A 110,995-nucleotide genomic window follows, 5' to 3' on the forward strand; every position below is an offset into this window, starting at 1 on the left:
GCGTGTTTCGCACGTCGCGCTCTGCGGCTATCTCGCCGTCACGCTGGCACATGCCGGCATCGTTCTCGGCGGCGTCGAGACCATCTGGACGTTCTCCATCCTGCAGGGCGCCATGATGTTCTTCTTCGGCCTGATGGTGTCGAACTTCAATTCCATGGCGATGGAGCCGGTCGGCCATGTCGCGGGCACGGCCTCCTCGGTGCTTGGATTTGTCAGCACGGTGGGGGGCGCGCTTGCCGGCTTTGTTCTGGGGCAGAATTTCGACGGAACGACCTTGCCGCTGACTCTCGGCTTTGCCGCCCTTGCCGGCGCCGCTCTTTGCTGCGTTGCGTTTGCCGAAAGGGGGCGTCTTTTCCGCGCCGACGTCCGGGTGGCCGACACGACGGCCTGACAGTTCGGGCGTCGGCCCGTGCGCGCTGAGGCCGATGGAGCTTCAGGCCGCAGATCCACCCAGACCCTGCGCGGTGGGTGCTGCCATCGCTTGGCGTCCGCCGGTCTTCGAGCCGGCTGCCAGCAACCGGGCCGCGCGCGATTGGGAAAAATCGAGGATGATCGCGCCGAGTTCCGGCTCGTCAATCAGCAAAGCGGCGTCCTCTGCGGAAATCCAGGTTTGCGCCCGTTCGTGACGTTCGGGCCAATCGGCCAACTGGCGACGGACGGCGAGCGGATACACCGCGACCTTGACGAGCGCGAAATGGCTCTCCAGCCGTTTCCAGTACAGATACTGGCCGAGCCTCTTGCGCCCTATCTCGCCAATGACGCCGGCCTCCTGCCGGGCCTCAATCTGCGCGGACTTCCAGTCCTTGCGGTTCTTCATCGGCCAGCCCTTCGGGATGATCACCCGCTGGGTCTCCCGCGACGTCATGACGAGAACCTCAACGCTGCCATCCTCAACCACGCGGTAAGGCAGCGCCGCCACCTGACTGAGGGGGCGGCCGTCGGTTGCCGGACGCTTGGTCTGTTTCTGCTTGGCCATGATTGCCAAATGTAGTGCATCGCGTAGGAATAGCGACGCCTCTTATGGTGTTTTTCGCCTTTTGGGACCTTCTATGACAACTGAACTGACGCTTCTCGCCTGGACGCTGGTCCTGGCCCTCGCGCAGGTGCTGCTCCCTGCGATGTGGCGCAACCGGGAAACCGGGATCGACTACAATACGGGGCCGCGCGACGAGCCAGGCCCGCCGGTGGGGATCATCACCGGACGGCTCCAGCGCGCGCAGGCCAACCTTTTCGAGACGCTTCCCGTGTTCGCCGCAGTGGTGCTGATCGCCCATGTCGCCGGCCGGGAAGGAGCGCTCACATTTTGGGGGGCGTGGCTCTATCTTGGCGCGCGGATCGTCTATGTGCCGCTTTACGCCATGGGCGTGCCCTATCTGCGCTCGCTGGCCTGGACCGTGTCGCTTCTGGGCATCGTGCTGATTCTGTTCGCCGTCTTGGCGCCGATCTGAGCGAGGGCGGGAATATGGCGGTCGATTTTTCCTCGTTTGATTTCCTCGTCATTCCCGGTCGCGAGAACGCGCCGGCCGAACACTGGCAGTCGCATTGGCTCGGTGCCTTCCCCAATTCGAGCCGGTTGATTCAGTCTGATTGGAGCCGGCCCGAGGTGGGAGCCTGGACCGCCCGGCTTGACGCTGCGGTTGTGTCGTCCCCGCGCCGGGTGGTGCTTGTCGCTCATTCGGTCGGCGTGGCGACGGTGCTGCGCTGGACGGCGGCGCAGCCGGAACGGGCGCGTGCCAAGGTGGCTGCCGCCTTTCTGGCGGCGCCGACCAATGTCGACGATCCCGATCCCTCGTTCGACCTTGTGCGCAATTTCGGCCCGATGCCGCTCTCTCCCCTGCCTCACCCGGCGCTCGTTCTGGCCTCCCGGGATGATCCGAGGGTGACGCCGGCGCAAGCAAGCGCGTTCGCGCAGGCCTGGGGAGCCGACCTGGCCGATGTCGGGGAACTCGGCCATATCGGCTCCGCCGCGCGGCTCGGCCTCTGGCCGGCAGGCCTTGTGCTGCTCGGTGGCTTGATGGCGCGGCTTTAGGGCGGCTGCCCGCTGGTCAGTGCTGGGCGAGGATCGCGGCGATGGCCTGCGCGACGGATTTGGTCACGCGCTTGCGGTAGCGCCGGTGGACCAGCTGGCCATTGTGAAAGACGTCCTGCTCGACATAGAGATTGGTGCCGTCCCAGCGCAGGACATTGTCGGACTCGACGGTCTCGATGACGCCGATCCCCGGAATGAGATGTCCTTCCGGCGCGGTGGTGGTCATGGGCTTTCTCCTACGTTGGTGGCACGCTCTGCGGCGGCCTGAGCGAATGATAGCCGAGCGCGAGGCGAAAGCCATCGGGGGCGTAGCGGGGATTACGATGGCGTGGGGGTGTCCGGGCCGCCGGAACCGTTGGCGCTGGAGCCCTCGACCTTGCCACGGCGCTGCAGCAGCAGCACGATGATCCAGCATAGGAGCGCCCAGGCGCTGCCGGAGCACCAGCCGGCGAGAACGTCGGTCGGCCAGTGGACGCCGAGATAGACGCGGCTGAACCCCACCAGCAAGGTGAGACTGACCGCTACGGCGAGCGCATAGGCCTTGATCCTTCGTTTGCTCTCCGTGCGGACGATGAGGACGCCAAGGGTGAGGAAGGTCACTGCCGAGCCCATGGCGTGGCCGCTCGGAAAGCTCAACGTGCTGACATCGACGAGATGGGCGACGAGGTCCGGCCGGGGGCGGTCGAAGCCGAGTTTCAGCGCATAGCTCAGCAGGCCTCCGCCGGACGTTGCCACCAGCACGAACAATGCTGCGGCGCGCTTGCCGTCCATGGCGAGGAAGCCCGCGACGATGAGGGTGATGAGGGTAAGCACCGTCGTTCCGCCCAGCGCTGTCACATCGCGCATGATGATCTCCAGCCAGGGCGGGCCGAGAGGATCGGCGGGATCACCGGGCACGCGGAAAGCCAGCAGCACCGCCTCGTCAAAGGCGTGCGTCTCACCTTCCGCCACTTCGTCGGCAATGAAAGCGAAAGCCAATAGACCCAATGCGGCACCGAGCAGGGCCAGCAGAACCGCAAGCTCGGGCAGCAGGGGGCCGGCAAGCCGGCGCAGGCGAAGCGGCAGGCACTGGACGAGGCGGCGTGGCGAGAAGGACGACATCATTCACCGGCAATGAGAAAAATTCGACGGGGCGAAGCCCGGTGGAGCTGGAACCCAACAGGGCCCTGGCGTGTTCCCTTGCTACAATCACAAGGAGTTATTCATGCTTAAGGGTGGCGCTCTCTGGATGCTTGGTATTCCGCTGCCGATCATTCTGATTCTGTGGTTCTTGGGTTATCTCTGAAGGCTCGCAAAGGCGACCGTGTTACCCTGCGGGAGCCGACGCGACAGTCACGCGGCCCGGAACCGCGTGCTGTGCGCGGAAGGTGAGACATAATCGGCGATCATGAACATCATCGGGAGCCACAATGGCGCGCTGGTGGCGCTGTCGATCCTGATCGCCGTCGCGGCGTCTTATACCGCGCTTGATCTGGCGGGACGCACGACGCGCGCGGGAGCCGCGCGGCTGGTTTGGCTCTCGGCTGCGGCTATTGTGCTCGGCGGCGGCATCTGGGCGATGCACTTCATCGCCATGCTGGCGCTTCATGTCGGCATTGAGGTTTCTTACGGCGTCGCGCTGACGCTGGCCTCGCTGGTGTTGGCTGTTTTAGCCACTGCCGTGGCGCTGTTCGCCGCAAGCCGTCCGGCGGTCGGGATCGAAGGTATTCTGCTGAGCGGAATCTTCATGGGCCTCGGCATTGTCGGCATGCACTATACCGGCATGGCAGCGATGCGGATGCCTGCATCCATGACTTTCGACATGATCCATGTCGGCGCCGCCATTGTCCTCGCCATCGCCGCCTCGACTGTCGCGATCTGGCTGGCGTTCCGGAATCACTCGGTTTTTCAGCGTGCCATCGCCGCTCTGGCGCTTGGCTTTGGCATTGCCGGCATGCATTACGTGGCCATGTCGGGTGTCACGTTTACCGGCCATGGCGATGCCCATGATGCCACCCAGGCGGCCAGCGCCGCAATGGCGGGTGGGATCGGCAATGCGGCGCTTGTCGCCGTGGTGACGGCCGCAACCTTCGCCATCTTTGTCGCCCTTTTGCTCGCCGCCGCCTATGACCGCCGGGTCGCGATGCTGGCCGACCGAGAGGCCGGAGTGTGGCGCGAGAGCGAGGAACGCTACCGCAATCTTTATCGTCGCACGCCGCTGCCGCTGCACTCCCTCGGGCCGGACGGCTGCATCGCTCAAGTGAGTGACCGCTGGCTCAGCCTGTTCGGTTACGCGCGCGAGGAGGTGATAGGGCGGCCATTGACTGATTTCATGACGGCCGATTCCGCGCGTCGCCGCACCGAGGAGCACTGGCCGCGCCTGCTCGACACCGGCGAATTGCGGGAAGCGGAATACAGGCTCATCGCCAAGGATGGGCGCGTGGTCGACTGCGTGCTTTCCGCCGTCGCGGAACGTGACGCCGACGGCAATCTCACGAACACGCTGTGCGGCCTTGTCGACGTCACCGAGCGGCGCGCGACCGAGGACGCCCTGCGCCAAGCGCAGAAACTGGAGGCCGTCGGCCAGCTCACCGGCGGCATCGCCCATGATTTCAACAATCTCCTCGCCGTCGTCCTCGGCAATCTTGAGCTCGCCGCCAAGCGCGCGCCGGACGATGCGCGGCTGCGATCGTTGCTCGGCAATGCGATGCAGGCTGCCCAGCGCGGCGCGGCGCTGACCCAGCGCATGCTGGCCTTCGCCCGACGGCAGGACCTGAAGCCTGCGGCGGTCGACGTGCCCGAGCTGGTGCTGGGCATGGCCGAGATGATGCGCCGGTCGATCGGTCCAAGTGTCCGTATTGAAACACGTTTTCCGCTCGGATTGCCGTTGGCGCGGGTGGATGCCAATCAGCTTGAACTCGCCCTGCTGAATCTCGCGGTGAATGCGCGGGACGCGATGCCGGAGGGTGGAGTGATCACCATCGCCGCGCGCGACGAAGTCGTCCCCGCGCCGGCGTCGAACGAGGTGCCGGAGCCCGGCGGGCTAAGGCCCGGACATTATTTCTGCCTCTCGATTGGCGATAGCGGCAGCGGCATGGATGCGGAGACGCTGGCGCGCGCCGCCGAACCGTTCTTCACCACCAAGGGCGTGGGCAAGGGCACTGGGCTTGGCCTCGCCATGGTGCATGGCCTTGCCGCGCAGTCGGATGGGAGGTTGGTGCTGGCGAGCAACCCCGGACAGGGCACGACAGCCACCATTTATCTGCCGGTTGCGGAGGTGGCGCGGGCGGCTGCCACGGCCTCGGTCGAGGATGAAGGCGGTGTTCCGGAGGGTGAGGCCGGGGCGCGGCGCGTTTTGGTGGTCGATGACGATCCGCTCGTTCTCTCGGCCACCGGCGCCATGCTGGAGGATCTCGGCTGCGCGGTGACCGAGGCCGCTTCCGCGCGCGAAGCGCTGGACCTGCTGGAATCGGGCGTCGCCTTCGACGTCGTGCTCACCGACCAGGCGATGCCTGATATGACCGGCGTGCAGATGGCGGCGGTGATCGACCAGCGCTGGCCGGGCCTGCCGCTGATCCTCGGCACCGGCTATGCCGAGCTTCCCACCGACGCCAAGGCCGGGATGCCGCGCCTTGGAAAACCCTTTAGCCGCGAGGCTTTGCGGCGCGCCATCGTGCTGGCGACGCGCCCGGTGCCCGACAATGTGGTGCCGCTGCCGCGTCGCGGCTGAGGCCCCGCAAACCCGTTGCAGAGGCGGGAATGTTGAGCCAGCGACGGTGACATTCGCCGGCTGAGTGATTATATCCAGAGCGTCCGGGGGAGCCTCGTCAGGAGGCTGAGAGGCCATCGGCGCGTTCTGCGCGGCATGGCGACCCTTTGAACCTGATCCAGTTGACACTGGCGGAGGGAGGGAGTGCATGACTTCCACGCAGACTGAATCCACTGAGAAAACAACACCTTGGCAGGGCGCCAACGCCATGCGGGTGCGGATCGTCGGTGCCGGCGTCGCCGGGCTCACCTGCGCCCACGCCTTTGCCGCGCGCGGGGCCCAAGTCACTGTGATCGAACGCAAATCCGGCTCGGGGCAGGGCTGTTCCTGGTATGCTGGCGGCATGCTGGCGCCCTGGTGCGAGCGCGAGAGTGCGGAGCCGATCATCGCCGAACTGGGCCATGAATCGCTCGCCTATTGGCGCGCGAGCGTGCCTGATGTGCCCAATGAGGGCTCGCTGGTGCTGGCGCCGCCGCGCGATCTACCTGATCTTAAACGGTTTTCCCGCCGCACCGAGGCGTTTGAATGGGTCGATGGCGCCCGCATCGGCGCGCTGGAACCAGATCTCGACGGGCGCTTCGACCAGGGGCTGTTCTTCCCCACCGAGGCGCATCTGGAGCCGCGCAAGGCACTCGCCGCGCTCACCCGCCTTCTGGTCGAGGAGTATCAGGTTGCCTTCCGCTTCGCGGCCGATGGGTGCAGTGAGGTGGACGATCAGTGCAGTGAGGCCAACAATCCGAGCCGTGAGGTGGACGATCAGGGCAGTGACGCCAAAGTGGCCGACTTCGTGGTCGACTGCCGCGGGCTGGCGGCGCGCGACACGCTCACCGACCTGCGCGGGGTGAAGGGCGAGATGCTGGTGCTCTATTCCACCGAGATTTCGCTCAAGCGCCCGGTCCGCCTGCTGCACCCGCGCATCCCGGTCTACATCGTGCCGCGCGGCGACGGGCATTTCATGATCGGCGCCACCTCGATCGAGAATGACGAGCGCGGCCGCGTCACCGGGCGGTCGATGCTGGAGCTGCTCGGCGCGGCCTATGCGCTGCACCCCGCCTTTGGCGAGGCGGAAATCGTCGAGATCGGGGCGGATGTGCGCCCGGCCTTTCCCGACAATCTGCCGCGCCTGCGCAAGCGCGGCAACACGCTCTATATCAACGGTCTCTACCGGCACGGCTTCCTGGCGGCGCCGGCGCTGGCGCGCCGCGCGGCGGAGGTCGCGTTTGACGGGGCGTATTTCCCGGAGGTGATGGATGAAGATCATCGTCAATGGTGAGCCGGCCGATACCGCTGCCGGCACGCTGGCCGGCCTGCTGGCCGAGCTTGATATGGCCGACGCCATCGTGGCGACGGCGCTGAATGGCGACATGGTCCGTGCCGCCCGGCGCGAAGCAACCGCTATCGCCGAGGGCGACCGGGTGGAAATTCTCGCCCCGATGCAGGGCGGATGAGAGGGAGTTCCTCATGGATGCGATGACCCACAAGGCGACGATGTCGGCGGCCGACCCGGTGACGTTCTACGGCACCGAGGTGGCCTCGCGCCTGCTGCTGGGCACGGCGCAATACCCCTCGCCAGCGATCCTCGCTGAGGCGATCCGCGCCAGCGGCACCGAGATCGTCACCGTGTCGCTGCGGCGGGAATCGGGGGCGGCGAAGGCCGGCCAGAGTTTCTGGCAGCTGATCCGCGACCTTGGGGTCAAGGTGCTGCCCAACACCGCCGGCTGCCGGACGGTGAAGGAAGCCGTGACCACGGCGGAAATGGCGCGCGAGCTTTTCGGCACGCCCTGGGTGAAGCTGGAGGTGATCGGCGAGGACGACACGCTGCAGCCGGACGTGTTCGGGCTGGTCGAGGCGGCGCGCATTCTCTCGCGCGACGGCTTCCAGGTGTTTCCCTACACCACCGAGGATCTGGTGGTGGCGGAGAAGCTGGTTTCCGCCGGCTGTGAGGTGTTGATGCCCTGGGGCGCGCCGATCGGCTCCGGCCGCGGGCTCAACAACCCCTATGGGCTGCGCTCGATGCGGGCGCATTTCCCCGGAATCCCGCTGGTGGTCGACGCGGGCGTCGGCCTGCCCTCGCATGCGGCCGCAGCGATGGAGCTGGGCTATGATGCGGTGCTGCTGAACACGGCGGTGGCCAAGGCGGGCGATCCCGTCCGCATGGCCCGCGCCTTCGCCGCCGCCATCGCCGCCGGGCGCGAGGCGGTGATCGCCGACCCGATGGAGGTGCGCGACATGGCGGCGCCTTCGACCCCGGTCATGGGCCGGGCCCTTCTCGGTTCCTAACCCCACAGTGAGTGCGTGATGAAGCTCGATCCGTTCTATCTCATCGTCGACCGCGCCTCCTGGCTGCCGCGCCTGCTGCCGCAGGGGGTGAAGCTGGTGCAGCTGCGCGCCAAGGACATGGACGAAGCCGAGCTGCGCCGGGAGATCGCGACCGCGCGCGAGGTCTGCGCCCGCTTCGGCGCCCAGCTGATCGTCAATGACTATTGGAAGCTCGCCATCGAGCTGGGCTGCGACTTCGTGCATCTCGGGCAGGAGGACCTTGCCGAGGCCGATGTGCCGGCGATGCGGCGGGCAGGGCTCAAGCTCGGCATCAGCACCCATGACGAGGCCGAATTAGAGGCCGCGCTGCTGGCCGGGCCGGACTATATCGCCTTCGGCCCGATCTACCCGACCATTCTCAAGAAGATGCGCTGGGCGCCGCAGGGGCTGGAGCGGGTGCGCCAGTGGAAGACGCGGATCGGCGACCTGCCGCTGGTCGGCATTGGCGGCCTCACCATCGAGCGCGCGGCGGGCGTGCGGCAGGCCGGGGCGGACAGCCTCGCCGTCGTCACCGACATTCTGCTGAACGACAACCCGGAAGCCCGCGCCCGCGAATGGGTGCTGGCGACGCGGTAGGGGGGCGCGGCGGGTGCTCTCCCCCTTGAGCAGGAGCGGCCGCACCCCGCCTCTCTGAGCCTTGGTCCAATCGGCGCTCATTCTCGCCCATCCCCCCCTCATCCCCGGGCTTGACCCGGGGATGAGGGGGGGATGGCTCGTCATCCCGGACGACGCATCTCGTCGATCCGGGATCGGTTTCCGAGAAAAGCGGCCTGCGGTCCCAGCATCCGCTTCGCGGTGGCCGGGAGGACGCCAGCCTACTCCGCCGCCGCGCTGGCCGGGCTGCCGGCGAAAGAGCGCTCCATCTCGCGGCGCAGGCGCACCGCCGGGCTGTCCTTCACCTCGACATCGGCCCAGCCGACGATCTCGCCTTCCGCAATGTCGCGGGTGAGGGTGACGTGATGGGCGAGGCCGATCGGCAGGCCGCCCTTGGCGAGCGAGGTGGCGGCGGGAAACAGCTTGCCCCAGACGGTGAAGCCGCCTTCGCCATCCAGCGTCTCGCCGGCTCTCAAGGGGCGCTTGGCCACCGCCACCACATCGGCGTTGAAGGCTTCGGTGACGCCGGTCGGCTCATGGCGCAGCGCCGCCGAGGCGACGCTGACGCCGAGTTCCAGCCCGATCAGGTGATAGGGGCGGTAGAGCGCGGTGTAGCGGCCGGAGGCATCGGTCACCACGCCATATTCCTTGAAGCAGCGGCGGGCATAGTCGCCGCGCGGGCTGGGATCGGCCTCGAACACCACATAGACGCCCCAGCGCAGATCGCGGAACACCGGGCGGCCGTCGCGCTCCAGCGAGGAGACGGTTTCCACCGTGCCGGAATGCTCCAGAATGCCGCCGGCCGCGCGGGGGCGCAGGATGGTGGCGAGATCATCGACGCCGCAGGGCGGGAACAGCAGCCCGTCGGAGGGGGCGGAGAGCCCGGCCGCATTGGCGATCGCAGCCATCTCGATCGAGGATTTGGTGCCGTCGGCGAAGGAGTTGAACATCTGCGCGTTCATGCCGCCCTGCGCCGCCTGCTCGGGGGTGAGGCCGTAGAGGCTCCAGATCGTGTCGGGGGTGGAGCGGTGGAAGCTCGGCAGGTATTTCGTGCCCTTGCCGGCGCAGACGACGTTGAAGCCGCAGGTGCGGGCCCAGTCGACCATTTCGCACACCAGCGCCGGCTGGTCGCCATAGGCCATGGAATAGACCACGCCGGCCTTGCGGGCCCGCTCGGCCAGCAGCGGGCCGACGAGAACATCCGCCTCGACCGTGACCATGACGATGTGGCGGCCCTGCTCGATCGCCATCAGCGCATGCGCGGCGCCGGCAGCGGGGCTGCCGGTGACTTCCACCACCACGTCGAGCCCGTCGGCGGCGATCAGCGCCGAGGCGTCGTCGGTCAGCATGGTGCAGCCGGTGCCCAGCGCCTCGGTGAAGGAGGAGGCGACCACGGCGTCGGTATCCCAGCCTGTGGCCGCCAGCGCGGCGCGGGCGCGCGGCACCGAGAGATCGGCGATGCCGAGCAGATGCAGGCCGGGCGTGGTGCGCAGCTGCGACAGGAACATGGAGCCGAACTTGCCGGCGCCGATGAGGCCGACACGGACGGGGCGGCCGGCATCGGCGCGGGCCTTGAGCAGGCGGGCGAGATTCATCAGGTGTTTCCTTCCCAGGATGCGGCCGGGCTTGGCGCCCGGTCCGGTTCTTCGCCGGCCGGCCAGGGCCGGCGGCGCGATGTCAGCTGGCGACGGCCCGGCCCTGGGGGCGGGCCTCTTCCACCGCCAGCGCCTCGGCGGCGGTGTGCGCGGCCTTGAGGTCGAGAATGCGGTCGGCCAGGGTCGGCGGGGCGCCGGGCACGCGGGAATGGCCGGCGAGCAGCGCGTCGATCGGCGAGCCGGGGCCCTCCAGCCGGGCGGTGAGATGGGCGACCCCGGCGGCGATGTCGCTGATGTGCTCGCGCAGCATCGCGGTGTCGACCGTGCCATCAGGCGCCGGCTCGGGCGATTGCGGCGCGGCGGCGGCCAGCGCGGTGAGGCGCTCGATACGCTCCTGCAGCGCGGCGCGCTCTTCCTGCGCCCGGGCGAGAGCCTCCTGCGCCTGCGTCAGCTCGTCCGTCATCTCGTGGTTCCGGCGGCGTTCGGTTGTCAGGCTCTCGCTCGTGCTGCGCGCCGCTTCGCGCTCGCTCATCAGATGGCCGTTGGCGGTGGCGAGCTGGCGGTCGAGTTCGCCGATGCGGTCCTTGAGCGTGTCGCGCAGCGTTGTCAGCGCCACATGCTCGATCTTCAGCTCGTCTTCCCGCGTGCGGGTTTCCTCGAAGGCGTCGCGGGTGCGGGCGAGCTCGGTGCGGGCGTGCAGCAGGGCGGCGCGGGCTTCTTCGAGGTGGCGGGTGGTGGTTTCAAGCTCGCCGCGCAGATGGTCGCGATGGCTGGCGACGCTGGCATGCTCGGTCTGCAGCGCGTCCAGCTCGGTGGAGAGCCGCTCGACGGTCTCCTGCCGGGCGCGCAGCGCCTCGGCCTGCCGGACGATCTCGCCATGTTGCGCGGCGGTGCGGGCCTGCTGGCGCTCCACTTCCACTTCGAGGCGGCGGATGCCGACGGCGAACAGCGCGCGCTGCTCGTCCTTGTCGGCCTGAACCTCGGCGATCGAGACGGGGATAGCGCCCTCGATCCGCTTGCGGGTGAGCCGCACCGCCCGCCGCCACACGGCCGGCAGCGTGAGCAGCGCCAGCAGGGTCGCGGCCAGGAAGCCGATGGCGGCGTACATGATCGCTTCGATCATGCGGCGATCTCACCTCACAACACGGCGGCGGTCCGGAGCGGACGGCCGGCCAGGGAGCCAACAGGTTACAGATATCAAAACGGCCGGGCTAGCCCGGCCGCACGGCGTCAGGCGGGGCGGTTCAGAAGGGATTCCACGTCGCGGCGGGGGTGAATTTGAGATAGCCGATATTGGCGCCGAGGCGCACACCGACGCCGGAGCGGATCGGCACGACGACGATATTGTCCGAGGCCAGCGCCGTCATGCCGAAGCCGGCGACGAAATAGGCCGAGCCGGAAATGCCGCCGAAGCGCCGGAAGATGTCGTTGATGCCGTTGAGATTATACACCAGAATCATGGTGCGGGCGCCGTCGCCGCCGAAATCCCAGCCGAGCGAAGGGCCCTGCCAGTACACCTTCAGGTCGCCGGCATTGCGGGTGTAGAGCGTGCCGTCGCCATAGCGCAGGCCGCCGACAAAGGCGCCGGAACCTTCCTGGCCGAGAATATAGCCATTGGGCTGGCCCCACTGGTTGACCGCCTTCTCGATCGACAAAGCAAGGCCGCGCGAGACCTCGCCGAAGAAGCCGTGCCCCTGCTGCACCAGTTCGTCGCTGGAATAGGTGTTGGCCTGCTGCTGCGCCTGCGCGGGTGCGGCGAGCACGGGCAAAGCCAGGAGAAGGGCGAAGCAGGCATAAAGGGCGCGCAAGGTCGGCATGGACGGTCTCGCGTTTGATCTCAACAAGCGGGGCGTCACCCGACACGGGCCCGATTCAGAACCCAGGCAACCAACACCCCGACGCTATCAATAGCATGGAGTGCGACCAGAGAAAGGCGAGGGGCGCCCAAAAGGGTCGCGAGCGGCGCATCTGGGGCGCCACTGTGGCCGGACGGCCCGCCTCAGGAGCCGGCCCCTCGCACTATGAAACCGTGCACGCGGTAGTCGGCCTGAGTGCGGCCATAGGGCAGGGAGCTGCCATCGGGCCGGCACACGCTGCCGCCGGCGGCCCGCACCACCGCATGGCCGGCGGCGACATCCCATTCGCACACCGTGCCGAAGCGCGGGTAGAGATCGGCCCGGCCTTCCGCCACCAGGCCGAATTTCAGCGCCGAGCCGCAGCTGATCTTTTCGGCGATGTCGAGATCGGCGAGAAAAGCTGAGGTCTGCGGGTCGAGATGCGAGCGGCTGGCGACCGCGACCAGCCCCGCGCGCGGCATCGGCCGGCAGCGAATCGACGCCCAGGTCGCGGGATCGGCGTCGCGCCCGCCGAGAAAGGCGCCGCTCCCTTGCGCCGTGGTCGCGCCGGCATAGAGTTTGTTCACCGCCGGGGCGAGCACGATGCCGAAGCTCGGCACCCCGGCTTCCACCAGCCCGATATTGACGGTGAATTCGCCGCTGGCGCCGATGAATTCGCGGGTGCCGTCCAGCGGGTCGACCAGCAGGAAGGTCTCGGCCGGCGCCCCCAGTGCCTCGCCCTTGCCCTGCGCCACCGCTTCCTCGGCGATGACGGGAACGCCCGGCAGCAGGCGGGCGAGCTCCGCGCGCAGCAATTCCTCCGAGGCGAGATCGGCGGCGGTCACGGGGCTCTCGTCGCTCTTCTGCGCGACGCTCAGCCCTTCGGCACGGATGCGCAGAATGACCTCGCCGGCCTTCAGCGCCGCACCGGCAAGGGCGGACAACAGGCTGAGATCGGGCGGCAGAAGCGGGAGCGGGGAGGGCATTGCGCGAGCATTCCGGCGTGGCGAGAGAAGGGGACGAGAACGGGGCGGGCGTTGCGGCGAGAGTTGAGGCGAGAGCTTGGGCGGCAGGGAGAAACGGTTGGCCTCAATGGGAGCGCGGTGTATCACACCTCAACGGTCGGCCGCACGGGCCGGCTGCATTCGGGGCGGCCGATTCGCCGCACAAATTCCGCAAGGGACGCGATGACGACCGCCATCGACCTCGACAAGCTCGACCTCGCCGCCCTCCTGTGCTCGCGCGTGTGCCACGACGTGATCAGCCCGGTCGGCGCCATCGTCAACGGGCTCGAAGTGCTGGAGGATGAGGACGACCCGGCGATGAAGAGCTTCGCGCTCGACCTCATCGCCAAGAGCGCCCGGCAGGCTTCCGCCCGGCTGCAATTCGCCCGCCTCGCCTTCGGTGCCGCCGGTTCGGCCGGGGCGCAGATCGACACCGGCGATGCCGAGAAGGTGGCGCGCGGCTTTATCGAGGACGACCGCACGAGCCTGACCTGGCAGCTGCCGCGGGTGCTGGCGCCGAAGAACAAGGTGAAGCTGCTGCTGAACCTGCTTGTGGTCGCCACCTCCACCATTCCGCGCGGCGGGCGTATCGGCGTGGAAGAGAACGGCACCGGCGAGGAGGGTGGCTTCCGCCTCTCGACCCAGGGCAGCCATTCCCGCATCCCCCCCCACCTGGTGGCGCTGCTGGCCGGGCAGGCGCAGGAGGGCGGCTCGCTCGACGCCCACGCCATCCAGCCGCATTACACCGGCCTACTGGCGCGGGCGACCGGTTATGGCATCAGCCTCGCCCATGAGGGCGACGCGGTGACGATCCTGGTGGCGCGCGGCTGAGCGGGCGGGATCGCAGGCTGGATCGCAGGCTTGCCGGGACAGCTTACCGAAGGTTCAGACGACATTAACGGTATCGGTGGAAACTGACGCTCGCAGGCCGAAAGGCCGGCGTGTCGTGCTCCAGTTCTGCCGGTCGCCCATGTCCCCCGTCGATTCCCTGCCCGCCGCGCCGCGCGGCCCCGTCTCCCGCGAAGCCGCCCGCATCGCCGCGAGCCTGCGCGCCCCCGCGCCGCGTTACGAGCCGGCGCGCCTGGAGGCGGCGCGCGCCGACATTCCCCGTGCCGACCTTCCGACTGTCCACATATCCCCGGCCGACGCGCCGGTGATGGCGCGGCTCCCGGCCGGCGCGCCGCGCGTCGAGATCATGGCTTTCGCGCTGGGCGGGCTGCGCCTGGCCTTTCCCGCCGCTCAGGTGATGGATTCGATGACCGCGAGCGGCGCGCGCTGGGCGCGGCTGCTGGCGATGGCCGACACCGGGACGCTGGCGTCGAGCGGCCTGCCGCTGATCGAGCTCGCCGCCCGCATGGGCGTCACCACGCCGCGCGCCGCCAAGGGCACGCTGCTGCTGGTCGGCAGCGGCGGCAAGGTGCGCGCCGCCGTGCTGGTGGAGGGCGAGCTTGAGCGCCACAATGCGGTGGTGGACGCCTTGCCGCCGGGCTGGCGCGACCGCTTCGGCCCCGGCGCCCACATGCTGGAAGGCGTGGCGCGGCTCGCCGATGGCGCGCGGGTGGCGATGGTCGATTTGCCGCTCGGCGTGGCGATGAAGCGCCCGGCTCCCGAGGCCGATACCGCGCATCTGCTGGTGCGGGCCGGGCGGGCGCAGATGGAGGCGGTCCGCGTCGCCACGCTGCAGAGCGTGACGGCGCTGGAGAAGGTGCCGGGCATCGCGCTGCTGCCCACTCCCGGCCGGCCGACGCGGCGCATGCTGCTGGCCTTTGGCGGTGAGGGCGAGGCGGTGGTGGTCGACGAAATTGTCGGGCTGGCGCCGCAGGGGCGGATCGAGCGGGTGGGGGGGCTGCGCTTTCTCGCCACCGCCAGCGGCCGCTACCGGCTGCTGGAGCCGGCCGGCACGCAGGCGCCGCGCCCCGGCCCGCTGCGGGTGCTGGTGACGGCACCGGAAGGGGAGGCCCGCACCGCCCTGCGCGACCTCGTCCGCTCCATGGGCCATGAGGTGCGGCTGGCCGACGACCCGCGCGCGGTGCGGCTGATGGGCGGGCGCTTCGACCTCATCCTGTTCGATCTCGACGCCTATGCCGGCGTGCGCGAGGTGGGCGTCGCGTCGCAGGATTCCGGCCGGCGCATCGGCCTCGCCACCGCTCCCCTTTCGCCGCCGCCTGGCTTCGACGCCGTGGTGAAGGCGGGCGACAAGGTGGCGCTGGTGCTGGCGCTGCTGGCGCCGGCGACACGCTGAGCGGCGGGCGGCATCGCCCCCGCCATCACGGCTGCGCCATCACGGCTGCGCCATCCGTGCTTTACCCGCTGTACCGCCCCGCCGTGGCTTGGTAGCGTGCCATCGACACCGCCGCTCCCGGTCGAGACCGAAGGGCGCGCCTGCGGGATGGGTCGATGCGCCTTTTGTCCGTTTTCCGACTGATGCTGGCGCTGGTCGCGCTCGGCGCCGTGCTGGCTGGCCCGGCGGCGGCGACGCGGGCGATGGCGGCGCCCGGCATAGGCTCGTCCGGCATAGGCTCGTCTGGCATGGGCTCGTCCGCGATGCCCTGCCATGAGGCGCTGCGCGATCAGGTCCCTCGCGCGCTCGACGCCGCGCCGGCCGGCCATCCTTTGGTCGCGGACGCGGCGGCCTCGCCGCTCTCCCCGCATCTGTGCTGCGTGCTCAGTGCTCTCGTGATGACGCCGCCGGCCGCGCCGGCGCTGCGGCCGCCGGAGGCTGAGCGAGCACCGCTCGCCCTGCCGGCCGGTCGGCCGCTGGCCGGCCTCGCCCTGCCGATTCCGGTGCCGCCGCCGCGCCTTCTCTGAGCGTTCCGCGCGGCCGACCGGCCGCTTTCCCAACCTCAGAGGATATCCACATGAACCGTCACATCCGCGCCGGGCTTCTGGCCGCCGGCCTCGCCCTGTCGCCCGCCCTCGCTCTCGGGCAGGACGCCTCGACACCCAACGCCATGCCGCACGGCGCCATGCCGATGGACCATAGCGGCCACATGGGCGCCGCCGGCCCCTCGACGCAGGCGTTCGAGGCCGCCAATGCCCGCATGCACGCGGACATGGCCATTCCCTTCACCGGCAACACCGACATCGACTTCGCCCGCGGCATGATCCCCCATCACGAGGGGGCGATCGCCATGGCGCGGATCGAGCTCGAATATGGCAAGGACCCGGAGCTGCGGGCGCTGGCGCAGGAGATCATCAAGGCGCAGGAGGGCGAGATCGCCTTCCTCAAGGCCTGGCTGGCCAAGAAGGCGAAGTAGCCGAGGGCGGGGGGCGCTTTCACCCGACGTCATCCCGGACGGCCGGAACGGCCGATCCGGGATCGCGCGCAGGGGAGGGCGGTCCCATCGACCCCCGTTATGCCCGGGGGTGGTCCGGGCATCCGCGAGTGGGGGATTGTCATCGACCCCGTCATGGCCGGGTCAAGCCCGGCCATGACGGAGTGGGGAGAGGCAAACCCCGCCACACCTAACCCGGCCACACCGATCCCGGCTCTCGCGGCGCTCGGCCGGGATGACGGCGGGCGAGGGACGCCCGCCACATCGAAACCCCGCCGCACCAGACCCGAAAACAAAAACCCCGCCTTGCGGCGGGGCTTAAGTTGGGGAGGGTTCGTCAAGCGCGGAAAATCAGGCGGACATGCGGTCCGATTCATTGCCGGCGTCGCGCAGCACATAGCCGCGGCCCCAGACGGTCTCGATGAAATTGTGGCCCTGCGAGGCGTTGGCGAGCTTCTTGCGCAGCTTGCAGATGAAGACGTCGATGATCTTCAGCTCCGGCTCGTCCATGCCGCCATAGAGATGGTTGAGGAACATCTCCTTGGTCAGCGTGGTGCCCTTGCGCAGCGAGAGGAGCTCCAGCATCTGGTACTCCTTGCCGGTGAGATGCACCCGGTTGCCGGCGACCTCGACTGTCTTGGTGTCGAGATTGACCACCAGATCGCCCGTGGTGATGACCGACTGGGCGTGGCCCTTGGAGCGGCGCACGATGGCGTGGATGCGGGCGACCAGCTCGTCCTTGTGGAACGGCTTGGTGAGATAATCGTCGGCGCCGAAGCCGAGACCCTTCACCTTGTCCTCGATGCCGGCGAGGCCGGAGAGGATGAGGATCGGCGTCTTCACCTTGGCGACGCGCAGCCCCTTGAGGACGTCATAGCCCGACATATCGGGCAGATTGAGGTCCAGAAGGATAATGTCATAGTCGTAGAGTTTGCCGAGATCGACGCCCTCTTCACCGAGATCGGTCGTGTAGACGTTGAAGTTCTCGGACTTGAGCATCAACTCGATGCTCTGCGCGGTCGCGCGGTCGTCCTCGATGAGCAAGACGCGCATGCCAATCCCCTTCCCTCGCCATGGCCCCGGGGGGTTCAGCGCTCAACCGGACTCTTTCAAGCCGAGCGTGAACCCACCCCGCGCCCGGCTCGACACACACCGATTCGTTACTTCGTGAGACAAGGGGTAACAAAAACCGATTCCCGAGCACAAGCGGTGAGCCGAATTATCTTCGAGTCTTCCCGCAACAGTTTGTTCGAAAATCGGAATTTCTCATTCCGATATCTGAAGTCGAATCTTAACAAGCATGCCTAAGTGAGTCTCTCGACTCCGCTTTCACGGGCGCCGCGACCCCACCGGACGACATCGCGATCATTAATGAGCCCGGTAAACAAATCGTTTCGATCCGGAGCCCTTGTGACGCTTTCCCCGGCGCCCGCTACCTTTTCCGCAAAAAGAGTAAGGAAGCGGCAACATCTGTTGGCGAAAATGCCCTTGCCGCGGCGTGATGGCGGCACGTGACGACCGCCTTGTCGCGCCCCATCGGGGAAGCGGGCGGACGACGGAACGGAGTAAGCCGACCATGAAGTCGCTCGACACCCTCATCCGCCTCAAGCGGTTCCAGGCGGAAGAAAAGCGCCGCCATCTGGCGCAGATCGAGACCATGATCGCGGAATTCGACCGCATGTCCCGCGATCTCGAACGCGAGATCGAGGCCGAGGAGCAGCGCTCGGGCATCACCGACACCCAGCATTTCGCCTATTCGACCTATGCCCGCGCCGCCGCCACCCGCCGCGACAATATGCGCCGCTCCGCCGACGAGCTGAAAGGCCAGCTCAGCGAGGCGCGCCTCGCCCATGACGAGGCGCTGGACGAGCTGAAGAAGATGGAAGCGCTCGGCGAGCGCGAGCGGGTCGAGGCGCCGGTCGAGATGCCGCCGCGCAACATCGCCGGCCGCGCCCGGGCCGTGCTCGGCGCCTGAGCGGGCTCAGCCGGCCTCGATAACAGGCACATGCGGTGCTGCCTCGCGGGCCAGCAGCCCCTTGAGGCGGGGGTCGTCGACGATCTCCACCGCGCTCGCATAGGGGCGGAAACCGGCCTTGAGGTAGAAATTCAGCGCGCCCTGCTTGTCATGGGTGCAGGTGTGGACATGCACCCGCCGGGGCTGGCGTTGCCAGGCGCGGGCCAGCGCTCGGTTCATCATGAAACGCCCGGCGCCGCTGCCCACCATCTCGGGCACCAGTCCGACAAAGGCCAGTTCGATCTCCCCCGGCTCGCGGCCGTCCAGCTCGATATAGCCGGCCTCCACCCCATCCTTGCGCAGCACCAGCACCTCCACCTCCGGGGCGTGGAGGATTGCGGCGAGTTCGGTGTCGCTCATCCGCAGCCGCGAGAACCACAGCCAGTCCTCGCCGACGCGGCGGAACAGCGCGCGGTACCAGGCGACATCAGGCGCGGTCATCCGCTCCAGCGTCAGCCCCTCGCTGGCCCGCTCCGGCAAAGGCGGGGGTGGGGCGGTCATCTCAAGCATCGTCACCACCGCCGCGATCTTGCCGGGCGGCAGCGGGGTGTAGCCGTTGAGATTGAGGACAGGCGGGGCGGCGGGGTCGGTCATGGCGGCAACTTCCGGTGAGGTCGCCCCTTCTAGCCTCATCCGCGCACCATCCGCCATGGGTGGGCGCGCGTGCAGCCCCGGCCTGCGCCCGGCGGGGTTCACAGCGGCGAATTTTCGGATATCTTGCGGATAATTCCATTTAGTACATCTAAAGAGAGTGAATTCATGACGGTCGCCGTCACCATCGACCAGGTCGGCAAGAGCTTCGGCAGCGGGGCGCCGGCGCTTTCTAACGTCTCGCTCGATGTGCGCCCGAGCGAGCTGGTGGCGCTGCTGGGGCCTTCCGGTTCGGGCAAGACCACGCTGCTGCGCATCGTCGCCGGGCTGGAACAGCCCAGCCATGGACGGGTGTTGTTCGACGGTCATGACGCGCTCTCCGTGCCGGTGCGTCGGCGCGGCATCGGCTTCGTGTTCCAGAACTACGCCCTGTTCCGCCACATGACGGTGGCTGAGAACGTCGCCTTCGGCCTGCGCTCGCGCCCGCGCGCCGAGCGGCCCTCGGAAAGCCAGATCCGTTCGCGCGTCGCCGATCTTCTGGCGCTGGTGCAGCTGGAAGCCTTTGGCGGGCGCTTCCCGGCGCAGCTTTCCGGCGGCCAGCGCCAGCGCGTGGCGCTGGCCCGCGCGCTGGCGATCGAGCCGAAGGTGCTGCTGCTCGACGAGCCTTTCGGCGCGCTCGACGCGCTGGTGCGCAAGGAACTGCGCCGCTGGCTGCGCGAGCTGCACGACCGCACCGGCCACACCACTTTGTTCGTCACCCACGACCAGGAGGAGGCGCTGGAACTCGCCGACCGGGTGGTGGTGATGGGCAAGGGCAAGATCGAGCAGGTCGGCACGCCTGACGATGTCTATGACCGGCCGGAGACCGCCGCCGTGTTCGGCTTCATGGGCGAATCGAGCCGGATCGAGGTCGAGGTGAAGGGCGGCGTCGCTTTGGCCGGCGCCACCGCCATCGCGGCGGCGACGCAGTCCGTGCCGGACGGGCCGGGCCTGCTCTATGTGCGCCCGCATGACGTGACGCTCGGCCTGCCCGGCACCGAGGGGCTGAAGGGGCAGGTGCGCGCCTTCCGCCGCCATGGCGCTATCCGCCGGGTGGAAATCGCGGTCGGCAGCGCGGTGCTGGAGGCCGACATCGCCCCGACGGTGCGGGTGCCGATCGGCGAGAAGGTGGCGGTGCGGCTCGACCGCGCCCGCCTGTTCGCCTCCAATGGCCCCGGCGTCGACACCAAGGCGCCGCCCGCCCAGCAGCCGGGCGACTACGCGATCTGAGGCGCGGCGCTCAGCGCCGCTCCAGCTTCCACACGTCCTCGGCCACTGGGCCGACGCCGCGCAGCCCGCCCTTGAGCGGGTGCTTTTCCAGCAGCGTCGGGTGATAGGCCGCGCCATAGAGGCGGCGCACCTCGTGCTCATGGACGGCAAAGGGCGGGCCGACGGTGAGGCTCTGGTCGTAGTCGAAGGTGATCAGCAGCTGGCGGGCACTGTGCGTGAGATGCACGAGATGGCCGGCGTAGCGGGCGCGCATCGCCTCGGGCAGGGCGACCAGCGCGGCGCGGTCATAGATCGCGTCGACAGGCCCCAGCACCTCGTGCGTGAGGTCGAAGATATCGCCGACGAAGACGGTGATGCCCTCCGCCGCGAAACGCTCCAGCGGGCCGATCTCGGTGATTTCAGGGGTGACGCCGAGTTCGGTGAACAGCTGCTCGACGGCGAGGCGGCTCAGCTCCGCCCCGGTGACTTCAAAGCCATGCGCCAGCAGCCAGTGCAGGTCGTGGCTCTTGCCACAGAGCGGCACGAACACGCGCGCGCCCGGCGCGAGGCCCAGCGCGTGGAAATGGCGGACCAGCAGGGCGTTAGCTTCGCCTTCGTGAAAGGCGATCTCGTTCGCCTCCCACTTCTTGTGCCAGAAATCGGGATCCATGGCGGTGCCTCCTGTTGTGCGGGCGGCATCATAGGGCCCGCCGACGAGGGAGGCCCTATCTCATTCGCCTGTCCGGCGGATGAAGGCGCCGAAGGCGCGCGGGCCATCGGCGACGGGGATCGTCTCCACCACCTTCAGCGTCGCGGTGTCGATGATCTCCAGCGTGTTGGCCTCCCAGCAGGCGACATACACGAAGGCGCCGTCGCGGCTCGCCGCGATGCCCTCGGGGTAGTCGCCGACGGAAATAGTGGCGCGCTTTTCCAGCGTGTCGGTGTCGAACACGGTGACGGTGGAATCGTACTGGTCGGTGACGAAGGCCAATCCCTTCGCCAGCGCCACCGCATAGGGCCGCGCGCCGACCTTCACGCTCGCCACCACCTTGCGGGCCTTGAGGTCGATGATGCTCACATCATTGGAGGCGACATTGGCGGTGTAGGCGCGCGCGCCTGCCGCGTCGATCGTCACGCCGAAGGGGCGGGCGCCGACCGGGATCGAAGCGAGGCGGGTGAGGGTTTTGGTGTCGATCAGGCTCACCGCATCGGAATCGCGGTCGGCGGAGATGAGCAGCGCGCCGTCCGGCGTTACCGCGAGGCCGGAAGGGGATTGGCCGACCGCCACCTCGCCGGAAACCGTGCCGGTGGCGGCGTCCACGGCCTTGATCCGGTGCTGGTACCAGTCGGCGACATAGGCCGGGCTGCCGGAGGGGTGGACGGCGACGCCGAGCGGGCCGCCGCCGAGGTCGACCCGGTGGGTCACGCTGCGGCTGGCGGCATCGAGGATGGTGAGCGCCTTGCCGTCCGGCGAGGTGACGAAGGCGCGCGCCCCGTCCACGCTCACCGCGATGCCGGCCGGCTTGCCTGATATGGGCAGGGTGGCAACCACTTTGCGCGTGGCGAGATCGACGACGGAGAGCGTTTCCGCCGGTTGCGAGGTGATGAAGGCTTCATCCGCACGGGCGGGCTGGGCAGCGAGGAGGAGGGCGGCGAGGAGGGCGCACCAGGCGAGCATCCTTCGAGGCTCGCTGCGCTCGCACCTCAGGATGACGGTGTGCCGGGGAGAGGCGGGAGCCGCGCCGTTGCGCGCGAGGCGCAGCTCCCGCGTGGTGCCGTCAATCGGCCCCAGAATGGCAGTGCGAAACAATGCACCGTCATCCTGAGGTGCCGGCCGGAGGCCGGCCTCGAAGGATGGTGTGTCGAGAGCAACCATCCCGCTCGCCATGTCGGACCTATGTCTCAGCTGCCGCCCTCGATCTGCTTCTTCAGCTCGCCCAGGCCCGCCTTGTAGAGCCCCGTCACCGCGTTGACGGCGGCTTCGTCGTTCAGCTCCGGCGGCGGGTCATTGTTGGGGTAGCCGCGATAGAAGGCGCCGCGCCACTCGACTTCGGACTTCTTGCCGCCATCGGCCGGGGTGACGATGAGCCAGGACGAGTAGTTGGTCACCGGCAGCACCGCGACATCGACCTTGTCGATGCGGTACATCAGGGTCATCTTTTCCGGCTCGAACTTGGCGACCTCTTCCTCGACGGTGGCGCCGTTCTTCAGGGTGAGGGTGCGCTTGGCGCCGGCGGCGTTGCCGCCCGTGCCTTCGGTCTTGGCGACCACCGGGATCCAGCTGCCATCCTGGAAATTGGACACCACGGCCCACACCTTCTCCGGCGGGGCGTTGATCTCGATCTTCTCGGAAATCTTCTGGCGGGTCGGGCCGTGCGCCGCCGCGGGGGGGAGCGTGGCGAGCAGGGAGGTGGCGGCCAGCGCCGCAGTCAACAGCTGAATCTTCATCGTTTCCATCCCGGAACAGGGTTCATTCCGGACTTTTGAGTCCGTTGATCCGCAGTCTAGGGAGGGATTCGGCGTTCGTGAACTCTCTTGCGTGTGGAAAAGTCCCCGGGCCGAATTCTTTTCGGCCGTCAGGTGAATTCTTTGAGAATCTTAAGAAAGGCCGCGCCGAAGGCTTCCAGCTTGGCGGCGCCGACGCCCTTGACCCCGGCCAGCTCCGTGCGGGTGCGCGGGTGCTCCACCGCCATCTCCTCCAGCGTCTTGTCAGCGAAGACGACATAGGCCGGCACGTTGCGCTCGGCCGCCAGTTCGCGCCGCAGCGCCTTGAGCTTGCCGAGCAGCGCCGCCTCGGCCGGGGCCAGCTCCGCCCCGCTGTCGGAGCGGGCGAAACGCTCGCGCGAGCGCTTGACCGGCGCGCGCAGGGTGAAGGCGCGGGTGCCGCCGAGCACGGCGAGGCCGATCTCGGTGAGCGTGAGGGCGCCAAAGCGGGTGGGGTCGGCGTGCAGCGCCCCGGTGGCGACCAGCTGGCGCAGCAAGGCCCGCCACTCGGTCGCCGGCTTGTCGCCGCCGGCGCCGAAACCGGCGAGCTTGTCATGGCCGCGCCCGCAGATCTGGTCGGTGCGCTGGCCGGTGACGACGCTGGCGAGATAGGCGGCGCCGAAGCGCTCGCCGGTGGCGCGCACGAGGCGCAGCACCAGCTGGGCGTCGGCGCTGGCATCGACCACCTTGGGCGGATCGCGGCAGACATCGCAGGCGCCGCAGGCCTTGGCGCGCTCGCCGAAATAGCCGAGCAGCACGGCGCGCCGGCAGGTGACGGCCTCGCAGAAGCCGACCATGGCGTCGAGCCGGCGGGCCTCCACCATCTTGCGCTCCGGCGGCGAGGGTTCCTCGTCGAGAAAGCGCCGGCGGGTGGCGATGTCGCCGGCGGAATAGAGCAGCAGCGCCTCGGCCGGCTGGCCGTCGCGGCCGGCGCGGCCGATCTCCTGATAGTAGGATTCCAGCGTGCCCGGCGCGTCGGCATGCAGCACATAGCGCACATCCGACTTGTCGATGCCCATGCCGAAGGCCACCGTGGCGACCATCACCACCCCGTCCTCGGCCAGAAAGGTCTCCTGGTTGGCGGCGCGCGCTTCCGCGCTCATGCCGGCATGGTAGGGCAGGGCGCGGATGCCCGCCGTGGACAGCCGATCGGCGGTCTCGTCCACCTTCTTGCGCGAGATGCGGTAGATGATGCCGGCCATGCCGGGGCGGGCGCGCACATAGCTCTCGATCTGCCGCGCCGGGTCCTTCTTGTCCTCGACGGCGATGAAGATGTTCGGCCGGTCGAAGCCGGAGACGAAGACGCGGGCCTGCCCGCCGAACAGCCGCTCGACAATGTCGTCGCGGGTCGCCTTGTCGGCGGTGGCGGTCATCGCCACCAGCGGCAGGCCGGGGAAAAGCTCACGCAACCGGCCGAGGCCGAGATATTCGTTGCGGAAGGAATGGCCCCATTGCGAGATGCAGTGCGCCTCGTCCACCGCCACCAGACCCAGCGAGAAGCGCGACAGCGCGGCCAGCATGCGCTCGGTGAGCAGCCGCTCGGGGGCGAGATAGAGCAGGCGCACCTCGCCCGCCGCCACGCGCCGCCAGATCGCGACATTCTCGTCGCGGGATTTTCCCGAATGGATGGCCTCGGCGGCGACGCCCTGCAGCTTCAGCGCGTTCACCTGGTCGTCCATCAGCGCGATCAGCGGCGAGACGACGATGGAAAGCCCGCCCTTCACCAGCGCCGGCAGCTGGTAGCACAGCGATTTTCCCGCGCCGGTCGGCATGACAGCCAGCGTCGGCACGCCGGCGAGGATGGAATCGACCACCTCCTGCTGGCCAGGGCGGAAGCGGTCGAAGCCGAACACTTCGGCCAGCCGCGCCCGCTTCGCCTCCTCGATGTGAGGCGGCAGGATGCCGTGCGATGAGGTGACGGGAATATTCATTCCGCGCGTGTTCGTCCGGTTAGGCGGGCATGGCGGCGCCGCGGGTCTTGATAGCGCTGGCGCGGGCGGAAATGGTGGTGCCGCGCGGCCGGTGGATTCGTTTGCCCCGCAAGCGAGAGTATCACTTCCCAGAGAATCACTTGCGATGAGCCTCGAACTTACCCTTGGTTTAACCCTGGCGGCGCTGCTGTTCGAGGCCGCGTTTGGCTATCCCTCGTTTTTGCTCGCCCGGATCGGCCATCCGGTGATGTGGATCGGCCGGCTGATCGGGTGGCTCGACCGCCATGTCAACCGCGACGCCGCCGCCCCGCGCGAGCGGCGCCTTGCTGGGGTGGGGGCGCTGGTGGTGATCGTCGGAGTGAGCGGCGGGGCCGGCCTGCTGGTGCAGGGCCTCGCGATGAAGCTGCCATTTGGCCTCGTGCTGGCGGCGCTGGCGGGCTCGTCCCTGCTGGCGCAGCGCAGCCTCTACCAGTTCGTCGGCGCAGTGGCGGACGGGCTGGAGGTGAGCCTGGAGGAGGGGCGGCGGGCGGTGTCCCACATTGTCGGGCGCGACCCGGACAAGCTCGACGAGGCCGGGGTGGCGCGGGCGGCGATCGAGAGCCTGGCGGAGAACTATTCCGACGGCGTGGTGGCGCCAGCCTTGTGGATGGCGATCGGCGGGCTGCCGGGGGCGGCGATCTATAAGGGGGTGAACACCGCCGACAGCATGATCGGCCATCGCACGGCGCGGCACCTCTATTTCGGCTGGGCGAGCGCGCGGTTCGACGACCTGATCAACCTGCCGGCCTCGCGGCTTTCCGGCGCGCTGATCGTGGCGGGCGCGCTGTTCGTTCCCGGCGCCTCGCCCGGACGGGCGATGGCCGCGATACGGCGCGACGCGGGCCGCCACCGCTCGCCCAATGCCGGCTGGCCGGAGGCGGCGATGGCGGGGGCGCTCGGCATCGCCATTGCCGGGCCGCGCCATTATGGCGGCACGCTCTCCGTCGACGGGCTGATGGGCGCGGGCGGACGCTATGAATGCACCGCTGCCGACATCCGCCGCGCGCTCAGCCTCTACCGCGCGGCCGATGCGGTGATGGTGGCGCTGGTGGCGGGGCTCGCGCTTCTCGTATGGGGGTGGTGAGAACCTGCGGAGAGCGTCATCCCGGACGGCCGCAGGCCGATCCGGGATCGCGTGACGCATGCGGGGACGATCCCGGCTCTCCGCGGCGCTTCGGCCGGGACGACGGTCAGACGCGCCTTGCGATGTCCAGCAGCCGGTCGAGATCGACATGGCGTTCCAGATGGGCGGCCAGCGCGTCGAGCGTCGCTTCCACCCCGGCCTCATAGTCGAGCCCGCTCGGCGGCGCGCCCAGCGTCGCCAGCCAGTGCGCGCGCTGGCGGTCGTCCGTGAACAGGCCGTGCGCATAGGTCCCCATGACCCGCCCATCCGGCGACACCGCGCCTTCCGGCCCGGCGCCGTCGATGTGCGCGAAGGGCCGGGCGCGGCCGGGGCCTTCGGTCACGCCCATATGCATCTCATAGCCGGAAAACGGCACGCCTTGCGCCGTGCCGGTGACGGCCACCAGCCGCTTGTCGCCCGACAGCACGGTGTCGACCTCCAGCAGGCCGAGGCCGGCGACGCTGCCGGGCGGGCCTTCCACGCCCTGCGGATCGGAGAGGCTGTGACCCAGCATCTGGTAGCCGCCGCACAGGCCAAGCACCCGCCCGCCGCGCCTGATGTGGGCGAAGAGGTCGATGTCCCAGCCCTCGCGCCTGAAATCGGCGAGGTCGGGGATGGTGGATTTCGAGCCTGGCAGCAGGATGAGGGCGGCATCAGCCGGGAGCGGCGTGCCGGGGCGCACCCTCACCACCTCGACGCCGGGCTCGGCCTCAAGCGGGTCGAGATCGTCGAAATTGGCGATGCGCGGCAGCAGCGGCACGGCAATCTTCACCCGCGCACCGGGCTTCGCCGGGGTGGCGGCGTCGAGCGCCAGCGCGTCCTCCGCCGGCAGGCGGCGGGCCTCGTTGAAGAACGGGATGAGGCCGAGCGCCTCCCAGCCGGTGCGGGCGGCGATCGCCTCCATGCCGGCGGCGAACAGAGTGGGGTCGCCGCGAAAGCGGTTGACGAGGAAGCCGCGTATCATCGCTGCGTCGTCCTCCGGCAGCACGGCCTTGGTGCCGACCAGACTGGCGATAACCCCGCCGCGGTCGATGTCGCCGATGAGGATGACCGGCACATGCGCCGCGCGGGCGAACCCCATATTGGCGATGTCATTGGCGCGCAGATTGATCTCGGAGGCCGAGCCGGCGCCTTCCACCAGCACGAGATCGGCCTCGGCCCGCAGCCGCTCATAGCTCTCCAGCACGGCGGCCATGAGCGCGGGCTTGAGCTTCTGGTAGTCCGCCGCCTTCGCCGTGCCCTGCGCCCGGCCCTGCACGATGACCTGCGCGCCCGTCTCGCTCTGCGGTTTCAAGAGCACCGGGTTCATGTGGACGGAGGGTGCGACGCGCGCCGCGCGGGCCTGCAGCGCCTGCGCCCGGCCGATCTCGCCGCCATCGGTGGTGACGGCGGCGTTGTTCGACATGTTCTGCGGCTTGAACGGGCGCACCTTCAGCCCGCGCAGGGCGAAGGCGCGGGCGAGGCCAGCGACGATGAGCGACTTGCCGACATCCGAGCCGGTGCCCTGAAACATGAGGGCGAGCGGAGAACGGGGGGCGGTCATGCACCCTCTCCCCGTCGGGGCGAGGGATGGGGTGAGGGGGCCGGAGGGCGATGCGCCAGGAGGCCCCTCACCGGCCCGCTGCGCGGGCCACCTCTCCCCAGCGGGGAGAGGGCAGGAAGGCCCGCATAAGCCGTGGATCCCCGGGTCAAGCCCGGGGATGACGGCGTGCCCGGCCTCAGCCGCGCCGGGCTTCCAGATAGTCGACGCGGCGCTCCAGATTGGCTTCGCGCACCATGCCGGGAATGAGGAACAGATCGATGATCTGCCCGATGCCAAGCAGGCCGAGGGTCAGCAGCCATAGGGCGCCGGTCCAGTAGCGGCCGGTATAGAAACGCTGGATGCCGCACACGCCGATCAGGCCGAAGCACCAGAACAGGTAGGCGATGGGGGTGGAACGCATCGAAGCGTTTCTCCATGAAAGCACTACGCCGCAACACTCGGCGCTGTGTATGAGATAGGAATGTCGCAGCACAATTGCGAGATCGCCGCTGCCAAATTCTTGCAGCGTCTTGTGACGGGCGCATCAAAACTCGATGCCCTTCTGCGCCTTCACACCGGCTTTGAAATGGTGCTTGACGAGGCCCATCTCGGTGACGAGATCGGCGGCCTCGATCAGCTCAGCCTTGGCGTTGCGGCCGGTGACGACGATGTGTAGCCCCGCGCGGCGGGCGCTGAGCGCCGCGACGACCTCGGGCAACGGGAGATAGTCGTAGCGCAGGGCGATGTTCAGCTCGTCGAGGATGAGCAGGCCGATGGCGGGGTCGTCCATCATCTCCCGCACCTTGTCCCACGCGCGGCGGGCGGCCGCGATGTCGCGGGCGAGGTCCTGCGTCTCCCAGGTGAAGCCCTCGCCCATGGAGTGCCACTCGACGCGCGGGCCGAAACTCTCCAGCGCGCGGCGCTCGCCCGATTCCCAGGCGCCCTTGATGAACTGCACCACGCCGACCTTGGCCCCGTCCGGCTGGCCGAGGGTGCGCAGAGCGAGGCCGAAGGCGGCGGTGGATTTGCCCTTGCCGGGGCCGGTATGGACGATGAGCAGGCCCTTCTCGACGGATTTTTCCGCCACTTCCGCGTCCTGCACCGCCTTGCGCTTTTCCATCTTGGCGCGGTGGCGGGCGGCGTCCTCGGGCGAGATCTCGGTCATCGGGCGCTTCCTTTCACGAACAGCGGCAGGCCGGCGACCATGAAGATCACGCTGTCGGCACGGGCGGCCACAGTCTGGTTGAGCCGGCCCTGCGCGTCGCGGAAACGGCGGGCCAGTGCGTTGTCGGGCACGATGCCGAGCCCGACCTCATTCGACACCACGACCACCGGCCCTTCATGGGCCGCCAGCGCCTCCACCAGCGCGGCGCATTCAGTGGCGAGGTCGGCCTCCGCCAGCATCCGGTTGCTGAGCCAGAGGGTGAGGCAGTCCACCAGCACCGGCCGGCCGGGCGGCAGCGCTTTCAGCGTTGCGGCAAGCTCGTGCGGGGCGTCCAGCGTCTGCCAGCCCGCGCCGCGCCGGGCACGGTGCAGGGCGATGCGCTCTTCCATTTCGCTGTCCCAGGCCTGCGCGGTGGCGATGTAGCTCCAGGGCGGGGAAAAGCCTGAGATGAGCCCTTCGGCATAAGCGCTCTTGCCGGAGCGGGCGCCGCCGAGGACGAGGGTCAGCGCCATGGAGCGGGGGCCGGGGCAAAGCGGGGCGTCATCGTCGTCGGCTCCTGTCGTCGGCTGCGGGCGAGCGGCGGACTATAGCCGGGGCGCACCGCCGGGCAACCGGCGCCGTCCGGTTTGACTTTGCCGGCCAAGCCTCCTTAAGTGGCCGCGACCGTCGGTTTCCTCCCGCCAGGGAGGGACGAAGAGGGAATGCGGTGCGGGGCGCTTTCAGGCCCCCAATTCCGCGGCTGCCCCCGCAACTGTGAGCGGCGAGCCTCAGCCGGAAGCCACTGGAGACCTCTCCGGGAAGGCGGCGACGAGGCAGCGACCCGCGAGCCAGGAGACCTGCCGGTGGTCCGGTCGTGCGTGCCGGCGGGGTGCCCGGCAGACAGGCAGAGCCGTGCTGAGGCGCGCGGCTTCGCGCGGAAGCTCCTTTCCGCGACCGACGCATCCCGCGATTCCTGAGCTTCGTGGAGATGCCGCATGTCCGTCGCCGATTCCCGCCCCGCCGCCCTCGACCGGGTTCCCTGCACCATCGTCACCGGCTTTCTCGGCTCGGGAAAGACGACGCTGATCCGTCATGTGCTGGAGAATGCGCGCGGCAAAAGGCTGGCGGTGATCGTCAACGAGTTCGGCGATGTCGGCATCGATGGCGAGATCCTGAAGGGCTGCGGCGTCGACTCCTGCCCGGAAGAGAACATCGTCGAACTCGCCAATGGCTGCATCTGCTGCACCGTGGCGGATGATTTCGTGCCGGCGCTCGACGCCATTCTCGCGCTTGAGCCGAAGGTCGACCACATCCTGATCGAGACCTCCGGCCTCGCTTTGCCCAAGCCGCTGGTGCAGGCCTTCCACTGGCCGGCGATCAAGAGCCGGGTGACGGTGGACGGGGTGGTGGCGGTGGTGGATGGCGAGGCGCTGGCGTCGGGCCGCGTCGCCCATGACCATGACGCGCTCGCCGCCCAGCGCGCGGCCGATGACAGCCTCGACCATGACGACCCGATCGAGGAAGTGTTCGACGACCAGATCGCCTGCGCCGACCTCGTGCTCCTCACCAAGGCCGACCTGATCAATGAGGCCGGACAGGCGAAGGCCCGCGCCGCGCTCGACGCCGAGCTGCCCAAGGGCGTGCGGGTGGTGAGCGTCACCGACGGGCGGATCGACCCGGCAATCCTGATGGGCCTCGGCGTCGGCACCGAGAACGACATCGAGAACCGCAAGACGCATCACGATGACGAGCTCGACCACGACCATGACGATTTCGACAGCTTCGTCGTCGAGGTGCCTGAAATCACCGACCCGGCCGAGTTCGCGGCGCGGGTGGCGCGGGCGGCGGACGAGGCGGATGTGCTGCGGGTGAAGGGGTTCTTGCCGGTCGCCGGCAAGTCGATGCGGCTTCTGGTGCAGGCGGTGGGCCCGCGCGTGGCGCATCATTTCGACCGGCCCTGGGGCACGGGCGCGCGCACCGGCCGCCTTGTCGCCATCGGGCTGAAGGGGCTGGACCGGGCCAAGGTGGAAGCGATCCTCGCCGGGGAGAGCGTGGCGGCGTGAGCCTTCCGTCATCCCGGACGGCCGCGAGGCCGATCCGGGATCGCCGGCCGGTATGAACGGCAACCGATCCCGGCTCTGCGCTGCGCTTCGGCCGGGATGACGACTTCAGGAGACGCGCCACCCCATGCACATCCTCACCACCACCTCCTCCAGCCTCGACGATCTGGTCGAGCCGGTCGATCTCGGCCAGACGCCGGGCGAGGTGGTGATCGTCTCCTTTGCCGACAGCGATCTCGGCGCGCTGGCGCGGGCGCAGGAGGCGATGGCGCAGGAGGTGGGGGCGCAGGAGGTGGGGGCGCAGCAGGCCGGGCTGCCCAGCCTGCGCCTCGCTAATCTGCGCGATCTCCGGCACCCGATGTCGGTCGATCTGTGGATCGACAAGGTGGGGACCCGAGCCCGCATCGTGGTGGTGCGGCTGCTCGGCGGGCTCGACTGGTGGCGCTATGGCGTCGACCGGCTCAGCGCCGAGGCGCGCGCGCGCGGTTTCACCCTCGCCGTGCTGCCGGGCGAGGACCGCGACGATCCGCGCCTTGCCGAGGCCTCGACCCTTGACGAGGCCGAACTCGCCGTGCTGCTCGGCTATTTCCGCGCCGGCGGGCCGGCGAATATGGCCGCGCTGCTGCGGGTTCTCGCCATCCATGCGGGGCGGGCAATGGCCGCCCCGCCCGCGCCGCAGAACCTGCCGCTGGCGGGGTTTTATGAGGGGGATGGTGCTTCCCCCTCATCCAACCCTCTCCCCGACGGGGAGAGGGCTTTTGCCAGCTTCCCCCCGCCGTTTTCTTCGCCCTCTCCCCGGCGGGGAGAGGGTCGGGGTGAGGGGCCTTCTGCTGCCGCCATCCCCGTCATTTTCTACCGCTCCATGGCGCTGGCGGGGGATACCGCGCCGGTCGACGCGCTGTGCGCCGCACTTCGCGCGCGCGGGCTCGACCCCCGGCCGATCTATGTTGCCAGCCTGAAGGAGCCGACCTCCATCGCCTTTCTTAAGGCGGCGCTGGCGGAGATGGCGCCGGCGGCGATCCTCACGCTCACCGCCTTCGCCGCCGCCGATCCCGGCGAGGATACCGTGCTCGACGCGCCCGGCGTGCCGGTGCTGCAGGCGATTGTCGCCACCACCAAGCGCGCCGCCTGGGTGGAGGGCGTGCGCGGCCTGACCAGCGCCGATCTCGCCATGCATGTGGTGCTGCCCGAACTCGACGGGCGGGTGCTGGCCGGGGCGCTCTCCTTCAAGGCGCCGCAGGAAACCCCCGCCGTGCCCGGCTTCGCCGCGCTGGTGAACCGTCCCGAGCCGGACAGGGTGGCGCAGGTGGCCGACCGCGTCGCTAGCCTGGTGCGGCTGCGGGCGACCCCGCGCGGGGAGCGGCGGATCACCGTGCTGATGCCGGACTATGCCGGCGCCCCCGGCCGCACCGGCTGGGCGGTGGGTCTCGACGTGCCGGCGAGCGTGCGGGCGCTGCTGGCGGACCTGCAGGCCGCCGGCTACGCGGTGGACGGGGTACCGGCGGATGAGAAGGCGCTGGTGGCGGCGGTGAGGGGCGGGCGCTTCGCGCGGCACGACGGGGAGAGGGATGGGGTGAGGGGTACTTTGCCCTCCGCACCCCTCCTCCCCCTCACCCAACCCTCTCCCCGGCGGGGAGAGGGCTTTGCGTGGCACGACGGCGGTCTCTCCCTTGCCGCCTATCGCGCCCATCTCGCCACGCTGCCGCCCGAGGCGGCGGCGGCCGTCGAGGCCGCCTGGGGGCCGCCGGAGGACGACCCGGACCTGATCGACGCTGCCTTCCATTTCCGCGCCGCCCGCTTCGGCCACGTCACTGTCGCCCTGGCGCCGGAGCGGGGCTCGGTGGCCGAGCGGCGGGCGCAGTATCACGACCCGGCGCTGCCGCCGCGCCATGGGCTGCTGGCCTTCGGCCTGTGGCTGCAACATTCCGCCGACGCCCTCGTCCATATGGGCGCGCATGGCACGCTGGAATGGCTGCCGGGCAAGCATGTGGCGCTCACCCGCGCCTGCTTCCCCGAAGCCGTGCTCGGCGCCCTGCCGGTGGCCTATCCGTTCATTGTCTCCAATCCCGGCGAGGCGGCGCAGGCCAAGCGGCGGATCGCGGCGGTGACGCTTGGCCATCTGCCGCCGCCGACGCAGGAGGCCGGCCTCGCCGGCGAGGCCGCCGCGCTGGAGCGGCTGGTGGATGAATATGCGCAGGCCGACGGGCTCGACCGCCGCCGCCGCGAACGCCTCGCCCGGCTGATCGTGGAGGAGGCGACCCGCACCGGCTTTGCCCGCGACGCCGGGCTGGAGACGGGCGCCGACCCCGAGGAGGCCCTCAAGCAGATCGACGCCTTTCTCTGCGACATCAAGGAGATGCGGCTGAAGGACGGTTTTCACGTCTATGGCCGCGGCCCCTGCGGCGAGGCGGAGCGCGACGGGCTGCTGGCGGCGCTGGACGCTCGCCGCGTGCCCGCCGGGCCGGCCGGTGCGCCGGGGCGCGGGCGGACCGACGTGATGCCGACCGGGCGGAACCTGTTCACCAGCGACCCCCGCGCTTTGCCGACCGCGACCGCGATGGATCTCGGCCGGCTGGCGGCCGACGAGATCGTGCGCGCCTATGCGCAGGCGCATGGCGACTGGCCGCGGGCGCTGGTGCTCGACCTCTGGGGCAGCGCGACGCTGCGCACCGGCGGCGAGGAAATCGCGCAAGGGCTGGCGCTGATCGGCGCACGGCCGGTGTGGGACCCGGGCTCGGGCCGCGTCACCGGCATCGAGGTGCTGCCGCCGGCCGTGCTGGGGCGTCCGCGCGTCGATGTCACCTTCCGCATCTCAGGGCTGTTCCGCGACCTGTTCCCGGCGCAGATCGCGCTCATCGACGCCGCGCTGCGGGCGGTGGCGCGGCGCGAGGAGAGCGACGAGGAAAACCCGCTGCGCGCGGCGGGCGAAGGGGCGGCGCGCATTTTCGGCACCGCGCCGGGGGCCTATGGCGCCGGGCTGGAACGTGGGGGCGACGGGGTGGAGCGGGAGGCGCTGGGCGCGGCCTATCTTGCCAGCGCCTCGCATGCCTATGGCGGGGCGGAAGGCGCGGCGCGGCCGGAGGAGGGTTTCGCGGCGCGGGTGGCGGCGGCGGACCTCCTGGTGCATGGCGCCGACGATCCCGGCCGTGACCTGCTGGAGGGCGATGCCGACCTCGCCTTTATCGGCGGCTTCGCGGCGGCGGCGGAACGGCTCGGCCGCCTGCCGGACCTCGTTGTGCTCGACACCTCCGACCCCGCCCGGCCCAAGGCGCGTCCGTTGGAGGCGGCGCTGGCCCGCATCGTGCGCGGGCGGGCGAACCCGCGCTATGTCGACGGCCTCACCCGCCACGGCCCGCGCGGGGCGGCGGAAATCGCCGAGACGGTGGACCGGCTGATCGGCTTCGCCGAGGCGACGCGGGCGGTGCCCGGCCATCTGATCGACGCGCTGCACACCGCCTATGTCGGCGATGCCAATGTGCGCGCCTTCCTGATCGAGGCCTCGCCCGAGGCGGCGGCCTTCATCGCCGCCCGTTTTGAGGGCGCGCGCGACAAGGGGCTCTGGCACCCGCGCCGCAACGATGTGGGGGCCGACCTCGCCCAGCTTTCCGGGGAGGCGGCGGAATGAGCGCGATTCCCGGTCAAGATCTTGCCTCCCTGCGGCGCGGCGCCTGTCCGAGCCTGCCGGAACCGATGCAGACCGGCGACGGGCTGCTGGCGCGGCTGCAGCCGCTGGCGCCGCTGACGCTGGACCAGCTCGCCGGGCTGGCGCGGCTCGCGGCCGATCGCGGCAATGGCATCATCGAGGTGACGGCGCGCGGCAAGCTGCAGCTGCGGGGCTTGAGTGCGCAGACGGCGCCGGGCCTTGCCGAAGCGGTGGCGGCGCTCGGCATCGACGTGCCGCAGGGTTTTCCGGTGGAGGTGAGCGCGCTGGCGGGGCTCGACCCAAGCATGCGCTTCGACCCGCGCCCGCTGGCGCGGGCGATCGGCGACGGCGCCGCGCCGCTGGTGCCGCATCTGGCACCGAAGGCGTCGGTCGTGGTCGATGGCGGCGGGCTGTTCCGGCTCGGCGGGCTGAAGGCGGATATCGGTCTGACGGCCGGCAGCGGGGCGGCGGTGCGCGTCGCGCTTGCCGGAAAGGCGTGCGGCGAGGTGGACGCGAAACACGCGGCGGCGGTGGTTATCGCGCTGCTGGAGCGGTTGGCGGCGCGGGGAGACAGCGCGCGCATGGCGGAGCTTGTGGCGGTGGAGGGCATCGCCACTCTTCGCGCCGAATTCGGCCTCGCCCCGCCCCTCGCCGCGTCGGGGGAGGGCGTCGACCCGGTGGGGCTGCACCCGCTCAGCGACGGAAGTGTCGCGCTCGGCATCGGCCTTGCCTTCGGGCAGATCCGGGCGGTGGTGCTGGGCGAACTGGTCGCGGCGGCCGGCCGGGCCGGGGTGGCCCGTGTCGAACCGGCCGCCGGGCGGGCGCTGCTGCTGGTCGGGCCAGCGCCCGAGGCGGCGGCGGAGTTGCGCGAGGTGGCGGCCGGGCTCGGCCTGCTCACTGACCCCAAAGATCCGCGCCGGCGGGTCTATGCCTGCGCCGGGCAGCCGGCCTGCGCCTCGGCGCGGCTCGACACCCATGCCCTCGCGGCGACGCTGGTACCGCTGCTCGACGGGCGCGATCTCCATGTTTCCGGCTGCCCGAAGGGCTGCGCGCACCCTTCAAAAGCGGCGCTGACCATCGTGGGGCTGGACGAAGGGGCGGGTCTCGTGGTCGAAGGCACGCCGCGCGATGTGCCCGCCCGCATCGTGCCTCCCGCGCAGCTGCGCGAGACATTGCAGAAGGATCTGGCCTGAGTGTCCACCCCGTTCGAGTATGAGCGCGACGGCAATGCGATCTATCAGCGCTCCTTCGCCATCATCCGCGAAGAGGCCGAGCTTGGCCGCTTCACGCCTGATGAGGCGGATGTGGCGGTGCGGATGATCCATGCCTGCGGGCTGGTGGAAGCCGCCTTCGCCATCGATTTCGCCCCTGATCTGGTGCGGGCCGCCCGCAACGCGCTCAAGGCCGGCGCACCGATCCTGTGCGACGCGCAGATGGTGGCGCATGGCGTCACCCGCGCCCGGCTGCCGGCGCATAACGAGGTGATCTGTACCCTGCGCGAGCCCGACGTGGCCGATCTCGCCGAGCGGCTCGGCACCACCCGCTCCGCCGCCGCGCTGGAGCTGTGGCGCGACCATATGGAAGGCGCTGTCATCGCTATCGGCAACGCGCCGACCGCGCTGTTCCGCCTCATGGAAATGCTCGATGCCGGCGCGCCGAAGCCGGCGGCGATTCTCGGCATTCCCGTGGGCTTTGTTGGCGCGGCCGAATCCAAGGACGCGCTGGCGCTGGGCGAGCATGGCGTGCCGTGGCTGGTGGTGCGCGGCCGGTTAGGGGGCAGCGCCATGACGGCGGCGGCGGTGAACGCGCTGGCGAGGCCGGGCCTATGAGCGAGACGTCGCAGGGGCGGCTGATCGGCGTCGGCGTCGGGCCGGGCGACCCGGAATTGATCACACTCAAGGCGGTGCGGGCGCTTTCGCAGGCGGATGTGGTCGCCTATTTCGCCAAGCTCGGCAATGGCAGCCATGCCCGCGCCATCGCCCATCCGCATTTCCGCGTGGGGGCGGAAGAACTCCCGCTCGGCTACCCCGTGACCACGGAAATGCCGAAGGACGAGGCGCCCTATCGCACGGCGATTACCGGCTTCTATGAGGAGGCCGCGCAGGCGGTGGCGGCGCATCTGGAGGCGGGGCGCACGGTGGCGGTGCTCTCCGAGGGCGACCCGCTGTTCTACGGCTCCTACATGCACCTGCATGTGCGGCTGGCCCATCGCTATCCCACGGAAGTCATTGCCGGCGTCACCGGCATGTCCGGCTGCTGGTCGCAGGCGGGAACGCCGATCGCGCAGGGCGATGATGTGCTGAGCGTTCTGCCGGGCACCCTCAATGAGGCGGAACTCGCGCGCCGGCTGCAGGGCACGGATGCGGCCGTCATCATGAAGGTGGGGCGCAATTTGCCGAAGATCCGCCGCGCGCTGGCGGTTGCCGGACGGCTGGAGCGGGCGCTCTATGTTGAGCGCGGCACGATGACGGGCAGCCTGTGCGAAAGGCTGGAGACCCGCGGGGATGGCCCCGCGCCCTATTTCGCCATCGTGCTGGTGCCGGGCTGGGAGACGCGCTGATGGGCAAGGGCAAACTGTTCATCGTCGGCCTCGGGCCGGGCGAGGCGCGCTATCTCACCCCGGAGGCGAGCGAGGCGCTGGCACAAGCCGAGGCGCTTTATGGCTACCAGCCCTATCTGGAGCGGGTGCCGGTGCGTGTGGGACAGGCGCGCAACCCTTCCGACAATCGCGAGGAACTGACCCGCGCCGGCGCAGCGCTGGCCCATGCCGCCGCCGGCGCGACGGTGGCGATGGTCTCGGGCGGCGATCCCGGCGTGTTCGCCATGGCGGCGGCGGTGATCGAGGCGATCGAGGCGGGGCCTGCGGAATGGCGGGCGCTCGATCTCGTCATCGTGCCGGGAATCACCGCCATGCTGGCGGTGGCAGCCAAATGCGGCGCGCCGCTGGGGCATGATTTCTGCGCCATCTCGCTCTCGGACAATCTCAAGCCCTGGGAGGTGATCGAGAAGCGGCTGCGGCTCGCCGCGCAGGCGGGCTTCGCCATGGCCTTCTACAACCCGGTGTCGAAAGCCCGCCCGCACCAGCTCGACACCGCCTTCGACATTCTGCGCGCCGAACTGCCGGCCAGCGTGCCTGTCATCTTCGGCCGCGCGGTGGGGCGGCCGGACGAGCGGATGCGGGTGGTGCCGCTGGCGAATGCGCGCGGGCACATGGCCGACATGGCGACCTGCATCATCGTCGGCTCGCCGGAGACGCGGCTGGTCGAGCGTCCCGGCCTGCCGGCGCTGGTCTACACGCCGCGCCGCGCCGGGGACGACTGATGCGGGCGGCGGAAGGCACTCCCTCTCCCCGGCGGGGAGAGGGCTGGGGTGAGGGCGATGGCCGGCCCTTGCCCGCAGGCGCCCCTCACCTAACCCTCTCCCCGACGGGGAGAGGGCTAAAGAGCGCGGCCGAATTTCTTCAGCCAGGCCAGCACCTCGCCGACACTCGCCACCGTCTCGACCGGCGGGCGGGGCGGGCGGGCGACCATCACCACCTCGATCCCCAGCGCGCGGGCGGCCGCGATCTTGCCATAGGTCGCTTCCCCGCCGCTGTTCTTCGACAGGATCGCGTCGATGCGGTGGGCGGTGAGCAAAGCGTGCTCGTCTTCCTCCGCGAAGGGGCCACGCGCCTCGATATAGCGGGCCTGCGGAACGGCGAGCGGCGGCTCCACCGGATCGATGCTGCGCACGAGATAATGGTGCTGCGGGGCGGCCTCCAGCGCGCGCACCTCGTTGCGGCCGAGCGCCACCAGTACCCGGCGCGGGGCGGGGCCGAGCTTTTCCACCGCTTCTGGAATGTCGGCAACCTCGCTCCAGATATCGCCCGGCTGGCGCGGCCATTCCGGCCGCAGCAGGGCGAGCAGCGGCACGCCGGCGCGGCGGGCGGCCTGCGCGGCATTGTGCGACATGGTGGCGGCGAAGGGGTGGGTGGCGTCGATCAGCGCGTCGATGCGCTCGGCCTTGAGATGGGCTTCGAGACCTTCCACGCCGCCGAAGCCGCCCGAGCGGGTGGGGGCGTCCGAGGGGAGCGGGTTGCGCGTGCGCCCGGCAAGGGACAGGCTGAGCGCGAATCCCCCGCGCGCCTGCAACGCCGTGGCGAGTTCGCGGGCCTCAGCGGTGCCGCCAAGGATGAGCAGGCGCGGGGCGCCGGCCTCCCGGCTCTTATCGGACGCATTCATGCCCGGCAGTGAAACCATCGTCTCGACCGCGTCAACTGCCGAGCCCGCCCTCGTCGATGGCGGCCGCTGGCTCACCCTTGTCGGCATCGGCGAGGACGGGCTCGATGGCCTTTCCCCCGCCGCGCGGTCGGCGGTGGAGGCGGCTTCGGTCGTGTTCGGCGGCGCGCGGCATCTGGCGCTGGCCGGCGATGCGGTAAAGGGCGAGGCGCGGGCCTGGCCGACCCCGTTTGCGCGCGGCATCGAGCAGGTGCTGGCGTTGCGTGGGCGGAATGTGTGCGTGCTCGCCTCGGGCGACCCGTTCCTGCATGGCGTCGGCGCCACGCTGGCGCGGCAGGTGCCGGCGGGCGAGATGCGCGCCTTCCCCGCCCCGTCCGCCTTCAGCCTCGCCTGCGCCCGGCTCGGCTGGCCGCTGGCGGAGACGGGGTGCCTCACCGTGCATGGTCGTTCGCTCGATCTGGTGCGGGCGCATCTGCATCCCGGCCGGCGGCTGCTGGTGCTGACCTCCGACGGCGCCGGGCCGGGCGAGATCGCGCGCCTGCTGGCGGAAAGCGGCTTTGGTGGCTCGACACTCTCGGTGCTGGAGGCGCTGGGCGGCCCGCGCGCGCGGGTGCGCCGCGCCCCGGCCGAGGGCTTCCCGCTCGCCGATATCGACCCGCTGAACCTTGTCGCCATCGAGGTGGCGGCGGGGGAGGGCGCGCGCATCCTTGCCCGCGCGCCGGGCCTGCCGGACGAGCTGTTCGAGCATGATGGCCAGCTGACCAAGCGCGAGATCCGCGCGGTGACGCTTTCCGCCCTCGCGCCCCGCCGGGGCGAATTGCTGTGGGACATCGGCGCCGGAGCCGGTTCGATCGGCATTGAATGGATGCTGGCCGACCCCTCGCTCACCGCCATCGGCATCGAGGAACGGCCGGAGCGGGCGGCGCGGGCGCGGCGCAATGCCGACGCGCTCGGCGTGCCGGGGCTGGAGATCGTCGAGGGAAGGGCGCCCGAAGCGCTTTCCGGCCTGCCGGCGCCGGACGCGATCTTTGTCGGCGGCGGCGCGGGCGAGCCCGGCGTGCTGGAGGCGGCGCTCGAAGCGCTCAGGCCCGGCGGCCGTCTGGTGGTCAATGCGGTGACACTGGAAACCGAAGCGCTGCTGATCGCCCGCCATGCGGCGCTGGGCGGGGCGCTTGTCCGCCTTTCCGTCGCCCGTGCGGTGCCGGTGGGCGGGCTCACCGGCTGGCGGCCGGCGATGCCGGTGACGCAATGGAGCTGGACCAAGCCGGGGGCCGTCTCATGATCGTCGCCGGCATCGGCAGCCGACGCGGCGTTACCGCCGAGGAGGTCTGCGCCGCGCTGCGCGGGGCGATGGAGCGCCATGGCGTGAAGCTGTGCGACATTTCGCTGATGGCGACCCCGGCGGCGAAGGGCAGCGAGGCCGGCATCATCAAGGCGGCGCTCGATCTCGGCCTGCTGCTCGTCATGGTGCCGCAGCGCCAGCTGGAGGCGGCGGGCACGCGGGCGATGACCCATTCCGAACGCGTGGTGGCGCTGATGGGCGTGCCCTCGGTCGCCGAGGCCTCGGCGCTGGCGGTGGCGGGGCGACGCTCGGCGCTGATCGGCCCGCGCTACGTGTTAGGACCGGTGACCTGCGCCTTCGCGCGGGAAGCGGAGAAGGAGGCGCAGACATCGTGACCGTGCATTTCATCGGCGCCGGGCCGGGCGCGGCGGATCTGATGACGCTGCGCGGGCGCGACCTCATCGCCCGCTGCCGGGTCTGCCTCTATGCCGGCTCGATCGTGCCGCCTGACGTGCTCGGCTGGTGCCCGGCGGGGGCGCGCCTCATTGACACCGCGCCGCTGTCGCTGGACGAGATCGAGGCGGAGTTCGTCGCGGCGCAGGCGGCGGGGCAGGATGTGGCGCGGCTGCACTCCGGCGACCTGTCGATCTATTCGGCGGTGGCCGAGCAGATCCGGCGGCTGGAGAAACACGGGATTGCCTATACGCTCACCCCCGGCGTGCCGGCCTTCGCCGCCGCCAGCGCGGTGCTGGGGCGCGAACTCACCGTGCCGGGACTGGCGCAGAGCCTCATTATCACCCGCGTCTCCGGCCGCGCCTCGGCGATGCCGGCGGGCGAGACGCTTTCCACCTTCGGCGCCACCGGGGCGACGCTGGCCATCCACCTCGCCATCCATGCGCTGGAACAGGTGGTGACGGAACTGGCGCCGCTGTACGGCGCGGACTGCCCGGTGGCTGTCGTGGTGGAGGCGAGCCGGCCGACCGAGCGGGTCATTCGCGGCACGCTGGATGACATCGTCGCGAAGGTTGCCGCCGAGCCGGTGGAGCGCACGGCGCTCATTCTGGTGGGCAAGGCGCTGGCGCCAGCGGATTTTCGCGAGAGCGCGCTCTATGACGCCGGATATCAGCGGCGGTTCAGGGGGCGGGAATGAGGGCACGCCGGATGAACATCCTTCGAGGCTCGGGCACAGCCCGAGCACCTCAGGATGACGTAGCTCTTTCAGATCGCCGTCATCCTGAGGTGCGAGCGCAGCGAGCCTCGAAGGATGCCAATACCGAGCGTCGCCCATGACCGCCCGCGCCTTCATCATCGCCGCGCCGCGCTCGGGCTCGGGCAAGACCACGGTGACGCTCGGCGTCGCGGCGGCGCTGCGGGCGCGCGGGGTGCGGGTGCGGGCGGCCAAGTCCGGCCCGGACTATATCGACCCCGCCTTCCACGCCGCCGCCACCGGCCTGCCGGGACTGAACCTCGACAGCTTCGCCATGCCGCCCGCTCTCATCGACGCGCTGGCGGCGGAGGCGGGGGCGGGGGCGGAACTTGTGCTCATCGAGGCGTCGATGGGCCTGTTCGACGGCATTGAGGGCGAGGCCGGGCGCAGCGGCGCCGCGGCCGATCTCGCCGCCCGGCTCGGCCTGCCTGTGGTGCTGGTGCTCGACATTTCAGGCCAGTCGCAATCGGCCGCCGCCGTGGTGCGGGGATTCGCCACGCATGACCCGCGCGTGCGGATCGCCGGCGTCATCCTCAACCAGGTGGCCAGCGAGCGGCACCGCCTGCAGGCGAGTGCCGCCATTGCTAGCCTGGGCATCCAGATATTGGGCAGCCTGCCGCGCGATGGGGCGGTGCGCCTGCCAGAGCGGCATCTCGGCCTGGTGCAGGCGGGCGAACACCCCGCGCTGGCCGCGCAGCTCGCGGCGCTGGCGGAACGGGCGGAAGCGCATATCGACCTCGACGCGCTCCGTGTGCTGGGGGCGCCGCTGCCCGCTTCCGGCCCGGCGCCGGTGGCGCTGGCGCCGCCCGGCCAGAGGATCGCGCTGGCGCAGGATGTGGCGTTTTCCTTCGCCTATGAGCATCTCGTGGCCGGCTGGCGGCGGGCCGGGGCGGAGATCCTGCCCTTCTCGCCGCTGGCCGATGAGGCGCCGGACGCGACGGCCGATGCCTGCTGGCTGCCCGGCGGCTATCCCGAACTGCATGGGGAAAGGCTGGCGCAAGCCTCCCGCTTTCTCGATGGGGTGCGCCATTTCGCCCAGACGCGGCCGGTGCATGGCGAATGCGGGGGCTTCATGGTGCTGGGCCAGTCGATCGCTGATTCCGAGGGACGCGAGCACGCCATGCTCGGCCTGCTCGGCCATGCCACCAGCTTTGCCAAGCGCCGGCTCAATCTCGGCTACCGAAGGGCGGTGACGCTTCATGCCTCGCCGCTCGGGCCGGTGGGGACAAGGCTGCGCGGCCACGAGTTCCATTATGCCAGCGTCACACAAGCGGGCGACGATGCGCCGCTGGTCGCGCTGAGCGATGGTCAAGGTAAAGGGATGGGCGATGCGGGACGCCGCCGGGGGCGGGTCTCGGGAACCTTCTTCCATGTCATCGCCACGGACGGCCAGCCAAGCGGAGCAGAGCCATGAATGCCTTTCGCCGACTTCTGGTGTTTCTCGCCGGCCTGATGGGCGCGGCCGGCGTGGCGGCGGCGGCGGCGGGCGCACACCTGACCGCGGAGCCAAATTTGACCACGGCCGCCACCTTCCTCATGCTGGGGGCGAGCGCCGTGGTGGGAGGCTGCGCGTTGGCGGTGGTGCGCGGGCCGGGCTGGTCCTTCGCCAGCGTCGGGGCCGGCATCATCGCGCTGGGCACGGTGCTGTTCAGCGGTGCGCTGGCGCTGCGGGCGCTCTGGGACATCGTGGTATTTCCTATGGCCGCGCCGATCGGCGGGACTATGCTCATCCTCGGATGGCTGGTGCTCGCCCTGGCCGCCATTGAGCGGGAACCCCGCGCCGGTTGAGTTGGCCAAAAGGTTGCATCCGGCACAGGTGAGATCAGGCGGCGCTTCCGCCCCACAGGGGGAAGGAAAGCCGCAACGGGAGCATAAGCTGCACATGTCAGTCGAGGTTGAAGAGAAGATGCTGGACACGCCGGAGAACTCCGCCCGCCCGATTTCCGCGCAGGGCGACGAGGTCGCCAAGTTCCGTGCCGCGGTTATCTCCAAGCTCACCTATGCGGTGGGCAAGAACCCGGCCGCCGCGAGCGATCGCGACTGGTTCCTCGCCACCGCCTTCGCCACCCGCGACCGCATCGTCGACCGCTGGATCACCTCCACCCGCCAGACCTATTCGGAAGGGCGCAAGCGGGTCTATTACCTCTCGCTGGAATTCCTCATCGGCCGGCTGCTGTTCGACGCGCTGACCAATATCGAGATGCTGGAGACGGCGCGCTCGGCGCTGGGCGATCTCGGCGTCGATCTCGACCGGCTGCGGCAGGTGGAGCCGGACGCGGCGCTGGGCAATGGCGGCCTCGGCCGGCTCGCCGCCTGCTTCATGGACAGCATGGCGACGCTGTCCATCGCCGCCTATGGCTACGGCATCCGCTATGAGAACGGCCTGTTCCGCCAGATGATCAAGAATGGCTGGCAGCAGGAATATCCCGAGGACTGGCTGTCCTTCGGCAATCCCTGGGAGTTCGAGCGGCCCGAGGTCTATTACGACATCGGCTTCGGCGGCTCGGTCGAGGCGATCGCCATCGGCGCCGACCGCAAGAAGCAGGTCTGGCATCCCGCCGAGACGGTGGAGGCGGTGGCCTATGACACGCCGATCGTCGGCTGGCGCGGACGGCATGTGAACACGCTGCGCCTGTGGTCGGCCCGCGCCGCCGACCCGATCCGGCTCGACGCCTTCAACCAGGGCGACCATGTCGGCGCGCTGGTCAACCAGGTGAAGGCCGAGGCGATCTCCAAGGTGCTCTATCCCTCCGACGCCACCCCGGCTGGGCAGGAGCTGCGGCTGCGGCAGGAATATTTCTTCACCGCCGCCTCGCTGCACGATTTGATCCGCCGCCATGTCGACAGCTTCGGCGATGTGCGCTCGCTGCCGGACAAGGTGGCGATCCAGCTCAACGACACCCACCCCGCCATCGCGGTGGCCGAATTGATGCGGGTGCTGGTCGACGAGAATGACATCGAGTGGGACGAGGCGTTCGACATCACGGTGCGGACCATCTCCTACACCAACCACACGCTGCTGCCGGAGGCGCTGGAGACCTGGCCGGTGCCGCTGATGGAGCGGGTGCTGCCGCGCCACATGCAGATCATCTACCAGCTCAACGCCAAGCATCTGGAGCGGGTGCGCACGGAATTCCCCGGCGACGACGCGCTGCTCGGCTCGGTGTCGCTGATCCAGGAAGACCATGGAAGGCGGGTGCGGATGGGCAATCTCGCCTTCCTCGGCTCGCACTCGATCAACGGCGTGGCGGCGCTGCACAGCGACCTGATGACCACTACGGTGTTCAAGGATTTCTACCGCCTGTTCCCCGAGCGGATGAACAACAAGACCAACGGCATCACCTTCCGCCGCTGGCTCTACCAGGCCAATCCGGGCCTCACCAACCTGCTGGTGGATGTGTGCGGGCCGGGCGTGCTGGACGACTATTCCCAGCTCACCAAGCTGGAAGCCCTGGCGGGGGATTCCGCGCTGCAGGACCGCTTCATGGCGATGCGGCGGCAGAACAAGGTGGCGCTGGCCCGGCTCATCCGCGACCGGCTCGACATCAAGGTCAATCCCGGCGCGCTGTTCGACGTGCAGATCAAGCGCATCCACGAGTACAAGCGCCAGCTGCTGAACGTGCTGGAGACCATCGCCCTTTATGACGCGATGCGCGCCAACCCGGCCAAGAACTGGGCGCCGCGGGTGAAGATCTTCTCCGGCAAGGCGGCGGCCAGCTACCAGATGGCCAAGCTGATCATCAAGCTGGCCAACGACGTGGCCAAGGTGGTCAATGACGATCCCACGGTCCGCGACCTGCTGAAGGTGGTGTTCCTGCCCAACTACAATGTCAGCCTCGCCGAGGTGGTGATCCCGGCGGCGGACCTCTCCGAGCAGATCTCCACCGCCGGCATGGAAGCCTCCGGCACCGGCAACATGAAGATGGCGCTCAACGGCGCGCTGACCATCGGCACGCTTGACGGCGCCAATGTCGAGATCAAGCAGCATGTCGGCGACGACAACATCTTCATCTTCGGCCTGACCGCCGCCGAGGTCGAGGCGCGCCGCGCCTCCGGCGTCGACGAGGCCGAGTCGATCCGCAATTCGCACCATCTGGGCGAAGTGCTGGATGCGGTCGGCTCCGGCGTCTATTCGCCTGACGAGCCGGACCGCTTCAAGCCGCTGGTCGACGCGCTGCGCTACCACGACTACTTCCTGGTCACGACCGATTTCGACGCCTATTGGGACGCCCAGCGCAAGGTCGATGCGCGCTGGAACAACCGGTCGGCGTGGTGGAAGTCGAGCATCCTCAACACCGCCAATATGGGCTGGTTCTCCTCCGACCGGACCATTTCCGAATACGCCAAGGACATCTGGAACGTGCCGGTGCGGACGATCCGCTGAGCGAGCTTCCCTAGACGAACGCCGCCGGCCTCACCGCCGGCGGCGCCTGCCCCGTGCCGGGCGGCGGGCGGGCGCGGCCGATCGCGCGCGTGTCCGCCGCCGCTCCTGCCGCCGGTAGCACGGCGTTTACCTGATGCCGCGTTATGTGGCTGCGACGTGTGGACTTTGTGTTGGCGGTAGAGGAACCTTCACTGCGCACGGGGCTTGTCCCCGGTGTTTCGGCTCAGGAAGGGTTGGCAGTGATGCATCCGTGGCAGGCGCCCGAACGGGAGGTCGACGCTCTCGTCGCAGGCCGCCATCACGACCCGTTTTCCCTGCTGGGGCCGCACGAATCGCCGCAAGGACTGGTTGTGCGCGCTTTCGTGCCGCATGCGCAGACGCTGGAGGCCATCGAGCCTGACGGCACGGCGATCGCCTCCCTGAAGCTTCGCAACGCCGCCGGCTTCTTCGAGGGGCTGGTGCCCGGCCGCCCGGCCTGGGCACGCTATCGCCTGCGTGCCCGCAATGCGGGTGGGGAATGGCTGCTCGACGACCCCTATTCCTTCCCGCCCGTGCTCGGCCCGCTCGACGACCATCTGCTGGTCGAGGGCACCCACCGCACGCTCTATGAGCGGCTCGGCGCCCATCCCGATTCGCATGAGGGGATCGACGGCGTGCGCTTCGCCGTCTGGGCGCCGAATGCGGCGCGGGTGTCGGTGGTGGGCGATTTCAACACATGGGACGGGCGCCGCCACCAGATGCGCAAGCGCGTCGACAGCGGGCTGTGGGAGATTTTCGCGCCCGGCGTCGGCGAGGGCACGATCTACAAATACGAGATCGTTGCCGCCGATGGCCGGCTGCTGCCGCTGAAGGCGGACCCGTTCGGCTTCGCCGGCGAGTTCCGCCCGGCCACCGGCTCGATCGTGGCGCGCACCGATACATTCGCCTGGAGCGACGCCGACCATATCGCCGCCCGTGCCGAGGGCGAGGCGCGCCGCAAGCCGATGAGCACCTATGAGGTGCATCTGGGCTCCTGGCGGCGCGGCGAGGAAAACCGCTTCCTCACCTATGACGAACTGGCCGACCAGCTGATCCCCTATGTGCAGTGGATGGGCTTTACCCATATCGAATTGCTGCCGATTTCCGAGCACCCGCTGGACGCCTCCTGGGGCTACCAGCCGATCGGGCTGTTTGCCCCCACCAGCCGCTTCGGCGATCCGGCCGGCTTTGCCCGCTTCGTCGACAGGGCGCATGCGGCGGGGCTGTCGGTGATTCTCGACTGGGTGCCGGCGCATTTCCCCACCGACATTCACGGCCTGTCGCATTTCGACGGCGGGCCGCTCTACGAGCATTCCGACCCGCAGCGCGGCTTCCACCCGGACTGGAATACGGCGATCTACGACTTCGGCCGGCGGGAGGTGGCCAATATGCTGATCGCCAACGCGCTGTATTGGCTCGACCGTTTCCATGTCGACGGGCTGCGCGTCGATGCGGTGGCCTCGATGCTTTATCTCGATTATTCGCGCAAGCATGGGGAATGGTCGCCCAACCCCGATGGCTCGAACGACAACAAGGACGCAGTGTCGTTTTTGCGCCGCGCCAACGAGATCATCTATGCCGAGCATCCCGGCACAGTTGTCATCGCCGAGGAATCGACCTCCTGGGCCGGCGTCTCGCAGCCGGTGTTCGCCGGCGGGCTGGGCTTCGGCTTCAAGTGGAACATGGGCTGGATGCACGACACGCTCGACTATCTGTCGACCGAGCCGATCTATCGCCCCTGGCACCACGACAAGGTGACGTTCGGCGTCACCTACGCCTTCTCGGAGAATTTCGTGCTGCCGCTCTCGCATGACGAGGTGGTGCATGGAAAAGGCACCATCCTCACCCGCATGCCGGGCGACGACTGGCAGAAATTCGCCAATATGCGCGCCGGCTACGGGATGATGTGGGCCAATTCCGGCAAGAAGCTGCTGTTCATGGGCCAGGAATTCGCCCAGCGCCGGGAATGGAGCGAGGAGCGCTCGCTCGACTGGCACCTGGTCGGCATGGGCCCGCACCATCGCGGCATGCAGCTGCTCGTGCGCGACCTGAATCTGGTCTATCGCGAGACGCCCGCGCTGCATGCGCGCGACTGCGAGCCGGAGGGCTTCAGCTGGATCGTGGTGGACGATCGCCAGCAATCGGTCTTCGCCTGGGCCCGCTATGGCGACGCCGACGACGCGCCTGTGGTGATGGTGGCGAACCTCACCCCGGTGCCGCGCTCCGACTACCGCGTCGGCCTGCCGCGCGCCGGCCGCTGGCGCGAAATCCTGAACACCGATGCCGCGCTCTATGGCGGCTCGGGGATGGGCAATCTCGGCGAGGTGACGGCGGTCGACGAGCCGGCGCACGGATTGCCGGCCAGCGCCGCCCTTGTGCTGCCGCCGCTCGCCACGCTCTATTTTAAATGGGAACCGGAAAGCCGCGCCGACACGGCCGACCTACCTAAGCAGAACCTGAACTGAGGGAGATGACGCCACATGGCACGGCCGACGATGCAGAATGCCCCACTGGCCCGCTCCGCGATGGCCTATGTTCTTGCCGGTGGCCGTGGCAGCCGCCTGATGGAATTGACCGACCGGCGCGCCAAGCCGGCGGTGTATTTCGGCGGCAAGTCGCGGATCATCGACTTCACGCTCTCCAATGCCATCAATTCCGGCATTCGCCGCATCGGCGTCGCCACCCAGTATCAGGCGCACAGCCTGATCCGGCACATGCAGCGCGGCTGGAACTTCCTGCGCCACGAGCGCAATGAGAGTTTCGACGTGCTGCCGGCCAGCCAGCGCGTCTCGGAGACCATGTGGTATCTGGGAACGGCGGACGCGGTCTATCAGAACCTCGACATCATCGAGGCCTATGACACCCGCCACATCATCATCCTGGCCGGCGACCACGTCTACAAGCAGGACTACGAGATCATGCTCCAGCAGCATGTCGACACCGGCGCCGACGTGACAGTGGGCTGCCTGGAAGTGGCGCGGGAGGAGGCGAGCGCCTTCGGCGTCATGCATGTCGACGAGAAGGACCGCATCATCTCCTTCCTGGAAAAGCCGAAGGACCCGCCCGCCATGCCCGGCCGGCCGGACAAGGCGCTGGCCTCGATGGGCATCTATGTCTTCGAGACCAAGTTCCTGATCGACCAGCTGCGCCGCGACGCCGCCGACCCGCTGTCGACGCATGATTTCGGCAAAGACATCATCCCCTATATCGTCAAGAACGGCCTGGCCTCGGCGCATCATTTCTCGCGCTCCTGCGTGCGCTCCGACCAGGAAACGGCACCCTATTGGCGCGATGTCGGCACGGTGGACGCCTATTGGGAGGCCAATATCGACCTCACCGGCGTCGTCCCCGAACTCGACCTCTACGACCGCGACTGGCCGATCTGGACCTATGCCGAGATCACCCCGCCGGCCAAGTTCGTGCATGACGATGAGGGCCGGCGCGGGCAGGCGATTTCCTCGCTGGTCTCGGGCGGCTGCATCATCTCCGGCTCGTCGCTGCGCCGGGCGCTGCTGTTCACCGGGGTGCGGATCAATTCCTATGGCTCGATCGAGAACGGTGTCATCCTGCCCTATGTCGAGATCGGCCGTTCGGCGCGGCTGAAGAATGTGGTGATCGATTCGCATGTCCGCATTCCCGAGGGTCTGGTGGTCGGCGAGGACCCGGAGGTGGATGCCAAGCGCTTCCGGCGGACGGAAAAGGGCATCTGCCTCATCACCCAGACCATGATCGACAAGCTCGCGCTGTAAGGCGCGGGCGATCGGCGTCACGTCACTCAACGTCAAGATTCGGGATCGGGCGTGTCATCGTTCAAGGTTCTCTCCGTCGTCTCGGAAGTGTTTCCACTGGTGAAGACCGGCGGCCTCGCCGACGTGGCCGGCGCGCTGCCGGCCGCGCTGGGGCGCCATGGGGTGGAGGTGCGCACGCTCATTCCCGGCTATCCCAACGTGATGGCGGCGCTCGGCCATCGCGAGGCGGTGCACCATTTCGACGACCTGTTCGGCGCGCCGGCGACGCTGCTGGACGGCAAGGCCGGCGGGCTCGACCTGTTCGTGATCGACGCGCCCCATCTCTATGACCGGCCGGGCGGGCCGTATATGGGCCCGAACGGGCTCGACTGGGACGACAATGCGCGGCGCTTCGCGGCGCTGGGGGCGGTGGCCTCTGGCATCGGCCTCGGGCTGGTGCCGGGCTTCGTGCCCGACATCGTGCACGCCCATGACTGGCAGGCGGGCCTCGCCCCGGCCTATCTCTATTATGCCGGCACCAGGCGGCCCGGCACGGTGATGACGATCCACAACATCGCCTTTCAGGGCCAGTTCCCCGCCCATGAATTCGCCATGCTCGGCCTGCCGCCGCACGCCTTCGGCCTGCACGGGGTCGAGTATTACGGCATGGTCGGCTACCTCAAGGCCGGGCTGCAGCTGGCCGACCGCCTCACCACGGTGTCCCCCGGCTATGCCGGCGAAATCCTGCTGCCCGATGCCGGCATGGGGCTGGACGGGCTGCTCAATGCGCGCAGCCATCTGCTTACCGGCATCCTCAACGGGCTGGACGAGGCGGGCTGGAATCCGGCCACCGACACGCTGATCGCCAAGCCCTTCGACGCCAAGTCGCTGAAGGCGCGCGTGGCCAACAAGGTGGCGCTGAAGGAGGCGTTCGGGCTCGATGCCGATCCCGAGGCGCTGCTGTTCGGCGTGGTCAGCCGCCTGTCCTGGCAGAAGGGGCTGGACCTGCTGGCCGAGAGCCTCGACACGCTGCTCGGCCTCGGCGCGCAGCTGGTGCTGCTCGGGGCGGGCGACGCCGATCTGGCGGGCCGCTTCGCCGGGGCGGCGCACGCCCATCCCGGCCGCATCGGCGTGCAGCTCGGCTATGATGAGGGCGTCGCCCACCGCATCCAGGCCGGGGCGGACATGCTGATCGTGCCCTCGCGCTTCGAGCCCTGCGGCCTCACCCAGCTCTCGGCGCTGCGCTATGGCGCGCTGCCGCTGGTGGCGCGGGTCGGCGGGCTCGCCGACACGGTGATCGACGTCAATGAGATGGCGCGCTCGGCCGGGGTCGGCACCGGCATCCAGTTCTCGCCCGTCACCACGCCGGCGCTGCAGATGGCGCTGAAGCGCGCCGCCGGCCTGTGGCAGGACAAGTCGCTTTGGCAGAAGCTGCAGCGCAACGCCATGGCCACCGACGTTTCCTGGGAACGCGCCGCGCGCCAGTATGACACGCTGTTCCGCACCCTGGCGGCGGAGCGGGCCGCGTGAGCGACTTCACCGTCTCGACCGGAAGCCCGGAGCCGCTCGGCGTTGCCGCGGATGCGCGCGGCGTCAATGTCGCGGTGTTCTCGGCCCATGCCAGCCGCATCGAGTTCTGCCTGTTCGACCCGGCGGGCGACAAAGAGATCGCCCGTCTCGCGCTGCCGGCCCGCACCGGCGACGTGTTCCACGGCCATATAGCAGGCGTGCCGGCCGGCGCGCGCTATGGGCTGCGGGCGGCGGGTCCGTGGGCGCCGCAGGAGGGGCACCGCTTCAACCCCGCCAAGCTGCTGGTCGACCCCTATGCAAGCCGGCTTGACCGGCCGTTCACGCTGGATGCGGCGATGTTTGATGCCCGCGCCAGTGGTGCGGAGCGCGACGAGACCGACAGCGCCTTCGCCCTGCCGAAGGCGATCATCCAGCCGGCGCAAGCCTCGGCGGCGATTGCGGCCCGCGCGCCGTTCCGCTGGGACCGGCAGGTGCTCTATGAGCTGCATGTGCGCGGTTTCACCATGCGCCATCAGGACATTCCGGCCGGCATGCGCGGCAGCTTCGCTGCGCTGGCGCAGCCGGCGGCGCTGGACCATCTGGTGCGCCTCGGCGTCACCACGGTCGAATTGATGCCGTGCATGGCGTGGATCGACGAACGGCATCTGCCGCCGCTCGGCCTCAGCAATTACTGGGGCTACAACCCCGTTGTCTTCGGCGCGCCGGACCCGCGCCTGGCGCCGGGCGGCTTCGACGAGATTTCCCGCACCATCGCCGCCCTGCACGAAGCGGGGATTGCCGTCGTGCTCGACGTGGTGCTGAACCATTCCGGCGAGAGCGACGCGCTTGGCCCGACGCTGAGCCTGCGCGGGCTCGACAACGCCACCTATTACCGCCACGCCACCGACGACCCCGCGCGCCTGATCAACGATGCTGGCACTGGCAACACGCTGGCGCTGGAGCGGGCGCCGGTGCTGCGCCTCGCCATGGACGCGCTGCGCCGCTGGGCCGCCTGCGGGCTGGACGGCTTCCGCTTCGACCTCGCCGCCACGCTGGGCCGTCGCCCGGACGGCTTCGACCCGGACGCGCCGTTTCTCGCCGCCATGCAGCAGGACCCGGTGCTGCGCAACCTCGCTTTGATCGCCGAGCCCTGGGATATCGGCCCGGGCGGCTATCAGGTCGGGCGCTTTCCGCCCGGCTGGGGCGAGTGGAACGACCGTTTCCGCGACACCGCCCGGCATTTCTGGCGCGGCGATGAAGGGGTTGTGGGCGAGCTGGCGACGCGGCTGGCGGGCTCCTCCGACATCTTCGCCGGCCGCAACCGCCCGCTCTCGCGCGGCATCAATTTCGTCACTGCCCATGACGGCTTTACGCTCGCCGACCTTGTCGCCTTCGCCAATAAGCGCAACGAGGCCAATGGCGAGCACAACCGCGACGGCACCGACAATAATGTGAGCTGGAATCACGGCGTCGAGGGCTGGACCGAGGATCCCGCCATCAACGCCGCCCGGCGCGGCGATGTGCGCGCCCTGCTGGCGACGCTGCTGGTGGCGCGCGGCACGCCGATGCTGACCATGGGCGACGAGTGCGGCCGCTCGCAGGCCGGCAACAACAATGCCTATGCGCAGGACAACGACCTCACCTGGCTCGACTGGTCGAAGACCGACGCGGAACTCGCCGCCTTCACCGCCCGGCTGGTGAAGCTGCGGCTTGGCCATCGCGCTTTGCGCGGCGAGTTGCCGCTGACCGGGCGGCCGGTCGACGGCAGCGGCATCGCCGATGTCGACTGGCGCGCGCCTGGAGGCGGGACGGTGCGCTGGGATGACGGTGGCACCCGCGCGCTGGTGGCGGTGTTCTATGCGCCGGCCACCGGCGAGGAGGCGGCCGACCGCGTCGCGGTGGCGCTTAACGCCTCGGACGCTGCGCATTCGCTGGTGCTGCCGGAGCCGCGCGACGGCTTCGTCTGGCGGGTGGCGGCCGATACGGCGCAGCCCGACCGGGAGGCGGGAGAGACGATCGAGGAGGCGTTCGAGGTGGCGCCGCGCGCGGTGCTGATCCTCACCGAGGAAGCGCTGGCGACCGCGCCGCGCCGCGCCGCCGCGTCCGATCTGCTGGAAAAGCTCTCCAGTGCGGCCGGCATTGACGGCCAATGGTTCAGCGCCGACGGCAAGGCGCAGAAGGTGGGCGACGACACCAAGCGCGCTCTGCTCGCCGCGCTCGGCCTGCCGGCCGGGAGCCATGGCGAGGCGAATGACAGCCTCGCCCGGCTTTCCGCCCAGCATTTCGACCGCGACATTCCTTTTGCCGCCGTGCTGCGGCAGGGCACGGCGCCGCTGATCACGCTGGCGGGCGAGGCGGCGCAGGCGCCGCGCCGGCTCGACCTCACGCTGCGTCTGGAGGATGGGCAGGAGATCGACCTCGCCGCGCGGCCGGAGGATGGCACGCGCCGAAGCGTCGAGCGGCCGGATGGACGGCAGGCGGTGCTGCGGGCGCTCGCTTTGCCGGAACTGCCGCCGGGCCGGCATGTGCTGCGGCTCGGCACGGAAGAATGCCGGCTCACCGTCGCCCCGCCGGCCTGCTATGTGCCGCCCGGGCTCGCAGGCGGCGGCCGGCTGTTCGGCATCGGCACGCATCTCTACACGCTGCGGCGGGACGCTTTCGACCAGGGCATCGGCGATTTCACCGCGCTGGGCGAGCTCGGTGTTCGGGCGGCGCAGGCCGGCGCGCGCACGGTGGGCCTCAACCCGCTGCATGCGCTGTTCCCCGACGAGCGCGAGCGGGCGAGCCCCTATTCGCCCTCCGACCGGCGCTTCCTCGACCCGATCTATATCGATGTCGCCGCGCTGGGCGCCGACCTCGCGGGCTTTGCCGGCGTCGCCGCTGCCGCGGCGGTGGATTATCCGGGCGTCTGGGCGGCCAAGGAGGCGGCGCTCAAGGTGGCGTTTGCCGCCTTCGAGCGGGCCCCCGACGCCGCTTTCGACCGCTTCGTCGCCGAGGGCGGCGAGACGCTGCGCCGCTTCGCGCTGTTCCAGGCTCTCGCCGGCGCCTTTCCCGACACACGCTGGCGCGACTGGCCGGAGGGGCTGAGCGTCGCCGGCGGCGCGGCGGTGGAGGCCTTCGGCCGCGCCGATCCGACGGCGTTCCGCTTCGCGCTGTGGCAGCAGTGGATCGCCGATCGGCAATTGGCCGGCGCGGCCGAGCGAGCACGGGCGGCGGGGCTGTCGCTCGGCCTCTATCGCGACCTCGCGGTCGGCACCGCGCCTGACGGGGCGGAGGCCTGGGCCGAGGCCGACATGTTGATGCCGGGCGTCACCATCGGCGCACCGCCCGACCCGCTGGGGCCGGAGGGTCAGAACTGGTGCCTGCCGCCCTTCGACCCGCTGGCGCTGCAGCGCGACGGCTATGAGCGCTATGCCGGGCTGGTGGCCGCTAATATGCGCCATGCCGGCGCGCTGAGGATCGACCATGTAATGGGGCTGCGGCGGCTGTTCCTCATTCCCGAGGGCGCGCGCGGCTCGGACGGCGCCTATCTCGCCATGCCGTTCGAGGCGCTGGCGGCGCAGGTGGCGCTGGAGAGCGCGCGGGCGCAGTGCCTCGTCGTCGGCGAGGATCTCGGCACCGTGCCCTTCGGCATGCGCGACCAGCTGAACGCCGAGCGCATGCTGTCCTATCGCGTGCTGTGGTTCGAGCAGAAGGCCGGGGTGTTCACGCCGCCGCAGGACTACCCGGCCCTGGCGGCGGCCTGTGTCTCGACGCATGACCTGCCGACGCTGGCCGGCTGGTGGGAAGGCGTGGATCTGAAAGAGCGCCACGCGCTGGGACTGATCGACGCCGATGCCTATGCAGCGGGGCTGCTGGAGCGCGCGACCGAGCGCGAGCAACTCGGCGCGGCGCTGCTGCAGGAAGAGCTGATCACCGCCCTGCCGTCCACGGAGGCGCCGCTGGACGACGCGCTGCTGGCGGCGATCCACGCCTTCGTCTCGCGCACCCATGCCGGGCTGGCGCTGGCGCAACTCGATGATCTTGCCGGCGAGATGGTGGCGGTGAATCTGCCCGGCACGGACCGGGAGAGGCCGAACTGGCGGCGCCGGCTGTCGCTGCCGCTCGATGCGGTGATGGACAGCCCGCGCGCCAGGGCCGCGCTCGCCGCGATGGCGGGCGAGCGCGGCGGGGAGCCATAGAGCTTACGGCGTCGCGGGGGCCGGAGTGGCCGGCGCGGGGTCGGTCGGGGCCGGATCGAGGGGGGCCGGGGTGGTCGGCGCCGGCTCGGCCGGGGTGCTCGGCTGAACGGCCGGATCGTTCGCGGGCGGCATCGAGATTTCAGGCGCCGGGGGCGGCGGGGTGATGGGATCGGCCGCCGGCGGAACCGTCGGGCTCGCGGCGGGCGGGGTCGGGCTTTCCGTCGGCTGGGTGGTCATCCGTCCCGAATACTGGACGGCGGCGTAGGCGGCGATCACAAGAACGATCGCGGCCACGATCAGCATCATATTGCGGCTCATTGAAGCGCGTCTCCGGCTTGGTGGTCCGGCCGCAGCGCCGGAAGTCCGACAGTGCGCGCCCGGTCCACGAGGCATGGCTCCACGGGGTGCCCGCGGGCGGGGTCCGTTGCGGGAAAATCCACGGGCGAGGGGACCGGCGCAGGCCTGCCCGGGCGCAACAAAGCGGCGCATCCCGCAGATTTACCATTGTCGCAACGTCAATATTCGACGAAAGTTCCTGCTCCATTCCGCCGCAGGCGGAACGCCGACAACCGAGCCGCGCCCACGCGGCCGCCCTGTCCGCTTTGCGGATGGGCCTTAGGGGAGGGGAGCACCATGCCGCACGCCGATTTCGACGTCGTCACCCTGTCGCCTTCCACCGTGCGGGTGATGCACCGCGTCGCCCACCACATCTATGAATTCGCGCTGGAACAAGATGGCAGCGGCCGCCGCGTGGTCCGTCGCGGGCCGCAGATCACCTTCGGGCGTGGCGGCGATGTGCCGGCGCTCGATCTTCTCACCGCCGCCGAGCAGGTGGCGGCCGCCACCGCCCGCCATACCGGCATGATCGACTGACACGGCGCGGCGCCAGAACGCGGTCCTTCCGCCGCCGTCCCCCGGCTTCCTTTCCTGACGATGCCGCCACCCCCGTGGCGGCGGCCATGTGTGCGCGCATTGGCGCTGGAATCCCGCGTCCAATCATGTATATGGAGAAATACATGTATATACGCAGATATAGGTTCAGGGAGACCCTCATGCCGTCCCGTCGCTCGCTTCTCCGTCCGCTCGTGGCGGCGGTCGCCCTTGCCGCCCTTTTCGGTGGCTCCCTTGCTTCCGGCGCGGTTGAGGCGCAGCAGGCCCCCACAATCTTCGCCGCCGCCAGCCTGACCAATGCCTTCCAGGACATCGGCAAGCTCTACAAGGAGAAGACCGGCAAGGACGTGACCTTCTCCTTCGCCGCCTCCTCGGCGCTGGCCAAGCAGCTGGAGGCCGGCGCGCCGGCGGCGATCTTCGCCTCGGCCGACCTGAAGTGGATGGACTACACCGAGGGCAAGGACCTGACGCTGAAGGCGACCCGCGTCACCCCGATCGGCAACAGCCTCGTGCTGATCATGCCGGCGGACAAGGCGAAGCCGGTGACGCTCGACGCCTCCTTCGACTGGCTGGCCTTCCTTGGCGCGGATGGGCGCATCGCCACCGGCCTCACCGACAGCGTGCCGGCCGGCATCTACGCCAAGTCGGCGCTGACCAGCCTCGGCGCCTGGGACAAGGTGCAGCCCCGCATCGTCGGCTCGGAAAGCGTGCGCGCGGCGCTGGCACTGGTGGAGCGCGGCGAGGCGCTCGCGGGCATCGTCTATTCCACCGATGCGGCGATCGCCAAGAACGTGAAGGTCGTCGCCACCTTCCCGGCCAGCAGCCATCCGCCGGTGGAATACCCGTTCGAGATCGTCAAGGGCCAGGACAACCCGGCGACGCGGGCCTTCTTTGACTTCCTAACCGGGCCGGAAGCGAAGGTGGTGTATGCGAAGTATGGTTTTGTGGTGAAGTGAGGCCAGGCGCGGCTGGGCGGGCCGGGTGCGTGCTTCGAGGCCGGCCTTGCGGCCGGCACCTCAGCATGACGTAACGTGTTGGATCATCAGAACCACGTCATCCTGAGGTGCTCGCGCAGCGAGCCTCGAAGGATGCGTGATCAAAGGCCGCAGGAATGCTCACCCCCGAGGAATGGACCGCCGTCACGCTCAGCCTGCGGGTTGCGTTCTGGGCGACGTTCTGGAGCCTGCCCTTCGCCGTGCTGACCGCCTTCGTGCTGGCACGGGCGCGGTTTCCCGGGAAAAGCCTGCTCGACGGGCTGGTCTATCTGCCGCTGGTGCTGCCCAAGGTGGTGGTGGGCTATCTGCTGCTGCTGACGCTGGGAGGGCGGGGCCTTATCGGCCAGTATCTCGACGCCTGGTTCGGCATCAAGCTGATCTTCACCACGGCCGGGGCGACGGTGGCCGCCGCCGTGGTGAGCTTCCCGCTTACCGTCAACGCCATCCGCCTGGCGCTGGAGGCGGTGGACCGGGGGCTGGAGACGGCGGCGCGCACGCTCGGCGCCTCACGGCTCGACGTGTTCTTCTCGGTGACGCTGCCGCTGATGCTGCCGGGCATTCTTTCCGGCGCGCTGCTCGCCATCGCTTCGGCGCTGGGCGAGTTCGGCGCCACCATCACCTTCGTCTCCAATGTCGAGGGCCAGACCCGCACGATCCCGCTGGCCATCTACAGCGCGACCCATATGCCGGATGGCGACGCTATGGCGCTGCGGCTGACGCTGGTCTCCGTGGTGCTGGCGCTCGGCTCGCTGCTGCTGGCGAGCCTGGTCGACCGGCGCATCCGCGTCATGATCGGCCGGGGGTGAACATGATCGAGGTCGACTTCCGCCTCGCCCGCCCCGGCGGCTTTTCGCTGGAGTGCGGCTTCGCCGTGCCCGCAAGCGGCGTCACCGCGCTGTTCGGCCGCTCGGGCGCCGGCAAGACCACCATCATCCAGGCGGTTGCCGGTGTGGTGCGGCCCGATGCCGGGCGCATCGTCGTGGATGGCGAGGTGTTTTTCGAGTCCGCCCGTGGCATCGACGTGCCGATCGAGGCGCGGCGGGTCGGTTATGTGTTCCAGGATTCGCGGCTCTTTCCGCATCTCAAGGTCGAGGGAAATCTGCGCTATGGCGAACGGCGCAGCCGGGCGGCGGAGCGGCGCATCGGCTTCGAGGCGGTGGTGGACCTGCTCGGCATCGGCCACCTTCTGGCGCGCCGGCCGCACACGCTGTCGGGCGGCGAGCGCCAGCGCGTCGCCATCGGCCGGGCGCTGCTGGCGCAGCCGCGCCTGCTGTTGATGGACGAGCCGCTGGCGGCGCTGGACGAGGCGCGCAAGGCGGAAATCCTGCCCTATCTGGAGCGGCTGCGCGACGAGATGGGGCTGCCCATCCTCTATGTCAGCCATGCCCTCGACGAGGTGCTGCGCCTCGCCGACACGCTGGTGGCGCTCAGCGAGGGGCGGCAGGTGGCGGCGGGACCGGTGGCGCAGGTGATGTCGCGGCCGGATATGCTGCCGGTGCTCGGACGCTTCGACCTCGGCACGCTGCTGGAGTGCGAGGTCGTTCGCCACGATGCCGCCTATGGGCTCTCCACCCTCGCTTTTTCAGGCGGGGAATTGTGGGTGCCGCAGGTGGGCCGCGCGGTCGGGGGCAAGGTGCGGGCGCGGGTGCGGGCGCGCGACGTCGCCCTCGCGCTGACCAAGCCCGAGGGCGTCTCGGTCTCCAACCTGCTGCCGGCGGTGGTGGAGGCGGTGCGGGCGCTGGACGGCCCCTATGCCGATATCGCCCTGCGGGTCGGCGAGGGCCAACTCGCCGCCATGGTAACGCGCGAGAGCGTCGCGCGGCTGGGTCTGCGGCCGGGGCTCGCGGTCTGGGCGATGGTGAAGTCGGTAGCGGTGGAGGGAAGCCGGCCGGAAGCCTTCGAGCTGGGCGAGAGCCCTTTCCGATCAGGCGCAATCACCTGATCGGAAGAGGCTCTGGGTATTTGCCTTTACGCATTTTCTTCACGCGAACCGGAATCCACGTCGCTGGAGAATGCCCTACGGCGCGTCGATGATCGGCGCCACGCCGGGGCCGACCGCCTGCTCGTCGCGCACGAAGCCGATCGCGGCGAGCACGACCAGCGCCAGCACCAGCGCCACCAGCACAAGGCGCACCGGCGTCGAGCGTCGCCCGACCACGCCGATGGCGATCAGCAGCAGAAGAATGAGAATGACGAGGATGATGGTCTGCATGGTGGCCCCGATGGCGGAACAGCCCGCCTCGGCGTAACGCCTGCGTGCCCTGATGGTTCCAAGCTACCCCTCGGCCGGCTCCTCCGCCCCGGCTTCCAGCGGCGCCAGCGCGGCGCGCAGCTCGTCGACAGCGGCGCGGCTGGCGGCCGTGCTGCTGCGCTCGACCTCGCGATAGAGCGCAATCAGCCTTTCGCCGAAGGGGGTGAGGTCGGTGCCGTGGCCGCGGCGGCCCGGATGGGTTTCCACCACCTTCTGGCGGAAGCTGCGGCCGATCTCGTCCACCAGCAGCCAGGCGCGGCGGTAGCTCATGCCGAGCCTTCGCGCGGCGGAGAGGATGGAGCGCTCGGTGCGGATGGTTTCCAGAAGTTCGATCATCCCCGGCCCGAGATGACGGCCATCGCCGAAATAGACGCGGATGAACAGCCCGTCGCGCGGGCGGGGCGCTGTGTCCCCGTCCGCCTTTTCTCCGGTCAGGTCCGTGTGCGTGTGCCGAGCCATGCGCGCCTCTTGCCCCACACACGATGTTAAGGGAAGAGGCGCGCGGCTGGAACCCGTTCAGGCGATGCGCCGCCTCAGGCGGTGCGCAGCTTGGGCCGGCGCCGGGCGAAGGCGAGGTCGAGCAGCACCATCACCACCAGCGAGGCGCCGACCAGCGGGAAGATCACCCCGACCACCGCCATGATGGCGATCAGCCCCCACATCACCCCCGCGCTGGTGGGCGCGGGCGGAACGCCGAGCGCGCCGGCGGGCCGGCGTTTCCACCACATCACCCCGGCCGAAACCGCCATCAGGATGATGGCGAGGCAGACCGTCAGCAGGAACAGCTGGTTGGCCAGCCCGAACTCCTGCCCCATGTGGATATTGATGCCCCATTCCATCGCCTTGGCCACCGGGCCGTAATCGGCATAGGAGAAATCGATCAGCGGCTTGCCGGTGTACTGGTCGAGATGAACGACGCGTTGCTTGGCGAGGTCGTCGGGATAGACGGTGGCGGAATAGACCCCGCTCGGCCCGCCGGGCAGGCTGAGCGCATAGCCGGGCGACACGCCGAGCCCATTGATGATCGCCGCCGCCTTGTCGACGCCGATCGGCGTGGTGGCGGCGGGGGTGGATTCCGGCATCTTCGCCTGTTCCAGCGACCATGTCGTCGGGCCGTTGGCGTGGGCGAGATGCTCGTCCGACATCGGCACGTTCACATAGACGCCGGAGGGATAGCCGTAATTGGAGCTGTTGGCCCACTGGTTGAGGTTTTTGCCCCATACCAGCGACCACGGCATGCCGGACAATGCCATGAAGGCGATGACCACGCCGGCAAAGGCACCGGTGACGGCGTGCAGGTCACGCCAGAACACGCGCTTGCGCGGGGTGCCGCGCACGCTCACCACGCCGCCCGCCTGCTTGCGCGGCCACCAGAGATAGAAGCCGGTGGCGACCAAGAGGATCGACCAGCCGCCGACGATCTCGATGATGCCGTTGGTGATGGTGCCGAACTCCGCCAGGCTGTGCACCCGGCGCATCAGCCACATGAGGGTGCCGCGATCGGCCAATTCGCCCAGCACGCGCGAATCATAGGGATCGACATAGACGGAGCGGCGCGCGCCCTCCGCGGTCTTGATCACCACCTCGGCCGAGGCGGTGGCATCGACCGGGGAGATGAACTTGATCACGGTGCCGGGGCGGGATGTAAGCGCGGCGTCGATCCAGGCGCTGGGCGCCTCGACCGGGGTGGCGCGGGCTTCCACCACCTTGAGCTGGTGGTGCCAGGCATTGTCGATCTCCTCGCGGAAGAGATAGAGGCCGCCCGTCACCGACAGCAGGATGAGGAAGGGCAGCACCAGCAGGCCGGCATAGAAATGCCAGCGCCAGACAGCGCGGTAGAGATTGGCCGAGCGCTCTTCGGCGTCGCGGCCCGGAATGTCGGACACAGTTGTGGTGCTCATCGGAGAGAGTTCCGGAAAATGAGGGCGACAGCACGCGCCGAGCCCCGGCCGTCACGCGGGACGGCCGGCCTCAAGACGCGCGGCGGGGTCGGTCAGTTGCGGGGATCAGTTGGCGGGGGTGCCGTGGCTGTGCCCGTCATGGCCGGAAGCGTCCGAGCCCTTGGGACCACCCATGCCCTCGATCTTGAAGGAGACATCGATCTTGCCGGCCTTGGCGAAGGTGAGGGTGCCCTTGAAGCTCTCGCCTTCCTTCAGCGGCTGCTTGAGGTCCATCAGCATCAGGTGGAAACCACCCGGCGCCAGCTTGGCCTCTCCATTGGCGGGGATTTCCAGCCCGTCGGGCAGCATCCGCATGGTCATGACGCCGTCCTTGACCGCCATTTCGTGGATCTCGACATGGCCGGCCACCTCGGCGGTGGCGGAGACGAGGCGGTCGGCCTCCTTGCCCTCGTTCTCGATGGTCAGATAGCCGCCGCCAACCTTGGCACCGGCGGGCGTCATGCGCGCCCAGGGGTGCTCGATCTCAAGATTGCCGATCTTGTACTCATGGGCGAAGGCCGGCTGCATGACGAACAGGCCGAGCGCGGCGGCCAGGATGGCGAAGCCGACGCGGTCTTCGGTGCGGCGAAGGGCGCGGCGCAGGAAGGTGCGGAGCGTGGGGTAAAGCATGGGTGGTCTCCCTCGGTGCCGGCGCGGCGCGGGATGTGGGCCTGCGGCCGGTGTTTCGACTGACGTTCTGCGGTAGGCGGCAGGCGTCAGGCGCGGGGAGGGGCCCTGATATGGCCCGGCGAGCGCTCAGGCGCGCGGGCGAGGCGGGCCGCGCGCGGCGGCAGATGGCGGGCCACAAGAGGGTGCGCCGGCAGGGCTGACAGTGCCGCCACCGGTGGCGGCAGGGCGGCGGCGGGGGCCGCCTGGCAGCCGGTCAGGCAGCAATCGGGGGTGTGGCGTGCCGGGTCGCCCGGCGTGGCGGGGTCGCCATGGCCGGAGAGGCAGAGCACCTGGCCGAAGCCGTCGACGGTGAGGCCGCCCGCCGCATGGGCACCGCTGGCCAGGCCGCCGAGCAGGGCCTGCAGCACCAGCACATAGGCGACCGCGAGCACCAGCGCCCACCGGCGCAGGGCGCCGGCCGGTTGGGTCTCCTCGGTCATCGCAGTGGTGGTGGACACGGCATGCTCCCTCGCCTGCGTCATATCACAGCCGGGGAGGGGCCGGAACAGCGGCACGCCGCCGCTGCCCGGCCCGGCCTTTCATGACGCGCGATCAGTCGGCGGCAGCGCCGGGGCCGGCCAGCGCGCCGGGCGGGCTCTTGCCGAGGATGATCATGCCGAGCACCTCGTCCTTGGTGACATCGGAGGTGCGGGCGGTGCCGACCAGCTTGCCGTTCTTCATCACGCTCACCCGGTCGGCGAGGTCGAACACGTCGTGAATGTCGTGGCTGATGAGGAAGATGGCGATGCCCTCGGCCTTGAGCTGCTTGATCAACTCGGCCACCTGCGCCGTCTCCTGCGGGCCGAGCGCGGCGGTGGGCTCGTCCATGATCAGGATCTTGGCGTTGAAATGGATGGCGCGGGCGATGGCGACCGACTGGCGCTGGCCGCCGGAGAGGCCGCGCACCGGCTCCTTGAACTTGCGGAAGTTCGGGTTGAGCCGGCCCATCACCTCGCGCGTCGCCGCCTCCATCGCCACGTCGTCGAGCGTGCCCCAGGCGGTCATCAGCTCGCGGCCGAGGAAGAGGTTGGCGGCGGCGTCGACATTGTCGGCGAGGGCGAGGGTTTGATAGATCGTCTCGATGCCGTAGCGCTTGGCGTCGCGCGGGTTGGCGATGTCGGCCTTCTCGCCCTTGATGCGGATCTCGCCGGCATCCGGCTTGTAGGCGCCGGCGAGGATCTTGATCAGCGTCGACTTGCCGGCGCCATTATGGCCGAGCAGGCCGACCACCTCGCCGGGATAGAGGTCGACCGAGACGTCGTCGACGGCGCGGATGCCGCCGAAGGAGATGCAGATGTCGCGCATCTCCACCATGGGCGTGCCCTCGATGCGGGAGGCGCCGGGGGCGAGGGGGGATGTGACGGCGTTCATGGGCGCGCTCCTCACTTGATCCGCTTGCGGTAGACCGTGTCGATCCACACGGCGAAGACGAGCACGATGCCGACCACGATGTTCTGGTACGGCGTGTCGACGCGCATCAGCACCATGCCCGATTGCAGGCTCTGCATGACCAGCGCGCCGAGCATGGCGCCGGCGATGGTGCCGGAGCCGCCGGCGAGCGAGGTGCCGCCAATGACCGCCGCGGCGATGACATAGAGCTCGTCGAGCGTGCCCTGCGCATTGGTCGCCGAATTGAGCCGGGCGGTGGAAATGGCGGCGCCGATCGCCGCGAGCGCCCCCATGAGCGCGAACACCGCCAGGGTGACGCGGCGGGTGTTGATGCCGGCGAGATCGGCGGCTTCCGGGTTGCCGCCAATGGCGAAGACATAGCGGCCGAAGCGGGTGCGGTTGGTGACGAAGGTCATGACGATGCCGACCGCCAGCGCCACCAGCACCGGAATGGCGAAGCCGAAGCTGATCGCGATGCCTTCGGGCGGCACGGTGAGGCCGGCGGCCTCGGCATAGCGGCGGGCCAGAACGGGGGGCAGCGTATAGGCGTTGACAACAAGCGTCGCGGCGATCACCGCCAGGCAGCCGGCGATGACGATGACGAATTCGGCCCAGACCGGCTTTTGCGGGAAATGGAAGCGCTGGCGCTGCCGACGCGCCTGAACGGCGGCGGCGGCGATGGCGAGGCAGGCGATGACGGCGATCACCCAGCTCCACATCTCGCCGACGGAGCCATTGGCACCGCCGCCGAGCAGCTTGAAATTGTCGTCGACGAGAGGGATCGTCTTGCCCTCGGCCACGGCCCAGGCGGCGCCGCGCCAGACCAGCAGGCCGCCCAGCGTGACGATGAAGGCGGGCACGCCGAGATAGGCGATGACGAAGCCGTGCAGGGCGCCGATGGCGGCCCCGGCGCTGATGCCAGCGGCGAGGGTGAGGATGATCACCGCCGGGTGGTTGAAGCCGAAGGTCGGCATCAGCGTGCTGACCTGGAACACCGCCATGATCATGCCGGTGACGCCGAGGATGGAGCCGACCGACAGATCGATGTGGCGCATCACGATCACCAGCACCATGCCGGTGGACATGACGGCGATGGACGAACTCTGGACCGACAGGTTCCAGAGATTGCGGGCGGTGAGGAAGGTGCCGCCGGCGAGGATGTCGAACACCACCCAGATGACGGCGAGGGCGCCGAGCATGCCGAGGAAGCGTACATCGATTTCCAGCGCGCCGATGAAGCTGGTGGGCGCGGCGGCCGGGGCGGAGCCGGGCCGGGAGCCGGGCTTCGCCGCAGGGCTGCCGGGCGGTGGCGCGGCCGGGATGGGCGTGCTGGTCGTGGTGGTGTCGGTCATGAGCGTCCTCTCCCCGCCGCGCGCGTGACTGGGCGCGGTGTCGCGTGGGCAGGCGGCGGGGTTTCCCCCGCCGCGCAATGGGCTACCGCATCTGTCGCGGGCGGATCAATCGCCGGCTGATCGAGCGCAGGCGGACCGATCGCGGGTCGATCAGTCGCACGCCTTCACCGTGCCGGGCTTCACTCCCTGGCAGACGGTGGCCTTCGGCACCCAGCCGGCCTCGATGATCACGCCGAGATTATCCTTGGTGATCGGCACCGGGGTGAGGAAGGTCGAGTTCATCGGCACCTTCTTCGGGCCGCCGGTGAAGGTCGTCGTGCCCTTCACCGCCTTAGGCTCGGTGCCCTTGGCGAGTTCGAGGGCGATTTCGGCGGCACGCTTGCCGAGCTCGCGCGAATCCTTCCACACCGACACGGTCTGGGTGCCGAGCGCGATGCGGTTCAGCGCCGCGAAATCGGCGTCCTGGCCGGAAACCGGCACCGAGCCGGCAAGGCCCTGCGCGGCGAGCGCGGCGATGGCGCCGCCGGCGGTGCCATCATTGGAGGCGACGACGGCGTCGACCTTGTTGTTGTTGGCGGTGAGCATCTGCTCGGTGTTGCGCTGGGCGTTGGCCGGCAGCCAGCTATCCGTATAGGCCTCGCCGACATTCTTGATGTCGCCCTTGTCGATCGCGGCCTTGAGGGTTTCCATCTGGCCGGAGAACAGGAAGTCGGCATTGGGATCGGAGGCCGAGCCCTTGATGAAGATGTAGTTGCCCTTCGGCTTGATCTTCATCACCTCGGCGGCCTGGATGCGGCCCACTTCCTTGTTGTCGAAGGTGATGTAGTAGGCATAGGGGTTCTCGATCAGCCGGTCATAGCCGACCACCGGGATGCCCTCGTTCTGCGCCTTGGCGATGGCCGGGGCGATGGCGTCGGAATCCTGCGCCAGGATGATGAGCGAGGTGGCGCCCTGGGCGATCAGCGCCTCGACATCGGACAGCTGCTTGGAGGCGGAGGACTGGGCGTCGGCCGAGATGTACTTGGCGCCGGCGGCTTCGAGTGCCTTCTTGATCGCGGACTCGTCGGTCTTCCAGCGCTCTTCCTGGAAGTTCGACCAGCTCACGCCGACCACGGGCTGCTGCGCGTGGGCGACGCCCACCGCCATCACCGTGCCGAGGGCCACGGCGGAAATCGTCAGTTTAAGATTCATGCTTTCCTCCCAAAGGGGTGCGACAGGCGGGTGCCGGAGGTTGCACGCGCACTCCGCAAGGGGCGCGCAGGCCTCGGTCGATTTTCTGACGTCCGAACCTCAATCGGGCCGGGCGTCGACAATTGGCCGGCCCTCAACGGATCGGCGGTAGGGTTTCACCACGCCGCGGCGGGGTGCTGGAGGTCAATGTAACAAATCGTGAGGGCGCCGGCTCCTCGCTCTTTGGTCTAAAGCGACGCTCCACAGCCTGAGTTGCGTACCTCAGATTTTGAGGGCAACATGGCGTCATGTCCAGAGGTGTTTCGCGCATAACCCTGCAAGACGTCGCCCGCGAGGCCGGCGTGTCGCTAGCCACCGCCGACCGCGTGCTCAATGGCCGCGCCGGGGTGCGGGGGGTGACGGCCGAGCGGGTGAAGCAGGCAGTGTCCCGCCTCGGCTACCGCCCGAACCTCGCCGCCGCCCGGCTGGCGCGCGGGGAAACCTACCGTTTCTGCTTCGTGCTGCCGGTTGGCTCCAACGTGTTCATGCGGATGCTCGGCGAGCAGGTGGCGAACACGACGAGCTGGCTGGCCGCCAACAACGCCTATATCGACACGCTGCGTGTCGACGTGTTCGCCCCCGAAACCCTGGCCACGGCGCTTGAGGGGTTGATGGGCCATTATGACGGGGTGGCCGTCGTGGCGCTCGACCATCCGCGCGTGCGGGCGGCGATCGACGATCTCGCCGCCTCGGGCGTGGCGGTGGTGACGCTGGTGTCGGACGTGCCGTCCTCGCACCGGCTGCATTATGTCGGAATCGACAACATCGCCGCCGGCCGCACCGCCGCCACCCTGCTCGGGCGCTTCGCCGGCGGGCGGCGCGGTTCCATCGGCCTCATCGTCGGCACGCCGGCGCTGCGCGACCATGCCGAGCGGCAATTCGGCTTCACCCAGGTGGTGGCCGGCGAATATGCGGCGCTGAAGGTGCTGCCGGTGCGCGAGAGCCTGGACGAGGACGAGCGCAACGAGGCCATCGTGACGCAGATGCTGCGCGACGTGCCCGATCTCATCGGCCTCTATAATGTCGGCGCCGGCAATCGCGGCATCGCCGCGGCGGTCTCGGCCGCCAATCGCGCCGGCGACCTTATCTTCATCGGCCACGACCTCACCGACGACACGCGCCGCTTCCTGCTGCGCGGGGTGATGGACGCGGTGATCAACCAGGATGCCGGCCACCAGTCGCGCTCGGCCGCCCGGGTGCTGCTGGCCCATTGCGCCGGCGAGCCGCTGATGAACGAACAGGAACGTATCCGCATCGACATCTTCCTGCGGGACAACCTGCCGTGACGTTTTCTCTCCGTTTTGCCGAAAGGGTGTGAGGCATGTATCTCGGCCTCGATATTGGAACCTCCGCCATCAAGGCGGTGCTGGTCGACGACGCGCAGGCCGTCATCGCGACGGCGGAGACGCCGCTGGCGATCTCCCGCCCGCAGCCCGGCTTCAGCGAGCAGAGCCCGGAAGACTGGTGGCAGGCGACGCTTGCCAGCATCGATACGCTGAAGGCGGAGCAGCCCAAGGCGCTCGCGGCCGTGCGCGGCATCGGCCTTTCCGGCCAGATGCACGGGGCGGTGCTGCTCGACGCCTTCGGCAAGGTGCTGCGCCCGGCGATCCTGTGGAATGACGGGCGCTCCTCCGCCGAGTGCCGCGAGCTGGAAGAGCGCTTTCCGGCGCTGCACCAGGTTGCCGGCAATCTCGCCTTTCCCGGCTTCACCGCGCCCAAATTGATGTGGGTGCGCAAACACGAGCCCGACCTGTTCGCCCGCATGGCCAAGGTGCTGCTGCCCAAGGCCTATGTCGGCTACCGCCTCACCGGCGAGATGGTGGAGGAGATGTCGGACGCCTCTGGCACGCTCTGGCTCGACGTCGGCCGGCGCGACTGGTCGGACGAGGCGCTGGCGGCGACCGGCATGTCGCGCGAGCACATGCCGCGCCTTGTCGAGGGCAGCGCGGCGGCCGGGCGGATCAAGCCGGAACTCGCGGCGCGCTGGGGCATGGAGAATCCGCCCGTGCTTGCCGGCGGGGCGGGCGACAATGCCGCCGGCGCCATCGGGCTCGGGGCGATCGGCGCCAATGATGCCTTCGTCTCGCTCGGCACCTCGGGCGTGCTGTGGGCGACGACCGACCGCTATGCGCCCAACCCGCAATCGAGCGTGCACGCCTTCTGCCATGCCATTCCCGCCACCTGGCACCAGATGGGCGTGATCCTCTCGGCCGCCTCGGCGCTGGGCTGGTGGGCGAATGTGGCGAAGGAGGCGCCGGGCGACCTGCTGGCGCCGCTGGGCGAGGCGCCCAAGGCTCCCTCGCGCGCGACCTTCCTGCCCTATCTTTCCGGCGAGCGCACGCCGCACAACGACACCGCGATCCGCGCCGCCTTTGTCGGCATGGACCACGATACCGGCCGGGACGAGCTGACCCAGGCGGTGCTGGAGGGCGTGTCCTTCGCCTTCAAGGATTGCCTCGATGCGCTTTCCGCCGCTGGGACAAGGCTGACCCAGGCGGACGTGATCGGCGGCGGCTCGCGCTCGCGCTTCTGGATCGCGGTGCTGGCCAGCGTGCTGGGCATCCCGCTCAACCGCGTCGAGGACGGCGAGCGGGGCGGGGCGTTCGGCGCCGCGCGGCTCGCCCGCATGGCGGCGACCGGCGAGAGCCCGGCCGAGATCTGCCTGCCGCCCCGCCGCATCGAGACCATCGAACCCGACCCCGTTCTTCAACAGGCCTATGCGGAACGCCACGCGCTCTACAAGGCGCTGTACCCCGCCCTCAAGGGAGTGACCTCATGACCGCCCGCTTCTTTCCCGCCCTCGAGACGCTGAAATATGCGGGTCCGGAGAGCCGGGACCCGCTCGCCTTCCACTGGTACGACAAGGACCGGGTGGTGCTGGGCAAGCGGATGGAGGACCATCTGCGCTTCGCCGTCGCCTATTGGCACAGCTTCACCTGGCCGGGCGGCGACCCCTTTGGCGGCGAGACCTTCCTGCGCCCGTGGATGCACGGCACGGACGAGCTGGCGCTGGCCCGCGCCAAGGCGGATGTGGCGTTCGAGCTGTTCGACATTCTCGACGTGCCGTTCTTCGCCTTCCATGACCGCGACATCGCCCCCGAGGGCAAGACGCTGGCGGAATCGAACGCCAATGTCCGCGCCATCGCCGAGATCTTCGCCCGCAAGATGGAGACCTCGAAGACCAAGCTGCTCTGGGGCACGGCCAACCTGTTCTCCAACCGGCGCTTCATGTCGGGCGCGGCGACCAATCCGGACCCGGACGTGTTCGCCTATTCCGCCGCGCAGGTGAAGAACGTGCTGGAAGTGACGCACGAGCTGGGCGGCGAGAACTATGTGCTGTGGGGCGGCCGCGAGGGCTATGAGACGCTCCTCAACACCGATCTGAAGCGCGAACTCGACCAGATGGGCCGCTTCCTCAACCTCGTGGTCGAGCACAAGCACAAGATCGGCTTCAAGGGCACGATCCTGATCGAGCCGAAGCCGCAGGAGCCGACCAAGCACCAATATGACTTCGACGTCTCCACCGTCTACGGCCTGCTGTGCCGCGCCGGGCTGGAGAAGGAAGTGAAGGTCAATATTGAGGCCAACCACGCCACGCTGGCCGGCCACAGCTTCGAGCACGAGATCGCCATGGCGGCGGCGCTCGGCATTTTCGGCTCCATCGACATGAACAAGGGCGATGCCCAGTCCGGCTGGGACACCGACCAGTTCCCGACCAATGTCGAGGACACGGCGCTGGCTATGTACGAAATCCTGCGCGCGGGCGGCTACACCACCGGCGGCACCAATTTCGACGCCAAGGTGCGGCGCCAGTCGATCGAGCCGGAAGACCTCGTCATCGCCCACGCGGCCGCCATGGATGTGTGCGCCCGCGCCCTGCTGATCGCCGCCGACATGATCGAGGACGGCGCGCTGCAGAAGGCGGTCGATGACCGCTATGCCGGCTGGGAGGCGCCCGCGAACAAGGCGATGCTCGCCGCCGACAGCTCGCTCGACGCGATTGCCGCCCGGGTCGAGGCGGAAGGCCTCGACCCGCAGCCGCGCTCGGGCCGGCAGGAGCGGCTGGAAGCGCTGGTGGGGAGCTACCTGCGCTGAGGCGCGGGCGGCTGAAACGCGATCTGCGCCGGTGACGCCCGGCGCAGATTTCATCACACTGTGATTGACTTGAGGTCATTTCCCCCGTTCGATCCCCCTTTCAGGGAGCGACCCGTGACTCGGCGCACGCCTTGCCGTGCGCCAGGCCTTCAGAGGGGAAACGACACGATGCCTTTCGCGAGCATGAAAATCGGCCTGATCGGCGCGGCACTGGCGATGGCGCTCGCGCTGCCGCTCGCCGGCGCGCAGGCGCAGATGCGCCCGGCGGCGGGCATGGGCAACCAGATCGTCGATGTGCCTGAGAAGCCGGGCTATGTGCCGTCGGCGGATGAAGAGCAGCTGGACCCGGCCTTCCGCCGGCAGCCGGTCTATTTCCGCACCAATGAGCCGCCCGGCACCATCATCGTCCACACCAATGAGCGGTTCCTCTATCTGGTGCTCGGCGACAACCGGGCGCTGCGCTATGGCATCGGTGTCGGCCGCGACGGCTTCCAGTGGGCCGGGCTGCAGAAGGTGAGCCGCAAGTCGGAATGGCCGGACTGGACCCCGCCGCCGGAAATGATCCAGCGCCAGCCCTATCTGCCGCGCTTCATGGCCGGCGGGCCGGGCAACCCGATGGGCGCCGCCGCGCTCTATCTCGGCTCCACCGTCTATCGCATCCACGGCACCAACATGCCGAACACGATCGGCATGGCGATCTCATCCGGCTGCTTCCGCCTGGTCAATGCCGACGTGCAGGACCTCTATAATCGTGTCCCGGTGGGGACGAAGGTGGTCATTCGGCAGGCGCCGGAACTGTGAGCACCTCAGCTCTCGCCGCACGGCTTTCGATCGACATTGGGGGAAAGATGAACAGGATCGCAACCGCGCTGGCCGCCGCCGGCGTTCTGCTTTCGGCCGGCTTCGCGCAGGCGGGCACGCTGGCGGATGTGAAGGCGCGCGGCACGCTGAAATGCGGCGTCAGCCAGGGCCTCGCCGGCTTCTCGGCCAAGGACGACAAGGGGCAGTGGGCCGGCTTCGACGTCGACATGTGCAAGGCTGTGGCGGCGGCGATCTTCGACGATGCGTCGAAGGTCGAGTATGTGCCGCTCTCCGCCGAGGCGCGCTTCCCGGCGCTGCAGAAGGGCGAGATCGATCTGCTCTCGCGCAACTCGACCTGGACGATGCAGCGCGAGGCCGATCTCGGCCTGCTGTTCGCCGCCGTCTCCTATTATGACGGCCAGGGCTTCATGGTGCCGGCGGCCAAGAACGTGATGGGCGCGCTGGAACTGAGCGGCTCCAAGGTCTGCACCCAGGCCGGCACCACCAGCATCGACAACGTTCAGGACTACTTCAAGCAGAACAAGATGGAGCTGGAGCTGACCCTGCTCCCCAATGTCGACGAATTGGTGAAGGCCTATGCCGACGGCAAGTGCGATGTGCTGACCACCGACGTGTCGCAGCTCTATGCGCTTCGGCTGAAGCTCGCCAAGCCGGCCGACTATGTCGTGCTGCCCGATGTGATCTCCAAGGAGCCGCTCGGCCCGGTGGTGCGGCAGGGCGACGACAACTGGCTCAACATCGTCAAATGGAGCTTCTACGCGCTGGTCAACGCCGAGGAACTCGGCATCAGCACCGAGACGCTCGACCAGGCGGCAAAGTCGGAAAAGCCTGACGTGAAGCGCTTCGTCGGCTCGGACGGCGCCTATGGCGAGAAGCTGGGCCTGACCAAGGACTGGGCGATGCGGATCGTCAAAAGCGTCGGCAATTACGGCGAGGTGTTCGAGCGCAATATCGGCGCGCAGTCGAAGCTCGGCATTCCGCGCGGCATCAACCAGCTGTGGAGCGCCGGCGGCATCCAGTACGCGCCGCCGATCCGCTGAGGCGGTTTTATGAAACGTCATCCCGGATCGGCCGTCAGGCCGTATCCGGGATCGCCGACGTGTTGGACCGCGATCCCGGCTCTTCCGCCGGGATGACGGATCGTTCCTCTACTACTCCCCCCGCCACTGCGCCGGGCGCTTGGCGAGGAAGGACTCCACGCCTTCGCGGAAATCGGCACTGCCATAGATCTCGCGCACGAGGTCGGCATCCGGCGCCTGCGGGTTCTGGGCGAGGCGGCCCAGCATCTGCTTGGTGACGCGCAGAGTGAGCGGCGCATGGCCGGCGATCCGCCCGCACAAATCGTCCAGTGCCGCCTCGATCGCGTCCGGCGCGTGGATCGCAACATAATCCCCCGGCAGTTCCTCGGCGGTCGGCATCTCGGCCGCCAGCAGCATGCGCCGCACCCAGCCGATGCCGAGCGTGGCGATGAGCCGCTGGAGGTTCGAGGCGGAGAGGCAATTGCCCAGCGTGCGGGCGATCGGCACGCCGAAGCGCGCGCCTGGTGTGGCGAGGCGGAAGTCGCAGGCATTGGCGATCGCCATGCCGCCGCCCGCCGCCCAGCCCTCGACCACGGCGATGGTCGGCACCGGCACCTGTTCCAGCAGGCCGACATAATGATCGACCTTCTCCTCATAGGCGATGCCGTCCGCGCCGGATGAGAAGGCGCGGAACTGCTCGATATCGGTGCCGGCGACAAAGGCCCTGCCGCCGGCACCGCGCAGCACGGCGACGCGGATGGTGGGGTCGGCGGCAATGGCCGCGCAGGCCTGCGCCATCTCCTCATACATCCGCCAGGTCATGGCGTTGCGGGCCGTGGGGCGGTCGAAGACAAGGCGGGCGACCGCGCCCTCGCGGGTGAAGTGGACGCGGCCCTCCACGGGCGCGGCCTTGGTTTCCGTGGCGGCGGCAATGTTCATGGCGCGAAGGCTCCACGCGCGGCCAGCGCCGCCACGGCGGCGGCGTCGAGGCCGATCTCGCTCAGCACCTCGTCATTGTGCTGGCCGAGCAGCGGCGGATGGCGCGTCACCTGCTGGGGGGTGCCGGTGAGCTTCACCGCGAAGCCGATATTGGAAACTTTGCCTTCATGGGGATGGTCGATCTCCATCCGCATCTGCCGGTGCTGGCCGTGTTCGCTCTCGAAGGCTTCGGGGTAGGTGTACATGGTGCCGGCGGGGATGCCGACGGCGAGCAGGCTCTCCACCCACTCGTCCGAGGTGCGGGTGACGAAGCTCTTTTCCAGTTCCTCGATCAGCACCTCGCGATGGGCGAGGCGGTCGGGGTTGGTGCGGAAGCGCGGATCGTCCACCAGTTCCGGCCGTTCCAGCGTGTCGCAGAGCTGCAGCCAGAGCTTCTGGTTGGTGGCGCCCATGACGAAATAGCCGTCCCTGGACTTCACCGCCTGATAGGGCGCGCTCATCCGGTTGGCGGTGCCCAGCGGGATCGGCTCTGTGCCACGGCCCCAATATTCCGAGATGTCCCATACCGAGAAGGCCAGCGCCGCCTCGAACAGTGAGGCGTCGATATACTGGCCCTCGCCGGTGTTCTTGGCGCCGATATAGGCGCCGAGCACGGCATAGGTGGCGAACAGGCCGCAGCCGATATCGGCCACCGGCACGCCGGCCTTAACAGGCGGGCCACCGGGATGGCCGGTGACGCTCATCACCCCGGACATGGCTTGCGCCATCAAATCGAAGCCGGGGCGCCCGGCCCAGGGGCCGGTCTGGCCGAAGCCGGAAATCGAGGCGTAGACGAGGCGGGGATTGTATTTGCTGACCGTCTCATAGTCGCATTTCAGCTTCTTCATCACGCCGGGACGGTAGTTCTCGACCAGAATGTCGGCGCTTTTGACCAGCTCGTAAAACGCCTCGCGGCCGGCCTCGCTCTTGAGGTTGAGCACCACGGAGCGCTTGTTGCGGTTCATGTTGAGGAAGCCCATCGAGTCGGGCCCCTTCATCTTGAAGCCCATGGCGCCGCGCGTCTGGTCGCCGGTGCCGGGCGGCTCGATCTTGATGACGTCGGCGCCGAGATCGCCGAGCAGCATGCAGCTATAGGGGCCGGCCATCACCTGGCTGACATCGAGCACCCGCACGCCGGTCAGCGGGAGCGGGCGGGGGGCTTGCGTCGCGGTGGGCGTTTCGCGGGCCTGGTCTCGAACATCGCTCATCGGTTTCCTTTCCGCGGAGATATCCGCATTCACAATCAATAATTACAGATTATCCGCTTCGCGTCTCCCGGGAGGCGAAGGATCAGGACGTGCGGAGGGCGGCCATGCGTCCGGCGCGTGGGGAAGCGGGCTTGTCAGCCTGGGCGCGCTCTTCCGCCTCGCGCAGCTTGGCGGCCTCGTTGCGCGCGATGAAGGCGCGGGCAATGCCGGCGGTGGTGCCGGTGACGTGGCGCTCCAGCAAGGCGCCGAGGCGCGGGGCGTCGCGCGCCTCCAGCGCCTCGATCATCGCCTTGTGCTCCTCCACCGCCGCCGCCCAGTGGTAGCGGCTCTTGCGCACGACGAAGCGGCAGGCATGGATGCGGGTGAGGATCTGCTGGTAATAGGCCGACAGCGTCGCATTGCCGGCGATCTCGAAAAAGGCTTCATGGATCAGCCGGTTATGGCGCAGATACTCCGCCTCCTCGTCCCGCTCGAAATGCCCCATCATCGTGTCGTGCAGGGCGCGCACGCGGGCAATGTCGGCGTCCGAGGCGCGGGCGCAGGACATGAGCCCGGCGAGGCGCTCTAGCGAGGCCATGATCGGGAACAGCTCCTCGATCTGCTCCTCGGTGATGCGGGCGACGATGGCGCCGCGATGCGGCAGGATCTGCAGCACGCCTTCCGCCGCCAGCACCTTCAGCGCCTCGCGGATCGGGGTACGCGACACACCGAAACGCTCGCAGAGCTGTTCTTCCGGCACCTTGTCGCCCGGCTGCAACTCGCCCTGCAGGATCATCTCGCGCAGCGGCGCCACCAGCGATTCATGCAGGGAATGGCGGATGATCGTGGATGACGGCATGCGATGGTCCTTAGGCGGCCTTGTGGCCCGGCGGGCTTCCTCGCTCCGGAGAGCCGGGCGGGGTTGCTCAGCCATGGCGCTCTCGCACCGAACGTGAGGGGCCATCGTTTTCTTAACGCATTCCGGAACTGTCATCAATAATTACGGATGCCGCCGGCTGTCGGCGCCGACGCGGGACGCGGCTTCAGCCCTGCCGCCGCACCTGTTCCGGCGGCGCGTCCGGCGCGCCGCGCCGATCGAACGCGGCCTGCGCTTCGGCAATGTCGGCAAGGTTCGCCTGCACCCACTGGCCGAGCGCCATCACCGGCTCGCGCAGCGAATGGCCGAGCGGCGTCAGTTCGTAATCCACACGCGGCGGGATGGTGGGAAAGACTGTGCGCGAAACCAGCCCGTCGCGCTCCAGCCCGCGCAAAGTGAGGGTGAGCATGCGCTGGGAAATGCCGTCGACCATGCGCTTCATCTCATTGAAGCGGCGCGGGCCTCCCGCCAGCAGCATGACGATCAGCACGCTCCATTTGTCGCCGACGCGGGCGAGCACGCGGCTGACGGCGAGGCAGCCCTCGGTGTGGAAAGGGGGATGTTCCTCAGTCACTTGCTTGTGCCTCAGGTTCAGCGATGTGCGTTCTTGCGGAGGATACGGACAGGCACGTAACTAGTCCAGGTTACAAATCGTAACCAACCAAACACGGTCACCCCTATGTCCCGCACTCTTCTGCACCTCGATTCCTCCATCCTCGGCGATCATTCGGTGAGCCGGCAGGTCAGCGCCGCCATCGTCGCGCGGCTGACGGCGGCCGATCCCTCGCTGCGCGTGGTCTATCGCGATCTCGCCGCCGACCCGCTGCCGCACGCCACGCCCGCTTCCATGCCGGCCGATCATCCGCTGTCTGGCGGCAAGGGCGATGCGGCGAGCCAGCAGGCGCTTGACGATTTCCTCGCCGCCGACATCGTGGTGGTGGGCGCGCCGATGTATAATTTCTCGGTTCCTACCCAGCTGCGGGCCTGGATCGACCGCATTCTGGTCCCAGGTAAGACCTTCGCCTATGGCGCCGACGGCGCGGTCGAGGGGCTGGCCAAGGGCAAGCGGGTGGTCGTGGCGCTGGCGCGTGGTGGCAGCTACGCCGATCCGTCCTTCGCCGCCGCGGCCGAGCACGCCGAGACCTATCTGCGCTGGGTGTTCGGCTTCATCGGGGTCGAGCCCGAATTCATCGTCGCCGAGGGCATCGCCGCCGGCCGGCGCGAGGCGGCGCTGGAAGGTGCGCTGAAGAGCGCGGCCGAACTGAAGGCGGCGTGAGGGCCTGGAGCGAGGCCAAGGGCTCCGCTCCTTCATGTGTCATCCCGGCCGAAGCCGCAGCCGCAGAGCCGGGATCGCGCACCCAGATGAAAACGATCCCGGATCGGCCTTCGGCCATCCGGGATGACGTGGGACCGCGCGGCGCGGCGACGGGCCTATTCGGCCGCGCGGGCGAGGTCCACGAGCGATTCATGCACCATTGCCGCCTTGTGGCGCAGGTGCAGCTTGAGGATGGTGCCGAGGCGCGCGCCGTCGCGGGCGCGCAGCGCGGCCATCATCTCCTCATGGTCCTCCACCGCCTCGCGCCAGCGGTCGCTGGACTTCTGGGCGACGAAGCGCACCGCGTGGATGCGGACCATCAGCGTCTGGTAGAGCTGGCTCAGGGCGGTGTTGCCGGCCATGTCGAAGAAGGCTTCGTGAATGCGGCGGTTGAGCCGGAGATAGGCCGCCGGGTCGCTGGCGCGGTAATGCACCAGCATCTCGTCATGCAGCGCCTGCACGGCGGCGATGTCGGCATCGGTGGCCCGGGCGCAGGCGGCCTCGCCGGCGAGTGCCTCCATCGCGCCCATGATCGGGAAAAGCTCGTCCACCTCGTCGGGCGAGACGCGGGCGACGCTGGCGCCGCGATTGGGCGAGAGAATCACCAGCCCCTCATTGGCCAGCACCTTCAGCGCCTCGCGCAGCGGGGTGCGGGAGACGCCGAAGCGCTGGCACAGCGCCTGTTCGGAAATCTTGTCGCCGGCCTTCAGGTCGCCGCGCATCAACATGTCGCGCAGCTGCGCCGCCAGCTCGTCATGCAGGCTGCGACGGGGAATGATGGCCGTATCCGACATCGCCATAAGGCGAATCTCCAGGTCGCCGCGCGTGGGGGCGCGGCAGGCGGTATCTCCACCCCACTTAAATCGCTCCAGCCGGCGGATTCCGCAAGTCGACAAACTTCGCATGCCGGCTGGAGCGTCGCGCCTCAGGCCGCCGCGCTCAGCGTGCCGCGGGCGCAGTCGGCGAGATAGTCCATCGCCGCCTGTGCGCCACCTTTCTTGTGGGGGACGCCGGCCACCGACAGGCCCATTTCGACGCCGGAAAGCGCGCCGAGCATGGTCAGGTCGTTGGTGTCGCCGAGATGGCCGATGCGGAACACCCGGCCGGACAACTTGGTGAGGCCGGTGCCGAGCGACATGTCGAAATGGTTCAGCGTCTTCTCGCGGAAGGCGTCGGCGTCGTGGCCCTCGGGCATCAGCACGGCGGTCAGCGAGGAAGAATAGTATTTCGGGTCGCGGCAGAGCACTTCCAGCCCCCAGGCGCGGACGGCGCGGCGGGTGGCCTCGGCATGGCGATCATGGCGGGCGAAGACGTTGTCCAGCCCTTCCTCATGCAGCATGTCGATCGCCTCGGCGAGGCCGTACAGAAGATTGGTGCCGGGCGTGTAGGGGAAATAGCCCTTGGCGTTGTGCGGCAGCTGCTCCTCCCACGACCAGAACAGCTTGGGCATGGAGGATTTGCGCGCCGCCGCCAGCGCCTTGTCGGAAATGGCGTTGAAGGAGAGGCCGGGCGGCAGCATCAGGCCCTTCTGCGAGCCTGACACGGTGACGTCGACGCCCCATTCATCATGGCGGAAGTCGATCGAGGCCAGCGAGGAAATGGTGTCGACCAGCAGCAGCGCCGGATGGCCGGCATTGTCGATCGCCTTGCGGACCTCGGGAATGAGCGAGATGCAGCCGGTCGAGGTCTCGTTATGAACGACGCAGACCGCCTTGATCTCGTGGGCCTTGTCCTCGCGCAGCCGCGCCTCGATGGCGTCGGCATCGGCGCCGATGCGCCAGTCGGAGGCGATGAATTCCGGGTGCAGGCCGAGCTTGATCGCCATGTTCTTCCACAACGTGGCGAAATGGCCGGTCTCGAACATCAGCACCTTGTCGCCGGGCGAGAGCACGTTGGCGAGGGCGGCTTCCCAGGCACCCGTGCCGGAGGCGGGGAAGATGATGACCGGGTTGGCGGTCTTGAACACGGTCTTCATGCCTTCCAGCACGCGCTTGCCGAGCTTCTGGAACTCGGGGCCGCGATGGTCGATGGTCGGCATGTCCATCGCGCGCAGGATGCGGTCGGGCACCGGGGTCGGCCCCGGAATCTGCAGGAAATGACGACCCGCGACCCGGGCGGCATTGCTGGACATTTTCTTCTCTCCCTTGGTCGGCGCTACTGGATGCGCCTCTTCACGGATGCGGGCGGGCGGCAGACGAAGGCCCGCTTCAGCGTCCCCATCTTGCATAAATGAATTATGAATGCAAAATGCGTTTAAGTCCATCGCGGCGCGACGGCGCCATAGAGACGGGCGTGAGGGAGTGAGCACATCATGGCGGCACGGCTGACGCCCGGACTGGAGCGGCGTCTGAAGGCGGAAGTTTCGGGAGACGTGTGGTTCGACCGTTTCAATCGCGGGCGCTACGCCACCGACGCCTCGTTTTACCAGATCATGCCGCTGGGCGTCGTGGTGCCGCGCACGACGGAGGAGGCCGAGCGCGCCATCGCCCTGGCGCGTGCCGAGGGCATTCCCGTCACCCCGCGCGGCGGCGGCACCTCGCAATGCGGGCAGACGATCAACGATTCGCTCGTCATCGACGGGTCGAAGCACCTCAACCGCATTCTCGAACTCGATGTGGCGAACCGGCGCTGCGTGGTCGAGCCGGGAATCGTGCTCGACGACCTCAACCGGGCGCTGAAGAAGCACGGGCTGTGGTTTCCGGTTGATGTCTCCACCGCCTCGCGCGCCACTATTGGCGGCATGGCCGGCAATAATAGCTGCGGCGGGCGCTCGCTGCGCTACGGCACGATGCGCGACAATGTGCTCTCGATCGACGCCATGCTGGCCGATGGCGCCAAGGCGCATTTCGGCGCGGTGGACCATAATCTGTCCAGCCTTCCGCCGGATTCGCCGCTCGCGCCGCTCGCCCGCGACCTGTTCGGTCTCGGCGCCCGCGAGGCGGGCGAAGTGGCGGCGCGCTTCCCGGCCGTGCAGCGCCGCGTCGGCGGCTATAATCTCGACGCGCTGGTGCCGAATGCGCGCGGCAGCAACCTCGCCCATATCCTGGTCGGCTCCGAGGGCACGCTCGCCTATTCCACCCGGATCGAGCTGAAGCTCTGGCCGCTGATCGGCAAGAAGGTCATCGGCGCCTGCCATTTCGGCAGCTTCTACCAGGCGATGGATGCCGCGCAGCACCTGGTGAAGCTCAAGCCGATCGCGGTCGAGCTGGTGGATTCGACCCTGCTGGCGCTGGCCGGCGAGATCCCGATGTTCCAGGCGACGCTGAAGCAGTTCGTCCGTGGCACGCCCGACGCCATCCTTCTGGTCGAGTTCGCCGAGGACGAGGCGGAGAACGAGCGGCGGCTGAAGCTGCTGGAAGATACGATGGGCGATCTCGGCTTCGGCTGGGACCGCGAGGGGGCGCGCTGGGGCGGCGTGGTGAGCGTGCGCGAGGCCGGGCTGCAGGCGGCGATCGCCGATGTGCGCACCTCCGGCCTCAACATCATGATGTCGATGAAGCAGGCGGGCAAACCCGTCTCCTTCGTCGAAGATTGCGCCGTGCCGCTGCCGCACCTTGCCGACTACACGGCCCGGCTGACCGAGGTGTTCGAGCGCAACGGCACCAAGGGCACGTGGTACGCCCACGCCTCCGAGGGGTGCCTGCATGTGCGCCCGGTGCTGAACCTGCGGCTGGAGAAGGACGTGAAGGCGATGCGCTCCATCGCCGAGGAAGCCTTCGCCATGGTGCGCGAGTACAAAGGCTCGCATTCCGGCGAGCATGGCGACGGCATCGTGCGCTCGGAATTCCACGAGACCATGTTCGGCGCGCGTCTCGTCCATGCCTTCGAGGAAGTGAAGGACCGCTTCGACCCGAACGGGCTCTACAACCCCGGCAAGATCGTCCGGGCGCCGAAATTCGACGACCGCAGCCTGTTCCGCTACGCCCCGGACTACAAGGTGGCGCCAATCAAGGCGGCGCTCGACTGGTCCGGCTATTCCGGCGAGGGCGGCGGCCTGCAGGGCGCCATTGAGATGTGCAACAATAACGGCGCCTGCCGCAAGGCGGTGGGCGGCGTGATGTGCCCGAGCTACCGTGTCACCCGCGACGAGAAGGACGTGACGCGCGGGCGCGCCAACACGCTGCGCCTCGCCATCTCCGGCCGGCTGGGCCCCGATGCGCTCGCCTCCGACGAGATGATGGAGACGCTGAAGCTCTGCGTCTCCTGCAAGGGCTGCCGGCGCGAATGCCCGACCGGCGTCGACATGGCGAAGATGAAGATCGAGGCGCTGGCGGCGCGGGCGAAGGCCAAGGGCATTACCCTGCACCAGCGCCTCGTCGCCTATCTCCCGCACTATGCCGGCCTCGCCTCGCGCGTGCCGTGGCTGCTGAACCTGCGCGATCGCCTGCCGGGCGCGGCGAGGTTCTCTGAAGTCCTCGCCCAGTTCAGCACCCGCCGCACCCTGCCACGCTGGCGGGCGGACGCCTTCCGCGAAGAGGAGGTGGCCTTCGGGCCGGAAGGTGGGCGCGAGGTGGTGCTGTTCGCCGACACCTTCAACCGCTGGTTCGAGACGGAGAACGTGGTCGCCGCGCTGGAGGTGCTGACCGCTGCGGGCTACCGCGTGCACATGCCGCGCCCGGTCGACGGCAACAAGCGCGCTTTGTGCTGCGGGCGCACCTTCCTCTCCGCCGGACTGGTGGATGAGGCCAAGGCCGAGGCGCGGCGGGTGGTGGAGACTTACGCCCCGTTTGTGGCGCGCGGCGTGCCGGTGGTGGGGCTGGAGCCGAGCTGCCTGCTCGCCTTCCGCGACGAACTGCCTTCGCTGCTGCCCGGTGAGGGAACGCAGACGCTTTCCGCCCATGCGCTGCTGATCGAGGAGTTCATCGCCCGCGAGATCGACGCCGGCCGCTTCGACCTGCCGCTGGCGCCACTGGCCGAGAAGGCGCTGCTGCATGGCCACTGCCACCAGAAGAGCTTCGGTGCCATGGGTGCGGTGGAGAAGGCGCTGCGCCTCGTGCCGGGTCTTCACGTCGAGACGGTGGAGTCGAGCTGCTGCGGCATGGCGGGGGCCTTCGGCTATCACAGCGAGACCATCGACACCTCGCTGGCCATGGCCGAGCTGTCGCTGCTGCCGGCCGTGCGGCAGGCGGAGGCGGGAACGCTGATCGTCGCCGACGGCACCTCCTGCCGCCACCAGATCCATGATGGCGCCCAGCGCGACGCGGTGCATGTGGTGCAGGTGCTGGCGAAGAGCCTCGCGGCGGCGCGGGCGGGAACGCCCGCGCGCCAGCTGGAGGCGGCGGAGTAGTCTTCCCCACCTAGCCGCCCTGAACGACAAGGCCCCGCGCCCCCGGCGCGGGGCCTTTTGCATGGCTACCGTCGACGCGCGACGGGCGTGAAAAAACCTCCCCGGTCGAAACCGGGGAGGTTGGGGCCTCGGGCGTTGCGCGTCAGTTCGTCGGCATGGCCCCGATCGAGGGGTCGCCATAGAACCACTGCGTCGGCGCCAGGGCGAACCAGGGCACATAGGTGCAGATCATCAGCACCACGAGCAGCACGAACAGGAAGCCGAGATTGGCCTTGGTGGTCTGCCAGATATCCGATTTGGCGATCGAGCAGGCGGCGATGAGCACCGAGGCGACCGGCGGCGTTTGCTGGCCGATGGCGAGGTTCAGCGTCAGCACCAGGCCGAAATGCACCGGGTCGATGCCCACCTGCTGGATCAGCGGCAGGACGATGGGCACGGTCAGGATGATCGCGGCCGCCGAATGCAGGAACATCCCGAGGATGAGGAACAGGATGTTGAGCAGCAGCAGCACCAGATAGGGGTTGGTGGTGAAATCGGCGATCGAGCTCGCCAGCGCCTGCGGCACCCGGCTCTCGGTGAGGAACACGCCGACCAGCGCCGAGGAGGCGACCAGCAGCATGACCACCGCCGTCTGAAGCGCGCCGTCGACCAAGGCGCGGTAGAGCGCGGTGAAGCTCAGCTCGCGATAGACCACGATGGCGATGAACAGCGCCGCGACCACGGCGACCGCCGCGCCCTCGGTGGCGGTGACGAAGCCGCCAAAGATGCCGCCCAGGATGATGACCGGCAGCATCAGCGCCCACAGCGCCTCGCGGAACGCCGTCACCAGCCGGCTCCAGGCGAAGCGCTGCTCCACCGGGAAGTCGTTCTTCACCGCGTAGTACCAGCTCGCCAGGGCGAGGCCGGCGCCGCCGAGCAGGCCGGGCAGCAGGCCGGAGATGAACATCTTCACCACCGAGACCTGCGCCATGACCGCGTAGAGGATCATCGGGATGGAGGGCGGCAGGATGATTGCAAGGCTCGCCGAGGAGGACGAGATGGCGGCCGCGAACTCCTTGCTGTAGCCGCGGCTCTTCATGGCTGGGATCAGCAGCGAGCCGAGCGCGGCGACACCGGCCACCGCCGAGCCGGAAATCTCGGCGAAGAACATCGATGAGCCGATCGTCACCATGGCGAGGCCGCCGCGCACGAAGCCGAGCATGGCGGAGGCGAGGTTGATCAGCCGCCGCGAGATCGACGACGAATTCATGATGCCGCCCGCTAGGATGAACAGCGGAATGGCGAGAAGCGGGAAGTTGGTGGCGCCCTCGAACATGACCAGCGCCACATTCGGCAGCATGTCGGCGCCCTGCGTCGCCCAGATGGCAACCACCGCCACCATGCCGAGCGCCACCGCGATCGGCACGTTCAGCAGCACCATGCCGAACAGGCCGAGGAACATCAGACCCATTGTGCTGCTCATCGGGGGGTGCCTCCGCTTGCCGGGGTCTCTTGAATGGTTTCGAGCGCTTCCTTCAGCTCGTGATCCTCGAAGCCGGCGCCGCGTGCGGCGGCCAGCACCTCGGGAAAGCGCATCAGTTCGGCGATGATGAACAGCACCGCCGTGATCGGGATCACCGACTGGGTGACGACCAGCGACACGTTCGGCAGCGAGACCAGCGTGCTGCCCTGCAGGATGTCGAGCACCTCAAGGCCGGTGACGGTGAGGATGACGAAGAACACCAGCACGATGATCTCCGCCAGGATGGTGCTGGCAACGCGCAGCGAGGGCGGGAAGGCGTTGACGATGCCGGGAAAGCCGATATGGGCGCCGCGCAGGGCGGCCAGCGCGCTGCCATAATAGGTCAGCCAGCACAGGCCGATCGAGGCAATCTCGTCATACCAGACCAGCGACAGGCCGGCGGCCCGGAACACGAAGCCGAGCACGATGATGACGGTGAGGGCCGCCATCAGCACTGCGGCGATAATTTCCAAGATCCGGTCATAGGATCTTCTGAGTGCGAGCATGTGCCTGTTCCACGGGCGCGGGCGCTCGGCCGCGCGTTCTGTAAGGAGCGGGGGGAGGTTCGTGCGGCGTTCCGGCCGGCGTGCCGCAGGGGCCGCCGGCCGGAAGGGGGCTCAGGAGCCCTTGCCGAGGGCGAGGGAGTCGTCGACCAGCTTCTGGCCGCCCGGCACTTCCTTCGCGAACTCCTCATAGACCGGCTTCGACGCCTCGATGAAGGCGGCCTTGTCGACCTCGTTCACCTGCATGCCGGCTTCCTTGAGCTTGCCGAGCAGCTCGCCATCGAGGCGGGCGGCGATGTCGAGCGCGACGGGCTGCATCTCGACGGCGGTCTCGGCGAGCGCCTTCTGCACGTCCGGCGGCAGCCTGGACCAGCTGCGCCCGGCGGTGACATAGGCCGGCGTGTAGACGTGGCCGGTCAGCGACAGGTACTTCTGCACTTCCTGGAAGCGCGAGGGGTAGATCTGGGCCAGCGGGTTCTCCTGGCCGTCCATCACCCCGGTCTGCAGCGCGACGAAGACTTCCGACAGCGCCATCGGGCTCGGCGTCGCGCCATAGGCCTGGAACATCCGCACCCGCCACACGCCCTGCGGCACGCGCAGCTTGATGCCCTTGAGGTCGTCCGGCTTGTTGACCGGCCGGGTGTTGTTGGTGACGTGGCGGATGCCGTTCTCCCACACGCCGATGATCTCGTAGCCCTTTTCCTTGGCGATTGGGACCAGCACGGGGGTGATGACGGCGTCGCGGATCTTGGCCGCGTGATCGCGGTCCTTGACCAGATAGGGCATCTCGAACACGCCGAACTCTGGTGCGACCGTCGTCATCACGGTCGAGGGGAGGGCGAGGTCGACGGTGCCGAGCTTCAGCTTCTTCAGCAGTTCGGTGTCGCCACCGAGCTGGCTGGAGCCGTAGACGGTGACATTGGCCTTGTCGCCGAGCTTGGCGTTGGCGCGCTTGGCGAATTCCTGCGAGGTCTGGTCGAACAGCGAACCAGGCTCGCCCACATGGCCCAGCTTGATCTCGATGGGCGCGGCCGCCGCGCTGGCGGCAAGCAAGAGTGTGCCGGCAATCGCCGACACGATTCGCGTGATGCGGATCATGGCATGCTCCTTTGGGTTTCCTCGTGCCCGGTTTTCCGGTGCTTTTCTGTTGCGCGGCAGGGTCGGGGACCGACGCCGGACGGGCGTCGGCGATCCCTAGCAAAACCGAACTATGAATTATGAATGCAAAAATTAGCCGTCATGGCAAGGCGAGACTTGACGGCCCGGTCGCGAAAGGCACAGTCGGGACCCGAAAAACACGCCCAATGCAGGGGAAACGCATGTCCGATCTCAGCCTCGACGCCGCCCAGACCATCCTCTCCACCGCGCTCGGCCAGTGCCGCGCCGGCAATTTCAAGCCGATGGCGGTGGTCGTGCTCGATGCGCGCGGCGCGGTGAAGGTGTCGGCGGCGGAAGACGGCACCAGCCTGAAGCGCTTCGAGGTCGCCCATGGCAAGGCCTATGGCGCGCTCTCGCTCGGCATGGGCTCGCGCTCGATCTTCAAGCGGGCGAAGGAGCAGGCCTTCTTCGTTGCCGCCGTGAGCCATCTCGCCGGCGGAGCGCTGGTGCCGGTGCCGGGGGGCGTGCTGATCCGCAACGCGGCGGGGGAGGTGATCGGCGCGGTCGGCATCTCCGGCGACACCTCGGAGAATGACGAGGCGGCGGCCAGCGCCGGCATCGCGGCCGCAGGTTTTGTCGCCGATCCCGGCGCCGACTGACGCTTCAACGGGAATTAAATACCGGTCGGCGACGGCGCGCGGGAACCCCGCGCGCCTTTCTGCGTTAAGACCATCGAAGGCCGTACTGCGGCGATTGTGAACGTCTGTTCAAAAACCTGTCAACCCTCGATAGTTTTTCGTTCAGCGAGCATTCATCGGCAGGCCGTTATTACATCAGCAACGGTCAATATATCGGAGGAATGCTACGATGAAAAAATTGTCTATTGCCATTGCTGCGGCCGCAATGGTCTTTACTTCCGCTGCAGCGCCGGTCGTGGCGCTGCCGATGATGCCGCAGGTTGCGGCGCCGCTCGCGAGTGCGCCGGTGGCGGCGGCCAATCCGGTTGCCGAGGTGGAAAACGTCCAGTACCGCCCCAATAACCGCCGGGCCTATCGGCAGGGTTATCGCCAGGGAAACCGCCAGGGCTATCGTCAGGGCGCGCGCCGCGGCTATTACCGCCAGGGTGGCTACCATTATTACAATGGTCAACGCGGCTATAACTATTACCGGCCGGGCTACCGCCAGTATAATGGCTGGTATTTCCCCGCTGGTGCGTTCGCGGCCGGCGCGATCCTCGGTGGCGTGCTCGGTGCGGCGGCCAACCAGCCCACGCAGTCCTATTCGGGCGGCAGCAACCATGTGCAGTGGTGCGCCAGCCAGTATCGCTCCTACCGGGCGTCGGACAACACCTTCCAGCCCTATAACGGCCCGCGCCAGCAGTGCGTTTCGCCGTGAACCTTCCGCGCATGCGGTGACGGAAAGCCCGGCTTCGGCCGGGCTTTTTTGCGCCGTGATTTTGCAGACGTCTCAGGTTGTTGTGGTAGCGGGAGAGGGACTTGAACCCCCGACCCCAGGATTATGATTCCCGTGCTCTAACCAGCTGAGCTACCCCGCCACAACAAACCGGCCCACCCATCGAGTGACGACCGACCTGCGAAGTGGCGCGATATAAGGAAGCGGCCCGGACGGTGTCAAGGCGGGAAAGCGCGTTGCCCCCGACGGCTTCATCCAAAGGCCTTACCAATGGGGTGGCGCCGGCCGGCCTTCCCGCACTTCGTCAAGGCGCCGGCGTGTGGCGGGGGTGGTGTCCGGCGGTAGGGTGGACGGTGGGAAGAAGCCGATTTCGGCGATCTCGCGATTCGGCACCCGGGGCTGGCCCTGCTCGAAATGCTCGACCACATAGACCGCGACATGGTCGCGCGCCCCGAGATTGCGGTTCAGCAGCAGGCCGTGCAGGCGCGGCCCCGTCGCGAGGATGGCGGCTTCCTCCTCCAATTCGCGGAGGATGGCGGCCTCGGCCGTCTCGCCCGGGTCAACCGCGCCGCCCGGCAGGTGCCAGCCGGGCACATAGGTGTGGCGCAGCAGCAGCACGGCACCATCGGCGTCGATGACCACGGCGCGCACGCCGAGCGTGACCCCGCGCGTCCACCGCCCCCACAGATGCAGCAGGCGCACCAGAAGCCGACGCGAGGCCGGCATGGGCGTGGGCGGCAGACCGGGAGGGCTGGCGAAAGCGTGACCACTGGCGCTTTCCTTTCCCCGCTCCGGGCTGATAAGGAAACCCCCGTGTTTGTCCTTGCTCATGTCACCGACGCTCATCTGGGACCGCTGCCGCGCGCTCGCTTCGCCGAGCTGGCCGGAAAGCGGGCGCTCGGCGTGCTCAACTGGCGGCGCGGCCGCCAGCACCGTTTCTCCATCGCCACGATCGACCTGCTGGTCGACGACATCAAGGCGATGGCGCCCGATCATATCGCGGTGACGGGCGATCTGGTGAATGTCGGCCTCGCGGCGGAATTCGCCACCGGGCTGAATTTCCTCAAATCGCTCGGCGACGGGCCAGATGTGACGGTGGTGCCAGGCAATCACGATGCCTATGTGCGCTCCACCGCCCATCATTCGCTGCTCAACTGGGGCGACTATATGCGGGGTGACGGCGTCAATGGCGACGTGACCGATGAGAGCGCCTTCCCCTTCGTGCGACGGCGCGGCGATGTGGCGCTGATCGGCGTCTCCAGCGCCATTCCCACCCACCCCTTCATGGCCACCGGCAAGGTCGGGCGGGCGCAGCGCGAGCGGCTGGGCGCGGTGCTCGATGGGCTGGGCGCCGAAGGGCTGTTTCGCGTGGTGATGATCCATCACCCGCCGGCGGGTCTGCGCGCCGGGCACAAGCGGCTGATCGACGAGGTGGCGGTGCGCGACGTGCTCGCCCGCCACGGCGCCGAGCTGGTCATCTGCGGCCATGACCATGTGCCGATGGTGGAGATGATCCCCGGGCCGAATTCCGGGTTGATCCCCGTCGTCGAGGCGCCGTCCTTCGCCGCCGGGCCGGAAGACCGGCACTGGCCGGGCGGCTATCACCTCTACCGCATCGAGCGGGTCGGCGGTGCCGGCTTTCCCTGGCGCTGCACCATGGAGGCGCGCGGCTTCCAGCGTGGCGAGACGACGGTCGCCTCCCGCAGCACACGGGTGATCACCGAAGCCATAACCGGTCGATGATCTCGGGGTAGAGGGTCGCGAGCGCCAACGTGGCCAGCGCCCCGAAAATCAGCCCGAGCACGAAGGCCAGGCCCCCGCCCTGCCGGCCCGTGGCCGGGACGGGCGCGGCCATGGCGGGATGATGCGGCGCGGGATGCGGCACGGCGGCCTCGATCTCCGGCGGCGTGCCGACGCTCACCATCGCCTGCTCGCGGGCGATCAGCCGGCGGGCGATGTAGCGCGTCACCGCATCGACAATGTCGTTCGGGTTGGTGCTCTCGGCCAGCACATGGCGGCCCGAGCGGGTGTCCTGCAGGAAGCGATAAGTGCGCCGGTCGCGGGCCAGCGTCACATGGGCCACCATGTCGATGAACAGGCGCGGAATCTCGCCGGGCATCAGTCCGCGATCGAACAGGTCGACATGCTCCAGCGGCACCTGGGCGAACACCGGGTCGAGCAGCTCGTTCAGCATGGACAGGCGGGCGAGGGTGGCGTCGCGTAGTTCGACGATGACGCCGGAACGCTCCGCCGCCTCCATGCGGGCGGCGCGGATCGCCTCGCGCAGCGACAGGCCGGGCGTCTCGCCACGCAGGCGCTCGTCGTCCATCGCCCAAAAATCCCCGTTTCCCTCGCCCCATCATGGCGCCATCGGGTTAATGGGCCGTTCGCGGCGCCCTATGCTGCATCTTCGCCCACAAGCGATTATGAAGCGGACCGGGCGCGGCGAACAGCGGCAGCGGGGCTTCGGAGGCGGCATGTCGGGCGAATATGCGATACCGGCCGGGGTGGTGGCGCTGGACGACTATGAAACGCTGGCACAGGCGCGGCTGAGCCCGCAGGCCTACGCCTATTTCTCCGGTGGTGCGGGGGACGAGGCGACGCTGCGCTGGAACCGCGCGGCCTTCGAGAAGGTCCAGCTCGCCCCGCGGGTGCTGGGCGACTTCAAGGGTGGCGGCACGGAACTCTCCTTGTTCGGCCAGTCCTTCGCCCATCCGATTCTGGTCGCGCCCACCGCCCATCACCGCCTCGCCGTGCCGGAGGCGGAGATCGCCACCGTGGTCGGGGCAGGCGGGGCGAGGGCCGGCATGGTGGCGAGCACCGAGTCGGACGTGATGCTGGAGGAAATCGCCCGCGCGGCGCGCACGCCGCTCTGGTTCCAGCTCTATATCCAGCATGATCGCGGCTTCACCGCCGAACTGGTGCGCCGCGCCGAAGCGGCGGGCTATGGCGCGCTGGTGGTGACGGTGGACGCGCCGGTGCACAGCCTGCGCAACCGCGAACAGCGCGCGGGCTATGTCGGGCCGAAGCTCTCCGAGCACGCCAATCTGCGCGGGCTGCACACGCGCCATATCGCCGAGGCGGCCTTGGGCGAGAGCCTGATGTTCCGCGGCTTCCTCGATGTCGCCGCGCGCTGGGAAGACATCGCCTGGCTGCGCTCGCTCACCCTGCTGCCGATCCTGCTCAAGGGCATACTGACGGCCGAAGACGCCGAGACGGCGCTGTCGCACGGCGTCGACGGGCTGATCGTCTCCAACCATGGCGGGCGGGTGCTCGACACGGTGCCGGCCAGCCTCGACGCGCTGCCTTCCGTGGTGCGGCAGGTGGCCGGGCGGGTGCCGGTGCTGATGGATGGCGGCATCCGGCGCGGTACGGACGTGCTGAAGGCGCTCGCTTTCGGCGCGCGTGCCGTTCTGGTCGGGCGGCCCTGCCTTTACGGGCTGGCGGTGGCCGGCCCGGCCGGCGTGGCCCATGTGCTGCACCTTCTCCGCTGCGAGTTCGAGGTGGCGATGGTGCTCACCGGCTGCCGGACGCTGGCCGATATCGGCCCGCAGGTGATCTGGCCGGCCGATCGGCCGGGCGGTCAGTAGAGCGTGGCGCGGTAGCGCTCCAGCATCTCGGCCTGCGTCTCGGCGCTGGCCATGCCGAGCTGGTCGCGCAGCATCTCGCCCATGCTGGGCAGCCGGTCGCGCGGCAGGAAGCTGTCCGGGTTCCAGGCGCCCGAACGCATGAACGCCTTGGCGCAGTGCAGATAGACTTCCTCCACCGCGATGCGCAGCACCGTCGCCGGCGGCTTGCCGTTGACGACGAAGCGGGCGACGAGATCGGCATCGTCGCGGATTTCCGCCCGGCCATTGACCCGCAGCGTCTCGTCGACGCCGGGGATGAGAAAGAGCAGGCCTACTGCCGGGTTGGCGATCAGATTGGTGAGTGTGTCCAGCCGGTTGTTGCCCGGCCGGTCGGGCAGGAGCAGCGTGCCGGGGTCCTCGACCATCACGAAGCCCGGCGCGTCGCCGCGCGGGGTGACGTCGGCGCGCCCGTCCGCGCCCATCGAGGACAGCATGACCAGCGGCGAATAGGAGATGAAGGCGCGGGCATGCGGATCGATGGCCGGCAGCACCTTGCGGCGGCTGCGCTCGCGCGTCTCGCCATAGAGTGCGCGAAGGTCCTCAAGGGTGGTGAGGGCGGCCATGGTCTGTCCTTTCAGTTCTTCACGATGAGCTGCACGCGATCGGCACAGAACCGGGCGCGGGAATATTGGATCGGCCGGCGCTGCGGGTCGCCATTGATGGCGTCCACTACCATGACAGTGCGGCCGGCGGGGAGGGCGAGCAGGCGGCGATCCTCCTCATCGGCGGGACGGGCGGTGATGCGGGTTTCCAGCCGGCGATAATCGCCGAGGCCCAGCGTTTCCAGCGCCCGCGTCACCGAACCGGTGGCGGCGACCAGCAAATCGAGGTCGCGGCAGCGGCCGGCCTCGTACCAGTGCGAGGCGACGGTGATCGGCACGCCGTCGGCCTCGCGGATCATGTCAATGCGCAGCACCTTGGCACCCGGCGCCAGGCCCAGCGCCTGCGCGATCTCGGCTGAGGCCGCCTCGACGCGCGAGCCGATGAGCCGCCCGCTGGGCGCGCGGCCCTCGCGCGAGACGATCTCGGAGAAGCGGGTGCGCGGGCCGATGGGATAGCGGATCGGCGGTTCCTTGACGAAGGTGCCGCGCCCCGGCGTCGCCTCGATCAGCCGGCGCTCGGTGAGGTGGGCCAGCGCCCGGCGCAGGGTGTGGCGATTGACGCCGAAGCGTTCCGCCAGCTCGTTTTCCGTCGGCAGGCGCGCGCCGGGGGCGAGACGGCCCTCGACGATGTCGGCCTCGATCCGCTCGGCGATCTGCTTCCACAGCGAAACACCGGTGCCGCGCGCCACGTCCTCGTCCGGGGAGGGGGGCGATGTCATGGCGCTGTCGTTGGTCGGGTTCATCTTCTCACCGCGGTGCAAAAAACTGCGCTTGCCTATTTGTATAGATGAATATACAAATCCGCCGAAATGTAAACGGCCTTTGCGGCCCGCAGGCGCGGATTTCCAGATGCAGTCTTCCCCAGAAGAATCCAGCAATGCCAACGCCTGGCGTGCGACGCGGCAGGGCGTGATGGCGGTGATGGCGCGGGCGGAATCGGCCGAGCTCGACGCCATCCTGGTGCGCCTCGGCCCGCTTCCCGCCGCCTCCAACCTCAAGCCGCCGGAAGTCGGGCTGGTGATGCTGCGCGGACGGACGGGCGGGGATGGCGCCCCGTTCAATCTCGGCGAGGCGACGGTTTCTCGCGCCGCGATCCGGCTGGAGGGCGGCGCCGCCGGCTTCGCCTATCGCCTCGGGCGCGATCTCAAGGCGGCCCGCGCGGCGGCCATTCTCGACGCGCTGTGGCAGGACGAGGCCCGGCGTGCGGCGGTGGAAGACGCGCTGGCGCCGGTGCGGGCGCGGCTGTCCGATGAGGCGGCGACGGTGCGGACCGAGACGGCGGCGACCAAGGTCGACTTCTTCACCCTCGTGCGCGGGGAGGACTGACATGTCCGTCGCCACTTCCGACACCAGCCTAACCTCTTGCCTTGCCACTGGTTTCATTGATCCTGTGCTCGATGGGCAGGCCAGTTTCCGCGCCGCCATGTGGGCGCTCTCCCGCCCCGGTCGGGTCGAGCCGATCGCGGCCGCGCTCACCCCGCCGGCGCCGCTCAATCCGGAAGCGGCGGCGCTGGTGCTGGCGCTGTGCGACTACGAGACCCCGCTCTGGCTGGACCCGGCGCTGGCCCGCGTGCCTGAGGTCGCCGCCTTCCTGCGCTTTCATACCGGGGCGCCTGTTGTCGAGGATGCGGCCGAGGCACGCTTCGCGCTGATCGCCGAACCCCTTGATATGCCGGACTTTTTCGATTTCGCGCAGGGTTCGCCCGAATTCCCGGACACCTCCGCCACGCTGATCCTGCAGGTGGAAGCCTTCACCGGTGGGCTGGTGCTGGAAGGGCCGGGGGTTCAGGGCCGCGCCGCTTTCGGCGCTGCGCCGCTGCCGGCGGACTTCATCGCCCGCATGGCGGAGAACCGGGCCGGATTCCCGCTCGGGGTCGATCTGCTGCTGGCCGGGCCGGGCGGTGTCGCCGGCCTGCCGCGTTCCGTCACCGTGAAGGAGGGTTGAGCGATGTATGTGGCGGCCAAGGGCGGCGAAAAGGCCATCCGCAACGCCCACGCGCTTCTCGCCAAGCGTCGGAGGGGAAACAGGAATCTGCCCTCGATCAGCCTCGCCCAGATCGCGCAGCAATTGACGCTGGCGGTGGACCGGGTGATGGCGGAGGGCTCGCTTTATGATGTGGAGCTGGCGGCGCTGGCGGTGAAGCAGGCGCGCGGCGACCTGATCGAGGCGATCTTCCTCATCCGCGCCTTCCGCACCACCCTGCCGCGCTTCGGCTATGCGAAGGCACTCGACACGGCGGAGATGCTGGTGCGCCGGCGGGTGTCGGCCACCTATAAGGACCTGCCCGGCGGCCAGCTGCTGGGGCCGACCTTCGACTATACCCACCGGCTGCTGGATACCTCTCTGGGCGTGGCCGATCCGGCCAATGAGGTGGACGATCAGGCCAGTGAGGCCAAACCGGCCGATGACGCCGCCGCGCCCGTTTCCATGCCGCGCGTCACCGATCTGCTCGGGCAGGAGGGGCTGATCGAGGGCGCGCCCGCCGATGATGGCAGCGAGCCCTTCGACATCACCCGCGCCCCGGTCTCTTATCCCGTCGACCGCTCGACCCGGCTGCAGACGCTGGCGCGCGGCGATGAGGGCTATCTGCTGGCGCTCGGCTATTCCACCCAGCGCGGCTATGGCCGCTCGCACCCCTTTGTCGGCGAGATCCGCTTCGGCGATGTCGAGGTGATCTTCGAGGCGCCGGAACTCGGCTTCGAGGTCTCGCTCGGCACGGTGCAGGTGACGGAGTGCCAGAGCGTCAACCAGTTCAAGGGCACGGCGACCACCGCGCCGCAGTTCACCCGCGGCTATGGCCTCGTCTTCGGGCAGTGCGAGCGCAAGGCGCTCTCCATGGCGCTGGTCGAGCGGGCGCTGCGCTGGGAGGAACTGGGCGAGGAGCGCGGCGCCCCGGCGCAGGACGAGGAATTCGTGCTCTCCCATTGCGACAATGTGCAGGCGACCGGCTTCGTCGAGCACCTCAAGCTGCCGCATTACGTGGATTTCCAGGCCGAGCTCGATCTCGTGCGCCGCATGCGGGCCGAGCATGAGGAAAGCCGCCGCGCGGCTGACATGAAGGAGGCGGCGGAATGAACGCCCACGCTGTCGGGGGCATGCCCGAGATCACGTATAATTTCGCCTATCTTGACGAGCAGACCAAAAGGATGATCCGCCGCGCCATTCTCAAGGCGATCGCGGTGCCGGGCTATCAGGTGCCCTTCGCGGCGCGCGAAATGCCGATGCCTTATGGCTGGGGAACCGGCGGCGTGCAGGTGACGGCCGCCGTGCTCGGCCCGAAGGATGTGCTGAAGGTCATCGACCAGGGCGCCGACGACACCACCAATGCGGTGGCCATTCGCGGCTTCTTCGAGAAGACCGCCCGTGTCGCCACCACCACCTCGGCGGTTGAGGCGACTGTCATCCAGACCCGCCACCGTGTGCCGGAGACGCCGCTCGCCGAGCACCAGATCCTCGTCTACCAGGTGCCGATTCCCGAGCCGCTGCGCTTTCTGGAGCCGCGCGAGACCGAGACGCGGCAGCTGCATGCGCTGGCGGAATACGGCCTCATGCATGTGAAGCTGTATGAGGACATCGCCCGCCACGGCCATATCGCCACCACCTATGCCTACCCGGTTGAGGTGGCGGGGCGCTATGTGATGGACCCCTCGCCGATCCCGAAATTCGACAATCCCAAGCTCGATGATTGCCCGGCGCTGCAGCTGTTCGGCGCCGGGCGCGAAAAGCGCATCTACGCCATTCCGCCCTACACCAGGGTGCGCTCGCTCGATTTCGAGGACCACCCGTTCAAGGTGCAGCGCTTCGCCAAGCCCTGCGCGCTGTGCGCGGCGACGGGGGTCTATCTCGACGAGGTGATCCTCGACGACAAGGGCGGGCGGATGTTCGTGTGCTCGGACACCGACTATTGCAACGGCCGGCAGGTGGCGGGGCATCGGGGGGAGATGGCGGCCCCGGTGGGAGAGGGGGCATGAGTGCGCTCTCCACCGACCATCCTTCGAGGCCGGGCTTTGCCCGGCACCTCAGGATGACGGGTGTTTCCCGTCATCCGGGGATGACGGGCGTCTCCCGTGATCCTGGGATTCTGTCCCGCGCACAGAACAACGTCATCCTGAGGTGCGAGCGCAGCGAGCCTCGAAGGATGCAGGTTCGGCGCGTGCTGACCGTGAAGGGACACCAGCCATGACCGACACACCCCTCCTGATCGCCGACGGGCTCTCGAAAAATTACGGCAACCGGATCGGCTGCCGCGACGTGTCGCTGGAGGTCTATCCCGGCGAGGTGCTCGCCGTGGTCGGGGAATCCGGCTCGGGCAAGTCGACTTTGCTCGGCCTGCTCTCCACCGAGCTGGAGCCGAGCGCGGGACGCGTTTCCTACCGGCTGCGCGACGGGCGCCTGGCAGACCTCGCCAGCCTCGGCGCGGCGGAAAAGCGGCTCTTGATGCGCACCGACTGGGGCTTCGTGCGGCAGAACCCGGCCGACGGGCTGCGCATGGCGGTTTCGGCCGGCGGCAATGTCGGCGAGCGGCTGATGGCGGTCGGCTGGCGCCACTATGGCCATATCCGCGACGAGGCGCTGGACTGGCTGGCCAAGGTGGAAATCGCCGGCGACCGGATCGACGACGACCCGCGCGCCTTTTCCGGCGGCATGCGCCAGCGGCTGCAGATCGCCCGCAACCTCGTGACCCGGCCGCGCCTCGTCTTCATGGACGAGCCGACCGGCGGGCTCGACGTGTCGGTGCAGGCGCGCCTGCTCGACCTCATTCGCGGCCTGGTGGCGGAACTGGGGCTGGCGGTGATCATCGTCACCCATGACCTCGCCGTGGCGCGGCTGCTGTCGCACCGCATGGTGGTGATGCGGCACGGGCGGGTGATCGAGACCGGCATCACCGACCAGGTGCTGGACGACCCGCGCGAGCCCTACACGCAGCTGCTCGTCTCCTCGGTTCTGGCGGCGTGAGCATGACCAGCGACTGGAAGGGCATATCCCGGCGACATCCTTCGAGGCCGGGCTTTGCCCGGCACCCCAGGATGACGGAAATTCTCCGTCATCCTGGGGTGCCGGTGCGCTCCCATGGGAGGCGTCCTGCGTTTCCACCCCTCCAACGTCATCCTGAGGTGCGCGCGCAGCGCTCCTCGAAGGATGTCGCGACAGAGCCGAGGCGGCCATGAGCAAACCCTCTTTACCCATCCTGTCCGTTTCCGGCGTCGCCAAGACCTTCATCCTGCATCTGCGCGAAGGGGCGCGGCTGCCTGTGGTGAACGGCGCCGGCTTCGACCTCTACGCCGGCGAATGCGTCGCCCTGGGCGGGCCCTCGGGCGCGGGCAAGAGCTCGCTGCTGAAGATGGTCTACGGCAATTACCGCGTCGATGAAGGCACGATCCGGGTGCGGGACGGCGAGGAAATGGTCGACGTCGCCTCCACCTCGCCGCGCCGGCTGATCAAGCTGCGCGACACCACCATGGGCTATGTCAGCCAGTTCCTGCGGGTGATCCCGCGCGTCGGCGCCCGCGACGTGGTGGCCGAGCCGCTGATCCATGACGGCGTGCCGCCTGAGGAAGCGGTGGCGCGGGCCGGCGCCCTGCTCGCCCGGCTGAACCTGCCGGAGCGGCTGTGGAACCTGCCGCCCGCCACCTTCTCGGGCGGCGAGCAGCAGCGGGTGAACATTGCGCGCGGGCTGATCGCCCATCGCCCGCTGCTCTTGATGGACGAGCCGACCGCCTCGCTCGATGCCGCCAACCGCAACGTGGTGGTGGAACTGATCGCGGAGAAGAAGCGGGCCGGCGTCGCCATTCTCGGCATTTTCCACGACGCGGAAGTGCGCGAGGCCGCCTGCGACCGGGTGATCGACGTGACCGACTTCGCCAAGGCGGCGGCGTGAGGGGGCCCACCCAACAACGTCCTTCCCGGCGTGACCCGGGGATCCACGACTTGGGCGGCGAAAGCAAAACGTGGAGGACCGGGACACGCCCGGTCCTGACGAAACGGCAACGGTGCACCGGTTCCGCAGGGATATGAAAATGATTGAGACCGTCTACGCCCATGCCCGGCTGGTGCTGGAAGAGGTGGTGATTGAGGGCCATCTCGTCGTGCGCGACGGCTTCATCACCGAGATCGGCACCGGGGCGGCGCCGCGCGGGGCGGTGGATATGGGCGGCGACTATGTGCTGCCGGGCTTTGTCGAGCTGCACACCGACCATGTCGAGGGCCATCTCTACCCCCGTCCCCGCGTCACCTGGAACGCCTTCGCCGCCGTGACCGCCTATGACGCGCAGATCGCCGCCTCGGGCATCACCACCGTGTTCGATTCGCTGCGGGTCTGGCCGGACAAGCGCGCCGTGGGCATGGATGGCGACGCGCCGCTGCTCGCCCGCACCCTGCGCGAGGCGGGCGAGGCCGGGGTGCTGCGGGCGGAGCATTTCGTGCATCTGCGCTGCGAGGTGACGGCCGATGGCGTGGTGGAGGAAGCGGGCGCGCTGGTGGAGAGCGCCGGGGTCCGGCTGATCTCGCTGATGGACCACACGCCGGGCCAGCGCCAGTTCATGACCGAGGCGCAGTTCCGCAGCTACTACAAGAAGAAGAGCGGCATGAGCGATGCCGATCTCGACATCATCGTCGCCGACCGGATGGACGCGCATGCCCGCTTCGCCCGGCCGAACCGCGCCCGGCTGGTGGCGATGGCGCGCGGGCAGGGCATCGTGCTGGCCAGCCATGACGACGCCACCGACGCCCATGTGGCGGAAGCGATCGAGGATGGCGTCGCCATCGCCGAATTCCCCACCACCGACAGCGCGGCGGAGGGTTCGCATGGCGCCGGGATCCGGGTGCTGATGGGCGCGCCGAACATTGTGCGCGGCGGCTCGCACACCGGCAATGTCGCCGCCGAGAGCCTGGCGCGGCGCGGGGTGCTCGATATCCTCTCGTCCGACTATGTGCCGGGCAGCCTGATGCTGGCCGCCTTTGACCTGCCGAAGCGTGTGCCGGCCATCACCCTGCCGCAGGCGGTGGCGATGGTGAGCGCCAACCCGGCGGCGGCGGCCGGGCTTACCGATCGCGGCCGGCTGGCGCCGGGGCTGCGGGCCGATTTCATCCGCGTGTCGGTGGCCGGCGCCGGCCCGGTGGCGCGGGCGGTGTGGCGGCAGGGGGAGCGGATTTCGTGAGTGAGGATGTGAGGGTGGCGCCGGGCGTGGACGAAAAGCGCGGCGGGGAGAAGCTCGGCCCCGGCCTGCTGGTGCTGGTGGTCGGCCCCTCCGGTGCCGGCAAGGACACGCTGCTCGCCTATGCCCGCGACAGGCTGGTGGGGCGCGCGGACATAAGCTTCGCCCGCCGCCGCATCACCCGCCCCACCGACGCCACCGAGGACCATGTGAGCGTTGACGCCGCCGCCTTTGCGCAAGGGCTGGCGCAGGGGCGCTTTCCGCTGCACTGGCAGGCCAATGGGCTGAGCTACGCGCTGGGCGAGGAAGTCGCGCAGGATATTTCGGCCGGCCGCATCGTCGTCGCCAATGGCTCGCGCGCGGCGGTGGGCGAGGCGCGGGCGCGCTTTGCCCGGGTGAAGCTGGTGCATGTCACCGCGCCGACCGAGATCTTGGCCGCGCGCATCGCTGCCCGCGGCCGCGAAAGTGCCGAGGACGTGCTGGCCCGGCTGAAGCGCGAACCGCCGCTCGACGCCCCGCCGGACCTCACCGTGCTCAATGTCGGCGCGGTGGAGACCGCCGGCGAGGCGCTGGCGGGGTTTTTGCGGGGGCTCACCTGAGAGGCGGCCGCGCCGGATCTCCCACCGCTTCGCTTCAGCTATGATGAGGCATGATCCGCGTATCGCTTCTCGATTTCCTCAACACCGGCTGCCTCGGGCCCGTTCGGCCCGGCGCTTCGATGGAGGAGATCGTCGCCCTGCTGGGAGAGCCGATCAAGACGATCGGTGAGCCGGCGCCGCATGCGGCGCAACAGCCGTACTGGCTTTACGGCAATCTCGAAATCAGCTTCGCCCAGCCAGAGGACGCGCCGCCCTTTGTCGAGTTCCTGCAGATCGGCAGGCCGGGGCAGCTCAGAGGGGCGGCCCGGCGGGTGGCGCCGCGTCTCATGCTCGATCTTCACGGGCTCAATGCACGCTCACGTCCCTCCGCGTTCATTCGCGCGCTGGACGAGATCGACAGGGTGAGCGTGTGTCTGGTCGACATCGCCCAGTACCCCGCCGTGACGGTGTATGTCGGTGAAGGACTGGAGATCAATTTCGACCTTGGCGCCGAAGATCCGGTCGAGACCTTGCCGCCGCTTGTCGAATATGTCCGCGCGCTCGATAGCGAGGCGACTTGGTCCGATCTCTATTCTTATGATCCCCGCTGCCGGACCAGCCGGCGCGCGCGGGAAGAGACCTGGCCCGGCCGCTATGCACCGTTCACGCTGACGGGGCGCGACTATCTCAAGGCGTTGGAGCGCTGATGCGGAGGCTCTGAAGCCGGGCTGTCGTGGGAGAAGGACGTCGGGCGGCGGCGGCCGGAAATGTCGAACGCCGTCGCCCCTTTTACTGCCGGTACTGCTGGATGCGCGTGGTGCGCAGGCCGGCGAGGCCGTGGCGTTCAATCGACGCCTGCCAGGAAAGAAATTCCTCTGTCGTCAATGTATAACGGCTGCAGGCTTCCTCAAGGCTGAGGAGCCCGCCACGAACGGCGGCAACCACTTCCGCCTTGCGGCGAATGACCCAGCGCCGGGTGTTCGGCGGGGGCAGATCTGCAATGGTCAGCGGACTTCCGTCCGGCCCGATTACATACTTCACCCTCGGGCGATAGGGTTCTGTCATGTTTCACTCACTCAATACACACGACCAATGCCGTAAGCATAGCGCTGGAGATTTAAATATTCTCCTAAGCGAATCACGTGTCGGTGAGAGCTAAGTGTTTGCTGCTTCGTTAATATTTGCGAAGGACTTTGTTTACTTTTAATGCCGCAACGGCAATGACGCCGGGCCGCGCCGGGGAGGAAAGTGTTACCACGCGGGGCGGGCGCTGCCGGGCAGGGTTCATGAAATCGCCGAGGTGCCCTATATAGAGCGACGCACCGTGTCGATTTTTCTCGCCGCGCCTGTCCTCACGCCGTTTCGCAAGCCACCGCCCATGATCCGTCTCGACGACAACGACCGCCCCCCCAGCCAGACGCGCGTCGTGGTCGCGATGTCGGGCGGCGTGGATTCCTCCGTCGTCGCCGCGCTCTACGCGCAGGCGGGCTATGATGTGGTGGGCGTGACGCTGCAGCTCTACGACCATGGCGAGGCGATGCACCACCGCCCCGGCGCCTGCTGCGCCGGCCAGGACATTTATGACGCCCGCACCGTGGCCGAGAAGCTCGGCATTCCCCATTACGTGCTCGATTATGAAAGCCGCTTCCGCCACGCGGTGATCGAGCGCTTCGCCGATGCCTATGCCGCCGGCGAGACGCCCATTCCCTGCGTCGACTGCAATCGCACGGTGAAGTTCCGCGATCTGCTGGAAACCGCGCGCGACCTCGGCGCCGATATTCTCGCCACCGGCCATTATGTCGCCAGCCGCGCGCTGGAGAACGGCCGGCGCGGGCTGTTCCGCCCGCTCGACGAGAGCCGGGACCAGAGCTATTTCCTCTACGCCACCACCCAGGCGCAGATCGACATGCTGCGCTTTCCGCTCGGCGAGACCACCAAGCCGGATGTGCGGGCGCTGGCCGAAGGTTTTGGGCTGAAGGTGGCGGAAAAGCCGGACAGCCAGGACATCTGCTTCGTGCCCAACGGGCATTACACCGCCATTGTCGAGAAGCTGCGCCCCGAGGCGGCCGAGCCGGGCGAGATCGTGCATCTCGACGGGCGGGTGCTGGGCCGGCATGCCGGGGTGATGCGCTTCACCATCGGCCAGCGCAAGGGGCTGGGCATCGCCGCCGCCGAGCCGCTCTATGTCGTCGGCATCAATGCGGCGCAGCGGCGCGTGGTGGTGGGCCCGCGCTCGGCGCTCGGGGTTTCCGCCATCGGCATCGACGAGGTGAACTGGCTCGGCGAGGAGACGCTGGAGGATGCCGCCGCCCGCGAGCGCGAACTCTACGTGAAGGTGCGCTCGGCCCGCGCTCCGGTGCCGGGCCATCTCGCCCAGGCGGCGGGCGGCGGGGTCGAGGTGCGGCTGCACGGCATCGAGGAAGGCGTGGCGCCGGGGCAGGCCTGCGTGTTCTATGCCGATGGCGAGGCCGGCACCCGCATGCTCGGCGGCGGGGTGATCCGCCGTTCGGCGGCGCCGTTCACCGCTTTGACACCTAACGTGGAGATGATGGCACGTTCGGCGTGAGTCGGCGTTACGCAAGGGAACGGGCGCCGGCCCGGCATTGTGCAAGGGGAACTGCATGAAGACCGATCTCGATCACGCCACGGTTCAAGAGGCTTATGCCGGCTGGGCCCCGATCTACGACATCGTGTTCGGCGCGGTGTTCGAGCCCGGCCGCAAAGCGGCGCTGCGGGCGGCGGAGCGGATCGGCGGGCGCATCCTCGATTTCGGCGTCGGCACCGGCTTCGCGCTGCCGGCCTATAAGCGCACCAATCGTCTGGTCGGGGTCGATATTTCCGAGCCGATGCTGCGCAAGGCGCATGAGAAGGTGGCAAAGGAGAACCTCACCCATGTCGAGGGCCTCTGCCTGATGGACGGCGCCCATATGGGCTTCGCCGACAATTCCTTCGACGTGGTGATGGCGCAGTTCGTCATCACCGTGGTGCCGCACCCGGAGGAGACGCTGGACGAGATGGCCCGCGTGCTCAAGCCCGGCGGCGAGATCATCCTGGTCAACCATCTCGGCGCCGAGGACGGCCCGCGCGCCGTGTTCGAGCGCTGGTTCGCCCGCCGCGCCCGCAAGCTGGGCTGGCGGCCGGAATTCCAGTTCGCCCGGCTGCACAATTGGGCGGTGCGCAACGGCTCGGTGGATTTGCCTGTTAAGCGCGACGTGGCGCTCGGCATGTACACCATGGTGCGCTTCCGCAAGCGCACCGAGGCGGAAATCGCCGCCATGAGCGAGAGCGTGGCGCTGGCCGGCTGAGGTGGTATTGCGCTGGGAGGCGCGATCGCGGAGGCTGGGCCTTGTTCGTCACCCCCAGCTTCGGCAGATCATGGCTTTCCTGTCCCGCCTTGTCACCCGCGCCAGCCTTTCCCTCCTCCTGATCGCGTCCGCCCTGCCGGCGCGGGCGCAGCAAGGCGGTGCCGTCGCCGTGGCGGGCGGGGTCAGCTACGAATATCTTGAGACCTGGGATGTCGCGCGCCTCAACAAGGTGCTGACCACCGACACGCCTGAATTCGCCGGCATTCCGGTCGCCTACACCCCGGCGCGCAACGGCGCGAGGCTCTACCGCGTCACCTATCCCAGCGTCATTCCCGAGCGCGGCAACCGGCCGACCGTGACCACCGGCCTGCTGGCGGTGCCTGACCTGCCGGGCACATCCTTCCCGATGGTGTCCTACCAGCACGGCACGGTGTACGGGAAACAGGAGGTGCCGTCCTTCATCGCCCAGTCGAGCGAGACGGCGCTGATGGTGGCCCAGTTCGCCGGGCAGGGCTATATCGTTGTCGGCGCCGATTATTTCGGCCTCGGCCTGTCGACCGAGCCGGAAGGCTACATGGTGAAGGCCAGCCAGCAGCAGGCCACCGCCGACCTGCTGGCGGCGAGCCGCGGCGTGCTGCAGGCAATGAAGCTCGCCAGCCCGAAACTGTTCCTCGCCGGCTGGTCGCAGGGCGGCTTCGTCACCATGGCGCTGCTGGAGAAGCTGGAGGCGGACGGCATCGCGGTGGACGCGGCGGCCACCGCCAGCGCGCCGGTCGATGTCTATGTCGCGCTGAGCGGCTTTCTCGACTTTCCCCGCCCGCTGGACGCGACCTGGGTGATGTCGCTGTTCATCCTCTCGGCGTTTTCCTACGAGAACTATTATGGCATTCCCGGGCTGGCGCGGGCGCTGATCGCCGACGAATATTACGAGGTGACGCGCAAGGCCTATATGCGCGAGAAGTTCAATGTCGCCGACATTCCGACCGACATCACCAAGCTGATCCGGCCGGCCTATTTCGACCCGCAATACTTCGCCAATTCGGCCTATGGCCGGATCGCCCTGGCCACCAATGCCTATCGCTGGGTGATCAAGACGCCGGTGCGCAACTATTTCGGCGAGACCGACGAGGTGATCAGCACCGGCCTCGGCCAGCTGGCGCAGACCTATCAGCGGGCGATGGGCGCCGGCAACATGCAGGTGGAGGCGATCTCCACCGGCAAGACCACCCATCGCGGCACCTTCGCCACCGCCGTGCCGCAGTGGAAGGCGTGGTTCGACGGGAAGTGAGGGCGCGCCCTCACTCCCACCACACCTGCGGCCCCACCGGCACCACCCCGGTCGGGTTGATGGTTTTGTGGCTCTCGTAATAGTGCCGCTTGATGTGGGTGAGGTTGACCGTCGCCTTCACCCCCGGCAAGGCGTAAAACGCCTTCACGAAGCGCGACAGGTTCGGGTAGTCGAAGATCCGGCGGATGTTGCACTTGAAGTGGCCGACATAGACCGGGTCGAAGCGGATCAGCGTGGTGAACAGGCGGATGTCGGCCTCGGTCAGCGCCTCGCCCAGCAGCCAGTCGCGGCCTTCCAGCCGGGCTTCCAGCGCGTCCAGCTCGGTGAACAGGGCGGTGACGGCCTCCTCATAGGCATCCTGCGTGGTGGCGAAGCCGGCCTTGTAGACGCCGTTATTCACCGCCTCATAGACTTGGGCGTTCAGCGCGTCGATCTCGCCGGCGAGGGCGGCGGGGTAGTAGTCGTGCCGGTCCTGCGTGAAGGCGGCGAAGGCTGAGTTGAGCATGCGGATGATCTCCGCCGACTCGTTGCTCACAATGGTGCCGCGCTTTTTGTCCCACAGCACCGGCACGGTGACGCGGCCGGAAAAGGCGGGGTCGGCCGTCGTGTAGACCTCATGCAGCCGCTGCTTGCCGAGCACGGAATCGGTGGTGGCGCCCTCGCTGCGGCGCTCGGCATGGTCGGCGAAGACCCAGCCTTCCGCGCCCATGAACGGGTCGACCACCGAGACGGAGATGACGTCCTCCAGCCGCTTCAGCGCCCGCATGATGAGGGTGCGGTGCGCCCAGGGGCAGGCGAGCGAGACATAGAGGTGATAGCGCCCCGCTTCCGCCGGAAAGCCGCCCTCGCCGGAAGGGCCGGGCGCGCCATCCGCCGTGATCCAGTTGCGGAAGCGCGTCACGGTGCGCTCGAAGCGCCCGCCCGTGCTCTTGGTGTCGTACCAGCTATCGACCCACTTGCCCTCGACCAGCAGTCCCATGCGCGTCTCCTGTTTCGCCCCCTGAGAGTAGGGCGCGGGCGCGGATTGGCCAGTCTTTCGCGTTTGCAGGAAGGGCGGGGCGGTCTTGCGCGGATGCCTTGTGGGCTCAGCCGATCCGCTTGAAATAGAGCAGCGTCGCGGTGAGCCCGCCTTGCGGCTTCAGCGCGTAATCGGGCAGGCGGCCGGCGCGCTGGAAGCCGTGCCTTTCATAGAGGCCGGCGGCACCGTCCTCCTCCGCCGTGTCGAGCACCAGCATGGTGCGCCCCTGCGCCACCGCCTGCCGTTCCGCCTCCACGAGCAGCGCGCGGGCAAGGCCACGGCCGCGAAAGGCGGGGGCGGTCATCATCTTGGCGATTTCGGCGCGGTGCGGCTGGTTCTCCGGCAGAGCGAGAACCAGCGTCACCGTGCTGGCGAGCGCGCCTTCGATGAAGGCGCCGAGCACAAGCCGCTCGCCCCGTGCCGCTGCCCCCAGCGTGGTGCGGGCGAAGGCGCGGGCCTTATCAGGCGCCAGCGGGTGCATGAAGCCGACCGAGCCGCCGCCGGCCACCGTCTCGATCAGCAGCGCGGCGAGGGCCTCGATGGTGGCGGAATCGGCGGCGAGGGGGCGGATGTCGGGCGCGGTCATGATGGCGCTGAGGCTAATCCATCCGGCACTGGCCCGGCAACGCTCGACCTCGCGCGCCGTCCGTGCTATCGGGCGCGTCCGATCGAGGAAAGCCCGATGTTCCGGTTGCCGGCCCAGCGACGACGAGACGAGCGAGCCCGCCGCGCCAGCATGCGCGCGTGCCTGCCCGTTGCTGCCCACTGAACGCCGTGATGCGCGGCGGCTCGGTGCGGCAGCCTGCCGACCCTGAGCGCCGAGAAACCCGATGACCGAGCTTTCCATTTCCCTGCTGCCCGAGACGCCCGCCGACGATGCCGCCATCGAGCGGCTGATCGCCCGCACCTTCGGCCCCGGTCGCTATGCGCGCACCGCCTTCCGGCTGCGCGAGAACAACCCGCACCGGCACGACCTCTCCTTCACCGCCTATATCGGCACGATGCTGGTCGGCTCGGTGCGGCTGACGCCGATCCTCATCGGCACGGTTCCCGCGCTGCTGCTCGGCCCGCTCACCGTGGAGCCACCCTTCCGCTCGCACGGCATCGGCCGGCGGCTGGTGGAGCGGGCGCTGGAGGCGGCGAAGGCGGCGCTGGCGCAGGGCGATGGCGCGGCGCGGCTGGTGCTGCTGGTGGGCGACGAGCCCTATTATGGCCGCATGGGCTTCCAGCGCGTGCCGCGCGGGCAGGTGAGCCTGCCCGGCCCGGTGGACCCCGCCCGCGTGCTGGTGTGCCCGCTCGACGCCACGCCGATGGACGCGGTGCGCGGCCCGGTGCGCAAGGCGTTCGCCCCGGCGGCGGTTCACGAAAGCGCGTAGCGCAGCCGCACCATGCCGTTGGCGTAGCTTTCCGTCGCCTCCAGCGTCAGCCGCCGCGCGGGCGTGAGTTCCGGCGGGAACAGCGGAACGCCACCGCCGAGCAGCACCGGGATGACGAAAAGGTCCAGCCGGTCCAGCGCGCCGGCGGCGATGAAGGCGGCCTGGAGGCCGCCGCCGCCCACCACCCAGACCGCCGCGCCGGCGCTTTCCCGGAGATGGGCGATCAGCGCCGGCAGGCCGTCCTGCCACGCTTCCACCCCGGGCGGGGCGTCGGCGAAGGGGCGGGAGGTGACGATGATCCCGCGTTTGCCGGCATAGAGCCAGCCGCCCGGCATGGCGGCGACGGCCTCATAGGTCGTGCGCCCCATCACCACCGTGCCGATCTCAGCGATGAAGGCGCCATAGCCGGAATCGACGTCGTCGAACGGCGCGAGCCAGTCCAGCCCGCCCTCGCGGTCGGCGATGTAGCCGTCGAGGCTGGCGGCGATGAAGCCACGAAAGCGGTTCATGGGGGCACTCCGATTCGAGGGGAGCGCGAGCATGACCGGGGCCGGGCGCCCCGGCCAGTGCCTTACAGCGCGCCGAGCAGCGCCTTGTGGAAAGCCTCCGGCGCCTCGACCTGCGGCGAATGGCCGAGGCCGTCAAATTCGATCAGCCGGGCGCCGGGGATGGCCTTGGCGGTCTGCCTGCCGAGTTCCGCGTAGTTTCCGAGCGACTGCGCCACTTCCTGTGACGCGCGGTTGGCGCCAGGGGCGGTCTTGTCATTGGTGCCGATGAACAGCAGGGTCGGCACGGCGATATTGCCGAGTTCGTGCACCACCGGCTGGGTGAAGATCATGTCGGAGGTCTGCGCCTGGTTCCAGGCGACGATTTCCTTGCCCGGCCCGCCGGCGAGCCCGGCCGACATCGCGACCCAGCGGTCATAGGCCGGCTTCCACTGGCCGTTATAGTAGAATTTCAGCTGGTAGGCCTTGATGCGCTCGAAGCTGGTCGTCAGCTCGTTCTGGTAGAGCTGGTCGATTGTGGCATAGGGCACGCCCTTGGCCTGCCAGTCCTCCAGCCCGATCGGGTTGACCAGCACCAGCTTTTCCGTCGCCTGCGGAAAGGCGAGGGCGTAGCGCGCCGCCAGCATGCCGCCCATGGAATGGCCCATCATCGCAGCCTTCTCGATGCCGAGCGCGGCGAGCAGTTTATGGGTGTTGTCGGCGAGCTGGTTCAGGCTGAACTGGTAGCCCTCGGGCTTGGAGGAGGCGCAGAAGCCGATCTGGTCGGGCGCGATCACGCGGTAGCCGGCGCCGGCCAGCGCCCGGATGGTGGCTTCCCAGGTGGCGCCACAGAAATTCTTGCCGTGCAGCAGCACGATGGTGCGCCCGTTCGCCTCGGCGGTCGGCGCCACGTCCATATAGGCCATGCTCAGCGCCTTGCCCTGCGAGGCGAGGTCGAAGCGCTTCACCTCGAAGGGGTAGGCGAAGCCCTCCAGCTGCGGGCCATAGGTCGGGTGGGTGTCGGCGAGGGCGAGCGTGCTCAGGCTGACAAGCGCGGCGGACAGGCACAGGCGGAGGGGATTCACCAGCTTCGGCTCCATCTCTCGGGATCGGGTGCGGCGCCCTTGCGCCGCGCATGGCCGAGAAACTAGGGCGCCGAAGCTGACGGGGCGGTCACAAGGCCGGGAGAGGGACGATGTGCCCCCGGCGCCCGTTGATCTCAGAAGGCGCTCACCGCCCCTCGCGGGCCCAGGCGGCGGCGACGCCGGCGAGCAGGATCAGCAGGCCGGACAGACCGGCGAAGAGCGGGAACAGGCCGAGCCCGCGCACGACGGACACTTCGCGCATGGCAAGGCCCATCCAGTCCTCGCCGGCGAAGCGTTCGCCCGAGCGCACGGCGATGACGCGCGGCACCCCGCCCGCCAGATCCGCCATGCGCCAGACGCCGCCGCCGGTCGCCTCGACGGTCGGGCGCAGCGTCTGCGTGGTCGACGTCACTTCGGCGAATTCGCGCGGGTTGAGCGGGCCGACATTGACCAGCGCGGTGTGGGTGCCATCGGTGGCGCGCCACAGGCCGAGCATGTCGGCGGGGAAGCTGACGCGGAACAGGCCGGGCGCGGCCGGCTCCAGCGTCACCCGCCGCGTGGCGCCTGTCGGGGTGGTGATGGTGACCGGCGGGGCGCTGTCGCCCATGGTCTGGCGCTCGACCATGAGATCGCCGCCCTGGGCGACCATGCGCAGGCGCTCCTCCTCGAGGTCCGGCTCCTTCATCAGCCAGTGCGACAGCCGGCGCAGCAGATCGATATGCGGGCCGCCGCCCTCATAGCCGCGCGCCCACAGCCAGAAATGATCGGACAGCAGCAGCGCCACGCGGCCCTCGCCGACGCGGTCGAGCAGCACGACGGGCTTGCCGTTCGGTCCGTCCATCACGCTGGTGCCGCGCGCGACATCGGTATCGACCAGGCGGAAGAAGCGCGACCAGGCCGGCGGGTCGCTCTCCGAGCCCGGCAAGGCGCGGGTGACCGGGTGGCGCTGGCCGGCCTCGGTCAGCTGCGGGCGATAGGGCGTCTCGGTCATCTGCCCCGTGGGACCGGCGGGCAGGATGGAATCGAGCGGGGTGTAATAGACCGAGCCGTCCGAGATATAATCGGTGCCGGCGGCGACCAGCAGCGCGCCGCCTTCCTCCACATAGCGCACGATATTGTCGAAATAGATCATCGGCAGCACGCCCTGCTGGGCGTAGCGGTCGAAGATGATGAGATCGAATTCCTTGATCTTCTGCTGGAACAGCTCGCGGGTGGGGAAGGCGATCAGCGACAATTCGTTGATCGGCGTGCCGTCCTGTTTTTCCGGCGGGCGCAAAATGGTGAAGTGGACGAGATCGACATTGGCGTCTGACTTCAACAGGTTGCGCCAGGTGCGCTCGCCCACATGCGGCTCGCCCGAGACCAGCAGCACCCGCAGCTTGTCGCGCACCCCGTCGATCGAGACGGCGGCGCGGTTGTTGACGGCGGTCAGTTCGCCCTCAAGGCCGGCGGCCTCGATCTCGATGATGTTGGCCCCGGCATGGGTGATCTCGACCTCGATTTCGGCCGGCTGGCCAGCGGTGACGATGGGGCGGGCCACCACCTCGCCATCGCGGCGCACGGTGACGGCAACGCGCGCGCCAGAGGGGGCGCCCTCGTCCTCGACCTTGTAGCCGATGGTCTGGTTCTGCCCGACAATGCCGAAGCGCGGGGTGGAGGTTAGCGCCACGCGGCGGTCGCGCTCGCCCTCCTGGCCGGAGATGATGGCGTGCACCGGGGCGTGGAAGCCCAGCGCGGCGATGGTGGCGGGGATGTCGTGCACCCGCCCGTCGGTGAGGAAGATGGCGCCGGCCACACGCTCGGGCGGCACATCGGCGAGGCCGGCGGACAGGGCGGTGAACAGGCGGGTGCCGTCGACCTCGCCGGCGCCGCCGCCGGCATCGATGAAGCGGATTTCGGCGCCCTGTTCGCGCAGACGGGCGAGGCGGGTGTCGAGTTCGGCGCGGGCGGCCTGCGTCATCGCGGTGCGCTCGCCAAAATCCTGGCTGGCGCTCTGGTCGACGACGACCGCGACCACGGTGGAGAGCGGCTCGCGCTCCTCGCGGGTGAGCGAGGGGTTGGCCAGCGCCAGCACGGCCAGCGCGATCGCCAGCGCCCGCAGCAGCGAGCCGCGGGTGCGCGACACGATCACCAAAAGCGCGACCGCGCTGGCGATAATCGCGGCGGCGATCAGCCAGGGTAGCGGGATCAGCGGATCGAAGGCGAGGCCGAGATTCATGCGGGGGGGCCCTCGGCGCGGGTGTTACCCCCTCTCCCCTCGGGGGAGAGGGATGGGGTGAGGGGGCTACGCCCACCGGCAGCGTCGTCAACCCTCACCGACCCGCTGCGCGGGCCACCTCTCCCCGACGGGGAGAGGAAGGTGTGCCGGGAGAGCTGAGCGACACTCATTGCCCAAGCCTTTCCAGCAGCGCCGGCACATGCACCTGGTCGGCCTTGTAGTTGCCGGTCAGCACATACATGACGAGGTTGGCGCCGGCGCGGAAGGCGAGTTCGCGCTGGCGCGGGCCGCCATCGGAGACCGGCAGCATGGGCTGGCCGACATCGTCCAGCGCCCAGGCGCCGGCGAGGTCGTTCGAGGTGATGACCACGGGCGAGACGCCGTCGCCGGCGCGGGCGGGGCGTTCCTCCGCCTCGTCGGCCGCCGGCAGCGCCTCGACCCAGGTGGTGCCGCCGGTGAAGCGGCCGGGGAAATCGCGCAGCAGGAAGAACGCCTTGGTCAGCACATGGTCGCGCGGCACCGGCTCCAGCTCGGGGATGTCGAGGCCGGAGAGAATGGCGCGCAGCGTCTCATTGGCCGGCGAGCCGGCGCCGTTCGAGCCCGGCAGGGTGGTTTCGGCGTCGCGGGTGTCGAAGATGACCGTGCCGCCCTGCTTCATGAAGGCGTCGACGCGGGCCAGCGTCTGCGCGCTCGGGCGCTCGCTGCCGGGGACGATCGGCCAGTAGAGCAGCGGGAAGAAGGCGAGTTCGTCGGTGGCGAGGTTGACGCCCATCGGCTCGCCGGCTTCCAGCGCCGTGCGCTCGCCGAGAAAATCGGTCAGCCCCTTCAGCCCGGCGCGGCTGATGGCGTCGGTCTCGGCATCGCCGGTGACGACATAGGCGAGGCGGGTGGAACTGGTCGCCTGGATGGCGAAGTCGATCTCGCTTTGCGACATCGGCTTTTCAGGCGCGGCGGTGGCGGCCGGCGCGCTTTGGGCGAGCGGCTGCGTCAGCTTCTGGGGTTGCGCCTGCGCGCCCGGCGGCAGCAGCGCGGTGAGACCGAGCGCCAGTACCAGGGCGGCAGCCCCGCCGGTGGCACCCTTGGCCGCCCGGCGGGCGGTGAGGCGGGAGACGCCGCCGGCGAGCAGGAACACGATCAGCGCATCGACCAGCAGCAGGGCCAGCAGCGCCACCAGCAGCGGGGCGCGCAGGTCGCGCGGGGTGCTGTCGCGGTAGGGCTCCAGCCGGCCGAGGCTTGAGAGATTGAGCGGCACCAGCGTGTCGCGCGGCAGCAGCGCGTTGACCGCCACCAGCCCATCCGGCGGGCCATAGAAGCCGGGCGGATGGTCGGCAATGGCGCGGCCGCGATAGCCCACCGGGATCGCCTTGGCGGTCGGCATGCTGGGGCGGAAGGCGCCGAAGCCGTCGAGCAGGCGGGTGGGGGCGAGCGTCTCGCCGTTCAGCACCGGCCCGCCGGTGGCGTCCACCGCCGCCTCGCTGGCGGTGGAACCACCGAGCGCCACCACCCGGCGCAGCATTTCGACGAAGGCGCCCGAGATCGGCAGGTTCGACCAAGAGGTGTCGGCGGTGACATGGAATAGCGCCAGCGTGCCGGCGCCGCGCCGCTCGCCGGTGACGAGGGGCGTGCCGTCGGACAGGGTGGCCCAGGTGCGGGCGGCCAGCAGCCCGTCCGGCTCGGCCAGCACCTGGCGGTTGACGGTGATGTCGTTGGGCACCGGCACGTCGCGGAACGGGCCTTCGGGCGCGAAGCCCCCGAGCGACTGCGGCTGTTCCCAGGAGAGCGAGCCGCCGAGCACCCGGCCGCCGCGCCGCAGCGTGACCGGCACCAGCTCGTCCGAACCATTGGCGAGGCGCGGGCCGGCGAAGCGGATGAGCACGCCGCCGCCCTCGACCCAGCGGGACAGGCGGGCCTGCGTCTCCGGCGGCAGCGTGCCGACATCGGAGAGGATGATGACCGGCAGCTTCTGCTCGATGAAGCGGTCCACCGCCTCGGCGGTGGAGGCGCCCTCGGCGGCGCGGATATCGGCGAAGGGGGCGAGCGCCCGGGTGAGATAATAGGACGGCGCGAGCAGAGGCTGGCGCTGGTCGGCGGCGACGCCGGAAACGACGCCCACCGCGCGGCGGCGCCAGCGCTTGTCGAGCAGCTGCACCGCGCCGGCGGAGGCCTCGTCGCGTATGTCGAGCCGGGCCACCTCGTTGCGGATCTCCACCGGCAGGTCAAAGCGCGCCTGCGTCTCGCTGGTGCCGGGCTCGAAGGCGAACGGCACCTCGCCGAGCGGCAGGCCGCGCATGTCGAAGGCACGCACCACACCGGCGCGCGGCACGCCCTGGCGGTCGGCGCGCAGCACCTTCACGGTGAGGGCATCCACCGCATTGTCGGCGCCGGCCAGCGCCAGCGGCTCATTCACCCCGTCGACCAGCGTGGTGAGCGGGCGATTGCCTGTTATGGCCAGCAGGTCGGCCGGGGCGGCGCCGGGCCCGTCAAGCGCCACGCCGTCGGAGAGATAGATCACGCTCGCCTGCGGCGCGCCGGCCAGCGCCTTGGCGAGGCTGGCGAAGGCGCCGGCGCGGTCCGGCACGAAGGGCACGGGGGAAAGGGTGCGCAGGCGCTCGCGCGCCTCGTTCGGCGCCATCACGCGCGGCTCCAGCGGCGGCTCGCCGGTGGGAATGAGGATGACGCCGCGCCCTTCGAGATCGGCATCGGCGACCACGCCCTCGGCG

General features: G+C 69.1%; 106 protein-coding genes, 1 tRNA gene and 2 riboswitches (2 of these 109 cut by a window edge). Of the genes, 59 read left to right on the plus strand and 48 right to left on the minus strand.

The annotated features are described in order from the left end of the window. A protein-coding gene (locus J2S76_RS12955) for a multidrug effflux MFS transporter (protein ID WP_307060865.1) crosses the window boundary here: on the plus strand, positions 1–391 show its 3' end. Its footprint begins 821 nt before the window's first position; only the last 391 of its 1,212 coding nucleotides appear in the window; its start codon lies off the left edge, out of view; it ends in the stop codon at positions 389–391. Positions 392–433: 42 nt separating this feature from the next. Here J2S76_RS12955 and J2S76_RS12960 read toward each other — a convergent pair whose 3' ends face one another. Continuing rightward, on the minus strand, positions 434–976 hold the full coding sequence (locus tag J2S76_RS12960; protein ID WP_307060866.1) for an NUDIX hydrolase: 543 nt from the start codon (positions 974–976) through the stop codon (positions 434–436). A 73-nt stretch (positions 977–1,049) separates the two neighbouring features. Here J2S76_RS12960 and J2S76_RS12965 point away from each other — a divergent pair, with 73 nt between their 5' ends. Continuing rightward, positions 1,050–1,448: an MAPEG family protein gene (locus J2S76_RS12965; RefSeq protein WP_307060867.1), complete on the plus strand. Its 399-nt coding sequence runs from the start codon at positions 1,050–1,052 to the stop codon at positions 1,446–1,448. 14 nt (positions 1,449–1,462) lie between these two features. Then, a complete protein-coding gene (locus J2S76_RS12970; protein ID WP_307060868.1) occupies positions 1,463–2,029 on the plus strand; it encodes an RBBP9/YdeN family alpha/beta hydrolase in 567 nt (188 codons plus the stop codon). Positions 2,030–2,045: 16 nt separating this feature from the next. Here J2S76_RS12970 and J2S76_RS12975 read toward each other — a convergent pair whose 3' ends face one another. Together J2S76_RS12975 and J2S76_RS12980 are read right to left on the minus strand one after the other, a co-directional pair. Beyond that, on the minus strand, positions 2,046–2,255 hold the full coding sequence (locus J2S76_RS12975) for a hypothetical protein (protein WP_026221089.1): 210 nt from the start codon (positions 2,253–2,255) through the stop codon (positions 2,046–2,048). Positions 2,256–2,347: 92 nt separating this feature from the next. Next, entirely contained in the window at positions 2,348–3,130 is a 783-nt protein-coding gene (locus tag J2S76_RS12980) for a phosphatase PAP2 family protein (RefSeq protein WP_307060869.1), read from the minus strand. A gap of 286 nt (positions 3,131–3,416) precedes the next feature. On the opposite strand from J2S76_RS12980, the gene J2S76_RS12985 reads away from it, so the two are divergent. From J2S76_RS12985 to J2S76_RS13005, 5 genes are all read left to right on the plus strand, one after another. Beyond that, on the plus strand, positions 3,417–5,738 hold the full coding sequence (locus J2S76_RS12985; protein WP_307060870.1) for an MHYT domain-containing protein: 2,322 nt from the start codon (positions 3,417–3,419) through the stop codon (positions 5,736–5,738). A 75-nt stretch (positions 5,739–5,813) separates the two neighbouring features. After that, positions 5,814–5,934: riboswitch (TPP riboswitch) on the plus strand. 51 nt (positions 5,935–5,985) lie between these two features. Further along, positions 5,986–7,050 (plus strand): FAD-dependent oxidoreductase, encoded by a 1,065-nt coding sequence (locus tag J2S76_RS12990; RefSeq protein WP_307061155.1) that lies wholly within the window; start codon positions 5,986–5,988, stop codon positions 7,048–7,050. Next, positions 7,028–7,225, plus strand: a complete 198-nt coding sequence (gene thiS, locus J2S76_RS12995) for a sulfur carrier protein ThiS (protein ID WP_307060871.1) — start codon at positions 7,028–7,030, stop codon at positions 7,223–7,225. Before J2S76_RS12990 ends, thiS begins: the two co-directional genes overlap by 23 nt. 40 nt (positions 7,226–7,265) lie before the next feature. Next, positions 7,266–8,057, plus strand: coding sequence for a thiazole synthase (locus J2S76_RS13000; RefSeq protein ID WP_307061157.1), 792 nt, complete (start codon positions 7,266–7,268; stop codon positions 8,055–8,057). An 18-nt stretch (positions 8,058–8,075) separates the two neighbouring features. Then, a complete protein-coding gene (locus J2S76_RS13005) occupies positions 8,076–8,672 on the plus strand; it encodes a thiamine phosphate synthase (protein WP_307060872.1) in 597 nt (198 codons plus the stop codon). A 239-nt stretch (positions 8,673–8,911) separates the two neighbouring features. Here the strand turns inward: J2S76_RS13005 and J2S76_RS13010 are convergent, their stop codons facing one another. From J2S76_RS13010 to cysQ, 4 genes are all read right to left on the minus strand, one after another. Next, positions 8,912–10,285, minus strand: coding sequence for an NAD(P)H-dependent oxidoreductase (locus tag J2S76_RS13010; protein ID WP_307060873.1), 1,374 nt, complete (start codon positions 10,283–10,285; stop codon positions 8,912–8,914). A gap of 82 nt (positions 10,286–10,367) precedes the next feature. After that, entirely contained in the window at positions 10,368–11,408 is a 1,041-nt protein-coding gene (locus tag J2S76_RS13015; protein ID WP_307060874.1) for a coiled-coil domain-containing protein, read from the minus strand. 121 nt (positions 11,409–11,529) lie between these two features. Beyond that, complete coding sequence (locus J2S76_RS13020) at positions 11,530–12,102, minus strand: DUF1134 domain-containing protein (protein WP_307060875.1); 573 nt, start codon at positions 12,100–12,102, stop codon at positions 11,530–11,532. A gap of 182 nt (positions 12,103–12,284) precedes the next feature. After that, complete coding sequence (cysQ, locus tag J2S76_RS13025; RefSeq protein WP_307060876.1) at positions 12,285–13,106, minus strand: 3'(2'),5'-bisphosphate nucleotidase CysQ; 822 nt, start codon at positions 13,104–13,106, stop codon at positions 12,285–12,287. Positions 13,107–13,307: 201 nt separating this feature from the next. On the opposite strand from cysQ, the gene chpT reads away from it, so the two are divergent. The 4 genes from chpT to copM all read left to right on the plus strand — a co-directional run bounded on the left by chpT (position 13,308) and on the right by copM (position 16,381). Further along, positions 13,308–13,955: a histidine phosphotransferase ChpT gene (chpT, locus tag J2S76_RS13030; RefSeq protein ID WP_307060877.1), complete on the plus strand. Its 648-nt coding sequence runs from the start codon at positions 13,308–13,310 to the stop codon at positions 13,953–13,955. A gap of 139 nt (positions 13,956–14,094) precedes the next feature. Next, positions 14,095–15,366, plus strand: a complete 1,272-nt coding sequence (locus J2S76_RS13035) for a chemotaxis protein CheW (protein WP_307060878.1) — start codon at positions 14,095–14,097, stop codon at positions 15,364–15,366. 155 nt (positions 15,367–15,521) lie between these two features. Then, on the plus strand, positions 15,522–15,932 hold the full coding sequence (locus tag J2S76_RS13040; RefSeq protein WP_307060879.1) for a hypothetical protein: 411 nt from the start codon (positions 15,522–15,524) through the stop codon (positions 15,930–15,932). 50 nt (positions 15,933–15,982) lie between these two features. Beyond that, complete coding sequence (copM, locus tag J2S76_RS13045) at positions 15,983–16,381, plus strand: CopM family metallochaperone (RefSeq protein WP_307060880.1); 399 nt, start codon at positions 15,983–15,985, stop codon at positions 16,379–16,381. 369 nt (positions 16,382–16,750) lie between these two features. Here the strand turns inward: copM and ctrA are convergent, their stop codons facing one another. Further along, positions 16,751–17,452, minus strand: coding sequence for a response regulator transcription factor CtrA (ctrA, locus tag J2S76_RS13050; protein ID WP_018387255.1), 702 nt, complete (start codon positions 17,450–17,452; stop codon positions 16,751–16,753). Between the two features lie 523 nt (positions 17,453–17,975). On the opposite strand from ctrA, the gene J2S76_RS13055 reads away from it, so the two are divergent. Then, a complete protein-coding gene (locus J2S76_RS13055; protein ID WP_307060881.1) occupies positions 17,976–18,374 on the plus strand; it encodes a flagellar export protein FliJ in 399 nt (132 codons plus the stop codon). A 6-nt stretch (positions 18,375–18,380) separates the two neighbouring features. On the opposite strand, the gene J2S76_RS13060 is transcribed toward J2S76_RS13055, so the two are convergent. Continuing rightward, on the minus strand, positions 18,381–19,007 hold the full coding sequence (locus tag J2S76_RS13060) for a GNAT family N-acetyltransferase (protein WP_307060882.1): 627 nt from the start codon (positions 19,005–19,007) through the stop codon (positions 18,381–18,383). Positions 19,008–19,172: 165 nt separating this feature from the next. On the opposite strand from J2S76_RS13060, the gene J2S76_RS13065 reads away from it, so the two are divergent. Beyond that, positions 19,173–20,273, plus strand: coding sequence for a sulfate/molybdate ABC transporter ATP-binding protein (locus J2S76_RS13065; protein ID WP_307060883.1), 1,101 nt, complete (start codon positions 19,173–19,175; stop codon positions 20,271–20,273). Positions 20,274–20,283: 10 nt separating this feature from the next. Here J2S76_RS13065 and tmpT read toward each other — a convergent pair whose 3' ends face one another. The 4 genes from tmpT to recQ all read right to left on the minus strand — a co-directional run bounded on the left by tmpT (position 20,284) and on the right by recQ (position 24,667). Next, positions 20,284–20,922, minus strand: a complete 639-nt coding sequence (gene tmpT / locus J2S76_RS13070) for a thiopurine S-methyltransferase (RefSeq protein ID WP_307060884.1) — start codon at positions 20,920–20,922, stop codon at positions 20,284–20,286. Between the two features lie 60 nt (positions 20,923–20,982). Beyond that, positions 20,983–21,930: a YVTN family beta-propeller repeat protein gene (locus J2S76_RS13075; RefSeq protein ID WP_307060885.1), complete on the minus strand. Its 948-nt coding sequence runs from the start codon at positions 21,928–21,930 to the stop codon at positions 20,983–20,985. Between the two features lie 224 nt (positions 21,931–22,154). After that, a complete protein-coding gene (locus tag J2S76_RS13080) occupies positions 22,155–22,700 on the minus strand; it encodes an SRPBCC family protein (RefSeq protein ID WP_307060886.1) in 546 nt (181 codons plus the stop codon). Positions 22,701–22,828: 128 nt separating this feature from the next. Next, positions 22,829–24,667, minus strand: a complete 1,839-nt coding sequence (recQ, locus tag J2S76_RS13085) for a DNA helicase RecQ (RefSeq protein ID WP_307060887.1) — start codon at positions 24,665–24,667, stop codon at positions 22,829–22,831. A 145-nt stretch (positions 24,668–24,812) separates the two neighbouring features. Between recQ and cbiB the strand changes: the two genes are divergently transcribed. Beyond that, positions 24,813–25,790 carry an adenosylcobinamide-phosphate synthase CbiB gene (gene cbiB / locus J2S76_RS13090; protein ID WP_307060888.1) on the plus strand — a complete coding sequence of 326 codons (978 nt, stop codon included), beginning with the start codon at positions 24,813–24,815 and terminating at the stop codon, positions 25,788–25,790. Between the two features lie 106 nt (positions 25,791–25,896). Here cbiB and J2S76_RS13095 read toward each other — a convergent pair whose 3' ends face one another. The 4 genes from J2S76_RS13095 to cobU all read right to left on the minus strand — a co-directional run bounded on the left by J2S76_RS13095 (position 25,897) and on the right by cobU (position 29,028). Beyond that, positions 25,897–27,372 carry a cobyric acid synthase gene (locus J2S76_RS13095; RefSeq protein ID WP_307060889.1) on the minus strand — a complete coding sequence of 492 codons (1,476 nt, stop codon included), beginning with the start codon at positions 27,370–27,372 and terminating at the stop codon, positions 25,897–25,899. 175 nt (positions 27,373–27,547) lie between these two features. After that, positions 27,548–27,772: an NINE protein gene (locus J2S76_RS13100; RefSeq protein ID WP_018387245.1), complete on the minus strand. Its 225-nt coding sequence runs from the start codon at positions 27,770–27,772 to the stop codon at positions 27,548–27,550. Between the two features lie 123 nt (positions 27,773–27,895). Next, positions 27,896–28,516: a cob(I)yrinic acid a,c-diamide adenosyltransferase gene (cobO, locus tag J2S76_RS13105; RefSeq protein WP_307060890.1), complete on the minus strand. Its 621-nt coding sequence runs from the start codon at positions 28,514–28,516 to the stop codon at positions 27,896–27,898. Continuing rightward, positions 28,513–29,028 (minus strand): bifunctional adenosylcobinamide kinase/adenosylcobinamide-phosphate guanylyltransferase, encoded by a 516-nt coding sequence (gene cobU / locus J2S76_RS13110; protein WP_307060891.1) that lies wholly within the window; start codon positions 29,026–29,028, stop codon positions 28,513–28,515. Before cobU ends, cobO begins: the two co-directional genes overlap by 4 nt. Positions 29,029–29,166: 138 nt before the next feature. Further along, a riboswitch (cobalamin riboswitch) is annotated at positions 29,167–29,374 on the plus strand. Between the two features lie 116 nt (positions 29,375–29,490). Here cobU and cobW point away from each other — a divergent pair. The 6 genes from cobW (at position 29,491) to J2S76_RS13140 (ending at position 37,519) form a co-directional block, all read left to right on the plus strand. Then, on the plus strand, positions 29,491–30,558 hold the full coding sequence (gene cobW / locus J2S76_RS13115) for a cobalamin biosynthesis protein CobW (RefSeq protein WP_307060892.1): 1,068 nt from the start codon (positions 29,491–29,493) through the stop codon (positions 30,556–30,558). Between the two features lie 124 nt (positions 30,559–30,682). Next, positions 30,683–34,180: a cobaltochelatase subunit CobN gene (gene cobN / locus J2S76_RS13120; RefSeq protein WP_307060893.1), complete on the plus strand. Its 3,498-nt coding sequence runs from the start codon at positions 30,683–30,685 to the stop codon at positions 34,178–34,180. Next, the gene (gene cobG, locus J2S76_RS13125) at positions 34,177–35,391 is read left to right on the plus strand and encodes a precorrin-3B synthase (RefSeq protein WP_307060894.1); all 1,215 of its coding nucleotides are present in this window, start codon (positions 34,177–34,179) and stop codon (positions 35,389–35,391) included. Before cobN ends, cobG begins: the two co-directional genes overlap by 4 nt. Beyond that, positions 35,392–36,027: a precorrin-8X methylmutase gene (locus tag J2S76_RS13130; RefSeq protein ID WP_307060895.1), complete on the plus strand. Its 636-nt coding sequence runs from the start codon at positions 35,392–35,394 to the stop codon at positions 36,025–36,027. It begins immediately after the preceding gene. Further along, a complete protein-coding gene (locus J2S76_RS13135; RefSeq protein WP_307060896.1) occupies positions 36,024–36,758 on the plus strand; it encodes a precorrin-2 C(20)-methyltransferase in 735 nt (244 codons plus the stop codon). Before J2S76_RS13130 ends, J2S76_RS13135 begins: the two co-directional genes overlap by 4 nt. Then, positions 36,758–37,519, plus strand: a complete 762-nt coding sequence (locus J2S76_RS13140; protein ID WP_307060897.1) for a precorrin-3B C(17)-methyltransferase — start codon at positions 36,758–36,760, stop codon at positions 37,517–37,519. Before J2S76_RS13135 ends, J2S76_RS13140 begins: the two co-directional genes overlap by 1 nt. Positions 37,520–37,635: 116 nt before the next feature. Here J2S76_RS13140 and J2S76_RS13145 read toward each other — a convergent pair whose 3' ends face one another. Then, complete coding sequence (locus tag J2S76_RS13145; RefSeq protein WP_307060898.1) at positions 37,636–38,418, minus strand: cobalt-precorrin-6A reductase; 783 nt, start codon at positions 38,416–38,418, stop codon at positions 37,636–37,638. Here J2S76_RS13145 and cbiE point away from each other — a divergent pair. From cbiE to glgX, 10 genes are all read left to right on the plus strand, one after another. Then, the gene (gene cbiE / locus J2S76_RS13150) at positions 38,417–39,697 is read left to right on the plus strand and encodes a precorrin-6y C5,15-methyltransferase (decarboxylating) subunit CbiE (protein ID WP_307060899.1); all 1,281 of its coding nucleotides are present in this window, start codon (positions 38,417–38,419) and stop codon (positions 39,695–39,697) included. The genes J2S76_RS13145 and cbiE overlap by 2 nt on opposite strands. Next, positions 39,694–40,092: a cobalamin biosynthesis protein gene (locus J2S76_RS13155; RefSeq protein ID WP_018387234.1), complete on the plus strand. Its 399-nt coding sequence runs from the start codon at positions 39,694–39,696 to the stop codon at positions 40,090–40,092. Before cbiE ends, J2S76_RS13155 begins: the two co-directional genes overlap by 4 nt. Next, positions 40,089–40,847, plus strand: coding sequence for a precorrin-4 C(11)-methyltransferase (cobM, locus tag J2S76_RS13160; protein ID WP_307060900.1), 759 nt, complete (start codon positions 40,089–40,091; stop codon positions 40,845–40,847). Before J2S76_RS13155 ends, cobM begins: the two co-directional genes overlap by 4 nt. A 136-nt stretch (positions 40,848–40,983) precedes the next feature. After that, positions 40,984–42,318: a cobyrinic acid a,c-diamide synthase CobB gene (locus J2S76_RS13165; RefSeq protein ID WP_307060901.1), complete on the plus strand. Its 1,335-nt coding sequence runs from the start codon at positions 40,984–40,986 to the stop codon at positions 42,316–42,318. Beyond that, complete coding sequence (locus tag J2S76_RS13170) at positions 42,315–42,692, plus strand: DUF423 domain-containing protein (protein ID WP_018387231.1); 378 nt, start codon at positions 42,315–42,317, stop codon at positions 42,690–42,692. The genes J2S76_RS13165 and J2S76_RS13170 overlap by 4 nt, the downstream gene beginning before the upstream one ends. A gap of 94 nt (positions 42,693–42,786) precedes the next feature. Then, on the plus strand, positions 42,787–45,288 hold the full coding sequence (locus J2S76_RS13175) for a glycogen/starch/alpha-glucan phosphorylase (protein WP_307060902.1): 2,502 nt from the start codon (positions 42,787–42,789) through the stop codon (positions 45,286–45,288). Positions 45,289–45,530: 242 nt separating this feature from the next. Continuing rightward, a complete protein-coding gene (gene glgB / locus J2S76_RS13180) occupies positions 45,531–47,771 on the plus strand; it encodes a 1,4-alpha-glucan branching protein GlgB (protein WP_307061159.1) in 2,241 nt (746 codons plus the stop codon). Between the two features lie 15 nt (positions 47,772–47,786). Further along, positions 47,787–49,055, plus strand: a complete 1,269-nt coding sequence (gene glgC / locus J2S76_RS13185; RefSeq protein ID WP_307060903.1) for a glucose-1-phosphate adenylyltransferase — start codon at positions 47,787–47,789, stop codon at positions 49,053–49,055. Between the two features lie 51 nt (positions 49,056–49,106). Continuing rightward, a complete protein-coding gene (gene glgA, locus J2S76_RS13190; protein WP_307060904.1) occupies positions 49,107–50,564 on the plus strand; it encodes a glycogen synthase GlgA in 1,458 nt (485 codons plus the stop codon). Then, positions 50,561–54,724 (plus strand): glycogen debranching protein GlgX, encoded by a 4,164-nt coding sequence (gene glgX / locus J2S76_RS13195; protein WP_307060905.1) that lies wholly within the window; start codon positions 50,561–50,563, stop codon positions 54,722–54,724. Before glgA ends, glgX begins: the two co-directional genes overlap by 4 nt. A gap of 3 nt (positions 54,725–54,727) precedes the next feature. Here the strand turns inward: glgX and J2S76_RS13200 are convergent, their stop codons facing one another. After that, the gene (locus J2S76_RS13200; RefSeq protein WP_307060906.1) at positions 54,728–55,042 is read right to left on the minus strand and encodes a hypothetical protein; all 315 of its coding nucleotides are present in this window, start codon (positions 55,040–55,042) and stop codon (positions 54,728–54,730) included. A gap of 315 nt (positions 55,043–55,357) precedes the next feature. On the opposite strand from J2S76_RS13200, the gene J2S76_RS13205 reads away from it, so the two are divergent. The 4 genes from J2S76_RS13205 to modC all read left to right on the plus strand — a co-directional run bounded on the left by J2S76_RS13205 (position 55,358) and on the right by modC (position 58,552). Then, complete coding sequence (locus J2S76_RS13205) at positions 55,358–55,597, plus strand: hypothetical protein (protein ID WP_307060907.1); 240 nt, start codon at positions 55,358–55,360, stop codon at positions 55,595–55,597. A 179-nt stretch (positions 55,598–55,776) separates the two neighbouring features. After that, positions 55,777–56,571 carry a molybdate ABC transporter substrate-binding protein gene (gene modA / locus J2S76_RS13210; RefSeq protein WP_307060908.1) on the plus strand — a complete coding sequence of 265 codons (795 nt, stop codon included), beginning with the start codon at positions 55,777–55,779 and terminating at the stop codon, positions 56,569–56,571. A gap of 155 nt (positions 56,572–56,726) precedes the next feature. Then, on the plus strand, positions 56,727–57,416 hold the full coding sequence (modB, locus tag J2S76_RS13215; protein WP_307060909.1) for a molybdate ABC transporter permease subunit: 690 nt from the start codon (positions 56,727–56,729) through the stop codon (positions 57,414–57,416). Between the two features lie 2 nt (positions 57,417–57,418). Beyond that, on the plus strand, positions 57,419–58,552 hold the full coding sequence (gene modC / locus J2S76_RS13220) for a molybdenum ABC transporter ATP-binding protein (RefSeq protein ID WP_307060910.1): 1,134 nt from the start codon (positions 57,419–57,421) through the stop codon (positions 58,550–58,552). A gap of 75 nt (positions 58,553–58,627) precedes the next feature. Here the strand turns inward: modC and J2S76_RS13225 are convergent, their stop codons facing one another. The 8 genes from J2S76_RS13225 to xylF all read right to left on the minus strand — a co-directional run bounded on the left by J2S76_RS13225 (position 58,628) and on the right by xylF (position 65,357). Then, positions 58,628–58,822: a hypothetical protein gene (locus J2S76_RS13225; protein ID WP_307060911.1), complete on the minus strand. Its 195-nt coding sequence runs from the start codon at positions 58,820–58,822 to the stop codon at positions 58,628–58,630. A 63-nt stretch (positions 58,823–58,885) separates the two neighbouring features. Next, on the minus strand, positions 58,886–59,320 hold the full coding sequence (locus J2S76_RS13230) for a winged helix-turn-helix domain-containing protein (RefSeq protein WP_307060912.1): 435 nt from the start codon (positions 59,318–59,320) through the stop codon (positions 58,886–58,888). A 74-nt stretch (positions 59,321–59,394) separates the two neighbouring features. Then, positions 59,395–60,762: a PepSY-associated TM helix domain-containing protein gene (locus J2S76_RS13235; protein WP_307060913.1), complete on the minus strand. Its 1,368-nt coding sequence runs from the start codon at positions 60,760–60,762 to the stop codon at positions 59,395–59,397. Positions 60,763–60,867: 105 nt separating this feature from the next. Continuing rightward, on the minus strand, positions 60,868–61,431 hold the full coding sequence (locus J2S76_RS13240; protein ID WP_307060914.1) for a copper chaperone PCu(A)C: 564 nt from the start codon (positions 61,429–61,431) through the stop codon (positions 60,868–60,870). A gap of 86 nt (positions 61,432–61,517) precedes the next feature. Further along, the gene (locus J2S76_RS13245; RefSeq protein ID WP_307060915.1) at positions 61,518–61,928 is read right to left on the minus strand and encodes a hypothetical protein; all 411 of its coding nucleotides are present in this window, start codon (positions 61,926–61,928) and stop codon (positions 61,518–61,520) included. A gap of 94 nt (positions 61,929–62,022) precedes the next feature. Beyond that, positions 62,023–62,841: an ATP-binding cassette domain-containing protein gene (locus tag J2S76_RS13250; protein ID WP_307060916.1), complete on the minus strand. Its 819-nt coding sequence runs from the start codon at positions 62,839–62,841 to the stop codon at positions 62,023–62,025. A gap of 11 nt (positions 62,842–62,852) precedes the next feature. Further along, the gene (locus tag J2S76_RS13255) at positions 62,853–64,211 is read right to left on the minus strand and encodes a sugar ABC transporter permease (RefSeq protein ID WP_307060917.1); all 1,359 of its coding nucleotides are present in this window, start codon (positions 64,209–64,211) and stop codon (positions 62,853–62,855) included. A gap of 150 nt (positions 64,212–64,361) precedes the next feature. Next, complete coding sequence (xylF, locus tag J2S76_RS13260) at positions 64,362–65,357, minus strand: D-xylose ABC transporter substrate-binding protein (RefSeq protein ID WP_307061161.1); 996 nt, start codon at positions 65,355–65,357, stop codon at positions 64,362–64,364. A 332-nt stretch (positions 65,358–65,689) separates the two neighbouring features. On the opposite strand from xylF, the gene J2S76_RS13265 reads away from it, so the two are divergent. From J2S76_RS13265 to J2S76_RS13285, 5 genes are all read left to right on the plus strand, one after another. Next, positions 65,690–66,727, plus strand: coding sequence for a LacI family DNA-binding transcriptional regulator (locus J2S76_RS13265; protein WP_307060918.1), 1,038 nt, complete (start codon positions 65,690–65,692; stop codon positions 66,725–66,727). Between the two features lie 35 nt (positions 66,728–66,762). After that, on the plus strand, positions 66,763–68,220 hold the full coding sequence (xylB, locus tag J2S76_RS13270; protein WP_307060919.1) for a xylulokinase: 1,458 nt from the start codon (positions 66,763–66,765) through the stop codon (positions 68,218–68,220). Continuing rightward, complete coding sequence (xylA, locus tag J2S76_RS13275; RefSeq protein WP_307060920.1) at positions 68,217–69,536, plus strand: xylose isomerase; 1,320 nt, start codon at positions 68,217–68,219, stop codon at positions 69,534–69,536. Before xylB ends, xylA begins: the two co-directional genes overlap by 4 nt. Before the next feature lie 168 nt (positions 69,537–69,704). After that, the gene (locus J2S76_RS13280; RefSeq protein ID WP_307060921.1) at positions 69,705–70,337 is read left to right on the plus strand and encodes a L,D-transpeptidase; all 633 of its coding nucleotides are present in this window, start codon (positions 69,705–69,707) and stop codon (positions 70,335–70,337) included. A gap of 47 nt (positions 70,338–70,384) precedes the next feature. Then, positions 70,385–71,398 (plus strand): amino acid ABC transporter substrate-binding protein, encoded by a 1,014-nt coding sequence (locus J2S76_RS13285; protein WP_307060922.1) that lies wholly within the window; start codon positions 70,385–70,387, stop codon positions 71,396–71,398. 111 nt (positions 71,399–71,509) lie between these two features. On the opposite strand, the gene J2S76_RS13290 is transcribed toward J2S76_RS13285, so the two are convergent. The 4 genes from J2S76_RS13290 to J2S76_RS13305 all read right to left on the minus strand — a co-directional run bounded on the left by J2S76_RS13290 (position 71,510) and on the right by J2S76_RS13305 (position 74,993). Continuing rightward, positions 71,510–72,316, minus strand: a complete 807-nt coding sequence (locus J2S76_RS13290) for an enoyl-CoA hydratase (protein WP_307060923.1) — start codon at positions 72,314–72,316, stop codon at positions 71,510–71,512. Further along, on the minus strand, positions 72,313–73,563 hold the full coding sequence (locus tag J2S76_RS13295; protein ID WP_307060924.1) for a CaiB/BaiF CoA transferase family protein: 1,251 nt from the start codon (positions 73,561–73,563) through the stop codon (positions 72,313–72,315). The genes J2S76_RS13290 and J2S76_RS13295 overlap by 4 nt, the downstream gene beginning before the upstream one ends. Before the next feature lie 82 nt (positions 73,564–73,645). Further along, positions 73,646–74,401: a GntR family transcriptional regulator gene (locus J2S76_RS13300; protein WP_307060925.1), complete on the minus strand. Its 756-nt coding sequence runs from the start codon at positions 74,399–74,401 to the stop codon at positions 73,646–73,648. 184 nt (positions 74,402–74,585) lie between these two features. Next, positions 74,586–74,993: a winged helix-turn-helix transcriptional regulator gene (locus tag J2S76_RS13305; RefSeq protein WP_307060926.1), complete on the minus strand. Its 408-nt coding sequence runs from the start codon at positions 74,991–74,993 to the stop codon at positions 74,586–74,588. Between the two features lie 105 nt (positions 74,994–75,098). Between J2S76_RS13305 and J2S76_RS13310 the strand changes: the two genes are divergently transcribed. Next, positions 75,099–75,695, plus strand: a complete 597-nt coding sequence (locus tag J2S76_RS13310; RefSeq protein WP_307060927.1) for an FMN-dependent NADH-azoreductase — start codon at positions 75,099–75,101, stop codon at positions 75,693–75,695. Positions 75,696–75,850: 155 nt separating this feature from the next. Here the strand turns inward: J2S76_RS13310 and J2S76_RS13315 are convergent, their stop codons facing one another. Together J2S76_RS13315 and J2S76_RS13320 are read right to left on the minus strand one after the other, a co-directional pair. Beyond that, the gene (locus J2S76_RS13315; protein ID WP_307060928.1) at positions 75,851–76,534 is read right to left on the minus strand and encodes a GntR family transcriptional regulator; all 684 of its coding nucleotides are present in this window, start codon (positions 76,532–76,534) and stop codon (positions 75,851–75,853) included. A gap of 125 nt (positions 76,535–76,659) precedes the next feature. After that, positions 76,660–77,865 (minus strand): pyridoxal-phosphate-dependent aminotransferase family protein, encoded by a 1,206-nt coding sequence (locus J2S76_RS13320; protein ID WP_307060929.1) that lies wholly within the window; start codon positions 77,863–77,865, stop codon positions 76,660–76,662. A 180-nt stretch (positions 77,866–78,045) separates the two neighbouring features. Here J2S76_RS13320 and J2S76_RS13325 point away from each other — a divergent pair, with 180 nt between their 5' ends. After that, on the plus strand, positions 78,046–81,021 hold the full coding sequence (locus J2S76_RS13325) for an FAD-binding and (Fe-S)-binding domain-containing protein (RefSeq protein ID WP_307060930.1): 2,976 nt from the start codon (positions 78,046–78,048) through the stop codon (positions 81,019–81,021). 142 nt (positions 81,022–81,163) lie between these two features. Here J2S76_RS13325 and J2S76_RS13330 read toward each other — a convergent pair whose 3' ends face one another. From J2S76_RS13330 to J2S76_RS13340, 3 genes are all read right to left on the minus strand, one after another. Beyond that, complete coding sequence (locus J2S76_RS13330) at positions 81,164–82,483, minus strand: TRAP transporter large permease (protein ID WP_307060931.1); 1,320 nt, start codon at positions 82,481–82,483, stop codon at positions 81,164–81,166. Further along, entirely contained in the window at positions 82,480–82,995 is a 516-nt protein-coding gene (locus J2S76_RS13335; RefSeq protein WP_307060932.1) for a TRAP transporter small permease, read from the minus strand. The genes J2S76_RS13330 and J2S76_RS13335 overlap by 4 nt, the downstream gene beginning before the upstream one ends. Before the next feature lie 144 nt (positions 82,996–83,139). Beyond that, a complete protein-coding gene (locus J2S76_RS13340) occupies positions 83,140–84,123 on the minus strand; it encodes a TRAP transporter substrate-binding protein (RefSeq protein WP_307060933.1) in 984 nt (327 codons plus the stop codon). A gap of 221 nt (positions 84,124–84,344) precedes the next feature. Here J2S76_RS13340 and J2S76_RS13345 point away from each other — a divergent pair, with 221 nt between their 5' ends. Further along, on the plus strand, positions 84,345–84,782 hold the full coding sequence (locus J2S76_RS13345) for a GlcG/HbpS family heme-binding protein (protein WP_018387196.1): 438 nt from the start codon (positions 84,345–84,347) through the stop codon (positions 84,780–84,782). A 208-nt stretch (positions 84,783–84,990) separates the two neighbouring features. Further along, entirely contained in the window at positions 84,991–85,518 is a 528-nt protein-coding gene (locus J2S76_RS13350; RefSeq protein ID WP_307060934.1) for a BA14K family protein, read from the plus strand. Positions 85,519–85,601: 83 nt separating this feature from the next. Here J2S76_RS13350 and J2S76_RS13355 read toward each other — a convergent pair. Next, positions 85,602–85,678 (minus strand) — tRNA-Met (locus J2S76_RS13355). A 122-nt stretch (positions 85,679–85,800) separates the two neighbouring features. Further along, positions 85,801–86,262, minus strand: coding sequence for an NUDIX domain-containing protein (locus J2S76_RS13360; RefSeq protein ID WP_307061163.1), 462 nt, complete (start codon positions 86,260–86,262; stop codon positions 85,801–85,803). Between the two features lie 87 nt (positions 86,263–86,349). Here J2S76_RS13360 and J2S76_RS13365 point away from each other — a divergent pair, with 87 nt between their 5' ends. Continuing rightward, positions 86,350–87,279 (plus strand): metallophosphoesterase family protein, encoded by a 930-nt coding sequence (locus J2S76_RS13365; RefSeq protein ID WP_307060935.1) that lies wholly within the window; start codon positions 86,350–86,352, stop codon positions 87,277–87,279. Here J2S76_RS13365 and J2S76_RS13370 read toward each other — a convergent pair. Beyond that, on the minus strand, positions 87,254–87,865 hold the full coding sequence (locus J2S76_RS13370) for a hypothetical protein (RefSeq protein WP_307060936.1): 612 nt from the start codon (positions 87,863–87,865) through the stop codon (positions 87,254–87,256). The genes J2S76_RS13365 and J2S76_RS13370 overlap by 26 nt on opposite strands. Positions 87,866–88,013: 148 nt before the next feature. Between J2S76_RS13370 and J2S76_RS13375 the strand changes: the two genes are divergently transcribed. Next, positions 88,014–89,126, plus strand: coding sequence for an alpha-hydroxy acid oxidase (locus J2S76_RS13375; protein ID WP_307060937.1), 1,113 nt, complete (start codon positions 88,014–88,016; stop codon positions 89,124–89,126). Here J2S76_RS13375 and J2S76_RS13380 read toward each other — a convergent pair. Both J2S76_RS13380 and phnF read right to left on the minus strand, forming a co-directional pair. Next, positions 89,120–89,728: a pyridoxamine 5'-phosphate oxidase family protein gene (locus J2S76_RS13380; protein ID WP_307060938.1), complete on the minus strand. Its 609-nt coding sequence runs from the start codon at positions 89,726–89,728 to the stop codon at positions 89,120–89,122. The two genes, J2S76_RS13375 and J2S76_RS13380, sit on opposite strands and share 7 nt — an antisense overlap. An 11-nt stretch (positions 89,729–89,739) precedes the next feature. Further along, the gene (phnF, locus tag J2S76_RS13385) at positions 89,740–90,486 is read right to left on the minus strand and encodes a phosphonate metabolism transcriptional regulator PhnF (RefSeq protein WP_307060939.1); all 747 of its coding nucleotides are present in this window, start codon (positions 90,484–90,486) and stop codon (positions 89,740–89,742) included. Between the two features lie 130 nt (positions 90,487–90,616). Between phnF and phnG the strand changes: the two genes are divergently transcribed. From phnG to J2S76_RS13430, 9 genes are all read left to right on the plus strand, one after another. After that, on the plus strand, positions 90,617–91,093 hold the full coding sequence (gene phnG / locus J2S76_RS13390; protein WP_307060940.1) for a phosphonate C-P lyase system protein PhnG: 477 nt from the start codon (positions 90,617–90,619) through the stop codon (positions 91,091–91,093). Position 91,094: 1 nt separating this feature from the next. Further along, entirely contained in the window at positions 91,095–91,712 is a 618-nt protein-coding gene (gene phnH, locus J2S76_RS13395; RefSeq protein ID WP_307060941.1) for a phosphonate C-P lyase system protein PhnH, read from the plus strand. A gap of 3 nt (positions 91,713–91,715) precedes the next feature. Next, the gene (locus J2S76_RS13400; RefSeq protein WP_307060942.1) at positions 91,716–92,843 is read left to right on the plus strand and encodes a carbon-phosphorus lyase complex subunit; all 1,128 of its coding nucleotides are present in this window, start codon (positions 91,716–91,718) and stop codon (positions 92,841–92,843) included. Beyond that, entirely contained in the window at positions 92,840–93,739 is a 900-nt protein-coding gene (locus tag J2S76_RS13405) for an alpha-D-ribose 1-methylphosphonate 5-phosphate C-P-lyase PhnJ (protein ID WP_307060943.1), read from the plus strand. The genes J2S76_RS13400 and J2S76_RS13405 overlap by 4 nt, the downstream gene beginning before the upstream one ends. A gap of 208 nt (positions 93,740–93,947) precedes the next feature. Next, the gene (gene phnK / locus J2S76_RS13410; protein WP_307060944.1) at positions 93,948–94,724 is read left to right on the plus strand and encodes a phosphonate C-P lyase system protein PhnK; all 777 of its coding nucleotides are present in this window, start codon (positions 93,948–93,950) and stop codon (positions 94,722–94,724) included. A 208-nt stretch (positions 94,725–94,932) separates the two neighbouring features. Then, a complete protein-coding gene (phnL, locus tag J2S76_RS13415; protein WP_307060945.1) occupies positions 94,933–95,646 on the plus strand; it encodes a phosphonate C-P lyase system protein PhnL in 714 nt (237 codons plus the stop codon). A gap of 139 nt (positions 95,647–95,785) precedes the next feature. Further along, complete coding sequence (locus tag J2S76_RS13420) at positions 95,786–96,925, plus strand: alpha-D-ribose 1-methylphosphonate 5-triphosphate diphosphatase (protein ID WP_307060946.1); 1,140 nt, start codon at positions 95,786–95,788, stop codon at positions 96,923–96,925. Then, on the plus strand, positions 96,922–97,521 hold the full coding sequence (phnN, locus tag J2S76_RS13425; protein WP_307060947.1) for a phosphonate metabolism protein/1,5-bisphosphokinase (PRPP-forming) PhnN: 600 nt from the start codon (positions 96,922–96,924) through the stop codon (positions 97,519–97,521). Before J2S76_RS13420 ends, phnN begins: the two co-directional genes overlap by 4 nt. A 50-nt stretch (positions 97,522–97,571) precedes the next feature. Then, the gene (locus tag J2S76_RS13430; RefSeq protein ID WP_307060948.1) at positions 97,572–98,207 is read left to right on the plus strand and encodes a hypothetical protein; all 636 of its coding nucleotides are present in this window, start codon (positions 97,572–97,574) and stop codon (positions 98,205–98,207) included. An 82-nt stretch (positions 98,208–98,289) separates the two neighbouring features. Here J2S76_RS13430 and sciP read toward each other — a convergent pair whose 3' ends face one another. Beyond that, positions 98,290–98,565 carry a CtrA inhibitor SciP gene (gene sciP, locus J2S76_RS13435; protein WP_018963919.1) on the minus strand — a complete coding sequence of 92 codons (276 nt, stop codon included), beginning with the start codon at positions 98,563–98,565 and terminating at the stop codon, positions 98,290–98,292. A gap of 313 nt (positions 98,566–98,878) precedes the next feature. Between sciP and mnmA the strand changes: the two genes are divergently transcribed. The 3 genes from mnmA to J2S76_RS13450 all read left to right on the plus strand — a co-directional run bounded on the left by mnmA (position 98,879) and on the right by J2S76_RS13450 (position 102,093). Then, positions 98,879–100,066: a tRNA 2-thiouridine(34) synthase MnmA gene (gene mnmA / locus J2S76_RS13440; RefSeq protein WP_307061165.1), complete on the plus strand. Its 1,188-nt coding sequence runs from the start codon at positions 98,879–98,881 to the stop codon at positions 100,064–100,066. A 55-nt stretch (positions 100,067–100,121) separates the two neighbouring features. Further along, positions 100,122–100,805, plus strand: a complete 684-nt coding sequence (locus J2S76_RS13445; RefSeq protein ID WP_307060949.1) for a class I SAM-dependent methyltransferase — start codon at positions 100,122–100,124, stop codon at positions 100,803–100,805. A 70-nt stretch (positions 100,806–100,875) separates the two neighbouring features. Continuing rightward, positions 100,876–102,093 (plus strand): alpha/beta hydrolase family protein, encoded by a 1,218-nt coding sequence (locus J2S76_RS13450; protein ID WP_307060950.1) that lies wholly within the window; start codon positions 100,876–100,878, stop codon positions 102,091–102,093. Positions 102,094–102,103: 10 nt separating this feature from the next. On the opposite strand, the gene J2S76_RS13455 is transcribed toward J2S76_RS13450, so the two are convergent. Both J2S76_RS13455 and J2S76_RS13460 read right to left on the minus strand, forming a co-directional pair. Further along, complete coding sequence (locus J2S76_RS13455; RefSeq protein ID WP_307060951.1) at positions 102,104–103,072, minus strand: glutathione S-transferase family protein; 969 nt, start codon at positions 103,070–103,072, stop codon at positions 102,104–102,106. Between the two features lie 106 nt (positions 103,073–103,178). Then, positions 103,179–103,697 (minus strand): GNAT family N-acetyltransferase, encoded by a 519-nt coding sequence (locus J2S76_RS13460; RefSeq protein ID WP_307060952.1) that lies wholly within the window; start codon positions 103,695–103,697, stop codon positions 103,179–103,181. 244 nt (positions 103,698–103,941) lie between these two features. Between J2S76_RS13460 and J2S76_RS13465 the strand changes: the two genes are divergently transcribed. Next, positions 103,942–104,487 carry a GNAT family N-acetyltransferase gene (locus J2S76_RS13465; RefSeq protein ID WP_307060953.1) on the plus strand — a complete coding sequence of 182 codons (546 nt, stop codon included), beginning with the start codon at positions 103,942–103,944 and terminating at the stop codon, positions 104,485–104,487. Here the strand turns inward: J2S76_RS13465 and J2S76_RS13470 are convergent. The 4 genes from J2S76_RS13470 to J2S76_RS13485 all read right to left on the minus strand — a co-directional run. Then, complete coding sequence (locus tag J2S76_RS13470; RefSeq protein WP_307060954.1) at positions 104,472–104,996, minus strand: dihydrofolate reductase family protein; 525 nt, start codon at positions 104,994–104,996, stop codon at positions 104,472–104,474. The genes J2S76_RS13465 and J2S76_RS13470 overlap by 16 nt on opposite strands. Positions 104,997–105,058: 62 nt before the next feature. Beyond that, positions 105,059–106,057: an alpha/beta fold hydrolase gene (locus J2S76_RS13475; protein WP_307060955.1), complete on the minus strand. Its 999-nt coding sequence runs from the start codon at positions 106,055–106,057 to the stop codon at positions 105,059–105,061. 145 nt (positions 106,058–106,202) lie between these two features. Further along, a complete protein-coding gene (locus J2S76_RS13480; RefSeq protein ID WP_307060956.1) occupies positions 106,203–108,275 on the minus strand; it encodes a hypothetical protein in 2,073 nt (690 codons plus the stop codon). A 166-nt stretch (positions 108,276–108,441) separates the two neighbouring features. Beyond that, positions 108,442–110,995: the 3' portion of a DUF4159 domain-containing protein gene (locus J2S76_RS13485; RefSeq protein ID WP_307060957.1), read on the minus strand. Its footprint extends 350 nt past the window's final position; only the last 2,554 of its 2,904 coding nucleotides appear in the window; the start codon falls outside the window, past its right edge — the gene reads right to left on this strand; its stop codon occupies positions 108,442–108,444.

Origin of the sequence: Ancylobacter vacuolatus (genome assembly GCF_030813595.1) — a bacterium.
Classification (GTDB): domain Bacteria; phylum Pseudomonadota; class Alphaproteobacteria; order Rhizobiales; family Xanthobacteraceae; genus Ancylobacter; species Ancylobacter vacuolatus.

Coding starts and splice junctions, on each gene's coding strand:
- J2S76_RS12960 (WP_307060866.1), bottom strand. CDS start 976: ATGGCCAAGCAGAAACAGACCAAGCGTCCGGCAACCGACGGCCGCCCC.
- J2S76_RS12965 (WP_307060867.1), top strand. CDS start 1,050: ATGACAACTGAACTGACGCTTCTCGCCTGGACGCTGGTCCTGGCCCTC.
- J2S76_RS12970 (WP_307060868.1), top strand. CDS start 1,463: ATGGCGGTCGATTTTTCCTCGTTTGATTTCCTCGTCATTCCCGGTCGC.
- J2S76_RS12975 (WP_026221089.1), bottom strand. CDS start 2,255: ATGACCACCACCGCGCCGGAAGGACATCTCATTCCGGGGATCGGCGTC.
- J2S76_RS12980 (WP_307060869.1), bottom strand. CDS start 3,130: ATGTCGTCCTTCTCGCCACGCCGCCTCGTCCAGTGCCTGCCGCTTCGC.
- J2S76_RS12985 (WP_307060870.1), top strand. CDS start 3,417: ATGAACATCATCGGGAGCCACAATGGCGCGCTGGTGGCGCTGTCGATC.
- J2S76_RS12990 (WP_307061155.1), top strand. CDS start 5,986: ATGCGGGTGCGGATCGTCGGTGCCGGCGTCGCCGGGCTCACCTGCGCC.
- thiS (WP_307060871.1), top strand. CDS start 7,028: ATGAAGATCATCGTCAATGGTGAGCCGGCCGATACCGCTGCCGGCACG.
- J2S76_RS13000 (WP_307061157.1), top strand. CDS start 7,266: ATGTCGGCGGCCGACCCGGTGACGTTCTACGGCACCGAGGTGGCCTCG.
- J2S76_RS13005 (WP_307060872.1), top strand. CDS start 8,076: ATGAAGCTCGATCCGTTCTATCTCATCGTCGACCGCGCCTCCTGGCTG.
- J2S76_RS13010 (WP_307060873.1), bottom strand. CDS start 10,285: ATGAATCTCGCCCGCCTGCTCAAGGCCCGCGCCGATGCCGGCCGCCCC.
- J2S76_RS13015 (WP_307060874.1), bottom strand. CDS start 11,408: ATGATCGAAGCGATCATGTACGCCGCCATCGGCTTCCTGGCCGCGACC.
- J2S76_RS13020 (WP_307060875.1), bottom strand. CDS start 12,102: ATGCCGACCTTGCGCGCCCTTTATGCCTGCTTCGCCCTTCTCCTGGCT.
- cysQ (WP_307060876.1), bottom strand. CDS start 13,106: ATGCCCTCCCCGCTCCCGCTTCTGCCGCCCGATCTCAGCCTGTTGTCC.
- chpT (WP_307060877.1), top strand. CDS start 13,308: ATGACGACCGCCATCGACCTCGACAAGCTCGACCTCGCCGCCCTCCTG.
- J2S76_RS13035 (WP_307060878.1), top strand. CDS start 14,095: ATGTCCCCCGTCGATTCCCTGCCCGCCGCGCCGCGCGGCCCCGTCTCC.
- J2S76_RS13040 (WP_307060879.1), top strand. CDS start 15,522: ATGCGCCTTTTGTCCGTTTTCCGACTGATGCTGGCGCTGGTCGCGCTC.
- copM (WP_307060880.1), top strand. CDS start 15,983: ATGAACCGTCACATCCGCGCCGGGCTTCTGGCCGCCGGCCTCGCCCTG.
- ctrA (WP_018387255.1), bottom strand. CDS start 17,452: ATGCGCGTCTTGCTCATCGAGGACGACCGCGCGACCGCGCAGAGCATC.
- J2S76_RS13055 (WP_307060881.1), top strand. CDS start 17,976: ATGAAGTCGCTCGACACCCTCATCCGCCTCAAGCGGTTCCAGGCGGAA.
- J2S76_RS13060 (WP_307060882.1), bottom strand. CDS start 19,007: ATGACCGACCCCGCCGCCCCGCCTGTCCTCAATCTCAACGGCTACACC.
- J2S76_RS13065 (WP_307060883.1), top strand. CDS start 19,173: ATGACGGTCGCCGTCACCATCGACCAGGTCGGCAAGAGCTTCGGCAGC.
- tmpT (WP_307060884.1), bottom strand. CDS start 20,922: ATGGATCCCGATTTCTGGCACAAGAAGTGGGAGGCGAACGAGATCGCC.
- J2S76_RS13075 (WP_307060885.1), bottom strand. CDS start 21,930: ATGCTCGCCTGGTGCGCCCTCCTCGCCGCCCTCCTCCTCGCTGCCCAG.
- J2S76_RS13080 (WP_307060886.1), bottom strand. CDS start 22,700: ATGAAGATTCAGCTGTTGACTGCGGCGCTGGCCGCCACCTCCCTGCTC.
- recQ (WP_307060887.1), bottom strand. CDS start 24,667: ATGAATATTCCCGTCACCTCATCGCACGGCATCCTGCCGCCTCACATC.
- cbiB (WP_307060888.1), top strand. CDS start 24,813: ATGAGCCTCGAACTTACCCTTGGTTTAACCCTGGCGGCGCTGCTGTTC.
- J2S76_RS13095 (WP_307060889.1), bottom strand. CDS start 27,372: ATGACCGCCCCCCGTTCTCCGCTCGCCCTCATGTTTCAGGGCACCGGC.
- J2S76_RS13100 (WP_018387245.1), bottom strand. CDS start 27,772: ATGCGTTCCACCCCCATCGCCTACCTGTTCTGGTGCTTCGGCCTGATC.
- cobO (WP_307060890.1), bottom strand. CDS start 28,516: ATGACCGAGATCTCGCCCGAGGACGCCGCCCGCCACCGCGCCAAGATG.
- cobU (WP_307060891.1), bottom strand. CDS start 29,028: ATGGCGCTGACCCTCGTCCTCGGCGGCGCCCGCTCCGGCAAGAGCGCT.
- cobW (WP_307060892.1), top strand. CDS start 29,491: ATGTCCGTCGCCGATTCCCGCCCCGCCGCCCTCGACCGGGTTCCCTGC.
- cobN (WP_307060893.1), top strand. CDS start 30,683: ATGCACATCCTCACCACCACCTCCTCCAGCCTCGACGATCTGGTCGAG.
- cobG (WP_307060894.1), top strand. CDS start 34,177: ATGAGCGCGATTCCCGGTCAAGATCTTGCCTCCCTGCGGCGCGGCGCC.
- J2S76_RS13135 (WP_307060896.1), top strand. CDS start 36,024: ATGAGCGAGACGTCGCAGGGGCGGCTGATCGGCGTCGGCGTCGGGCCG.
- J2S76_RS13140 (WP_307060897.1), top strand. CDS start 36,758: ATGGGCAAGGGCAAACTGTTCATCGTCGGCCTCGGGCCGGGCGAGGCG.
- cbiE (WP_307060899.1), top strand. CDS start 38,417: ATGCCCGGCAGTGAAACCATCGTCTCGACCGCGTCAACTGCCGAGCCC.
- J2S76_RS13145 (WP_307060898.1), bottom strand. CDS start 38,418: ATGAATGCGTCCGATAAGAGCCGGGAGGCCGGCGCCCCGCGCCTGCTC.
- J2S76_RS13155 (WP_018387234.1), top strand. CDS start 39,694: ATGATCGTCGCCGGCATCGGCAGCCGACGCGGCGTTACCGCCGAGGAG.
- J2S76_RS13165 (WP_307060901.1), top strand. CDS start 40,984: ATGACCGCCCGCGCCTTCATCATCGCCGCGCCGCGCTCGGGCTCGGGC.
- J2S76_RS13170 (WP_018387231.1), top strand. CDS start 42,315: ATGAATGCCTTTCGCCGACTTCTGGTGTTTCTCGCCGGCCTGATGGGC.
- J2S76_RS13175 (WP_307060902.1), top strand. CDS start 42,787: ATGTCAGTCGAGGTTGAAGAGAAGATGCTGGACACGCCGGAGAACTCC.
- glgB (WP_307061159.1), top strand. CDS start 45,531: ATGCATCCGTGGCAGGCGCCCGAACGGGAGGTCGACGCTCTCGTCGCA.
- glgC (WP_307060903.1), top strand. CDS start 47,787: ATGGCACGGCCGACGATGCAGAATGCCCCACTGGCCCGCTCCGCGATG.
- J2S76_RS13200 (WP_307060906.1), bottom strand. CDS start 55,042: ATGAGCCGCAATATGATGCTGATCGTGGCCGCGATCGTTCTTGTGATC.
- J2S76_RS13205 (WP_307060907.1), top strand. CDS start 55,358: ATGCCGCACGCCGATTTCGACGTCGTCACCCTGTCGCCTTCCACCGTG.
- modA (WP_307060908.1), top strand. CDS start 55,777: ATGCCGTCCCGTCGCTCGCTTCTCCGTCCGCTCGTGGCGGCGGTCGCC.
- modB (WP_307060909.1), top strand. CDS start 56,727: ATGCTCACCCCCGAGGAATGGACCGCCGTCACGCTCAGCCTGCGGGTT.
- modC (WP_307060910.1), top strand. CDS start 57,419: ATGATCGAGGTCGACTTCCGCCTCGCCCGCCCCGGCGGCTTTTCGCTG.
- J2S76_RS13225 (WP_307060911.1), bottom strand. CDS start 58,822: ATGCAGACCATCATCCTCGTCATTCTCATTCTTCTGCTGCTGATCGCC.
- J2S76_RS13230 (WP_307060912.1), bottom strand. CDS start 59,320: ATGGCTCGGCACACGCACACGGACCTGACCGGAGAAAAGGCGGACGGG.
- J2S76_RS13235 (WP_307060913.1), bottom strand. CDS start 60,762: ATGAGCACCACAACTGTGTCCGACATTCCGGGCCGCGACGCCGAAGAG.
- J2S76_RS13240 (WP_307060914.1), bottom strand. CDS start 61,431: ATGCTTTACCCCACGCTCCGCACCTTCCTGCGCCGCGCCCTTCGCCGC.
- J2S76_RS13250 (WP_307060916.1), bottom strand. CDS start 62,841: ATGAACGCCGTCACATCCCCCCTCGCCCCCGGCGCCTCCCGCATCGAG.
- J2S76_RS13255 (WP_307060917.1), bottom strand. CDS start 64,211: ATGACCGACACCACCACGACCAGCACGCCCATCCCGGCCGCGCCACCG.
- xylF (WP_307061161.1), bottom strand. CDS start 65,357: ATGGCGGTGGGCGTCGCCCACGCGCAGCAGCCCGTGGTCGGCGTGAGC.
- J2S76_RS13265 (WP_307060918.1), top strand. CDS start 65,690: ATGTCCAGAGGTGTTTCGCGCATAACCCTGCAAGACGTCGCCCGCGAG.
- xylB (WP_307060919.1), top strand. CDS start 66,763: ATGTATCTCGGCCTCGATATTGGAACCTCCGCCATCAAGGCGGTGCTG.
- xylA (WP_307060920.1), top strand. CDS start 68,217: ATGACCGCCCGCTTCTTTCCCGCCCTCGAGACGCTGAAATATGCGGGT.
- J2S76_RS13280 (WP_307060921.1), top strand. CDS start 69,705: ATGCCTTTCGCGAGCATGAAAATCGGCCTGATCGGCGCGGCACTGGCG.
- J2S76_RS13285 (WP_307060922.1), top strand. CDS start 70,385: ATGAACAGGATCGCAACCGCGCTGGCCGCCGCCGGCGTTCTGCTTTCG.
- J2S76_RS13290 (WP_307060923.1), bottom strand. CDS start 72,316: ATGAACATTGCCGCCGCCACGGAAACCAAGGCCGCGCCCGTGGAGGGC.
- J2S76_RS13295 (WP_307060924.1), bottom strand. CDS start 73,563: ATGAGCGATGTTCGAGACCAGGCCCGCGAAACGCCCACCGCGACGCAA.
- J2S76_RS13300 (WP_307060925.1), bottom strand. CDS start 74,401: ATGCCGTCATCCACGATCATCCGCCATTCCCTGCATGAATCGCTGGTG.
- J2S76_RS13310 (WP_307060927.1), top strand. CDS start 75,099: ATGTCCCGCACTCTTCTGCACCTCGATTCCTCCATCCTCGGCGATCAT.
- J2S76_RS13315 (WP_307060928.1), bottom strand. CDS start 76,534: ATGGCGATGTCGGATACGGCCATCATTCCCCGTCGCAGCCTGCATGAC.
- J2S76_RS13320 (WP_307060929.1), bottom strand. CDS start 77,865: ATGTCCAGCAATGCCGCCCGGGTCGCGGGTCGTCATTTCCTGCAGATT.
- J2S76_RS13325 (WP_307060930.1), top strand. CDS start 78,046: ATGGCGGCACGGCTGACGCCCGGACTGGAGCGGCGTCTGAAGGCGGAA.
- J2S76_RS13330 (WP_307060931.1), bottom strand. CDS start 82,483: ATGAGCAGCACAATGGGTCTGATGTTCCTCGGCCTGTTCGGCATGGTG.
- J2S76_RS13340 (WP_307060933.1), bottom strand. CDS start 84,123: ATGATCCGCATCACGCGAATCGTGTCGGCGATTGCCGGCACACTCTTG.
- J2S76_RS13345 (WP_018387196.1), top strand. CDS start 84,345: ATGTCCGATCTCAGCCTCGACGCCGCCCAGACCATCCTCTCCACCGCG.
- J2S76_RS13350 (WP_307060934.1), top strand. CDS start 84,991: ATGAAAAAATTGTCTATTGCCATTGCTGCGGCCGCAATGGTCTTTACT.
- J2S76_RS13360 (WP_307061163.1), bottom strand. CDS start 86,262: ATGCCGGCCTCGCGTCGGCTTCTGGTGCGCCTGCTGCATCTGTGGGGG.
- J2S76_RS13370 (WP_307060936.1), bottom strand. CDS start 87,865: ATGGACGACGAGCGCCTGCGTGGCGAGACGCCCGGCCTGTCGCTGCGC.
- J2S76_RS13375 (WP_307060937.1), top strand. CDS start 88,014: ATGTCGGGCGAATATGCGATACCGGCCGGGGTGGTGGCGCTGGACGAC.
- J2S76_RS13380 (WP_307060938.1), bottom strand. CDS start 89,728: ATGGCCGCCCTCACCACCCTTGAGGACCTTCGCGCACTCTATGGCGAG.
- phnF (WP_307060939.1), bottom strand. CDS start 90,486: ATGACATCGCCCCCCTCCCCGGACGAGGACGTGGCGCGCGGCACCGGT.
- phnG (WP_307060940.1), top strand. CDS start 90,617: ATGCAGTCTTCCCCAGAAGAATCCAGCAATGCCAACGCCTGGCGTGCG.
- phnH (WP_307060941.1), top strand. CDS start 91,095: ATGTCCGTCGCCACTTCCGACACCAGCCTAACCTCTTGCCTTGCCACT.
- J2S76_RS13400 (WP_307060942.1), top strand. CDS start 91,716: ATGTATGTGGCGGCCAAGGGCGGCGAAAAGGCCATCCGCAACGCCCAC.
- J2S76_RS13405 (WP_307060943.1), top strand. CDS start 92,840: ATGAACGCCCACGCTGTCGGGGGCATGCCCGAGATCACGTATAATTTC.
- phnK (WP_307060944.1), top strand. CDS start 93,948: ATGACCGACACACCCCTCCTGATCGCCGACGGGCTCTCGAAAAATTAC.
- phnL (WP_307060945.1), top strand. CDS start 94,933: ATGAGCAAACCCTCTTTACCCATCCTGTCCGTTTCCGGCGTCGCCAAG.
- J2S76_RS13420 (WP_307060946.1), top strand. CDS start 95,786: ATGATTGAGACCGTCTACGCCCATGCCCGGCTGGTGCTGGAAGAGGTG.
- J2S76_RS13430 (WP_307060948.1), top strand. CDS start 97,572: ATGATCCGCGTATCGCTTCTCGATTTCCTCAACACCGGCTGCCTCGGG.
- sciP (WP_018963919.1), bottom strand. CDS start 98,565: ATGACAGAACCCTATCGCCCGAGGGTGAAGTATGTAATCGGGCCGGAC.
- mnmA (WP_307061165.1), top strand. CDS start 98,879: ATGATCCGTCTCGACGACAACGACCGCCCCCCCAGCCAGACGCGCGTC.
- J2S76_RS13445 (WP_307060949.1), top strand. CDS start 100,122: ATGAAGACCGATCTCGATCACGCCACGGTTCAAGAGGCTTATGCCGGC.
- J2S76_RS13450 (WP_307060950.1), top strand. CDS start 100,876: ATGGCTTTCCTGTCCCGCCTTGTCACCCGCGCCAGCCTTTCCCTCCTC.
- J2S76_RS13455 (WP_307060951.1), bottom strand. CDS start 103,072: ATGGGACTGCTGGTCGAGGGCAAGTGGGTCGATAGCTGGTACGACACC.
- J2S76_RS13460 (WP_307060952.1), bottom strand. CDS start 103,697: ATGACCGCGCCCGACATCCGCCCCCTCGCCGCCGATTCCGCCACCATC.
- J2S76_RS13465 (WP_307060953.1), top strand. CDS start 103,942: ATGACCGAGCTTTCCATTTCCCTGCTGCCCGAGACGCCCGCCGACGAT.
- J2S76_RS13470 (WP_307060954.1), bottom strand. CDS start 104,996: ATGAACCGCTTTCGTGGCTTCATCGCCGCCAGCCTCGACGGCTACATC.
- J2S76_RS13480 (WP_307060956.1), bottom strand. CDS start 108,275: ATGAATCTCGGCCTCGCCTTCGATCCGCTGATCCCGCTACCCTGGCTG.